Below are 115343 nucleotides of genomic sequence, written 5' to 3' on the forward strand. Positions count from 1 at the left end.
TTGGTTACGTATAGGACAACCAGTAGGTTTTGATACAATCGTTTGCGGATTTATACTACTAGTATTGGCAGGGCTTTATTTAGCAGATACTTACCACCCAGATACACAGATAGCAGGGTTACGTGCTCCAGCTCGCATTGTGATTAGTAATTCCATAATTGCTGGCATTACCTCTGCTTTAATTTACCTATCTGGGACTTGGGGACAATACCCTTTTTTAGGGCGAGGAATTTTGCTAGTTAGCTTGGGAATATTTACAATCTGGGCAGTAATATCAAGGTTATTAACGGTTAAGTGGTTGCGATCGCACGCTGAGCAAAGTCTATGGTTAATGCTGGGTGCTGGTGAGAGTGGGATAAAATTTGCACAAATGTTCTTAGAGCAAAACCCCCTAGGGCGCTTAGTGGTTTTAGCAGAAACTAGTAAAGATATTACTGAATTAGCTAAAACAGCATCTAACTTAAGTTATGGAGGTAATATTAAAGACCTAACTGTTTGGAGTCAGTATCCTTGGTCAGGTTTGGTTGTAACCACTCAGATGAGTTTTTCTGAGATCCAGGTGGAGCAGTTGATGCAATTAAGACTGCAAGGTATCCCTATTTATCGGTTACCGGATATTTGCGAAACTTTATGGTACAAACTGCCCTCCTGTTTATTAGAGGATAGCTGGTGGGCTTTTAGTGCTGGTTTTAACTTAGTCTCTAGTGGTATTAGTTTGAAGTTGAAACGCTTGGTAGATCTAATACTGGCAGGGCTGTTATTAATATTTTTATTTCCACTTATGCTATTGGCAATGGTGGCGATTAAGTTGGATAGTCCTGGTTCAGTTTTTTACAGCCAAGTACGTACTGGGCTTTACGGTAAGCCATTTAGGGTTTATAAATTTCGCTCTATGTATAAAGATGCGGAAAAGTGGGGAGCGCAATGGGCTAGTCAAAGAGATCCACGCATTACTAGAGTCGGGTACTTGCTGCGAGTACTGCGCATTGATGAATTACCACAGATTTTTAATGTCCTTAGGGGAGATATGAGTCTGATAGGCCCCAGGCCAGAAAGGCCGGAGTTTGATATCAAGCTAAAAGAATCGATTCCTTACTACGAACTGCGTTATTTAGTGAAACCGGGTATCACAGGGTGGGCCCAGGTACTTTATCCTTATGGTGCTTCGGTTGAGGATGCTTCAGAAAAGCTAGCTTACGACCTTTACTACATTAAGAATTATTCTCTCTGGTTAGATATTGCGATCGCATTTAAAACAATTCGCGTGGTTTTGTTGGGTAAAGGTAGATAAAAATACTAAGTGGGCACCCTTCGACTTCTCTTCTCCCAAGGGGAGACGCTGCGCGAACGAGACGCTGTGCGTTAAGCGAAGCTTGCCGCAGGCTTTACGCTCAGGGCGAGTGGGCATTGGTGTTGTGTGTGATGTAGAATTGACGACTAATCGGCTGATGCGGGTGCTGGTAAGAGATAAATTGCCCCAGAAATTAATGTCAGAATTACAGAAACCCAAAAAGCTATTAAGGCTGGTAATTGCCAATTTGGTGACAGAGGTGCAATTAAAAGGGCGATCGCAATAATTTGACTGACGGTTTTGAGTTTACCCCAAATATTCGCCCCGGTAATTTGAGTTTGATTGACTCGCCAACCTGCGATCGCTAGTTCTCGCGCTAAAATGAGAAACACTCCCCAAGCGGGGATTTTGCCTAATTCAATTAACACCATTAATGGTGCAAGTACTAAGAATTTATCGACTAAAGGGTCAAGAAATTTGCCTAAATCGCTAATTTGATTGAGTTTTCGCGCTAAATAGCCGTCTAACCAATCAGTTAATGCAGCGACTAGAAAAATTGCTAAACAGATCCATTGTGCTTGTGGTGAAGGATTATATAAGCCGTAAAGCAGAAATGGTATTCCTAACAAGCGTGAAAAAGTAATCCAGTTAGGTAAGGTCATAAGCAATTGCAAATTGAAAATTATATTTAAATGTAAATTAAAATTGGAAACCCTTGTAATTTTATTGGTAATTTTTACTTCCCCCGCATCCTCGAGGAGGCAAGATGCTTACCCCACAGGGTACTGATAAAATCTAATCTAGAAATTTAGATAGGTTTTAGCTTAGTAGTTTTTGCTTAGTTAGGCGATATTCCAACTTAGATATATTGCAAAATTCTTAGATTACTCTGTAGTTGTGATATATATGACTTGGTAAAAAATATCAAAATTTATGTATCTCAAGTTTAAATATTGTTCGGCAATTGTGGCAATTTTATTATCACTATTTTTTCCCCAACCAAAAATTATTATAGGCAAATCTATTTTACTGGCGCAGACATCTCCTAATTCTAAATTACAGGCAAACACCCTCTCCCAAGAGGCTAACAAATTATTACGTCAAGGAAAATTTTTAGAAGCAATAGAGTTATTTAAACAAGCGTTGGCAATTCGCCAAGCTATTAAAGATAGAATGGGTGAGACTTTTTCTCTTTACAGCATTGGTAAAGTTTATAGCAAAACTGGGCAGTATTCCCAGGCTTTAGAAGCCTATCAACAAGCGTTAGCAATTCGCAGACAAATTGGTGCGAAAGCTGGAGAAGTTGATATCCTCTACAAAATTGCCGAAGTCTATGAAAAAATGGGACATTATCCCAAAGCTTTAGAATATTACCAGCAAGCCTTGAATATTGCTAAAGATGTTGGCTCTCGGACTGGAGAAAGTGATACTCTCAATGGTATTGGCGCTGCTTACAGAAGCGTAGGGAATTATGCTCAAGCTTTAGATTATCATCAGCAAGCATTAGCTATTGCCAGAAAAACTAACGACCAAATTGAAGAAGCTGAAAGCCTGAATAAAATTGGTGTAGTTCACCGACATTTGGGTGATTATACCAAAGCCTTAGAGTTATATCAACAAGCATTAACTATTGCTAAAAGAATTGGCGATCGCTTCCTCGAAGGCGATACTTTGGGTAACATCGGTGTAGTTTATGATTATGCTGGTCAATATTCCCAAGCTTTAGATTATTATCAGCAAGCTTTAACGATTTTTCAACAAATTCGCAATCGCCAGTTAATAGGTATTACGCTGAATAATATTGGCAGCGTACATCACAGCATGGGGAAATATACCAATGCTGTAGAGTTCTATCAACAAGCTTTAAATATTACTAGAGAAGGTGGTTCGCGGGCGACTGAAGCGAGTATTCTTGGCAATATGGGATTAATATATCGCCATCAAAACGATTATGCGAAAGCTTTGGATATTTATCAACAAGCTCTAGCAATTCAACGGGAAATTGGCGATAAACCAGGAGAAAGTATTACGCTGAGTAATTTAGGGACTTTGTTAGAAAGACAGCAACAATCAGAGTTAGCGATCGCATTCTATAAACAGTCAGTAAATGTTACTGAAGATATTCGCCGTTCCTTACGAGTTTTACCAGGTAATCTACAAAAATCATATACTGAAAATGTAGCTAGTAAATATCGCCGTTTAGCTGATTTACTGTTGAGACAAAATCGTCCAGTAGAAGCACAACAAATACTAGATTTACTCAAAATACAAGAAGCAAATGAATATTTAAATCAGTCAAGAGGAAATAACAATAACTCTGCAAGTATTGATTTACTTTCTCAAGAGCAAAAAATTGTATCTCAGCTACAGTCGATTCAAGGTAAAGAAATAGAGTTAGGTAAACAACTTGTAGCTTTAAGACAAACTTGTCAACCAGAATGCACAACTAACCAACAACAGCGAATTGCTGAACTTGAACAACTACAACAGCAAACTCGTAAACAATTTAATACATTTATTAACAGTACAGATGTTAAATCCTTAGTTCGTCAATTAAATGAAACTGCACAAGAACAAAATCTTCGTCTTTCTCATTTAAATAAATTACGCAGCAATCTACCAAAAGATACTGTTTTACTATATCCCCTAGTTTTAGATGACAGAATTGAGATAGTTTTAGTTTCCCATTATACCCCACCAGTACGCCGAACTTCAGCAGTTAATAAACAAGTCTTAAATCAAAAAATCGCAGAATTTCGCCAAGCACTAACTCAGCGTACTAGCAACCCTAAAAAATCAGCTAGTCAACTTTATGATTGGCTGATTAAACCGATAGAATCAGATTTAAAGCAAGCACAAGCAAAAACAATTATTTATGCACCGGATGCACAGTTACGCTATATTCCTTTAGCAGCGTTATATGACGGTCAAAAATGGTTAATCGAACGCTTTGGAATTTATAATATCACAGCCGCTAGTATTGATGATTTAAAAACTCAACGTCAAACTAATTTACGTGCCTTAGCGGGAGCATTTAGCCAAGGAAATTATAGTTTTCAAGTTGGTTCTCAAAGTTTTAATTTTGATGGCTTGACTTATGCAGGCAAAGAAGTGGAGATTCTATCGCAAATTATAAAAAATACTACTAAAATTTTAGATAAAGAATTTTCTCCAGCTACTTTTGTGGCTAAATTCAATAATTACAATATAGTACATTTGGCAACCCACGCAACATTTACCGCAGGTAAACCAGAGGAGTCATTTATTTTATTTGGTAATGGCGAAAGAGTGACACTCCTAGATGTGGAAGATTGGAATCTCTCGAATGTAGACTTAATAGTGCTAAGTGCTTGCGAAACTGGAGTTGGCGATCGGTTGGGTAACGGTGAAGAAATTCTCGGTTTTGGCTATCTCATGCAACTAGCAGGCGCAAAAACTACCGTTGCATCATTATGGGTTGTTGATGATGGCGGTACTCAGGCTTTAATGAATGAATTTTATGCAGCGTTACAAAATACTAATATTACTAAATCTCAGGCGATTAGACAAGCGCAATTAGCTTTAATTACAGGTGATTTTCAATTTTTAGATAGGGTAAAAAAGCAAATTAATTCAACGCCAAATATCAGCGCTAATTTTAAGCATCCCTATTATTGGGCACCATTTATTTTAATTGGCAATGGTCTTTAAATTATGGATACAGTATCATCTCTGTGTCACCACAGAGGCAGAGAGAAAGGAGGCTATTAGCAGGAGGACTATTTATACTCTTCATTAATTTCCAATATCACAGAAAACCCCTACTTAAAATTCCATCGTTGATATTAAATACAACTACTTTAGCCATTAATATTTACCCATTAAAAATTTAATTATTAAGTGTTCCTGAAACAGCTTCTAGGACTAAAAGCTTATCAATTCTCCTGGTTAATTCATAATCAGGGATGGCTCTAAATTCTTCCGGAGAAAACTTACCAAAAAGGCTGACTAACTGTTCAATCATTTCTGATTTTTTTAATCTCACCATGTAAAAGCTACTACCCTTTAAATAAATGATCTACAATTGATGAAATTCGGTTTTTGCGTTCTTGAGTATAGTTAAATATTTTTTGCATAAATTTATTTGCTGTTTTGAAATAACATTTACTAATCTATTGTAAGCCAAAGCGTGATTGAGTCAGGAGACGAGGGAGACGAGGGAGACAAGGAGGACAAGCAATTCAAAATTCAAAATTAAGAATTCTATTTGAACTTCGACTTTTGCCCAATGCCCAATGCCTATTTTCAGGCTAGGCACATACTTTGTAATAATTATTAATTATTGGCACTAATTAAATCGGATTCCTATATATCTGAATTTATCCACATCTTCGCCTAAGCATGGGATGATCTTTGTTCTGAGATTGTCTACATTATCGGCACTATGACTCAACAAGCAGACTCACAATTTCGTATCGAACGCGATTCGATGGGCGATCGCCAAATCGCAAGTAATGTTTATTACGGTATCCAAACCCTACGGGCTATCGAAAACTTCCCGATTAGCGGACTTAAGCCGTTATCTACTTACGTAGATGCTGGTTTATTAATTAAAAAAGCTACAGCAATTGTTAACGGCGAACTGGGTTGCATTCCCCAAGATATTAGTCAGGCTATTGTGCAAGCATCGGAGGAGATACTTGCAGGAAAGTTGCGCGATCAATTTGTGGTGGATGTCTACCAAGCTGGTGCGGGTACTTCTCACCACATGAATGTGAATGAAGTGCTGGCGAATCGGGCTTTGGAAATTTTGGGGGATGAAAAGGGCAATTATAAAAGAGTCAGCCCCAATGACCATGTGAATTATGGACAGTCTACCAATGATGTGATTCCTACAGCAATCCGCATCGGTGGCTTATTGGCGCTGACGCATACATTACACCCAGCTTTAGATAAGGCGATCGCCTCTCTTGAAGCCAAAGCGGTAGAATTTCAAGATATCGTCAAATCAGGTAGAACTCATTTGCAAGATGCTGTACCTGTGCGCTTAGGTGAAAATTTCCGCGCTTGGGCTTACATCCTTGCAGAACATCAAAATCGGATTTACACTGCTTCTGGCGATTTAATGGTGTTGGGTTTGGGTGGAAGTGCTGCGGGTACAGGGATGAATACTCATCCCCATTATCGGGCGCGGGTGGTGGAAGTTCTCGCGGAATTGCTAAATACACCTTTGGAACCTGCGCCGCATTTAATGGCGGCGATGCAAAGTATGGCACCATTTGTAAATGTTTCCGGTGCTGTACGCAATTTAGCTCAAGATTTAGTCAAAATTTCCCACGATTTACGGTTGATGGATTCGGGGCCAAAAACTGGCTTTAAGGAAATTCAACTACCGCCAGTACAACCCGGTTCCTCAATTATGCCAGGAAAATATAATCCGGTGATGGCAGAGATGACATCGATGGTATGTTTTCAAGTTATGGGTTACGACAACGCGATCGCACTGGCCGCCCAAGCCGGACAATTAGAATTAAATGTGATGATGCCCCTGATTGCCTACAATTTAATTCAGAGTATCGAAATTTTAGGTAATACCATCGCCGCCCTCACGGAACGTTGCATTAAAGGAATTACCGCTAATCAAGAACGCTGTTTGGCCTATGCTGAAGGTAGTTTAGCTTTAGTTACCGCCCTTAATCCCCACATTGGTTATCTCAATGCAGCAGCTGTAGCCAAGGAATCTTTAGAAACTGGTAAATCCTTAAGACAGATTGTTTTGGAAAAAGGATTGATGAGTGAGGCGGAATTAGCCACCGTGTTAAATCTGGAACAGATGAGTGGTATCTTACCCCTCACACCAGAAGCAGACAAAGTAGATTAGAAAGATAATAGGAAGATACAAGAAAGAAGAAATTCTTCTTTCTGTTATCTTTACTAATCTGAATTTATTATCCATGCAGACCCAAAAACCATCGGTCAGTTTAATTCGTGCTACTTCTTACGAACGCGAGTCTCTACGTGAATCGTTAGCAACGCTGCTGGAACCTTTTGGGGGAATGGCGGCTTTTGTGAAAAAAGGCGATCGCGTTTTGCTGAAGCCGAATCTCCTCACTGGAGCGCGTCCTGGTAAAGAGTGTACCACGCGCCCCGAACTGGTTTATGCAGTTGCCCAGATGGTCATAGAAGTAGGTGGAAAGCCGTTTTTAGGGGATAGTCCCGCTTTTGGTAGTGCTAAGGGTGTAGCGATCGCTAATGGCTATGAACCGATTTTAGAAGAACTTAACCTACCAATTGTCGAGTTTCACGGACAGCGTTACGAAACTGTTAGCGAAGGTTTCAATCACCTATTGTTATCCAAAGAAGCAATGGCGGCGGATGTGGTAATTAATTTACCCAAAGTTAAATCCCATGCCCAATTAACATTGACTTTAGGCGTAAAAAACCTCTTTGGCTGCGTTCCCGGCAAAATGAAGGCTTGGTGGCACATGGAAGCTGGTAAAGACGCTAACCGCTTTGGCGAAATGCTGGTAGAAACTGCTAAGGCTATTAACCCCAACTTAACCATTTTAGATGGCATCATCGGTCATGATGGCAATGGCCCTAGTAATGGAGAACCTCATCCCTTGGGAATTTTAGCAGCAGCCACCAATGTTTTTGCCCTAGATCGGGCAATGGTGGAAATTCTCAGTGTACCACCCTCTCAAGTTCCTACCGTCGCCGCTTCCCAAAGATTAGGCTTATGTCCCGAATTGGCTGAGATTGATTTTCCTCACCTAGAACCCGATTTACTCAAAGTAGACAACTGGAAATTACCAGATAAGTTAATCCCCATCGATTTTGCCATGCCCCGCGTGATTAAATCCACCTTTAGACATCTATATATTCGGTTTATTAAAGAACCAATGACAGCCTACGGTAGACGTTAGTTTAATAATTGCAATCTTGACTACAAAAATCATCACTTTTTCAAGAGTAATCTATATCTACCCTCCGATTGCTTAACTAGACCGCCCTCATTTTGTGGCGGTTTTTTCATTGATAAGTTTGTTATAAAATTTTTATATAAGGTCTTTTTGATGCTGAACCTCCTTTCAATAATTGTTTTATCTACTAGTGATGATATTAGGCTGATTATTTGAGAAATCTACCTATATACAGATTTACAAAATCACCAAATTATTCTTTATTATCAATAATCTGAATTCTTAACTTTTATGGGTGCAATAACTGAATTAATACCTCATAGCAAGATAGATTTATCTGTATTTTTTCGGTGGAAATTTATGGATAAAAAATCGACCTTAGCAGTGAGTGAGAACGCAAAAAATTATTTAAGTGTAATCACTATTGAATAGTGAGGAAAATCTAGGCATAATCAGTATTTCTGCGGTACTAGTGTGAAGTAGCACAAATTAAGCAGTTATCCTTATAACTACCTTAGACAAGGAATTTGAAGATGTTATACTGAGGCAATAAATCCTGAATTTCTTAGGATCATTAATCAAAAAATGTAATCTATAATGCCATATTACAAAATATGAACAAACCAACTATACCCCCGTAAAGACAGTATTTTTTAATAAAAATAAGCACCTAAATTTTCAAAATGTTTGTAGTGAACTATGTGTTAACTTTTTTAGGTAACAAACAGAATTTATGACAGTTAGAAAAGTGGTTAAGATTCTGTATTAATTCAGGGAATGTAGCGAAAAACTAGTTAAAATAGTAGCAACACTCTCTTCAAGAGAGTAAAACATAAAGTGATTTGGTGAATTTCAATTTTTTTGTATGAATTCAAATAGCCAGTCTGCCAATACCGATACATATTCCCATAGGTTGGCAGACATTGTGGGAACTGCGATCGCTCTTTTAACTTTGACAGTACCAGTTTTTGTCATTGCCCACTATTCTTCCACAAATTTACCCTATAATCAGCCCTCTCTGACTTATAGCTTGCCGCGAATGGACGATTAAACAATATCAACAAAAAAATATTCACTAAACAAGCATTGCAGAGTCATGAATACTTAAACATCAGCACGTACTCAGCACCACAGAGAATGAAATCAACCCTCTTTTGATGGTGTTAAGCATAACTCGGATGCTTTTTAAGATTGTGGCTAGCTATCCAGCTAACACTGATGAAACTCCAGATTGTCAAAAATCTAAAAATCCCATTAATAACAGCTAATTGGGACAAATAAACCAGAAAAGCGGCGATGATTTAGCGATCGCCGCTTTTTTGTCACTGGTCATTGGTTAAGAATTCTAAATGATCAACACTCAACTATGGACTATTGACTGTTGACTGTTGAGCGCCAATCGAAAGAAATCTTTAAGATATGTCCATCTTGGCCATAAAATTCTACACGGGGAGCCTAACTAATTGCACCCAAAATCTATCTGTTATGAGAGGAGCCTTTTTGTGGACTTATCGCTGATACCACCCCAACCAAAACCTGGTCTAATCAATGTTCTCATTGAAATTCCCGGTGGGAGCAAAAATAAATACGAATACGATAAAGATCTTCAGGCTTTTGCCCTAGACCGAGTCCTGTATTCTTCGGTACAATATCCTTATGACTATGGCTTTGTACCCAATACTTTAGCTGATGACGGCGATCCTCTAGACGGTATGGTCATTATCGATGAACCAACCTTTCCTGGCTGTATAATTGCTGCACGACCAATTGGTTTGTTGGAAATGATTGATGGCGGCGATCGCGATGAAAAAATCCTTTGCGTTCCTGACAAAGACCCACGCTACGCTCAAATAAAATCATTAAAAGACTTACCATCACACCGTTTGGATGAAATTGCTGAATTTTTCCGCACTTATAAAAATCTGGAAAAGAAGGTAACTGAAATTCTCGGTTGGCAAGATGTTGAGCAAGTAACAGCATTAGTAGAAAAGTCAATCAAAGCGGCTCAAGGCTAATCGGTTAAAGTAATGGGTAATATTTCAGTTGTCAGTAATTCAGAAATTAACTTTTGCATTGTTGACGATTGATTCATTACCCATTGCTAATTTGGTATAACGAGTAATCCTGAATAGCTTAGACATCAACCAGCTAAAAGTTATTCATTATCATCGATAAAAGACAAGCAGACGCAGAGAACAAACCAATGAATAACTAATCACCAATGACCAATGACCAAGCGCAAATTCTGAGCGGATGAAACCTCCAATCAGAACTTAGTTAAGAATGACCAATGACTAATGACTCTTTAGCGTCAGTAAATTCAAGCAGTCACTAATAAAAACAACTTTTGCTATTTGCAGAACGCAAAAATTGCTACATAAACCCAAATCAAATGCAGCGAACTCTCCTTTCGGCAAAAATTCATAACTGTACCCTGACAGGGGCAAATGTTAACTATGTGGGAAGTATTAGTATAGATAACATTCTCTTGCAAAAATCAGGTATATTACCCTATGAACAGGTACAGGTAGTTAATAAGGCTAATGGCGAGCGTTTTATCACTTATGCCATACCTGCTCCTGCTGAATCAGGTGTCATTGAGCTAAATGGGGCTGCCGCACGTCTAGGCATAATAGGCGATCGCCTGATTATAATGGCCTACGGGCAGTTTACTCCGGAAGAGTTACAAAATTACTCGCCTACGGTTGTCATTGTAGACGAAAAAAACCAATTGGTGGAAGTACGGCACTACGATGACCTGCTCATTCAGAAGGCAGAATTAACAAGGCAAATGGCAGAAGGAACTCACGTTTAAACGTGGGACTTAGACTATTGTAGAAGCTTTGTATCTCGCTCTGGGCATTGCGATACAATTGTTTTTTTAAACTGTTGTTCTCAATCCAGAACTAAAGTAGTAATTAATACATAAGACTTTCTGCCCTCTGCCTTTCTTTGTAAGGTCTAAAATGCGAGGAAAATGTCAAATTTTGAACTGTCAGGTTCCCAAAGCTACTTAGCTGAGAAGGAAACTACCCCCCTCAGTAATCCAGCCACAGAATTTTCAGTGCAATTCTGGGGTGTAAGAGGTTTGATTGCTACTCCAGGAAGTAACACCAATCGCTACGGTGGAAATACTGCTTGTGTAGAAATGCGCGTAGCCGGAAAAGAATTGATTTTTGATGGGGGTACTGGTTTAAGATTACTGGGTAAAACTTGGCAGCAATTGCAACAGCCAATCGCAGCGCATTTATTTTTTACTAACTCCCAATTAAATCGCATTCAAGGCTTTCCTTTTTTTGCTCCCGCATTTATCGCCAAAAATAGCTTCCACATCTACGGTACAGCAGCCTCAAACAGTGCCTCGATTAAGCAATGTCTGTATGACCAAATGCTTCAGCCGCACTTTCCCTATCCTTTACAGGTGATGCAATCACAATTGCATTTCCACAATCTCACTTCAGGTAGTAAATTCACCATAGAGGATGTGACAATTCATACAGAATTGATCAATCAACATCAGCGATCGCTTGGCTATCGCATCACCTGGCAGAATTTAAGCGTTGCTTACATTACAGATTTACCAAAGAATCCTGATGAGGTAGAGCAAGAACGGATTTTAGAGTTAATTACAGGGGTAGATTTATTAATTGCTAACGGTACTTACAATCCGCCAACAGCTCACAACCACGATCTAGCAGATTTGCAATGGCAAACTGCTGTTGATTTAGCTCATCATGCAGCAGTAAAAAGCTTAGTCATCTCTCATTATCATCCAGATGATGACGATGATTTCCTCGATGGTGTCCAATCTGAGGTTAAGTCTGTATTTTCCAAAGCATTATTAGCCCGTGAAGGTATGGTTTTATCTGTTTAGGGCATTATTGGGCATTGGGCATTGGGCATTGGGCATTGGGCATGGGAATATGAGGCAATCAGAAAAACAACTGACAACTGACTATTGACTATTGACTATTGACTATTGCCCATTGATAACTGACAACTGACAACTGACACTGGACAATTGACTGAGTTGTTTGAGTTTATCTGCTACCGCACCAGTGATGAATAATTCTCTAGCTGTGGCTATACCCGATCGCATATCTGGACAAATACCACTTTGCCATAAATAAAATCCACCATTCCACAAGGCTGTTTCCATTAATTCTGTGGCTGTACCAGCTAAAACTGCTTGCATTTGAGTAAGCAGTTCTTCTGTATTAGCCAGTGGGACGTTCTTCGCTGTTACATCGTAATCGCGGGGTGCAAGATGTAATCTTTCTATTTCTCCTGATGGGGATGATAATCCAATAATCGCTGTGCGATCGCGTGGTAAGTCGCAGCTACCTTCCAATCCCTTGACTAATGTATATTTTTTGATATTATGCAACCTCAAAGTTAACTGAAATAGGGTTTCTGTAGGTGGATGGACAAATCCGGGAATCATATGCACATCCCCAGCGTAAGGACACCATATTAGCTCCATTGTGGCGAAGGGTGGACGTTTCCCTAGTTGGTCGCGGTATTCCCAAAGACTGTTAATTAAGAGAAAATGCTGAGGCGTATAAACAAAGCCAATTCCTGTTTGCGCGAATACCTGCTGGGTTTTTTCTAGTGACAAGCTTGTCCAATTGACTCCTAAAGCTTGCCAAATTTCTGCTAAGGGTAGACCGTATTTTGTCGGTAAGCGATCGCCTCCATGCATAACCACTGGTTGACCTACAGCAGCTAATAATAAAGCTGTAATTGGGCTAATTGGCGCGGTGCGGGTTCTGCCATCATAAGGGATACCAAAAACGATGACTGGTTTCTTAGTGGCGATGGGTTGAAGTTTTGGCCCTAGTTCATTGTAAGCATCTAGCATTCCCGCTAACTCTTCTGGTGTGGGACGTTTGATGCGGTGAGCAATGAGAAACGCCCCAATTTGGGCTGGGGTCGCTTCACCTAGCAATATCATCTTAGTAGCTGTTGCAGCTTCAGTCCGAGTTAAATTCTCTCCTGTATGATTTCCGCTACCAACCTTCTGTAGAAATTGCCTAAATAGATTGCTCATAGGAGTCAACAGTCAATGGTCAATAGTCAATGGTCAATGGTCAACGGTCATTAGTCAATAGTACTGAGACTTCGGACTCTTGATTTGGGACTTTTGACTTATCTTTGCTTTAAGAAGCCGAGCGCTGTTGATTAATTTGTGGTGGGATATTTTCCCGTACTAGTTGCCAAAAGTGTTTGATTGGGGGAATTTGCAAGCGATCGCCAGTTGTCACCATAACTACCCGACGAGTCAAGCTAGAAGTGTCGGGCACAGTACCATTATTATTACTAGCTAACGGGCGGACTGCTAACGTCGGGTCAAGTTGGGCTTCCATTAATGCGGAATGGGGTAGCAAAGCTATGAGTTCGCCTTGACGCACTACTCCCCGGAAAGCATCTAGGGTATTGACCTCTAAAGCCGCTTGCAGTGTAGCTTCTAGTCGCTCAAACCGATCTTGGATTAAGCGTTGCATTCCATAACCATCTTTAAAGACTACTTGGGGATAACGAATTAATTCCGACCAAGGAATACATTCATATTGGGCTAATGGATGTTTCGCTGAGGTCAGAACTTCTATCGGTTCTTCATAGAGTACTTCTACTACCATTTCCCGGCCTGTAGTTAAAAAGCGATTGTTCATCACAATTGCTAAATCTACCAAGCCGTCTTTGAGGACTTTTAAAGCGCGATCGCTACCTAAGGAGGTGACGCGCAATTGCACATCTGGATAATCGCGGCAAAATTGCTGCAACACTGGTGGTAAATAGGAGGCGCACAAAGAGTGAATCGCTGCAATGCACAATTCTGGCTGCTTCCCAGCAATTAAATCTGTTAATTCCTCGGTAGCAACTTGCCATTCTTGACAAATTTTGCGCACGCGAGGCAGTAATCGTTCACCTCCCAGCGTTAACTTGGCGTGAGTAGTGCGATGAAACAGTTCTATGCCCAAATCTGCTTCTAAAGCCTGGATTTGGCGGCTGATGGTCGATTGGGTTACCCCACATTTGCGTGCTGCTTGTTGAAAGCTGCCGGTGTCCGCGATCGCTAAAAAAGCTTGCAACTGCTCTAGTCGCATTTTTTTGTAGCCTGAATTACATTTATGGCTTCCATTAACTTAACGGTTTTTCTACCTCAATTTGGTACAGTTTGTTACAAGTGGTTAGCTTTGCAATATTTTAATTTAAATTTTTTTCAACTCATACCAGGACTGACTTACCATTCAGCTAAGGCGATCGCTACTCCTGTTTGTAAATCGGGTTTGATAGCAGTATCATTTGCCAACTGCTGTAATTGTTGATGGGCGCTTTCTGGTGCAAGATTTTTCAAAGCCGCGATCGCATGAAGTCTCACTGATGGTTCAGGATCGGCTAAAAGTAAAATTAAGGGTTCAATTGCCTGAATATTACCTAACTGTCCTAAAGCTAGAGCGCTCGCACTTTTAATATTGGCAAGTTCTGTGGCTGGATGCTGGGATTGCAGGATTTCTAGCAAAATTTCTGTGGCTATTGGTGTTAAATCTGGTTTTTGGACTCTACCCAAAACTGTGACAATTTCTTGCCATAATCTTTCTAATTTCAATTGTGCAAATGCTTGTTGCAGATACTTTAACCCTGTAGCAGTTTCTAACCAACTTAAGGCGCGAATAATTTCTAATTGCAGCTTCAGCGATGAGTAGGGTGATAGCAGCACTGAAAATAAGCAATCAGCAGCTTTTTCACTACCCATCCGTGATAAGGCTATAGCTGCTGCACAAGCAACTTCTTCGTTTAGATCGAAAAGTTTCCCTTGCAGTTGCGTCACCAAATCTAATGTTTGACATAAGTCAGCACGAGAAGCTAAAGCTTGCACGGCGGCGAGTCTCACGGGAGTAGCGAAATCATCTAAAGCTTTTAATAGTATTGGTGGGATGCGTTCATCGTGAAAGCTGCTGAGAGCTTCAATAGCTGCTAACCTGACTGTAGGTTGGGGATCTTCCACCACAGTTAACAGAGGTGCAATGGTTTCTTGACGACGGATGTAAGCAAGCGATCGCACTGCTAACAGTCTGGTATTTTCCTCTGCCAATAATTCAGTAAGTTCCGCAATTGCTAAAGTATCCATTTGTCCTAAAGCAGTGGCGGCCATTAACTTGAGTTCTTGATTATCGCTGGTTTTCAGCAATTGCACCAAAGAAGCAATGGTATCCGGTTGCTGAAACTCGCCTAAAATTCGTGCTGCATACCAGCGTACTTCTTCTTCTGCATCTTCATCTTCTAAGATGGCAATTAATGGTGCGATCGCAATATTTCCCAACTTGGTAAAAACTTTGGTAATTTCCCAGCGTTGCTGAAAATCTCCGTTTTCTAAAACTTCTATGGCTAGTTCCAGCATATGCTCTCGTTTTTGCCATATTTCTGGATTTTTCGAGTCAGCATTTTGAGTCAACTGTTGTAAATATTGAATCAGCGATGACCAATCAGCTGCGTCATGTGCTAACTGCGCCTGCATCAAAAGCTGGTTGATGTTATTCACAACTCTTCAAAACCTCTATACGTAACATCAAATCGTCATCAAGGACTAAAGTCTTGACTACGAAATACCCTGCATATTGTTAATTTTTGAACGCCAGTTGCTACCCTGCGGGAACGCCTGCGGTAAACAAGTCAGGAAACCCGCCCAACGCACTGGCTCCTGTTAACTGTTGATTGGGAAGAAAGATTTTCTGGTGCTAGTTTTTTGATTGACCACCTAAATATTTAGCTTGACTTGACGACAACTGTATCGCCCTCGATTTTAGCGGCGTAAGTTTTTAGTGGTTTATCAGCCGGGCCTTTTAGCACTTTACCATCTGTGGCAAATTCTGAGTCATGACAAGGACAGGTAAATTTTTTCCCTGCTTCATTCCATTTAACTGGACAACCTTTATGAGTGCAGTTGGGGTTAACAGCAATCAGATTGGCTGCTTGAGATTTCCCAATTACCAATACAGCGCCAACAGGAGAGTTATCGACTAGCAACTGACCGGTTTTATCTAACTCTGCTGAAGTCCCTACTTTTTGCCAACCACCTTCCCCTGCTGATTTTGCTTCTGGTGTGGCTGTTTGCTCAGAACAGGCGGCGATTGCTACAGGTAAAGAACTCGCTAGTAAACCTAAACCTACCCAATTAATGAAATCACGACGTTTCATGACTGATGTTACTTTTAAGAATTTTGAAGTTTGGCGGAATAGCGATCGCTTTCCATCAGCGATTATCATATGCAGAAAATGCATCGGATGATTACATTTTTGGCAATTACTCTAAATTTTCGTAGCGATTTATACGATTTTAGCGAAAATCCACCCTTAACCTTAATAGTATGTAAATCGTTACACTTTCAGTACCAGAACATTCCTTACACAACTACCCAATGAAGACACGGAAACGTTTTTCCTGAAGCAATCATTTCCGCACCAAATACCTAAATATAGATTATCACTGCTTTTGCCCTAGTAGACAGAGGAATGGTCAAACTACGGGTTGATTCATGATGGGCAAAAACTCGCTTTGGTTGTCCGGGATTCAAAACTTGCAATGAGAGTCAGCTCATGACAGACACAGCAACTAGCACTACAGCCAGCCTCAATAAGTTCGAGAAATTCAAGGCTGAAAAAGATGGACTTACCGTTAAAGGTGAGATAGAGAAATTTGCTAACCTTGGCTGGGAAGCAATGGATGAAACAGATCGCGATCATCGCCTCAAGTGGGTGGGCGTGTTTTTTCGCCCAGTCACCCCTGGTAAATTTATGATGCGGATGCGGATACCCAACGGTATTCTCAGCAGCGATCAAATGCGGGTGTTAGCGGAAGTATTGCAGCGTTACGGTGATGATGGTAGTGCTGACATTACCACGCGCCAGAATATCCAATTACGGGGTATTAGAATTGAAGATTTGCCCGAAATCTTCAATAAAATGCAAGCCGTTGGTTTAACCAGCGTGCAATCAGGGATGGATAACATCCGCAACATCACAGGCGATCCGGTGGCGGGGTTAGATGCGGATGAGTTATTTGATACGCGGGAATTGGTGCAACAAATTCAGGATATGCTGACCAACAAAGGTCAAGGTAATCCAGAGTTTACCAATCTTCCCCGTAAGTTTAATATTGCCATTACAGGTGGTCGAGATAACTCCGTCCATGCCGAAATTAACGATTTAGCATTTGTTCCGGCGTTTAAAGAAGGTATATTCGGCTTTAATATCCTTGTAGGTGGTTTTTTCTCAGCCAAGCGTTGTGAAGCAGCGATTCCCTTAAATGCTTGGGTTGCACCAGCAGATGTAGTTGCAGTCTGTAGAGCAATTGTAGAAGTATTTCGTGACAATGGCTTACGTGCTAATCGCCAAAAAGCGCGGCTGATGTGGTTAATTGACGAGTGGGGTTTAGATAAATTCCGCGTGGAAGTCGAACACCGTTTAGGTAAATCATTTTTATCCGCAGCACCAAAAGATGAAATCGACTGGGAAAAGCGCGATCATGTTGGTATATATAAACAAAAGCAAGCAGGGTTAAATTACGTAGGTTTACATATTCCTGTCGGGCGGTTTTACGCTGGAGATATGTTTGAAATTGCCCGGTTAGCCTCAGTTTACGGCAATGGGGAAATCAGGTTGACAGTAGAACAGAACGTGATTATTCCCAACATTCCCGATTCGCGGTTAGCAACATTTTTAACTGAACCACTACTAGAAAGATTTGCCATTAATCCAGGGTTATTAACGCGATCGCTAGTTTCTTGCACAGGCGCACAATTTTGCAACTTTGCCTTGATAGAAACCAAAAACCGCGCCTTAGCCACCATTCAAGCCTTGGAATCCGAGTTAATTCTCACTCGTCCCGTCCGCATTCACTGGACTGGCTGTCCTAACTCCTGCGGACAACCACAAGTAGCCGACATCGGTTTAATGGGAACTAAAACCCGCAAAAATGGCAAAACCTTGGAAGGAGTTGACATTTATATGGGCGGTAAAGTCGGCAAAGATGCCCATTTGGGAACATGCGTGACCAAAGGTATACCCTGCGAAGATTTGCAGCCAGTTCTACAAGATTTACTGATCGAGCACTTTGGGGCAAAACGCAAGCAAGAAGCCTTAGTTACGTATTAGGGCATGGCGCATGAGTACTCCGAAATAGCAAATGAGTATTCCAAAGTAACAAATGGATACTCAGAAGTAACAAATGGATACTCAGAAGTAACAAATGAGTACGCCGAAATAACAAATGGATACTCAGAAGTAACAAATGGATATTCCGAAGTAACAAATGGATACTCCGAAGTAACAAATGGATATTCCGAAGTAACAAATGAATACTCAGAAGTAACAAATGAATACTCAGAAGTAACAAATGGATACTCAGAAGTAACAAATGAGTACGCCGAAATAACAAATGAAGGAAGGGGAATTGGGAAAACACTCAATGCCTAATGCCCCATGACAACTAACAACTGATAACTAACAACTGACAACTAACAAATGACGAATCTCTCACGTAGACAATTTATTTTCACTTCCACCGCAGCAGCAGCAACTTCTATTTTGGCTAATGCTTGCTCTTCTGGTAATTCCAATTCAAGCACAACAGGAGAACAAGCACCTTCGGCGGCTCCAGCAGCTAATGTCTCTACAGCAGCTAACGCACCTAAAGTTGAAACAACCAAAGCCAAGTTAGGATTTATCCCCCTGACAGACGCCGCGCCTCTGATTATTGCTAAAGAAAAGGGCTTCTTTGCTAAATACGGCATGACTGATGTCGAGGTGATCAAGCAAAAATCTTGGCCTGTCACCCGCGATAACCTGAAAATTGGCTCATCTGGCGATGGTATCGATGGGGCGCACATTCTCAGCCCCATGCCTTACCTGATGACAATTAACGATAAAGTGCCCATGTATCTCTTAGCGCGGTTAAATACTAACGGTCAAGCTATCTCTGTTGCCAATAAACTGAAAGATTTTAAAGTCGGCTTAGAAAGTAAAGCTTTAAAAGAGGCTGCGGACAAAGCCAAAGCTGATAAAAAATCCATGAAAATGGCGATCACTTTTCCTGGTGGTACCCATGATTTATGGATGCGCTATTGGTTAGCGGCTGGCGGGATTAATCCCGATCAAGATGTGGTTTTAGAACCTGTACCACCACCACAAATGGTAGCAAATATGAAAGTTGGTACAGTTGATGCTTTTTGTGTAGGCGAACCTTGGAATGCTCAATTGGTAAGCCAAAAGTTAGGTTATACAGCTTTAGTTACAGGCGAATTGTGGAAAGATCACCCAGAAAAAGCCTTCGCTATGCGTAAAGATTGGGTTGATAAAAATCCTAACGCCGCACAAGCATTATTAATGGCAGTTTTAGAAGCTCAACAATGGTGCGATAAAGCAGAAAATAAAGAAGAAATGTGCAAAATCTGCGCCGATCGCAAATACTTTAATGTTGCCGCAGCAGATATTTTAGAAAGGTCTAAAGGTAATATTGACTACGGTGATGGACGCACAGAGAAAAATTTCGCCAATAGCATGAAATTCTGGGCTGATAATGCTTCTTATCCTTATAAGAGTCACGATACTTGGTTTTTAACAGAAGATATTCGCTGGGGATATTTGCCAAAAGATACCAAAGTTAAAGAAATTGTCGATCAAGTAAATAGAGAAGACTTATGGAAAAAAGCCGCCCAAGCAATTAATGTACCTGCTGCGGAAATTCCTACTAGTAGTTCGCGGGGAGTTGAGACTTTCTTTGATGGTGTGAAATTTGACCCAGAGAAACCAGAAGAATATCTCAATAGTTTGAAGATTAAGAAAGTTTAATTATAACTGCGATCGCTGTTTGTTGAATCAACTAAAATTACACAGGAGAAAAGAAAAATGACAGCTGTTGCGGGCAGTCGAATTAGCAAAAAAAAGTCCCAAAAAGCTATTAGTAAATTATTCTGGCAAAAAGTTGCGCCACCAATAGCAGCACTAGCAGTTTTTCTGGTGATTTGGCAGTTACTTTGTTTAAATCCTAGCTTTAAGTTACCAGGCCCCATTGAAACATTCCAAGAAACTTGGAACCCGTTTATTATTCATCCATTTTTTGATAATGGTGAAAGTGATAAAGGTTTAGGTTGGCAAATTCTCAATAGTTTAGGTCGAGTCGGTTTAGGATTTTCTCTAGCAGCAATTGTTGGTATTAGCTTAGGAATTATCATCGGTGCTAATCCCTTACTATTTAATGCTGTAGATCCCCTATTCCAAGTATTGCGAACTGTACCACCTCTGGCATGGTTACCTATTTCCTTAGCAGCATTTCAACAAGCTAACCCTTCAGCAATTTTCGTGATTTTCATTACCTCGATTTGGCCGATTATTATTAACACTACAGTCGGCGTACAACAAATTCCCCAAGACTACGTGAATGTGGCGAGAGTTTTACGTCTCAAAGGCTTAAAATATTTCTGGAAAATCGTATTTCCCGCTACAGTTCCTTATATCTTCACAGGCTTACGTATCGGGATTGGTTTATCTTGGTTAGCAATTGTCGCAGCAGAAATGTTAGTTGGTGGTGTGGGGATTGGTTCATTTATTTGGGATGCCTATAACACCACGACAGACACCAATTTAAGTGAGATTATCTTAGCCCTCATCTACGTCGGTTTAGTTGGCTTGCTATTAGATAGAATTGTCGGTTTTATCGCTAGCAAAGTTGTAGCAGAGCAGAAGTAGTCAATAGTCAAAAGTCAATAGTCAAAAGTAGATTATTGACTCTTGGTTAATGACGAATTACGAATTACGAATTACGAATTACGAATTACGAATTAAAAAATGACTACTTTTGTAGAAGTTGATCACGTTGATCGGGTATTTGATTTACCAAATGGCAGCAAATATATTGCCCTCAAAAATATTGAATTAAAAATTCAACAAGGGGAATTTGTTTCCCTAATTGGACATTCTGGTTGCGGTAAATCTACCTTACTAAATATCATCGCAGGTTTAGATCAAGCCAGTATTGGTGGTGTGACTTTAGAAGGGCGAGAAGTTAGAGAACCCAGCCCAGACAGAATGGTAGTGTTTCAAAATTACTCCCTGCTTCCTTGGTTGACAGTACGGGAAAACATCGCCCTAGCTGTGGATGAAGTTTATAAGGATCAGCCCAAAGGTGAAAGACGGGGGATCGTCGAAGAACATATCGACATGGTGGGGCTACGCCTCGCCGCTAATAAACGCCCCAGCGAATTATCTGGAGGAATGAAACAGCGAGTGGCGATCGCGCGTGCATTGGCTACCCGTCCCAAGTTGTTATTGCTAGATGAACCCTTTGGTGCTTTGGATGCCTTAACAAGGGGTAGTTTGCAAGCGCAACTAATGAAAATTTGCAACGAACACAACGTTACCTGCGTAATGGTGACACATGATGTGGATGAAGCGTTATTGTTGAGCGATCGCATCGTCATGCTTACCAATGGCCCAGAAGCCCACATTGGACAAATTCTCGAAGTCCCCATCCCCCGCCCCCGCCAGCGTTTAGAAGTCGTAAATCATCCCAGTTACTACAATCTGCGGAACGAAATGATTTACTTCCTCAACCAGCAAAAACAAGCTAAAAAGCGCAAAGCTGCACAAACTCAAGCACCTGTCATCATCTCCCGCAACGGCTTAGAAAAGGTCAATTTAGACATCGGCTTTTTACCCCTCACCGATGCTGCACCCTTAATCGTGGCTCAAGAAAAAGGCTTCTTTGCCCAGTATGGCTTAGAACAAATCACCCTCAACCGCGAAACCAGTTGGAAAGACATCGCCAAAGGTGTTGGTACCGGGAGATTAGATGCAGCCCAAATGGTAGCTGCTATGCCCCTCGCCCTGACTTTAGGCGCTGGTGGTAAAAAGTCGATTCCTGTAGTCAACGCCTTAAATCTTTCCCGCAACGCTAACGCCATCACCTTAAGCAAAAGATTGTATAGCCAAGGCGTGAGAACCCTAGCTGACTTAAAAACAGCAATTAACGCTTCTCCCGACAAAATCCTGACTTTGGGAATCGTCCATCCCACATCCATGCAGAACCTAATTCTACGTTACTGGTTAGCATCTGGGAGAATCGATCCCGACACAGATGTTAGCCTGACAGTGATCCCCCCAACAGAGATGGTTTCCCAACTCAAAGCCGGAAATATTGACGGTTACTGTGCTGGCGAACCTTGGAACTACCGTGCTGTCCATGAAGATATTGGCTTTGTCGCTGCTACCGCCTTAGAAATTTGGTCAGGACAGCCAAAAAAAGTTCTGGGAGTGCGGGAAGAATGGGCGCAGAAATATCCAGAAACTTATTTAGCTTTAGTTAAAGCACTGTTAGAAGCCTGTAAATACTGCGACGACTTCCGCAACCGCGAAGAAATTGTCGAATTAATCTGTCGTCCTGAGTACCTGAATACCAATCCTGCATACGTCCGTCCTGGTTTTACCGATCCCTACGATCGCGGTGACGGTACAGCACCCCAAGAATTAGTCAGATATAACCAGTTTTACCTGAATCAAACCAACTATCCCAACCGCACCGAATTGTTATGGATGGTAACCCAGCTAGCACGTTGGGGTTTAGTCAGCTTCCCCAAAAACTGGGTAGAAGTAATTGACAGAGTATGCCGCACAGACATATTCGGCGCAGCTGCACGCGACCTCGGCATTCTCGACATCGGTCAAGACGATCCCATTCATTTATTTGATGGTAAAATTTTTAACCCATCAGAGCCACTAGAATACCTCAACAGCTTGGAAATCAAACGCCAAGTCCGTGTTGAAGAAGTATTTATGTAGTCAAGAGTCAATGGTCAATGGTCAATGGTCAATCGCATCAATTTTACTAAGTAAACTCACTCTCTCTTTGTTCTTATTTTCTTTCTTTCTTCGTGTACTTCGCGTCTTGGCGGTTCGTTTTTTTATCTCTAAAAACAATGCGACGAACCATTAACCTCATCTCTCTGTGTCCTCTGTGTCTCTGCGGTTAATAAATTCTTTTGAACCACAGAGACGCAGAGGCGCAGAGAAGAGATTTTACAAAAACTAGCTTAAATATCAAATAACCATGCAAACAGCCAAAAAAACCACCAACACAACCCAAACCAACCACCTACAAACAAAGAAAGCCGAAAACTTTCTCGTAATTGAAGGCGTCAGCAAAATTTACCCCACCCCCGAAGGCCCTTACACCGTATTAGATGGAATTGACCTAAAAGTTCGTGAAGGTGAATTTGTTTGCATCATTGGTCATTCTGGCTGCGGTAAATCAACTTTACTCAACATGATTTCCGGGTTCAACACCCCCACCGATGGCGTAGTTCTCCTACAAGACCAACCCATCACCGAACCAGGCCCCGATAGAATGATGGTATTCCAAAACTATTGCCTTTTGCCTTGGCTGAATGTCTTTGAAAACGTTTACCTGGCGGTAGATTCAGTATTTCCAAAAAAACCCCAAGCCGAAAAAAGAGCAATTGTCAGAGAACATTTAGCGATGGTAGGCTTAACAGAAGCGGCTGATAAAAAACCCAGCCAAATTTCTGGGGGAATGAAACAGCGAGTTGCGATCGCTCGCGCTCTTTCTATCCGTCCGCAAGTTCTGATTCTCGATGAACCCTTTGGCGCATTAGACGCTATCACCAAAGAAGAATTACAAGAAGAACTACTGCAAATCTGGCGCGATCATCAAGTTACCGTCTTGATGATTACCCATGACATAGATGAAGCTCTATTCTTAGCCGACAGAGTAGTCATGATGACAAATGGCCCATCTGCGCAAATTGGGGAAATTTTAGATATTCCCTTCGCCCGTCCCCGCAATCGTCGCCGCATCATGGAAGACCCAGAATATTATAACTTGCGGAACTATGCTCTCGACTTTTTGTATCGCCGTTTCGCTCACGATGATGAGTAATCAAAATTAGAAAAATCTTTGGCAATGGTATTGAATAATCTAGCCTGCGCAGGCAGGCTTTGTAATGATAGCCCCAGGCTTCCAGCCTGAGGGCGTTAATCTGTAGCCTCACATAGAATTGCTAGAAGTATGATTTTTAACGCATAGCTCCAATGCCATTTTTACATTAATACCAACAAACTGTAATTGTAGATACAAATCAACCTGCTAGGTAAGCATAATTTAGTATTAACAACATCTTACGTACTCCCTCAAATTTCCTGAATCAGGGAGTAAGAATTTTAGATTTAAATCCAGCACCAATAAATAACGAAAAATATCTGAATTGAACAGGGTAATTAAACAATTATCCCTGTATTCTTCCATGCAATTTTGTACTTGAGGAAACTTTGAATGCTCAAAGGATTATTTTCATTCAGGGATCGCTATCGTATCCTACATCAGACTTGGTTTGCCTTTTTTCTTACCTTTGTCTGTTGGTTTAACTTTGCTCCCTTTGCCACCACTATTGGTAAGGAACTAGATTTAGCACCTGAGCAAATTAAAACTTTGGGCATTTGTAACCTCGCCCTGACAATTCCAGCACGGCTAATTATTGGGATGTTGCTGGATCGTTTTGGCCCCAGAATTACCTATTCAATACTATTAATGTTTGCTGCTGTTCCTTGTTTAGCAACAGCATTATCACAGGATTTTAATCAATTAGTTATCAGTCGCTTACTGATGGGAATTGTTGGTTCTGGGTTCGTTGTCGGTATCCGTATGGTAGCCGAATGGTTCCCACCCAAAGAGATGGGAAGTGCCCAAGGGATTTATGGCGGTTGGGGAAATTTTGGTGCTTTTGGTGCAGAGTTCGCCCTACCAATGCTTGCTGTAGCTACAAGCTTTCTATCTGGTGGCGCTTCTAACTGGCGGTTAGCGATCGCACTCACTGGTATCGTTGCTGCTATCTACGGCGTAATTTATTACAACAGCGTTCAAGATACGCCTACTGGCAAAGTTTACAAAAAACCTAAGAAAAATGGTGCTTTAGAAGTAACTAGCATTAAAAGCTTCTGGGCAATGATTCTCTCCAACTTTGGCTTAATTTTTGCCTTAGGTTTATTAGCTTGGCGCTTAGAACAAAAGAATATTCACTTTTTGAATTTAAGCCAAATGTATTTGGTTTGGGTGTTGTTAGCAGGATTATTTGCTTACCAAACCTACAAAGCTTATCAAGTTAACAAAGAACTACTAATTGGCACGCCACTTGCTACAACGGGGGGAACCCCCGCAACACAGTGGCTCAAAAAAACCTACCCACTTGCACAGCGTTATCAATTTGGTCAAGTTGCCTTACTGGAATTTACTTACATAACTAACTTTGGTAGCGAATTAGCAGCAGTTTCCATGCTCCCGGCATTCTTTGAAAAAACCTTTGCTTTAGAGCATGTACTCGCCAGCATGATCGCCGCTACTTATCCATTTTTAAACTTAATTTCTCGCCCCAGTGGTGGCTTAATATCTGATAAATTGGGTTCCCGTAAATGGACAATGACAATTGTCAGCGCTGGTATTGGTGTGGGCTATTTAATGACGCATTTTATTAATAGTAGCTGGCCAATACCCTTAGCGATCGCAGTCACCATGTTTGCTGCTTACTTTGCTCAAGCTGGTTGCGGTGCAACCTACGGCATTGTACCCCTAATTAAAAAAGAAGCCACTGGACAAATCGCCGGTAATGTCGGAGCTTACGGCAATTTTGGTGGTGTAGTCTACCTGACGATTTTCAGCCTTACTGACGCATCAACACTCTTTACCACAATGGGCGTAGCCGCGTTAATTTGCGCCTTTATGTGTGGCTTCTTCCTCAAAGAACCCAAGGGTTCCTTCGCTGGTGCTTATGAAGGCGAATCATCAGAAACAACAGCACCACCTGCACCAATGTTGGCTGAAGAATAATCCTTCAGTTCTTGCCCAAACAATAAATTAGCATCACCAAATTTTAGTTTTTGGATTGAAAACCTTCCCCATCCAAAACTTGTTTACACAAATACTTTGCGTCCCTTTGCGTTAACCTCTGCGCCCCTTTGCGTTTCAAACCTCCAAATCCCCAACAGGATAACTGCCATTATGAGTGAATTTACCAAAACCCTCTGTCCTTACTGCGGCGTTGGCTGTGGACTAGAAGTTTCACCCCCAGCTCAACCCGGAAAAGCGACTAATCGGGACAGTCAAGGAACTCCAATTTGGCGCGTGCGGGGAGACAAAACCCACCCATCTAGTCAGGGTATGGTTTGTGTCAAAGGTGCAACTATTGCTGAGTCTTTAGATAAAAATAGACTGCATTACCCAATGGTACGAGAGTCTTTAGATCAAGAATTTCGGCGTGTCAGTTGGGATGAAGCTTTTGATATCATTACCAAGCGCATTCAAACGGTGCGTTACACCCAAGGGACAGAAGCTATATGCATGTATGGCTCTGGACAATTCCAAACTGAGGATTATTACATCGCCCAAAAACTCATGAAAGGATGTCTGGGTAGTAATAATTTTGATGCTAATTCCCGTTTATGTATGTCTAGCGCCGTATCTGGATACATTCAAAGCTTTGGCGCAGATGGCCCGCCTTGTTGTTACGACGATTTAGAGTTAACCGACTGTGCATTTTTAATTGGTACTAATGCTGCTGAATGTCACCCGATAGTCTTCAATCGCTTGGCGAAGTATCACAAGAAAAATCGCAAAGTCAAAATGATTGTTGTCGATCCTCGACGCACACCCACCGCAGAAGCAGCAGATTTGCATTTAGCTATTCGTCCGGGTACAGATATTGACTTGTTAAATGGTATTGCTTACCTATTGATGCGTGGGAATGCTATTGATGTTGGGTTTATTGACGACTGTACGAGTAACTTTCCGGCTTATGCAGAGGTGATTCGTCATTATGCTCCCGATATCGTAGCGGATCGTTGCGGTATTAGCGTTGCAGATTTAGAAACAGCCGCTCGCTATTGGGGTCAATCCCAGAGGGTGTTATCTCTGTGGTCAATGGGTGTGAATCAGTCCAGTGAAGGTACAGCGAAAGTCAGGACAATTATTAACCTGCACCTGATGACAGGACAAATTGGTAAGCCGGGAGCCGGGCCTTTTTCTTTGACTGGTCAACCCAATGCAATGGGGGGAAGAGAAGCTGGCGGTTTAGCGCACTTATTACCTGGTTATCGCTTGGTGAAAAATCCCCAGCACCGCGCCGAAGTTGAAGATTTTTGGGGACTGAAGCGAGGGCAAATTTCACCTAATCCTGGTTTAACTGCTTGGGATATGATTACTGGGTTAGAAGATGGCGTAGTAGGATTACTGTGGATTGCTGCTACCAATCCAGCCGTCAGTATGCCAGATTTGGAACGGACTAAAAAGGCATTATTGCGATCGCCTTTTACTATCTATCAAGATGCCTATTATCCCACGGAAACTGCTGCTTACGCTCACGTTCTGTTACCTGCGGCGCAGTGGGGTGAAAAAACTGGGGTAATGACCAATTCTGAGCGCACAGTCACTCTCTGTCAAGCATTCCGTCAACCACCCAGAGAAGCCAAACCAGATTGGGAAATTTTCGCTGAAGTTGGGCGGAGATTAGGCTTTGTTAAAGAATTCGCCTTTGCCAATTCCGCAGAAGTTTATGCAGAATTTGTAGGCTTAACTCGCGATCGCCCCTGTGAAATGACTGGTATTAGTCATGAAAAATTACAAACACAAGGCCCCACCCAATGGCCACACCCAGAACAGGACACGGGGACATTTTCACTCTCCGCGTCTTCCCAGCAAACCAAGCGCCTCTACACAAATCTCCGCTTTCATACTCCTGATGGACGGGCGCGGTTTGGGGCTTATCACTCACGAGGATTGGCGGAACCACCAGATCCAAATTATCCTTTTGTGTTGACCAATGGGCGACTATACGGACATTGGCACACCCAAACCCGTACCGGACGCATTGAAAAAATTCGCCAAATGCACCCCGATCCATTTATTGAGATTCATCCTCGTGATGCTGCAAAGTTAGGGATTACAGATAACCAATTGTTAGAAGTGCGATCGCGTCGCGGTAAAGCCAAATTTCCCGCCAAAGTCACAAAAGCGATCGCTCCTGGTACCGTATTTGTCCCCATGCACTGGGGCGCACTTTGGGCAAACGAGGCAGAAGCTAACGCCCTCACCCATCCAGAATCTTGCCCAGATTCGCTACAACCAGAGTTAAAAGCTTGTGCAGTACAGCTACTACCAATTTCTGCGGAAGTTACACTCAAAAATTATCAACTCCAGTCCTCACAATGGTAAGCTGCTAAATAGATTTCTCAATTTTGATTGAGAATGTAAGCCATAGTTAATATTCAATAGTTACGATTATTTTTTCTAATCCTTTAGATTTATCTATAGGATTTTTGTTTTATGTTTGAATATTTACTATGGAGCGCAAGTAATTTAACAAATAAGCAAACGAGTTACTAGGAGGGCGGAAAATGGTTCACATCCGCTCAATCTTGAATTGGATAGTTGCGACTCGGTATCCATCCTAAATTTCTATGTTTTTTTTATTTTTGATTATTAAATTTAACTTAAAAAACAGGGGATAACTAATGAGAAGACTATTCAAACAAATGATGGAAAATACCAGAGATGAGAAATTTATGCACTTCATTGAAAGTATTGAGGTGCTAGTTTCCAAGATTTTATCTTTATTGATGGTATTAGTTATTTTAGCTGCCTTAGGTGATTTGATAGTCTTCTTGATAAAAGAGTTATTTACCACCCCGTACGGCAAATTTAATACTACTTTATTTAAAATATTTGGTTTATTTCTGAATATTTTAATTGCCTTAGAAATATTAGAAAATATCACTGCATATTTGCGCAAGCATGTAGTTCAGGTAGAATTAGTAATTGTCACATCTTTAATTGCTGTTGCCAGAAAAATTATTATTCTTGACCTGGAAAAAGTGTCAGGAATTGATATCATTGGGTTAGGAGTAGCTATTTTAGCTTTATCAATTAGTTATTTAATAATTCGTTATAGTAATTCCCGCAAGACACATTAGATAGGGCATAGGACATTGGGAAAACAGTGCTTTGGAGAGGTTTATAGCAGAGTAGCAACTGCCGTCAAGGGATAAAACTGACAACTGACAACTGACAACTGACTAAATGATTAATGACTAATAATCAAACTTTCTTTGAATTTGAGATAGATTTCGTTGAATCCCTCCGTTGCATACCCATGCAAGTGCGCTACAAACTAGATACTAGTGGTATCAAACTCAAGTTATCGGATTGGCATCAAATGTCTCAGGCTGAACGAGAGGCTTTAGTTGAATTACCTTGCATTACAGAAACAGAAATTCAGTCTTATCGTCAGTATCTCGAACAGTTAATTTTCACTCGTACAGGTGTACCAGCCAAACAATTACCGATTGAACCACAGCCAGAATGGATGGACTCGACTAATTTACCAGCTAGCGTTCAAGCAAAAGCTCAAGAAGTAGGTCTAGCGATCGCAACTCAAAAGTGGGAAGCTTTAACTCCTTTACAGCGGTTTGCGCTAATTAAACTCAGTCGTTCAGGACATGAAAACAAAAACTTTCCCAAAGCGGTAAGAGAATTTCATTTAGCGTGAAACTAGAGACTAGCGATCGCGCGCAAAATTTTTCTCAGTTGCTAGTCAACAGTTGAGCGCCGAAAAATCCAGTACTCAAGTCCAGCTAAAAATTTTTTAGCACCTGATAAATAAAGTTAAGCCTGCGTAGACAGGCTTTGTTTGTTTATTCCTATGGTTTCAGGCTGCGAGTGTTAATGTGCGGCTGTATCGAGAATTTGTATTATGAATGCGATCGCTCACTAGAGAAAAGAAATAGTTAATTTTCATAACCTAGCGGTGTAATTCATCACATAAACTTTAGCATCAAGATAGTATTAGGGTTACATAATTGGGACAACATTAATGTTAGGGTGGTCAACAGTCCACAATCCATAGTCTATAATTTGTTGACAATTGACCATTAAGCATCTACAAACTCAACTCCAAATCAACCAGAAATACAGCTTGAGTGCTGACAATGTACTACTTGTCAACGCGCGATCGCACAATTTTGGTTTTTACGTAGGAAATTCCGGATTCTTGAGCAGTGAGTGAAGCTATATTGTATTTAGCCATGCCACAGTTACATTAGTCCAGTATTATGAACAAGTTTAAAGTCACAATTCAGGTACGGCAGATAATTTTTTTGCAACATTTAAATGATATTGCTGTAAATTGGCTAAGCTTAAGTTCTAATAACAAGTAATTTCAGAATTCGTTGAGACACGCAATCTAACTCGATGACAGGCAAAAACGCAAGACATAATGCATTTCTGCGGCTAGTGTCTGGTAATGGAGCACCTCTTAGGTCAGAATTCCGCTACTCGCTGCTCCCAACTCAAGAGATGATCGTTGGACGCGACCCCAGCTGCCAAATTGTCTTGGATGCCATGATGTATCGGATGGTATCCCGTCGTCATGCTGTGGTTCGTCCGCTCTCTTCCTCTCCAGATAACAAATTTAGCTGGCTAATTTGTGATTTGAACAGCGCGAATGGTACGTATTTAAACGGACAGCGCTTGCAAGGTTGTCAAGAATTACATCCAGGCGATCGCATTTCTTTAGGCGCTGATGGGCCGCAATTTGTGTTCGAGCATGATTATGTGTCCCAAGCAACAATCATGACTAGGCCAGCTACACCGCTACCATCTGCGGGAAGTTATCCAGCACCACTAAAAGCTGATTCGGTGAGCTTTACTCAGCTATTCCCGATTATTTCCACTGGTAAAGATTTAACTCGCAAAGCTTACCTTGTACCAGGGATTTTGACAGTAGTGTTTGTGGTACTAATGTTTGCTACGGTAGGCAGACCACAAGCAAATCAAGTTATTGTTGCTAGTTATATAGCCTTTGCTGCCTATTATTTTGTATACCAACTCTGCGGTAAACAAAAACCTTGGTGGGTGCTGGCATCTGTAGCCTTAGGTACGGCACTAATATTAAAAAGTCCGCTGTTGGATTTGTTTATTTTCGTCTTTCGCGGTCTATTGCCTGGTAATTTACCTTCATCTCAGGATACGTTGACTTTCACCGAACTGCTAATACGGATGTTTTTTGGTGCAGGTTTGATGGAAGAATTACTGAAAGCATTACCTGTCTTAGCAGCCTTAGTTATTGGCATTACATTACCCTCACCTTGGCGAGAACGCATAGGTATCTGGGAACCTTTAGATGGTATTCTTTTGGGAACTGCTTCGGCTGTAGGTTTTACTTTATTAGAAACTCTCGGACAATATGTGCCTGTTATTACCCAAAATGTGGCGCAACAAGCGGGGGTAGGCACTGGGCAACTGGTGGGTTTGCAATTACTAATTCCGCGAATTTTAGGTTCTGTAGCCGGACACATGGCTTATAGTGGCTATCTGGGCTATTTTATCGGTTTAGCTGTACTCAAACCCCGTCTAATTTGGCAAATTCTTCCCATTGGTTATGTCAGCGCTGCTGCACTCCATGCTTTGTGGAATGCGACTGGTTCAATTAATGCTTTGTTATTGGTAATTGTTGGGGTATTATCTTACGCCTTTTTGATGGCGGCAATTTTGAAAGCCCGCGCCCTTTCACCAACGCGATCGCAAAATTTTGCTACTCGCTTCCTTGGACCTAAATGAACTAGGATGACGATTAACTATTGACTATTAACCATTTTCTACCTTGAGATAGATAGCGCTACTTTAGCAATCAGCCTATAGTGTGAATTATGATGGGTGAGTTGTGTTTAAAAATAACAAAAAAAAGTATAAGACCCGCAATACAAGCGTCGAGTGCGGGCAAAAGCAAGAAGTCGCCTGAATTAACTGACCCCTAAGGGATAAAAGACAACTGATTTAGGATTCTGACTGAAAGCTGTTTAGTTGGGTCAGCGCATAGTAAGAAATCGCTAAACTAACCTTTGCTTGCTCGACATCGGATAAACTTGTCCATTCCTTATTTTCAAACTTATTAATCACAGATCTGGGGTTCTGTGGTTCTCCGCTACGCATAGCATAGGCATAAGGACGGGCTAAAACCAAGAGGTCTTCTGCTCCCCAAGTTGGTAAAACTCCTTGAACACACTCCACTAATTGTTCGCCAAGGGACTGCTGAGAATTAAAAATCTCGGTGGCTTTTTGAGCGATATTATTCAGCCATTCCTGGGGTACAGCTGCTGCAAAAGCTGCTTGCAGGTTAGCGAATAAAGTCTGATTTATATTACTTTTGGGGTGGGATGGAATCGCATCTTCCGGCCAAAGTGCATCAAGTTGTCGGTAAAAATCTTGCGATCGCATCGTCAGTTGTTCTTCTTCCCATAACTCATCGCTGAGAAACTGCTGTTCTAAAGCGCAAAAATAAGCTTCTGATTCTTGTTCGCCAGGATTCCAAGGATAAGTTGCATCTTCTACTTCAAGTAAAGCGGCGAGAAAATCTAATTCGACTTGAGATGGTAAAGAGGTGAAATTATCTGAATTGTTGATTTTGTTAATCATTTGTCGCCTCCGAGTTGATTACTGAGTTGATGATTGAGTTGATTATTTAGCGGTATTGACAGCTACAACTGTCTCAATCCCATTTCCGCAAAAATAAAATTAATTTTGCTGAGTTTGAAAATCTTTTGATTGGACTGCTACTTACCTGATGACCATTTGAATGGGATCGGTGATTTTTGTTCACAGAAATTACATAAATGAGCGCTGTCTTTACAAAAAATCAAAACATATTTAGGTGAATGAACTAATTAAGAGTCCTCAATAATAAACTCCCAAGTTTCACCTCTAGAACTTCCAAACTTTAACTGCATTCCCGAGGTTAACAGTACTTCCTCTCGGAGGATTTGTTGCCACCCGTTAGAACTAGAAACCCATGTTGTACCGTAGGTAGATTTATCTTGCAAGTAATAAGTTCTTACCGGAGTAGTACCGCTGAAGGTATTCCGGCATAAAATTTCGGCATGGCGTTTAGAAACCGAAGGTTCTGGGATGATAATCTCATTGTCTTTTGTCCGCCCAATGCGGGTGACTCCAGAATGCAACGGCCAGGTTTTTCCTCCTGGTACAAGCGATCGCAAAGAAGCTGTGGGTACGGAGGCTATTCTGCTGGGAATTGTCGTGTCTGGTAGTTCGGTAATTCCTTCTTCAAAACTTTTAATTAGTTCGCCATCAAAATCAGGATGTAGATAGAGAACAGGTAAAGTCCAAGCTGGTTGATTAAACCTATATACTGTTAACAAATGTTGTCTGGCTTGGGCTACAGCTTCATCAATTGGTTTACGCGATCGCAGCGCTTCGGTAAAAGCTTGAATAAAACTGTGACTTTCTGCATCAGCAATCTCATCGCGCATTCCCAAAACCGCAGGTACGCCATGACGGATTAATACTTCTGCCAAACTGCTAGAAGGTATGGCTTGGCGATTTATCGCCGCAGGCTGTGCTAACCAACAGGCGTTAAACACAGCTAGTTTGACCGCATTCCGGGTCAATACCTGAGCTAATTCTATGCCATTTAGCGTCATTCCCGGTCGTAAAAATAGTAAACCCCCGTCTGGATCGGGCAACCCATGACCAGCATAGAAAAAGACATTGTATGCTTTAGTTTCTAACTCTTGAATTAATTCTTGTGGTTTTGGTTGCAGCAGTGTATGTACCATACATGGTGCATAACCCTGAGAATGACTACCTAAAGGCCCTGCTTTAGTGAGAGTTTGTTTTAAGATTTCTGCTTCTTTTTCCAGTTGCAGATTTTTATTTTCATTTTCCCCTAACACCAAGAGAATTTTCAAAGCCTGCTCTGTGCGTAAAGACGGTAATGATTCAACTTCACTGGTAGTCCGGCTAAAAAGTAAATCTTGTGACAGTGACATTACCGATTGACCAGCTTCACGCTGCATAATTTCCCAAGGTAGAGCAATTAAATCTGGATCGCGGATTTCCAAGCGAAAGCGTAACCGGGTATGCTGTCCCATAGCTATACCCCGACTGCGTTCTAAACTACCAAGAATTGGCCCATCAAATAACCAGCGCCACAGACTAATTCCCAAATATTGCATCAGGCGACTAGTGTACCCTGCGGTTTGCCCTGAAGGCGATGAAACCAAGTTAATTGGTAGAGGCGTTTTATGTGGTAAGGTGGCACCTGAAGGAATACCTAAGGGACTGTGACCTGCGAACATTTCCTGCCATTCTTGCCAAACTTGAGAGAGTTCAACTGGCCATATACAGTCATGTAAAACATAGCCACTGGGATAAGGAGCCTTAACTACCCAAATGGCAAAGCTATCAGTGCCAGTGTTGGTTAAACGAGCGATCGCCAGGTTCAGGCATGGCAATGGAGTCATTAAACTAAAAGGTGAAAACAAATTATTTTCAATAATAGTTTTTCCAGGTAAAAGTCTTTACCTTGGCAGTTTTTGATTTTAGTTCCTACTTGTATTATTTCAGGTTTTATCAGTTTATGGAGAATTAAACTAAGTTGCATCATCTTCAGATTGCGAGCTGGGTACAGTTGGCTGATTAACTGGCTCTGTTGACTTAGTAGGAACACATGGATTTGGTTGGTCTGCTTGTAAGACAGTCACACCAGATTGAAGTTGGGATAGTTCAATCTTGACTGTTTTCTCTGCTGCTGTTGAAGCCACAGAATTGTCTTTGGCTGGATTGGCAGTGTCTTCATTATTGGGACACACCCGCAGATTTACCACCAAGTCTTGATTAGGGAATTTAGGATTTTTGGGTTGTTTATCAATTACTTCAAAAAAGGTGCCTTTAGAGAACTTTTCCTGACTCTGTTGCCTAACTATGTCATTATTAGCTTGAATTACCCAACCTTTTGCTAGATTATCAATGTTTCGCTCTGTTGCCGATTGATCGGGAGATGGCTTTAAAGTAGGGGTGGGGCTAGTAGCAGCAATTTGCAGTTTTCCCTCTCGCCATTGCATGATCAAGTATCCCAAACCACCAACTATCGCCACCAAAATTAATGGTACAAGCAACTGTAGGGGTAATTGCGCAAAACCACTACGCTGCTTGTATTCGTCTGGAATTACTTTGGTTTTGCCATCGGGGTTGCTGACAAGCATCGGTTGTGCTGTCCTGGGAGATGGATCGGTATTACTTGTGGACGAGCCTTCAGGAATGACTGCTGATAAGCTGGAATCTGGTTCAGAGTATTTCACCTGAAAATGCACTAAGGCGATAGTGACATTATCATGTCCATTTTTGGTATTGGCGATTTCTACTAGTTTTTCTGCCACACTAGCAATATCGGCTTCAGCTTTGAGAATGGGCAAGATTTCTGTTTCCCAATAATCTTCTACCCGATCAAAATCACTCAAGCCATCGGATGTTAGCAAGAATACAGCATCTTCATCGAGAATAAACCGCTGTGAAGTGGGATGAAGTGATGTACTAGGACTCATCCCTAAAGCTTGTACCAGCGAACCCGAACCGCTTTGTTGTGTGGCTTCGCGATAAATAGCATAGCCTAACCTGACTTCACGGGAGGCGACATCATCATCTAGGGTAACTTGATAACAATTTTGGCTTGTAATCCAATAGGCACGACTATCACCCACATGAGTAATGTAGATTTCATGGGCGATTGGCAACGCCATTACTAAAGTTGTGCCCATGCGTTGACGACCTTGGCGATTTTCGCTGTCGTTGCGCTGGCTGATTTTATCATTGACAATGGCTACAGCCGATTCTAAGTCAGTCAGCAACAGTGAAGGATCTATATGTTCCGCCGGAACTTGTGTAAGTTGCTGTACCTGGTTTTGAATCGTTTCAATGGCTAAATTTGAGGCGACATTACCGCCTTCATGTCCACCAATACCGTCACAGACAATAGCTAAAGCTGTAGATTGAGGTGGTTTAGTAACTAAAGTACCGCTGAGAGGATAACAAGCATCTTCATTGCGTTGACGGCTAGGGCCAGTATCGGTTTTAGTAAAAATTTTAATACTAGAGGTTTGCGATCGCCCTAATTGAGCTAATCCTTGATCTAATACAGCCATTAATTGTTCGGCTGAATTGATTTCTGCTGCTATTAAAGAACTGCTAACTTGGTGAATAAATTCTGCTATGGCTGGTTTTGCTGTCTTGTGTAACTGCTGCCATACTTGGCCTAATTCCGATAAGCTCGGTTGGGTACCAGAGTCAAAATGTAAGTCCAACAATCGGACTAAGGTGCCTTCCAGCCTGATTAAATCCGGTTTGAGTAAGGTAGTAGCCACACCCTCACTTAATAGAGGTTGCCAAAGATTGGCTATCTGCCATAACCAGTGGAGTTGGCGCATAGAGTTAGCATCACCCCAAGCTGTCATTAAATCGGGGTAGAGTTTCACTTGTTGCCCTGTATTGTCAGCAAACAGTGGCGGTTTTTCTAAAAGTAAGATTTCTTGTTGAGAACGTCCATCGATGGGCGGTATAACTCCATATACTTGCGGCACATGTACTCGATAAGGTATTAACCGCAAATAAGGTCTAATAACTGACAAGCTATCTAATTCTGGTGCGTAAGGAACGAACCCAGGCTTGATGTCTAAAACCACGGATTGGTCGATTACCAAATAGCGATCGGCTAGTATATCTCCTGCTTTGGCAAAACTCAAGCCTTCTCCCTGCACCCAAAGATAGCGTTTGGGTAGGGGTGTAGAACACCGCAAGCAAAACTTGTGCGTCAGGGGGTTAGAAGATTGACAAAGTTCATTTGGGCAGTAGAGCGTTGCCGCATCATTTTCCATAGTTTTTTCACCGATCAGCAATTGGCAATTTCTTCAACAGCATTGGCAGCGACCTTCTAGAGCGCTTATGTTTTTTGAACCTGACATATCCAACACTTTGGTTCAATGATTTTAGCTGGTGGATCGCAGTGCTAAAACTTAATGATTCTACGATCTACATATCCAAACAACTTACTCCTCAATCAACCTTACAGGCTTATCATAGCTTCTATAACCTCTATCACTTTCTCCTCTCCTTTATCCGCACAACTAATTTTCACCCTGTTATCAACATCTCACCCCAGCATTACGGTAGTGTTTACTTTTGTGGAATTACTCCATTAAAAATAGGCATATTGTGCTGGTATTTCTTTAGTTTATAATTTACTAGCTAGGAATTAACTTTAATTAAGAATTAAGATAGCTAAATATATATATCAACTAATTAATCACTGCGCAAATTTTACGAAATATTGCAGTCATCAATCACAAAAGGCAAAAGGAGCATTGAGCATTTTTGCTCTCTGACAAATTTCCTGGATCATCAGCCCTTGGCGTTCGTATGGAGTAGATTTTCACCAAGCCACAAGCACAAAGCTAGCAAAAGACTTTGCGCTTTGTCATTGATTCTTGATTTTTCTGCCATAATTATAGGCTCTAGACAGTGAGGTTTTGTTGGTAAAATTAGCGACTTTAGACTTCTCATATTTGATCGAGAATATTACCAGATACAAGATTAGAGGCAATGGATAACAATGCCCCTAGGAGTTAAGAAATACAAAAACTTACGGAAAGTCGGCAATAAAGCCGACTCCTTGTATTGGTAGCATGAACCACCCACTGGCTGAGGCTATTAGGTATTGGGCATTGGATATTGATATGCTGTTCCATGCCCGATACTTGATTCCCCATACCTGTAAAATACCACTTTCTGTTTGGGGTGGGATGAGCTTAAAGGTAGCTCGGAAATTGACTATTTGTTATCAACTGCTACTTGGGGAAGTCCCATACTGTAGTTAGTGACGCGACTTTGCAGATTGTAGCTGATTTCGCCTTTTTGCAAGAGCGATCGCAAATAATGCTCTAAGTCGGAACCAACGCGACGTAAATTGTAGTCTGTCAAATCAGCGCCACTAGATGCTTCTACTAGTTCATCAAACTTGCGATAAATCTTTTGTAGCGCATCTTCATTCCAGTTGAATTCATTATCTGGGTCAACATCTAAAGTCAAGACCTGATTACTGGGAACTAGTTCACCATCCCGGTCAATTTCTGCCGCAAAAATGCGAATATGCCTAGTTGTAGACTTGAGCAGCGTCGGATTGTCCATAAAGGTGTAAGATTTTGGTTGACTACACTGAAATCATTGTAGACGGTATGCTTGAGCTTAAATGCCCGCAGTCAACAGGAATTCACCCTTTAAGCAGGCATAAGCCAAAATGCGTGCATTAATCATCAGCTGCTCATAACTAAAGTAAGGGAGGTTTGTTCAACTAGAAATAGCAGACAAAATTTCCTCCAACGGCAATGATGGGGTAGGTTGTTTTGATTTGTGCAGGAAGTACAACTTTATTGTAGCGGTAATGTAATCATATCCCGGCGAAACTGTCAAGCTGTTTGCACTCGTCAGAGTTTATTAAGCATCAGGGTAGGGTAGTTAGGGCAAACAGATCAAAGGGATAGAGCTAATTTCACAAGCCTCGAGCTTTTTGTAGCGCAGTTAGCTAAGCGGTTACCCTAATGGGGGCGCACTACCGCCAAAAAGCGCCAGGAGGCACACCACTGCAATCTGGGAATATCCCTTGTGACGACAAGCCGTACTCTCCGAGAAGCCTCGCTCCGCTCCTCTACCGCGTCTACGCATCCACAACAAGGGCATAAAAATCTTACCCCTGCTACCTGATTTTCAAGACAAGGCCTATTCCCAAGAGTAAAATGCATCTGTAAACTTGGGGAAATTTGCTTTGGTGGACAAATTCAATTATGAATAACTAGTCTATGACTTCCACCTGCGACTTGATTGATGCCGCAATTTTGTCATGGGCTATCATGAGCGTGTTTCAATGTTTATAATTCTGGTTCAGAAGACAAACAAACCTTTAATTACTTTGATGCTTAACAACTTCTAAATCTTAGGATGAAATCAATGTACATCTAGTAAATTTACGTAGTTATGGTACAACTACCTCTAGCTTTCATCAAAAAGCAAAAATTTAGTGATAACACGTAAGTAAAAACACTAATTTTTCAGTAAAATCACAAACTGTTGTTGACGTTAAGATAAAGTTGATGTAAAAACCTTTAAAAAGCTCGAACAACTTCTTACAGAAACTTTATTGTATAGAATCTTAAAAACTGAATAATAGTTATGGCTTACCTTGTGCCACCGCTGGTACAAAAAAATTGCCGCCTAAGCAAAATGAAGTCTGAATGGAAAAAACTAAAGGAGAGTGAAATGGAATACAAATGTGATGAATAAAGAGTAATTCTTAATTCAAACACTTTGGATTCAAAAGAAAATATGAAGAATTAAAGAATTTTTGCTGGAGATTAACTCCTAAACCGCATGACCACCAAGTAAAGGAATCCTGAAATCTATGAACTCCAAAGCCTTACCACGCCAGATAAATAATATTGAAGTAGGTGTTTATGAGTGCGAAATCCATCTCAAATTCCGTTTAATTGAGGAAAAAAGTTTATTGGGCGATCGCGAACAGCTGTTGCAGGTATTGTTAGATGCTTTGACCGAAGGCTCTGATGACTTTTTAGAGACCCTACAAGCATCGGTGAAAGCTCAGGAAATATCTGAGTTTAAAGCTTCACCGCAAATGCGCCGCCAATTAATGCGTTTACGTAATTTTGCTGACAATACTCAATAATTGTTTCTATTAATTATCAGTAGTGGCAAGCTGTGAATTGAGCGTTAAATGGTGAATTTGTGATAAATTTGTCATCAGCTCTAAACATTGATTGAGTTGGCTTGTGTAATTTAAAACTAAGGCTTGGAGCAGATTTTATTCTCCAAAAAGCCGAAGAAAGCCTCACAGTAGCCCTCACCCTTTGCACTACGGAAATAGTTGGGTGCCTACTAATGCATTTATTTATTCCTCATTAGGGCGGGTTAGAGTTTTTTCAAAAATATATTGCTGAGGAATAGGTTTAATCAGGGTGTTACTTCAAGTTGGCGAAATACTAGCAAGCGATCGCGTATCTGATATACTCGAAAAATTTTCCATTCTGCTGAATTTATAGCTCTATTTTGAGCGATCGCTTGTGCTCGCAATTATTTCATCTGGTATTTTGCGAGCTTGAAGTTGCATTCCGCCCTTATTACATTGTTGAGCATGGGCAAGGCAGTGCGCCCTTGGTGGTTACCCCCGTTGTAGCAGCTGCCGTCATTGGGCAGCTTGTAGAAGCAAAGCCGTAAGCCAGTCCGGTGGACGGCTTTCCTAGGCAGACGCTTGCGGGGTTTCCCCCGTTGTGCGGACTGCCGTCGGCATAAAGGAACTGGCGTGAGCGTAGCGGTAGCAACTGCCGTCATTGGGCTTTTTCATTTCCCTGTGCGTCACTGCATCCCCTATTTTGCTAGCCCATGTTCTAAGGCAAAACGGACTAACTCTGTACGGCTGTTTGTACCAGTTTTACTAAATAAACGACTAACGTATTTTTCAACGTTCCTGACGCTAGTATCTAGGCGTCGGGCAATTTCTTTATTCATTAATCCTTCAGCTACCAAATTTAAAACACTTTGTTCTCTGGGAGTGAGGTCAATTTTAAAAGGCGCTGGTGATTGAGAAATAGCGTTCCTTTGGGTTAACAATGCTTTAATTTGGGCAATCTGATTTGCTAATTCAGCAATATCAGGTGTCTCGTTTTCTTCACCTGTAGCTTGAGGCTTAGCCATACGTCGAGTTAGTAAATTTTCTACGATGGCAATTAATTCATCTGGATCGAAGGGTTTTGGTAAATAAGCATCAACACCAGCTTGATAACCTTGGATGCGATCGCCCGTCATTCCCTTAGCAGTTAAAAATACTACAGGCAGGGCTTGAAAACGCGGATCTTCCCGTAGTTGTTTCAAAAACTGATAACCATCCACCTGCGGCATCATGATGTCAGAAATCACCAAATCAGGTGTATTCTGCTGCATCAACTCCCAACCTTCACGGGCGTTACTGGCGACTTGAACGCTGAAACCGCTTTCTTGCAAATAATCTTTTACAGCTTCCCGCAATCCCGGTTCATCATCTACCAATAACAGTTGTGCTGACATTGAAAATTTCCTTGAATATACATTTTTCCAATTTAGCGAAAGTTGGCAAGCTTTGAAAGGAAAGTAAATTAGGGGACAAGGGATAAGGGACTTCCAACTAAAAAAATATCCCATTGCTGCGTAGGCAGGAGGGTAGGGAGCAGGGGGAAACAATTCAAAATTCAAAATTTAAAATTAAGGAATTTCCCAATGCCCAATGCCCAATGCCCCATCGCCAATTTCTATAACCAATCAATAATTTTGGCATTTTCTGGAAGTTGGGCTTCAGTTTGCCCAGAGTAACGCGCTTTGGCTGTAAATAATCCTATGGGAGTACTAAGAAAGTCTACCAAGCTAGCTTTGCCTGCGATCGCTTTTAATGTATTTGTCGGTATTTCTTTTACTAACCAGCGTCCTAAGCAATAGCCGTAATCTTTATATTTAAATCCTGACATTAGCTGCACACCATAGAGTTCGTGTAGGTAGCGATTTGAACGTCCATAGCGCCGCCATTGGCTTTTAAGTTCTCCCAGTGTGGTGCGGTGACGATGTTGAACTATGGCATTGGGGACAAACTTTAACTGCCCAATTTTATCCTGGAAAATTCGCCAACAAATGTCTGCATCACCCCCAGTAGTTAAATAGGGACGAAATAACCCTACTTTTGCAAAAGCGATGCGGCGAATGGCTAAATTAGCAGTTTGACCGTAGGGACAGAAGGGATGGGCAAGGGTGTGCTTTTGGGAAAGAGTTTCTTGATAGTCTGCGTATTTTTCTAAAATAGTTTTACCTGGTAATGCAGTAATTTCGCCTACAACAATTGCTATATCAGGTTGATTAAAAGGTTGAATTAATGATTCTAGCCAATGTGGTTGCGGACGACAATCTGCATCAGTAAAGGCGATGATTTCACCTTTAGCGGCTCTAATACCAGTATTACGGGCTGCATAAGAGCTTTGAATTTGATTTGCACTTAAAGGATAAATAGCTAGGGGGCTAAGTTCCGCAGTATTTTTGAGTAAATTTAAAGTGCGATCGCTACTGTTATTATCTACCAGCAAATACTCTACCTGCTCTTGCGGATAAGTTTGAGATAAAAAACAAGAGATTAAATCAGGTAAATCAGCCTCACCGTTATAAATAGGTACAACCACCGACACCTTAGGCAAAAAGCTGTGGGCGGTGGTTGCATCAACTGAGGAATTCTGCATAAATAAAAATTTAGGTGATGGGATTACTAGCTAGTATTCCCAATCCACCATAAATTTTGCTGAGTTCGTAATCAGTACAAAGTTTGCTGGAATAACTAAAACTACAGTCTTGACTACGAACTGACACTAGTAGCTAAAATTTCAAGTCTCTAGCACTGCTACTCATGGCTCCAGTTGTTTGATTGACTGGAGGTTGAGCGAAGTTAGTATTAGATAATGCACTAATTGCTCGTGCATATTGCGGGTCGTTTTGAGTACCAATTAAATCTGGGTTAGATGCTAACTGACGTTCTTGTGCTTCTGTCAAATCTAATTTGATATCTGGTGTAATACCTGTATGGTTAATATCTGTTCCTTTGGGAGTGTAATAGTGAGCGATGGTGACTGCTAAACCGGAACCATCAGATAGTTCATGCACAGACTGCACTAAAGCTTTACCAAAGGTTTGACTACCAACAACTACAGCCCGTTTATTATCCTTGAGTGCGCCTGTAAGAATTTCGCTAGCACTAGCTGAATTTCCATCTACCAAGATAGCGAGGGGGAGATTGGTTAAAGCAGTACGATTAGCTTTGGTATCTTCAGTTCCACCTACGCGGTCTACTGTACGGACAATACCACCTTGATCTAGCCACATCCGAGCAATTTCAATGCTGGCTTGCAATAAACCGCCAGGATTACCACGTAAATCTAATACATAAGCATTAACTTGCTTGGTGTTCAAATCGCGGATGGCGCGACGCATTTGGTCTGCGGCGTGGGAACTAAACTCGCGTAAGCGGATATAGCCAACCCGGCGATTACCTTCTTGTTTCACGGTATAACGCACAGTTGGTACTTCAATTGTGGCGCGAGTGAGCTTCAAATCGAAAGCACTTTGTCCTGGGCGTCCCAAGCGCAAAGTTAGAATTGTACCAGCTTTCCCGCGAATCAATTTGGAAGCATCGTCCACTTTCATTTGCTGGGTGGACTTGCCATTAATAGCTAAAATTTCATCGCCTGCTTTAATTCCAGCTTTTAGGGCTGGAGAATTTTCGATAGCTTCTACAACTGTCAGCCGCTTAGTTTTTTCGTTTAATTCCATGCGAATACCAATCCCAGAGACTTCCCCTGAGGTTTGGCTGGTTAAAGCTTCATACTGCTTGGGATCCATAAACCGAGTATATGGATCGCCCAATATTTTTAAAGCTTCACGAATAGCGACATAAGCTTCTTCCCGAGAAGCATAGTTTTTGCTTAAAAGGCTTTGTCTAGTAGCTTGCCAATCTTGTTGATTAAATTTTCCATCAACGTATTCACGATTCACCAATTGCCATACTTGGTCTACTATTGCTTTCGGACTATCTTGTAGAGCAGCACGAACGCAGCGAGTCCAAGCAGGGCCAAATACGGATACGGTGGCTGTCGTGGCGATCGCTCCACCAATCAAGGCTACTTGGAGCGGTGAGTAACGTTTCGCAGATTGGTTCATGTATATCAGCTGGAATAATTGTGTTGTTGACAGTTTAGCAATCAGGATTTCCAGATTTTTTTAAGTTTTCATACTCAAGTTAAGCTTTACTTTGTGATTATTTCAAATAGAAATGATCCTAAAAATACAGCTTTACTTTTAATTATCATTTCTCTGTTTGCTAGCTTTCTCCGGGACGAGCATCGAGAGATGTGATGACACTTTTTTATGTGTCAACTTTACTTCCTCGATTATCTTTATAAGATAGCACTTTGCTAACTTAGTTGCTGGTATTTTAAACACCGACTCACTAAGCTTTTCTTAATTGTGTAATGAAACGTAATGGTTCCATTAATTCCACAAATTCCCTGAGAAAAAAACCGAGGGAATTGTGGTGCAGGATACAAAATATTTTCTGTGGTCTGTGCCTGATCCTTGGCTTTTGGCTGATCTGTACTACTATAACCTTAGTTTCCGTGTCTTCCCAACCAGTAGATGCTCTGTTTGTGCTTGGAGGAAGTATTCAAAGAGAAATATACGTAGCAAAAGAAGCTAAAAAATACCCTGATATTCCTATATTAATCTCTCATGGGTCACCAGAACCTTGTGTGTGGTTAATTTTCCATGAAGAAAATACTGAGTTACAAAATACCTGGTTAGAAAACTGTGCAAATTCTACTTGGGAAAATTTCTACTATAGTATTCCCATTTTGCGACGTTGGGGAACACATAAGGTAAAACTAATTACTTCACCAACACATTTACCGCGTGCTCAATGGATGGCACAAATTCTTTTGGGAGCTAATGGTATTTGGGTAGAGCCAGATATTATTCAGGAGCGAGGTATTCCTGGTAATCGGGAGTTTTGGCTAAAAACGGGGTTAGATATGACACGTAGTTTATTATGGGCAGGTTTCAGCACAATTATTCAACCGCGATGCACGCAGGTAAAAAGGCTTACAGAATTGGATATGCAAGCTTGGGAACATCGCGGTTTTAAGTGTGAATACCAGGGGAATGTGAGGAAGTAGGGAGGGAGACAACTGACAACTAAGCTACTGACTATTTCCCAATAAACTGCGACTGAGACCCAAGAATCATTGTGCCAATACCAACATCGGTGAAAATTTCTAAAAGTAAGGCGTGGGGAATGCGACCATCAATAATATGTGCGGCTTTGACTCCTTGAGCAAGTGATCGCACACAACAATTGACTTTGGGAATCATCCCACCGCTAACTACACCGGAGTTAATCAACTCACGGGCTTCAGGAATATCAACTTTTGGTATCAAGGTTGACGGATCTTTGTAATCTTTTAAAATACCTCTGGTATCAGTTAATAAAATTAATTTTTCGGCACCAAGGGCTGCGGCTATTTCCCCGGCTACAGTATCTGCGTTAATGTTGTAGGCTTGTCCTGTTTCGTCGGCGGCGACACTGGAAACGACGGGAATATAGCCGTTACTAGCTAATGTTTCCAAAATTTTGATATTAACATTGCTGACTTCCCCAACAAAGCCGATACCTTCTTGACCTTGGGGACGGGCTGTAATTAGATTACCATCTTTACCACAGAGTCCTACTGCTAAACCGCCAGCTTGGTTAATCAGTTCGACAATTTCTTTATTGACTCGACCGACTAACACCATTTCTACCACATCCATTGTGGGAGCATCGGTGACGCGCAGACCATTTTTAAATTGAGCTTCAATTCCCAGTTTATCTAGCCAACTGTTAATTTCTGGGCCGCCTCCGTGAACGAGAATGGGACGTAAGCCGACGCAGGATAAAAAGACAATATCGCGGATAACTTTATCTTTGAGGGTGCTATCTTTCATGGCTGCGCCGCCATATTTCACCACAACAGTGCGCCCAGTAAATTGTTGAATGTAAGGCAGCGCTTCACTTAGCACTTGTACACGGGTGGCTTCGGTTTGCCTGATGTACTCAGTATCGTTGACCATGATGAGGAGCTTTTAAGACTTAACACCTATCAAGTCAGTGTAGAAGACTTTGTAACGGGTAACAATCTCTAATGGGAAAATGGGAATTAGGCATGGGGCATTGTTATTTATCTGTATTGTCCTAAATCTTGATTTTTGAGTTAGGGATTGCAAATGGAATTAGGCGATGTCTGACGGCAAGCCGCAGGCTTTACACGTCTACGCGGTAATCTGTTATTGAGTTACTGCGATTAGTGCGATCGGCAGAGTATGTGTTAATTCTGAATTTTAATGTATTAATTAATATATGAATTCTCAAAAAGAAACCAAGCTACTGATTTTATCTCTGCTTTTGACTACTGCGGTGCTAGGTTTTAGCTTTTGGTTGTGGAGTAAAGTTTCTGGTGATAATTTAAATTCTGTACTATCAGGTGAAAACCCGCCATCGCCTTCTAGTGCTACATCAGCCAGGGTCAGTATAGGCGAGAAAATTTTAGTAACTGCTGATACTAGCCCTGATAAAGAAGCAGGAGTACAGGCTTTTGCTCAAGGTGATTTTGTCACCGCTACTACTAAATTAAAAGCATCTTTATTGAAAAAACGTAACGATCCAGAATCTTTAATTTATTTCAATAACTTGCAAGGGCAAAATAGCAAATCCCTGAAAATTGCTGTTAGCGTTCCTATTGGCGGTAACTTAGATGTCGCTAAAGAGATTTTGCGGGGTGTGGCGCAAGCCCAAGATGAGATGAATCGTGGTGGTGGCATCGATGGTAAACTGTTACAGATTGCGATCGCTAATGATGATAACGATCCCACCCAAGCGCAACAGGTGGCTACACAATTTGTCAAAGATAGCAGTATTTTAGCTGTAGTTGGACATAATTCTAGTAATACTTCTATCGCCGCAGCGCCAATTTATCAGCAGGGAGGGTTAGTGACGATATCTCCTAGCAGTACGGCGCAAAATCTCTCTGGGATTGGTAGTTATATATTTCGTACTGTTCCTAGTAATGGCTCATTTGCTCAACGCCTTGCTAGTTACACTATTAAAACGGCGCGGAAAACTAATATTGTTATTTGTACTGATTCCAAATCCATTGATACCCAATCTTTTAGGGATGAGTTCATCAAGGAGATAGTAGCTGGCGGTGGAAAGGTTAATTCTACAACTTGCGATCTTGCTAGTGCAAATTTTGAGCCAAATACATTGATTTCCCAGTTTATTAGCAGTGGTGCAAATGGTTTAGTTTTAGCGCCCAATGTAGATAAAATTAACAAAGCTTTAGATTTAGCAGCTGCAAATAATGGCAAATTAACCTTATTTGCTAGTCCTACACTTTACACATTTCAAACGTTACAGGTAGGAAAAGCAGATGTTAACGGTATGGTGTTACCTGTACCTTGGCATCCTACAGCAATTCAAAGCAATCCTTTTCCACAGAATGCGGTAAAACTTTGGGGTGGAACTGTGAATTGGCGAACAGCTACAGCTTATGACGCGACTATAGCGATCGCTAAAGGTTTACAACAAGCTAGTACCCGTGATGGCTTACAACAAGTGCTGCATAGTTCTAGTTTTACTGCCAATGGTGCTACAGGTAAAATTCAATTTCTGCCTTCAGGCGATCGCAGTGGCACAGCTATATTAGTTAAGGTGCAACCTAGTAGTAAATCTGCTACTGGATACGACTTTGTGCCATTTTAGTGCCGATCGTTATCAGTTTTAATGGGAGACAGTCTTTTTCAAAACGCTAGGTATAGCTGCTATTACTCTTGTCGCAATGTCTTCTGGTGTTTCTTCGGCGCTGATGGTGATTTGCAAATCTGCTTGGGAATATAGCGGTTGTCTTTGTTCGAGAAGCGATCGCAATTTGCCTAAAGGATCGACATCTTTTAATAATGGTCTTGTGGTATCCTCTTGCAATCGACTATAGAGTAGTTCTACTGGCGCATCTAGCCAGACAATTAAACCATGATGCAGGTAACTCCAGTTTTCTTGGCGCATGACAATACCGCCACCTGTAGCTATAGTCAATTTTGTAAAAGCACAAACCTGTGCTAGCACATCACTTTCCAATTCCCGAAACGCTGCTTCTCCTGATTCAGCAAACAGCTGATTGATAGATTTTCCTGCTGCTTGGACAATAACATCATCAGTATCGACAAATCCATAACCTAGATGCTTGGCTAGTAAGTGCCCTACTGTAGTCTTACCACTACCCATCATCCCAATTAAATATAGGTTTACCCCTTGCAATAAGCTACTCACTAACTACCATTCTCTCCCTGACTTTAATATTTCTCAGTCATTATACCAACTGAAAAAACAATAAGACATGTGGATTTTTCGGATTGGGGTTTCCTTAATTATCTTTACGGTAGTTAATAATTAAATTTCAACCTAACGATTCTCATCTTTAAGATACTGTTTTAAGTGTGCTGCAAACATAGGATTACTGAGCAATAAATGGCTATTTTTATCTTGATGCAGTTGTGCATTTTCTTCGGTTAATCTTTCCAGGATATACTCTCGCAACACTGGACTCAGCGAAAAACCAGATGCTTGTCTGTCAAGAAGAGAACGTCTTTGTAAGAATTCCATAGCCTCCAAGATTAATCTTTGAGACATTAGGGGCGATAATCCTGGTAAGAGGAGATTTTTCTCCAACTCTTTGATTGACTGACAATTAGGTTGGAGCGATAGCCAGTACAATAACTGTTTTTCGACATGAGATAGCCGCTGAAACTGCTGCTCAATAGTTGTCCTAATATCTCCAAAAATTCTAGTTTCTAGGGCAATAAACTCAGCTATATTTCCAGCAAATAATTCTTGAATTGTTGTAGCAATTAATTTGAGAAATAACGGATTACCTGCATATTGCTCAATTAGTATTTGGTAATCTGATTGTGAAGATTTATGGAGTAAACCTTTATTTTTAAGCAGAAAAATGCTTTCTTGCTGATTTAAACCATTTAATTTTAAGCAACGGACTGGTAATTGTATTCCTTCTAAAGCAGCTAGTTCCTGAGTTTTTTCACGACTCGTTAAGACTACACAACTTTGATGTTCTAAATCTCCGATGTAGCTGATTAACTCACCGTAACCCTCATATCCTTGACGATAGGAGATTTGGTTGCTCATTGGTGTGTTGATTGTCTGATGGCGATCGCTATCGGCTAAAATCGAATCCAGCCGATCTAAGACAAGCAAACAGCGACGAGAACGCAAACAATCAATCAGTTGCGCAATTTTGTTGTCTATTATTCCAGGAAGAGTTGTAGGGGAAGTTGGTGGTGATAGCTGTTGAATCAGTTGATCTAAGAATACCTCTAGCGGTGGTGCAAACCTAAGCGATCGCCAAATAACATGTTCAAACTGCGGTTGAATTTCTGCTGTTAGCTTAACTGAAAAAGCAGTTTTGCCAATACCCGCCATGCCCAAGATTACCACTAACCGGCAGCGTTCTTGTAGAATCCATTCTTGAACTTGAGCTAGTTCTTGTCTCCGTCCGTGAAATATATTGGTATGAATTAATTCATTTCCATTGTTGAGTATTGATTTATGAGAAAGTAAATCTAACTCCATGTCTTTGTTGACAATAATAGGATTAATTACTGGTTGTAAATGAAACCAACCCTTTTTATAACCAGCCTTTTCTAGCAACTGAGTGACTCGGCTCCAAGTTTTTACTTTTACTGAGTCTCCTACTTGATTACTCAGCATTTCCTCTATATATTTATATAGTCCATTTGATAGATATACTCTCACAGTACTGCTACTGCCACTTTGATATACTACCTTGGCAATTTCCGCTGGGCTACAACCACAAAGTAAACCCCTCAGAAATTTTTTTTCCACTGGTGTGAGAGCTTTGCCCTTGGCTGATGCCAAATCCACGTATAATTTTTCTAATTCCCAACTATTTTTAGCTTCTATAAAGTCTTCTTCTAGGCGATAAGAATCATCTGCTGCCATTAGCGTTATTAATGTAATTAAAGTCACTTAGGCAATATATTAACGATTCTTCTATCAAAGAAGAGTAAATTAACAATGAAATTCTAACGAATTTAATAACTTGCGTTAGGTGACTAAGGGCTTGCCACTTGGTTATCTTGGGCTTAATTGAAATTTAATAAAAATTGTTTGAAACTTTAAGTGAACAAATTCGGTCAATCTCAATAGCGAAGACTCTCTTTTCTGGAACGATTTTCGGTTTACACAATACTGTGTTTCTACTAATACAATACAGGCGATGTAAGATTCAGTTCTTGTAAGCTTTTGTTCCCTAATCTGGTAGATATAAGGTGTAAACTATCACTCATTTATTAACTACAATTGTCCAAAAAAGATTTACCACTTTGACAATTTAGTTAAAGAAACTACTGAAAATTTCACCGGAATCAGTCCAGATAAATAAATGTGGTATGTATGAGGTGCCGACCATGACTCGAATTCGTGATGTTGTAAAAAAAGCTTTAGCAAGTGGCTATTTAACCGTAGAGGCAGAAAATCAATTAAGACAGCTATTAACTACCAGGTATGATTTAGAAGATTTCAACGCTTTTATGAGTTTGCAAGAAGCTGCAATGAATGGTAATGTCAGGCAGGAGTCTCGGGAGCGTTGTGGAATTAAGTATTAGTTAGTTGTCAGTCGTCAGTTGTCAGTTGTCAATTGTCAGTTGTTATTTATTTTTTTCTAGTCTCTAGTCCCTAGTCCCTAGCCCCTAGCTTTAGCGACGAGGTTTTTCATCATCAAAGTCTTCGTTGTCATCAAAAAAGCTCCAATCATCCTCATCATCGTTAGCTTCATTGGTAGCTGGAGGTTGATAGGGGGGTATAATTACTCGGTAATCAGCATCATAAACTGATTCAGTTTTGCCGACGGCTGTGTTTTTTGGCTCGCGGTAGTTGTAGGAGTAAACAGAACCAGATTGAGAAGAACTTTTAGGTTCTTGTTGACGCTCATAGGTTTTAGGCTCGGAAAACTCTGAAGTTGGCTGTTTAGGTGCTGAGGTTGCTTGGGGATTTTCATCAAAGTTCCAGTCATCATCTTGATTATTTGTGTCCCAATCATCAAATGTATCGTTGGAACGATTTTCTGTTTGATTATCTGGTGGTGGCTCAGGAGTTGGTTGTTGTTGATAAGTTGTTTTATTACGCGGTCTTGTTGTTGATTTATAGCGAGTTTGGCGTTGTTCTGGAACAAAATAAGTTGATACTTTTATCAAACTCATAATCAATAAAGATGTTAAAGCACCTGCGGTAGTAGCAAGTAACATCCACATCGCCAGTGGTAATGGTTGAGTCCGCATACCTAAAAATACTAACGATATGACAGGCGACCAATTTTGGGTTAACAAAAGCGTTAGCCCTCCTAATATCACCACCAACAGAATTAAGCGAATTACACTCATAGAAATGATTAAAAAATAAAAGATAAAGAATGAAGGATAAAGGCTAAAGATGAAGGTTAAAGGATGCTCGTCCTTGGCATACCAGCAAGGTAGGCTTAAATTTTATACTTCATACTTCAGACTTCATACTTCAGACTTCATGCTTCCTACTTCCTACTTTAACGGTGACCTTGCCATCGTTGAATGGGAATGCAATCAATATCGAGTTGGTCTAAAGCACGAGCGACTACAAAATCAACTAAATCCTCAACACTTTGAGGTTTGTGATACCAAGCAGGAATTGCCGGCACAACTCTGACACCAGTTTCAGCTAAAACAGTTAAGTTACGCAAGTGAATCAAGCTAAAAGGAGTTTCTCGCGGAACAATCACCAATTTGCGACCTTCTTTGATTTGTACATCTGCGGCTCGTTCGAGTAAATCTGAACTTAAGCCAACTGCTAATTTAGCAACGGTACTCATGCTGCATGGCATCACAATCATGCCCAAAGTACGGAAGGAGCCGCTAGCAATCCCCGCACCAACATCGCTCCAAGGATGGCAATGTAGTTTACCAGAATTGCTGACTCCTGCTTGTTCGCGCCAAAATTGCTCTTGAGCAGCAGCTTCTGATGGCATTCGGATATCCTGCTCGGCTTGCCAAACCATATAGGCTGATTTGGAAGCAACTAGTTCAATTTGATAATCTGCTGCTAGCAGGTATTTCAGAGCACGAACGGCGTAAATCAAGCCAGATGCACCTGATACGCCGAGAATCAAAGGGTATGTGTTATTAGACACTTTAGTACTAGTTGATTTACTCATCCTCCTCGTAAGGTTCTAGATCGGCTGGATCGAGATGGGATGAGAGATAAATATCTGATAAATCGTCATTCTGGCTGTTGAGATCCAAGCCTTTAGCGACACCATCACTACCTACGGTGACAAGGTCAATTTGCTGACGGTAATAATCAACACTCTTGACCTGGACAGAAACGCGATCGCCTAATCTGTAGGAAGCACGATTTTTCCGACCAAATAAAGCTTGTTGTCTAGCACGGTATTCATACCAGTCATCTTTGAGAGAACTGACATGTACTAGTCCTTCAACGCGCAAGGGTAAACCGAGATGGCTGCTGGCTTCAGCTTCCGCTGCGGGAACTTCAATTTCTACAAAGAAGCCGTAGGATTGAACGCCAGTAATTACGCCTTGAAACACTTGGCCGATGCGTTGTTTCATCAGTTGGGCTTTTTGCAGTCCGGCTAAATCGGCTTCGGCTTCTTGAACTTCTTTTTCCCGATCGTTAATTTGGATAATTACCCGCGTTAAATCGCTTTGCAGTTCCTGTTGCAATTCTGGGGGTAGGACGTTCCAGTTAATTTCGATGTGGGAAGAAGAATGGCGCAGGTTGACACGTTCTTTAACACGGGTATTGCGGCGATCGCGTCCGTGTTCGAGTAATGTGTAATATACGCGCTGCAAGAGTAAATCCGGATACCGCCGTAAGGGGGCTGTAAAGTGGACATATTCCGGTAAAGCCAGCCCAAAGTGTGTTGCTTTGGTGGTGCTGTAACTCGCAGGCTTAAGTGTATCTTGTAATAAATAAGTCAGCACTTGCTCGGAAGCAGATTCGACAAAAGCCCTGGTTAAATGTTGATAATCTAGGGGTTGGATATCTACTTCTGGTTCTAGTGCGAGTTCTACACCTAAGTTAATTGCCAATTTCAGCATTTCTTGGACATCTTCGGCGTCGGGTGTACCTTGAACTCGCCAAATGGCGGGGACTCCCAAAGCGCTGAAATGGCTAGCGATGAGTTGATTTACTAACAGTACTAACTCTGTTAAGAGGGAATGGACTGGTAAATCATTGACTACTACAGCACCGAGAATGCCCTCATCGTAGTAGGGATTGTGACTAGGTGGCAAATTTAACTGTAAGCTACCACGATCTAAACGCACCTGTTTCAGGATTTTCCGTAATCCTTCCAAGTTTTGCAAGGTTTGCACAACCTGTTCCGATTGCTTGTGAGGTTCGCCAGACAGGATGGCTTGGGCTTGTTGTTTAGTAAGGGTGTTATCGACGTTAATGATGCTGGGTTGAATTTCCCACTCTTCAATTTCGCCTGATTTGGGATCGATGGTAATTAAGAATGATAAAGCTAGGCGATCGCTTCCCGCAACCAAAGAACAGCGATCGGCTACTGTTTCTGGGAACATCGGTAATACTAATTCTCCCAAATACACCGATCTACCGCGTTTGAGTGCTTCCCGATCTAAGGCTTCATCTGGCTGGACAAAGTGAGAAACATCGGTGATATGAAATCCCAAACGCCAATAGCCATTGGCAGTTTTTTCCAAACTAAAGGCATTTTCTACCAATTTCGGGTCACCGTTGACCCCAGTAATGGTGAATGTAAATAAATTGCGTAAATCCAGGCGATTTTTCAGGTCTGCTTTCAGTAGTCTTTTTGGCAACTTGGTAGCTGCTTCCAGAACTGCATCTGTGAAATTACGACCTAAATCGTGCTTACAGGTGACTAAATCTATATCAGCAGCGGCTTCAGCGTCGCTACCCAGGATTTGCACGACTCTACCAACTGGGGGATATTGTGCTAAGGGATACCTTAAGACTTCCACATGGGCCAGGTGATCGAGAGCTTCTTCTAACTTCATCCCGTTGGTTTGCAATTTGAGTTCAAACAACAGGCGATCGTCAAGAGGAACCGCACGGAAGCCGCTTTCTACTTGCTTAATCCGCGCGAGTAAAGTGTGATTAGAGCGTTCGAGAATCAGCTTGACTTCGCCTTCTGGGGAACGACGGCGACTACCTTCTTTGAGGACTCTGACCAAAACGCGATCGCCATTCCAAGCATTACTCAGATGGCTTTCCCGGATGTAAATATCTTCAGCACCTTCGACATCTTGAATAGCAAAGCAGAATCCCTTACTAGAACAACGGAGTTTAGCTTCGATTAAGCCTTCTTCCATCACCCGGCGATATTTACCCCGTTCTTTCACAAGAATGCCGATTTTCTCTAAAATCTCCAAGGCAATGTGAAGTTTTTGTAAACTAAGTTCATCTTCGCAGCCAAGTTTTTTTTCCAAAACCTTACGAGCTACCAATTTATCATCGGTGAAATTGGCAAGGAGTGTAGCGATTGAAAATTCCATGCAGTGAACCGACCTTTGGTCAAAACATCATTTTTCTTTTAATCTGGTTGTTTTCTGTATACCCTCACGGACTACAGACTCTAGCTAGAAACTAAATACCCTCAAGCAGGGATTCTGAAGTTCCAAGGGATTTTGCCGACTCAACTGGCGAAAATTCGCAGCAGCGTCTACAAACTTCTCACTGCACGACAATATCAGAGTTCGCTCGCGTTTGAGTTCCTTTATCCAGTCCAACCGACAAAGCACGCCTGATAAGATTTTGCCCCACAAGGTAATTACGCGACTAGTTTTGAGATGCTGGGTTGGTAGAAATATCCATGCGACTCAAAAACGTTATACAGGGGAACAGGTGTTTAATTGTCTAGACTCAAGGTACTTTTACGCCATTAGACTCTGATTTTTACTAGGAGAAACTGCCGATCGACCTAACTTTCCCATATGTAGAATCGGTAACAATTAGGTAAGCAGCTTAACGGGCAGTGAGGGCGAACCTTATCTTCATTATTGTAGATTTAGAGCGCACTTCCAAGAAATAGTTCTGCATATCGAATTGGGTAATTAGTATAGCATTGCCAGCGCTCCTACTCAGATTTAGCGATTAGTAGCCAAAAATGTTCTTGCAAAAGAGCTACTGCTACAATCGGGACACAGGAGTGAGGAGCGAAAATTACTTTGATCCATGAGCGTATAGCAAAGTTAGCGTGTGGTTACAGTTTCGACTCCAGCCAAGCTGCTATGAAAGTTGAGACTGGAGAAAATTTGATTTTGTAATACGTCATGCCGGAAATCAACATATCATTTGACAAAGTCAAGAGCGCAAAAGAATACAATTCTTTTGACTTTTGACTTACTCGGCAGCGGTACTAGCTTTTATACATAGTTAGTATCAACCCCTTTTATTCAACAGACTTAAAATTGGTGGCAGTATTATGTTGGCTCAGTTCCAGAGCTTGTATCCCAAAGGTAGTCTTATTTCTGAGTTAGTGCAAATTTTTCAAGGAAAATATATAGTTCGTGCTAGCGTGCAAATTGATGGTGTTACTCGCGCCACTGGTTTAGCCGCAGCAGAAACAGTAGAAGTAGCAGAAGACCAAGCGAGAATTAGGGCGCTGATGGTTTTGGGAATGGAAAACGCCCCCCAGGAAACTGTGAAATCTTCTCCCCAACTTCCAGCACAGGTACAGGCTAAACCTGCTAGTTTTACAGGTGGATTTCATGAAAGAGCTTATTCACCAATCAAGGAACGGGATTTTGTCAGCAGTCAAGAAACTGCTGTGCCATCCTTTGCGGGACAAAGCATGACTGCTGATACTGTAAAGAGTGATACTGTAAAAGGTAATTCTGGAAAAAGCGATTCTGGAAAAAGCGATCGCGAATTATTCGCAAATAATACAGCTACCACTAGTAAAATCCTTACTGATAGTCAGGAATTAAATCACAACTTCTCTACAACTAATGAAATTTCCAGTGAAATTTTCAGTGAAATTTCCAGCCAAGTTGATGCGCCTAGTGATAACTTAGGCAGTATTTTTGGAAAAAATTCTGAAAATCAACCATTATCCGGGATGACTCCTAGTAATGTCACCCCCTTTACACCCCGTAACCATAGTTCATCAGAAGATGTTGCTACACCAACAACAGCAGGTAAGAGAAAAAAGAAGAGTGAACCTGTAGATTTATCTGATGTCATAGCCAAAACAGATGTCGAACTACAGCGTTTAGGCTGGACACCAGAACAAGGAAGGGAGTATTTAATTAAAACGTACGGTAAGCGTGGGCGGACTTTACTTACCGAAGATGAGTTATATACCTTTCTTCAATACCTACAATCTCAGCCAGATCCCATAGCAGGATTTTAATTAATTAATTAGTCAGTTGTCAGTTGTCAGTTGTCAGTTGTCCTCACCAAAAACCCCGTTCAACTTTCCTCATTAGTCAGGAGTGTTAAACGGGGTTTAATCAAATGGTTTAGATGACCATTGACCATTGACCATTGACTATTGACCAATGACCAATAACTAAACCACAGCTATCGGACGGCTACCAGCAGAATGACGGTCAATTACTTGGTCAATTAAGCCATAGTCTCTGGCTTCTTCCGGCGACATGAAAAAATCGCGTTCAGTATCTTCTGCAATACGTTCCAGGGGTTGGCCTGTATGTTCAGCTAAATAGTCATTTAGCCGCCGCTTATGATACAAAATTTCCCGCGCCTGAATTTCAATATCAGTAGCTTGTCCTTGCGCACCACCTAGAGGTTGGTGAATCATAATCCGAGAATGGGGTAGACTCATCCGCTTACCTTTAGTACCAGCGCTGAGGAGAAAAGCACCCATGCTGGCAGCTAATCCGGTACAAATGGTACAGACATCTGGGCGGATATGCTTCATAGTGTCAAAAATGCCCATACCAGCTGTCACCGAACCACCGGGAGAATTGATGTATAAATAAATATCTTTCTCCGGGTCTTCAGCATCTAAAAATAGTAGTTGGGCAACAATCAAGTTCGCTATGGAGTTATCAACCTGTTGTCCTAAAAAGATAATCCGCTCACGCAACAGCCGTGAGTAGATATCAAAGGCGCGTTCGCCGCGACCCGATTGTTCAATGACTATAGGAATCATGCAGCCTGCTTGTAGCTATTTCAATCCATTTTACCGTTTGTTTTTGGGTATTGGGCATTGGGCATGGGGCATTGGGCATGGGGATTGGGCATGGGGCATTGGGCAAGAATAATATCTCCTCTGTCCCCCTACCCCTTGTCTTCTTTTTCCCCCACAGACTCCGGGCACTTTTTATCCGTAGTCTGTGTCTTAATCAATATCCGCAAATCGTGGTCACTAACTCTGATGTTTCTGAGTGTGCTGCAAAACCTTTGTAGTGTGCTGACTAAAGTTATCAATCCATCCAACTAGTTAGTGCTTTTTTGTCAGGTACTGGTAACTTTTTAAACATTTCTTCAAGATTGCTATGGGCAATTATCCGGAAGATTTACCAATTTCCGGTAATGCAATAGTACAGGGTGTAGTTAGAGTAGCTAGTCAATGTAAAAACGCTGTCCACCGAGAAGGAGACCTGCCATGCCAGAAAAACTGGTGCAAGCCGCCATTATCACTTTCTTACTTCACTTAATAGTAGGACTTAACCCAAATACCACAGTTCAGACAAAGGCTACAGTGTCTTTGCCAGAAACACCAGCCACAATTATTAGTTCGCTGTTCGCTTCTATGCGGTAAAACAATGCTGTGAATTAACAAGTATGGGTTTTGTTTTCGCTACATTTGTGGTTTATTGACCTAAATTCAATACTATGGCTGCATTAACTAGCCCCTTTAACTAATCTTGCTCATGCTTGATGTTGTTAAAGGGGCAACTCGTTTTTATTGACTATTCATTAATGGGAAAAATCCCAATCTGCAAGCCAAATCACAATAATGTTTCTTTGCTTAGGTGTGTATCTCAGCAGACTCCATTTTGTAAATATTTTGTTATAGTAGTTAATATAACTACACAAAACTGTCACCCTCATGTGGTAAACCACTAAAAAAGCGAATGCCCAATACCTAAATGAGTGTATGACTTACCGACATCAGCGAGTTAATTAGGCAGACGAATATTAGTCAGCATTAAACCTCTAGTTGTCGCCCAATTTGGGCATAGGAGCCAAAAATGAATCAGCCCATTAAATTATCTTTAGAACAAGAATTTAGCCTGAGAAGCTTTGCTAACCAAGTGCAATATATGTCTCTTGAACAAGCCCAGGAATTTTTGCTCAAGCTGTATGAGCAGATGTTGATTCAGGAAACAACTTACAAGGAATTGTTGAAGCAGGAGTGGGAAATAGACTCAGGTGCATTCTCTGGCTAAAGCTAGAAAGCAAATATAGGAATCTGGTTTGACTTTTGAAAAATTGCCTAGACTTGAAGTTGAACTTTAGGCAATTCCCACCAAAACCCTGATATGCTGGGGAATTGCCCACCTAAGTGTATTCTTCACAAGAATATAAAATGAGGTAGAAGCTTGCTAGCGTGACTCCTAGAGTATGTCTTCAACTAGCTCAGAGGCATTGATAATTAAGCCAAAGAAGTTTTACGGAGGCAATCTCTATGTTCAAAAGTCTAACAAGTTTACCTAATCCTACTGAGGGTGATTGGGGAGAGCGTTTACTTAACACTGTTGCTAGCAAAACAATTCGCTACTTATTTACTCAAAGCGAGTCAGTAGAAGTCTTTGTCCAATGTCATCCTTCGAGTAAACTTTTTCAAGGCAGCATCGATAGTTTCAAAATGAATGGGCGTGGACTAGTTATTCGTGGAGATTTCCGAGCTGAAGAGTTATCTTTTCAGACAGATGCTGTAGTAATTGATTTCAGCAATGTTTTGAGCGGAAAACTGACTCTCAAACAACCCACCCAAGCTATTGCTCAAATTACTTTATCAGAAACTGGGATTAACCAAGCTTTTCAGGCAGAACTAGTAAAAACGCGGCTACAAAATCTTTCTCTGCCTGCTTTAAGTGACATACTTGGTGGTGAGTTCGTTTCTTTTGAAACTATCCAGTTCCAATTGTTACCCAATAATGGGGTACGGATTTTCGCTCAAGCTGATCTCAGTAACGGTGAAATTGTGCCGATTAGCTTAAGTGCAACCATAACCATTGAACGGCGACGCCGCCTTGTGTTCTGTAACCCAAAGTTTGAAGCAGATACTGTACCAGAATCTCAACGGAAAATTTCTCAAACTTTGAGCGCTGTATTAGCCGAAATTTTGGATCAGATGGTCGATTTGGATCGCTTTGATCTTGATGGCATTACTATGCGAATCAATCGATTAGAAACTCAAGGTAAACAATTAATTTTCACTGGCTACGCACAAATTGAACGTATTCCTAGTAGTAGTTCACCACATTAATTTCTATGGTTAGGTAGTTAGTACAGATTTGGCTAAAGATAAGGACTGAAGTCTTTACTATGAAACAATTTCTCCATCATGATTAATGTGGCAAAGTACTAGCGCAACATGGTGTAAAGGCCGAAATACAATTAATTCTTTTGCGTTTTGACTTCCCCATAGCGTTGCTAATCCAAGAAAAATTTTCTAGAGGTGGGATTTTCTTTGAGAGATTGAATAAAATCCTTCAAGCTCAATAATTTACCTGTGAAGGTGAATTTAGGGGTTCCATTTTTAGAAATGATTTTCACCTCACCATCTTGGATTTGAATTTGATTTTTAATAGTTTCCCAGAGAGTATCGAAGCTATCGTCATCCTGACAACCATTTGCTTCGAGGAAATTTTGGCGCACTTCGGTTTTGAGCGCTCTTAGTTCTGCTGCTTGGGTGCGCGCCTCAAAGTGTTGAATTGCATCTTCATAGGTGCTTTCTCTAAGAATTTTGTTTTCGGCTTGAACTTGCTCTAACTGATTTTTGATAGCTTCCAATTGTGATGTTAAAGCTGCTGACTTCTGGTATTGAATTTTTAAAGCCTGCTTTGCATTAGTCAACAAGGCTTTGTAATCTGGCTGGTCTTCGTTTTGAATTGGTTTCGATTCCTGGCTATTCATAAAATAAAATAATTAATTTAATTATTTTGTTAAATTAATTTTATACTTTATTTGGATAGTTTATTAATAAAAAATGCAACTTTTCTCAATATTCAGTCTATGGCTGCTTTGTATAAGTGTCCGATGCATCAGGTTTTTGTAAGTTAAAATTGACTGCTTCACTCAGGCTGGGGAACGATAGACTGGGCAAAGAAAGCAACTAACTCCCATCCGATCATGACTAACCGTCTTGTTGAAGCTAAGAGTCTCTATCTCCGTAAACACGCTGAAAACCCTATTGATTGGTGGCCTTGGGGTGACGAAGCACTAGCAACTGCAAAGGAGAAAAATCTCCCTATCTTTCTTTCTATTGGCTACTCTAGTTGTCACTGGTGTACTGTCATGGAAGGGGAAGCTTTTTCTGACCTAACTATTGCTGAGTACATGAATGCTAATTTCTTACCCATCAAAGTAGATAGGGAAGAAAGACCAGATATCGATAGCATCTACATGCAAGCTTTGCAAATGATGAGCGGTCAGGGGGGATGGCCATTAAATGTGTTTCTTTCTCCAGACGATTTAGTCCCGTTTTACGCTGGTACTTATTTCCCATTGGAGCCGCGTTACGGTCGTCCTGGGTTTTTACAAGTGCTGCAAGCGCTGCGACGTTATTACGATACAGAAAAAGATGATTTGCAGCAACGCAAAGCTGCAATGGTGGAAGCATTACTGACTTCGGCTGTATTAAAAGATGGTACAGCTGCTGATGTTGCAGAACATGAATTATTGCGTAAAGCTTGGGAAACTTGCACCGCAATACTGACACCCAATCAATCGGGAAATAGTTTCCCGATGATTCCCTATGGGGAATTGGTATTGCGCTTAAATCGGTTTAATTTTTCCCCGCGCTATGATGGCGCACAAGTTGTTACCCAGCGGGGGCTAGATTTAGCTTTGGGTGGAATTTACGATCATGTGGGTGGTGGTTTTCACCGTTACACTGTTGACCCAACATGGACAGTACCCCATTTTGAAAAGATGCTCTATGATAACGGTCAAATTGTGGAGTATTTGGCGAATTTATGGAGTGTGGGAGTACAAGAACCAGCTTTTGAAAGAGCGATCGCTAAAACTGTACAATGGCTCAAAAGAGAAATGACTGCTCCTGAAGGTTATTTCTATGCAGCCCAAGATGCTGATAGTTTCTCTGAACCCACAGCCCCAGAACCAGAAGAAGGAGCTTTTTACGTTTGGAGTTACAGCGAACTCTCACAAATACTCGCACATGAAGAACTTGTTGAATTACAAAAGCAATTTACTGTCACTCCTAGCGGTAATTTTGAAGGACAGAATGTGTTGCAACGGCTACAAGCTGGGCAACTCAGTGAAAGTGTAGAAATCATTCTAGGCAAGCTATTTGCTGAACGTTACGGAAATACACCCGAATCTTTAGATACTTTCTCTCCAGCACGCGATAATCAAGAAGCAAAAACTTATGACTGGCCGGGGCGCATTCCTTCAGTAACAGATACAAAGATGATTGTCGCCTGGAATAGCTTGATGATTTCTGGTTTAGCCAGGGCGGCTATTGTCTTTCAACAACCATCATACTTAGAACTTGCAGCCAAAGCCGCAAACTTTATTTTGGCGCATCAATTTGTCGATGGGCGTTTTCACAGACTCAACTATGATAAACAACCCCATATTTCAGCCCAGTCTGAAGACTACGCCTTTTTTATTAAGGCGCTGCTAGATTTACACCAAGCTGCTGTGGGAATGGGAGATGTAGCTTCAGCTTCATTGTGGTCAGAAAAAGCGATCGCGCTGCAAGATGAATTTAACGAATTTCTTTGGAGTGTAGAATTAGGTGGCTACTATAATGCCGCAATTGACGCTAGCCAAGATTTAATCGTCCGCGAACGCAGCTATGTAGATAATGCTACACCCTCAGCCAACGGAATTGCGATCGCTAATCTTGTCCGTCTCACCCTACTCACCGACAATCTGCATTATCTCAACTTAGCTGAGCAAGGTTTAAAAGCCTTTAAGAGTGTCATGGCTCGTGCGCCACAAGCCTGTCCCAGTTTATTTACGGCTTTAGACTGGTATCAAAACTCAACCATTATTCGTAGTAATACTGAACAAATTAAGTCACTGATGCCTAAATACTTGCCGACTGTAGTATTTGCATCTGTATCAAATTTACCAGAAAACACCATAGGCTTAGTTTGCCAAGGTTTAAAATGCCTTGCACCAGCAGAAAGTGTTGAACAATTATGGCAACAGGTACAGCAAAGCCAGAGTAGAGGATGAGGGAAGGAGGACAAGGGGTAGGGGGACAACTGACAACTGACAACTGACAACTGACTATTGACTATTGACCAATGACAAATAACAAAATAACAGCCATCGTTCTAGCGGGTGGACAAAGTTCGCGCATGGGCGAGGATAAAGCCCTGATTCCCATAGAAGGAATACCAATGCTACAGCGTGTTTGTAGCATTGCTCAAGCTTGTGCTGATACCGTTTATGTCGTTACTCCCTGGCCAGAACGTTATCAACATCTAGTTTTACCAGGTTGTCAATTTATCTCAGAAACCCCCTTGTCCCCATCTCACGGGCCACTGGTGGGATTTTCTCAAGGACTGGCGCAGGTACAAACTGACTGGGTGCTGTTGCTGGCTTGTGATTTGCCTAAGTTAAAGGTTGAGGTGTTGCAAGAATGGATCGCTAGACTTGATAGTGTGGGAGATGATGCGATCGCAGCTTTGGCTCATCATGCTAAAGGATGGGAACCTCTGTGTGGTTTTTATCGCCGTCGCTGTTTACCCGAACTCTTAGAGTTTATCAATCAAGGCGGGCGATCGTTTCAACAATGGCTGAAACAACATTCTGTGCAAGTTTTACCTGTGTTAGAACCAGAAATGCTATTTAACTGTAATACACCAGAAGATTTAGCCGATACTGATAATAAATAAAGATTATATGAACTTTATTCAGAGGTTAAAAGTTGACTTAATTATGATGCAATCTGCTTGTGAATGAAGAATCTTATTACTGTTTCATAAATAACAATGTTTAGCACCATGCTAAAACAAAATTAAAAATTCTGTGAATTATTGATGAATTTGCAAATGTATTAAAAATTTTTGTAAATCTTAAAAAAATTATTTTTTACCAGTCATAATTTAAGAACTATTCCTTTATATTGAATATAGGATTTCTCAATAAGCCTTGTATAGATCCTAGCGAGTAACACAGTCATAATCTTACTTAGAGATTTTGGCTAGTGGTTCTACTCGCTTTTTTTTGGTCAAGAATTGTATAATATATCAATTTGTCAAAAATTCGATTATATTGTGCAGATGTGCAGAACTTCTGCTGTATACAATTCATCAAGGGTTTTAATATGCGGCGTCCTTGGATATTATCTGCTTTAGGAGTTTTATTAAGTATATTAATTGCTGCTTGTACTAATGCACCTAGTCAGCAGCCATTAACACAAACACCTACAAATCCTAATTCTCAGGAACTAGCCAAAACACCTGCAAAAAGAGTTGTTGCTCTCTCATCTCTTGCGGCTGATATTATTTACCAACTTGATTCAACCAAGCTTGTAGGGATGACTGGTAGTAAACTATTTAAAGATGACTCAAGATTGACCAATATTCCTCGTGTAAGTGAAGGACAAACTCCACCTAATTTAGAGAAAATCATTGCCTTAAAACCAGATTTAGTTATTGGTGCAGAAGGTTTTTCTAATCAACCAATTCAAAAACTTAAAGATTTAGGAATCGCTACGATTCTTACCCAAATTAAAAATTGGGAATCTCTAGAAAAATTAACTCAACAATTAGCTGAGTTAATTAATGCCGACCCTCAACCTTTATTAAATCGCTATAAAAATTTTTTAGCTGCTAAATCAACTCAGAGTCCTTCTACATTAATACTCGTAAGTCGGCAACCAATTTTAGCACCGAATAAAAATAGTTGGGCTGGGGATTTACTAGTAAAGTTTCAAGCAAAAAACTTGGTAGCAGAATTACAAGGAACAAGCCCCATAGGTGGTTATGTAACCCTTTCAGCCGAGAAAGTTTTAGAAGCGAATCCAGAAGTTTTAATAGTAGTCAATAATTCCGATCCGCAACTTTTAGACTCGCTGAAAAAAGAAGCTTTTTGGCAACAACTCCAAGCTACTAAAAATAATCGAGTTTATACTTTTGATTATTATGGGCTGGTTAATCCAGGTAGTATTGATGCAATTCAAAAAACTTGTCAGCAATTAACACAAGTTTTATCTGCAAAAACATGAATTTACATATTAAATAAAATATTTATTACACATTGAGAAAACATAAGAAAAAAGAAACCCAACGCCAAAAAATTATATCTTGTTGGGTTTCACTATGTTGAACTTAACTTATTTATCTGTTGCATTTTTTCGTAAATTGGTATTAGTCTGTGGAATCACATACCCTACTTCTGCTGATTTTGAAATTAGGTAATGGGTTTGGCGTTCTTTGGCTCTGGAGCAGAAGCACTAGTTATACTGCGCAAATAAGCACCACCAATTGTCACTAAGAATGTTAAGTAACCAATAGCTTGTACAAGGTAAAGATGTTCTCTGTAGCCAAGCAAGGTTTTGAAAATAACACCAGGAAATTGTTCATCAGGTAAGATTTTAGCAGTATTCCAAACCATAGGCCCTAAAATACAAGAATGAACTTTAGTAAAGTGTTCGTAATAGAAACAAAAGCTTTCTGTAGCACGACTACTCAGCGCCAGGTTAGCCACAGCTTCATCAAAATGTTTTAAAGCAGAAACTACTAAACCAGCAACTATTAAAACTAATAAAATTCCCATTACTTGAAAAAATTGGCGAATATTAATTTTGATACCCAATTTAAATAACATTACGCCAATAGCTACAGCAGTTACTAAACCAGCTATAGCACCTAATGCAGGCATAAATCCTTGTTGAAAATTAGCAGCAATAAAGAGAACTGTTTCAAAACCTTCGCGAACTACTGCAACTAAAATTAAGGTAAAAACGCCCCAACCTGCGTTTGATTTTTGTGTCAGTGCTTCTGTGACTGCTCCTTCTACATTAGCTTTCATAAATCTGGCTTGTTGAGTCATCCAAATCAACATCCAGCTGAGCATGATAATGGCTAATACACTGAAGATACCTTCTAGCATTGGCTCAACTACAGAGGTGTATTGAGGATTAATTGCTCCTAATGCTTGAATTATCCAGCTAAAAAGTACACCGATTAAAGCACTGATGGCAATACCAACACCAACACCAGCATATACCCAAGAATTAAGTCGCGATTGTTTGCCTTTTTTCAGCAACGCCAACACAATCCCAACTACAAGGGCTGCTTCTACTCCTTCTCGGAGTGTAATTACAAAAGTAGGTAAAGCAGTACTAAAATTCATTTTTTTTCCTTTGTCCTTTATCATTAGTCATTAGTCAAGAACAAATGACTAATGACTAATGACTATTAACTATTAACTAAAATCGCGTAACATTTTTTTCAATTCAAGATTATGCATCTCTTCTTGACCAATCATGCCACGAGCGAACTCTTCTAAATAGATACTCGCATTAGTAACAGTTTCTAGCAGAGATTTATACAAATCTAATGCCTTTTTTTCATGGGATAAACTTTCAGCCAAAATATCCTTAACTGAATGTTGATAAGTTTCTTCCATTGGGGCAATTCTCAAGGAGGGATGTCCATCTAAACCGGTGAGAATCTCTCCTACTTGTTGAGCATGGAGTAAAGATTCGCTGGCCTGGGCTTTAAAAAAAGCCACAATGGGAATGCGATTAGGGCCAGTTACCATCAAGGAATAATGGGTATAGCGGACTACACCTGCTAGTTCAAATTCCATGATCGCATTCAATAGGTCGATGGTCTTTTTGTGGTCAAGCTCTTGCATCAGTTGTTAAGTTAAGCAAAGGTTAGAAATGTAGAGTAATGAGAAATAAGTTAAGAGTGATACTTTTTTGAAGTGTTAAAAGTTACGATAATCTGTACTTTTAACTCCTAACTACTTTCTCATTATTAACTTATTTTAAACTCCTGTTTCCATATCTCGTCCAGGTCAATTGTTATTGTTGTGCTTGGGTGCTGGTTTTGTCGATAATTTTTTGAGAGTTTTGCTCAATAATTTTTACTAATTTGGTGACATCTTCTGGGGTTTTTACTGGTGTTGCAGGTGGGATAGCCGCAGGCCAAACTTTAAGTAAGTCAGCAAAACTCGCTTCAATGGCTTTATTAGCTTCAGGATTGGCTTGTGCTACTTGAGAGGTAATCCCTTTATATAAATCATTAGCGTAGATAACAAACCCACGAGAGTCTTGATATTCAATGGCAGCAGCTATTTTACCATTAGCGATCGCAGCTCCATATTCTGAGTTAGCTGCATCTAATAATCCGTTGATTACCTGAAGGACAAATCCCGGTTTGGAACGTTGCGCTTCTGGTAAAGCCGCGATCGCGCCATCAACTGATTGCACTGAAGCGGTAAAATCAGTCTTAACTTTGGCATTCTTGGGATTAGATTTGACCAAATCTTGCAAACTTACCAAAGTCGTTTTAAATTCTTTGACTTTGCGCTCGTTGAGTTGCTCTTCGACATCTACATAAATTTCTTCCACCGGATGTCCAATATGAGGTTCAGCCTGTTTGGGCTGATTTTTATCCAAAAGTTCTTGGGCGACTAAAAGATGTCCTTTCATTAAGCCCAACTTTGTCATGTAATCAACATCTTTAGCTTGGCCTGTCAGTACAACCTCTTGTACAGTCACTGCATCTTTGATTTTGTCGAACTGTTCTTGAGTAATAACTTTTTTGCTGACTAAATCTTCTGGGTTGGCGTATGGTCGATTGGCTTGAATTTTATTGGATAATGCCGGAATACCTAACTGAGCTTCAAATTTATCTAACTCCGATAAAATAGCAGTATTGATGTTAATTTTTGCTTTGCTACCGTGACCGCTGTGAGTTGTTGTTTCCGCCACCTGAGCGCTAGAGTTAGCAGATGGTGTAGCTGGATTTTCTGCTGTGGGTGTGCTGTTACAAGAACTTAAACTAACTATGGCAGCAGCAGCAACAGTTAAACAAATATAGCGATATTTTATCATTTGTGCTTTGGTGATGATTTTGGTGGATAGCAATTGCCACATCTCAAACTACAAGCCGTAGTTTCCTTCGACAATTTGTCATAGATTGTACTTTCACATATAATGCAACTATTTATCAACTAGCTGCCAAAGATTAACCAGAATTTAATAATTTTTCTAATTTATTTATGTGACTTGATTTAACTATATCAGCCGGAAAAATGCATTTAAACGCCTAAATTAGCTATTAGCAGGGATAAGACTGTTGTTAAAGTAGTTAAAAACATTGAGATTTAATAGCAAAAACTATCTGGGTAGTATTGCCAATAGTCAAGAGTACACAGTCAATGTCTAGAATCTATAACTATGGACTTTTGACCATTGACCATTAACAATCCTAGAGTCAATGCGAGAACAAGAGTTTACTTCACAGATTGAGAATTTTGATTGTTAGCTGGAGCCAGTGAGGTATAGGAAGTTACAGGTCTTTGCGGTTCATCCCAGGATAGGGATTTTAAAGCTGCATTACCGTACTTATGGCTTTGACTGACTCGCAAGCAAGCAATGGGAAAAGTCAGACCAAATAACACCAAAACACTCACCATAGCCAAAACATATTGGTGTAATTTTCTAATTTGTTGGTTGTATTTTTGTGTTTGCATATTTTCGCTCCTAGAGTTTGACGAATTAACTAATCAGACGACCTTGTGAAAATTCACTTCGGATAACTGAATTTTTACCGACGACCTCAAACTGCTGTTTATGTTGGCATTAAAGGTAAATAAGGGAATAATGGATGCCAATTCATCACAGTTGCAGCTACCAAAAAGCAAAATAAGCAGAAAAATATAGTTCTCGCTTTAATCTGTTTATCTTGCCAAAATTTACTGAGGATTAACCAGCTAACTAACCAGCCAATTAACATCACAGTTTCCTTACCAGAGTAGCTGCCAATTTCACCATATAACGGATTAGGATTGTGGCTACCTGGTATCCAATCCCCCAAGCTCCAAATAATTTTTTCCCAAGATTTGAAAGTCGATGTAATGTGTTGGTTAACCATTAAAATAAAGCAACCAAATGCCGCACTAATTAATGCAGCAGCAGCCGGGCCGGAAACAGTGGGAGATGTTTGAGAACCTGTTGCCAATCCTTTAGGAAAGGTTTTCAAGCGGTTCCAAAACTTGACATATAGGGGCATTGTTTGAGAATCTCGCGATAATTTCTGAACCATTAGTTATAACCTCCTAATGGATAATTAAGTGGGATATTCATGTGAAATATATTTACAAAGTATGGATTCTGGCGACGTTTAATCCACTCACAAAACCGCCAATTGCAAAGAACATCATTGCCATTAAAGCAACGCAAGTGGCATTGAGGACTACACGATTCTTTTTATCTAAAATTGAGTCGCCATATTTCCACAAAATCCAGGTACAAGCTACTCCCAAAGGAAATGTAAATAACACTGTAAATTCGTGGTACTCCATGAATAAGTAATGGACTAAAGGTGTATTTTTAGTTAACCAAGCACGCGCACCACCAATAGGTGCCCGATAACGCATATACACCCAATTACCAGAAGCAATGGTGAGAAAAGATAGACAGGTAGACCAAAAAGTGAGGGTGCGCATTTGGGGTAAGATTTTGCTTACTCCTCGCAGCAAAGGAAATGCCATGTGTCCGGCATAAGCAATCACAATTACTGCTAGTAAAGCTGCTGTTCCATGTATCGCCCCCATATAACGTTGCCAAGGGCTAGGGCTTAATAAATTTACTAATGGTAAGAACAGAAATAAACCTACAGATAAGATACTTAGTCCGTAAATACAAACAGTGGCAATATCTAATTGTTTCGGTAAATCGCTGGTAACTGAATCAGCGTCTGAGTCAAATGTCATGAGAAACCCTCGATGATAGAAATAATTGCAGAACTTTTAGCGATATAGATGCGATCGCTCAAAAGTAAAAATTTAGTGCCATAAATTTTTATGGTCTAAATATTTATGTCCTAAATACTTGTGATTTTGCTTTGTGAAAAACTGTTATTGCATAAAATATTTAGGAAACAGATAGCTGAATGAATGATTAACTTTCCCGAACAGAGTGACTATGCTTAAATGAGTTGATTGCTAAGATAAAACGATTACTCGCAAGGATTGCACCAAATATCTCATCAGATCTCTGCAATGTGTTATGAATTGATGACTTCAAAGACACCCATGCAACCATTTTCCGCGATCGCATCTTGATGGGGGTGAAACATATACTTACCTGGATAGCGAAAGCTAAATTCCAAAATATGCCTTTCTGCAACTCCCATTGTGATAACATCTGTTTTTTCACTAGGAGTCATAGTCATACCTGAACGATAAACATCAAAAAAGTTGGCATGAAGGTGAAATGTTACTGCTGGATCGTATTCAATGATATTGAGGACATACAGCCGAATTAACTGATCTTTGTAAATACGAATGGGATGGTGCATATAGTGATGAGGCAAACCGTTGAAAGCGTAATATTCATTACGGCTATCATCATTAACGTCATACCCAGCCATTACTAGTACAATTTCATCCGCTGGCGGGCGTGGCTTGGGTGGATCGATGATGAACATCCCATATAGCCCTTTAGCAATGTGACGAGTCACAGGCTCAATATGACAGTGATACAGGTGAACCCCGTAAGGTTCGGCATCAAATTCATAAATTGTGGCACTCCCGTTACTGACTGGACGAATCCCATCCATATCTGATGAATGAACGCCATGAAAATGTAAAGAGTGGGAATGTCCTGCTTTATTGAGAAATAGTATCCTTACTCGTTCGCCTTGTTTAACTCTGAGTGTAGGGCCTGGTATATGTCCGTTTAAATCCCAGATGTTGTATGAAACAGCACTATTTAGCTCAATGACGGAAGTTCCCGCAGTCAAACTAAATTCGCGGATAGTGCGTCCATTTTCATGCTTGAGCGTCCCATAATCAAAATTTCTTAGCATCTTCATGGGTTGAGTGACGCCTTCAGATGCCGCAATTTCTGTGGGAGGTACTTTGACGATTGCCTTGCTTTGAAAATTTGCCATCTGCCAAAGCGCCGCTGCTCCTGCTAAGCCAGTGCCACCTAAACCCAACTTTATTAATTGACGACGGCTCCAAAGTTGTTCTTTTCCCAAAGCTAAGTTGTTGGGCATGACATTCAATTAGGGTTAGCGCTATAATATGGTGTTGCAAACAATTTGCAATTACTTGTGAGTATATTAGATGAGTTAGGAATCATTGTCAATTATTCTGGTAGAGATTCCTGGGCTGAAATTTTGCACTATTTTCAATAACTCGCTGGCACATGGGCATGGGAAAGAGAGATTGTCATGCTTGGTGTGGCAATATTGGGCGTCAATGGCTAACTGGAGATGGTAGCTACTACTTATGCATCAACTGCGATCGCATCTCAACAGTGGTAGCCACAACCATTTTTATGAAGCTGTATTGTAATCCAAATTACTTTTGAATCAGTTTGTAAATAAATTTGTAGTCAGCATTAAATTCCTGTCTTGGGAAGCTGGTTTTTTGCTGACTACTCACTGAGCAAATATTTCTATGAACCCGATCGCAAAATAGATAAATATCAAATGGATATGCTGCTTAAGATAGATAAATATAAATATTTTCAACTATTTGTCAACTCAGGTTTAGATGAAATAACCTATACAACATCAATAAATTGGTCATTTTGGCTCTAACTGGTAATTGAATTTAAAAACAAAATTAATAAAACTCCACAGATTAAAAAATAAGTATATTATTTAACGCAAGATTTTATTGTCAATCTACCGGAAGTATCACTATAAAATACCCCAATAGGGCATTGTATAAAAAGGTGTTTTTCTGCTTTTTATTAATTTAATGCCGCAGATAAATTGAGTAATTTGTGTGAATAAAAACATGACACACGGGGCACATCATGCATATTCCTGATGGATTTGTTTCTCTACCAGTGGCAGGGGCTACTAGTCTAGCGAGTGCGGCAGCACTCTTTGTGGCGTTGGGGCGATCGCAAGACGCTTTTGGCGTTCGTCGCGCTCCCCTACTGGGTTTAACGACAGCCTTTATTTTTGCGGCTCAGATGGTTAACTTTCCGGTAGCAGGAGGCACAAGCGGCCACCTGTTAGGGGGAACCTTAGCCGCAGTAGTTTTAGGCAGCCCTTGGGCGGGGGCATTGTGCATTGCTACAGTCTTAATTATCCAAGCCGTGTTATTTGCCGATGGGGGAATTACAGCCTTAGGTGCAAATATTTTAAACATGGCATTTATTGGCGTTTGGGTGGGTTGGGGGTTAACTAACACTCTGCAACGGCTATTAGGGGGTTCCAAAGGGCGTTTACCTTTAGCAGCCGGGATTGCCGCAGGTTTTAGTGTCGTAGTAGCTGCTGTAGCTTGTGCCATTCAGCTAGCCCTTTCGGGCACAGCACCAGCAGCCATAGTCTTAGGAGCCATGACTGGGACTCATATCCTCATTGGTATTGGTGAAGGGCTAATTACTGGGGGCGTGCTAGTTTATCTTGCTAAGCAAAGGCCAGATTTGTTACCAGGGGAGCAACACCAATTTCGCGGCTGGGTAGTACCAGTTGTTAGCATTGTTTTAGTGGCAGGAGTATTATCACTGTTTGCCTCAGCTTGGCCTGATGGCTTGGAAAGGGTAGCCGAAAATTTAGGCTTTATCGACTTAAGCGAAAAAGTACGGGTTGTTGTACCCACGCCTTTAGCCGATTATGGCATTGAGGGATTGGGAACAATCGGTACGAGTATTGCCGGGCTGGTAGGCGCTGCTATTTGCTTTGCTGTAGCTTTTGGGATTGCTAAGGTAGTGAAACCAAATAATGCTTAAGATTTCCTTAACCTTACGCTTACAACTAGCTCTCATCATCGTCATTGGGGCAGCTTTATTAAAGCACCATGCTTGGTACTACCTGGGTGCATATGGAGCGATCGCATTTTTATGGGCTTGGGTATTACAGGTACGCCTTCCTCAACTAGGAAAATTACTAGGAACAGAATTAATCTTCCTATCTTTGTTGGCTTTGCCCTTGGGATGGGAGCGAGCTAGTTTTTTGCTAGTGCGTTCTCTCATCTGTCTGATTGTGATGAATAGTTTTTTGTTAACCTTACCACCCCATAGCTTTGGGGTAGCACTCAAAAGCTTACCTGTACCACTAGCGTTAAAGGAAAATTTACTTTTAGCTGGACAATATCTAGAAATTTTGCTGTCAGAAGTAACAAGAATGCAGCGCAGTGCCCAATTACGCGGTTTAAATGGTACATCTGGCTGGTTGCGCTACGCCAGTGCGGCGATGATCGGCGCTTTGTATCTCCGTAGTCTGGATAGGGCAGAGCGCGTTTATACCGCAATGGTAGTTCGTGGTTACAACGGACAATTACCAATAGACTCGAAATTAAAACCAAAAGAGCGTGTGGCTATATTAATAGCTGGTGCGATCGCTGCTTGTTTAACCATCAGCTCTTACCAGTTAACAATTAACAGTTAACTCTCAGTAAGAGCGCAGTTGTGCATTTGAGTTGTGAATTTTGAAATCATTAACATCTAATCCCCAATCTTCAATTCATCATCCCCACGCTGCTGTGGTGGAGGTGCAAAATTTGGTGTATGCCTATGCCCATCAAGAACCAGTATTACGCGATATTTCTTTTAAATTAAATCCAGGCGATCGCGTGGCGTTGATGGGTGCAACTGGTTCTGGCAAAAGCACCTTGCTAGAAAATCTCATTGGCTTAAAACAACCACAGAGCGGGAAAATTTGGATTAATGGCATTCCTGTAGAACATAAAACTCTATCTCAAGTACGCCGTCACATTGGCTTTAGCTTCCAAGATGCTAACGACCAGTTATTTATGCCGACTATCTTAGAAGATATTACCTTCGGGCCGCGCAATTATGGTGTACCGCCAGCCTTAGCCATCGATCGCGCAAGGCAATTGTTAGCTGATTTTGGTTTGGAAGCCTACGCTAACCGTTCAGCTCATGAACTTTCTGGTGGACAAAGACGCTTAGCTGCTTTAGCCGCCATCTTAGCCCTAGAGCCTAGCATTTTGATTTTAGACGAGCCGACTAATGGTCTAGATCCCTCTTGGCGGCGACACTTAGCACAAGTGTTGTTAAATTTACCAGTAGAAGTGATGTTAATCGCTTCCCATGACCTTAATTGGTTGGGTAAAGTAACTCAACGTGCATTGGTACTTTCCCAAGGTTCCATTCCCATAGACCGAGACATTCAGCCACTTTTGCAAGATGGGGAGACTTTAGAAAGATTGGGTTTACCAGTAGGTTGGTAAGGAGGTAGGGTATGGGGAGAAGGGAGACAAGATAAAAACCCAATGCCCCATGCCCAATTTACAAATTCAGCACAAAATTCCAGAATTATTGGATACTATGGTTGGAATTTGAACGCTGGTGAGTTTTCATGTCTGTTTCGCGTAAATATAACGTTACTGCTCTGATGAGCCTAAGTATGGCTATATTAATTAGTGCTTGCAATGACACTAAAGCCTCCCAATGTCAGCGACTAATTCAGGCGGTGAATGCAGGGAATTCTTTAATTGATAAAAATAAGGGACAGCAGGTGATCACAAGCCTGCAACTATCGAAAGATTTAGAAGCTGTTACCAAATCTCTAGAGGAACTGAACCTGAAAGATCCGAAGTTACAAGAATACCAAAGTCGGTTTGCGAAGAATTTTAAAAATGTGAGTCAAGCGATCGCTAAAGCCGCTAAAGCACTGGGATTAGCTAAAACAGCTGAAGCTTCCCAATCTGGGAGAGAAAAACTGCAACAGGCTAGAAAAGATATTGATACAGCATTGACAGCAGTCAGCAAAACCGCTGGTAAGGATTCCGATAAGTTAGTAGGTGAGCTAAATAAGTACTGTAGCGAACCAGAGTAAATATTTTATTAGTCAAATTTATTACTTACTGTTGACTTTCAATATGGCAGATTTGCCCTCAATGATTTTCTAGCTATACTAGTTGATTAGCCTGTTTAAGTAACAAATGAGATAGTAGCTATTATCTCGATTGGGTATGAACATAACAATCTTGTATAAAGTCTAGGGAATAAATTTTATTGGACAGTGACAACAATAGCAGTCAAAATTTGAACTGTTGTTCGTAGGTTCAGTAAAAATCACCACATACAGCAAATCTCTAAACCACTCACACCATTGCGAGTCAGCCTATGAAAGCGGAATTGATTGAATTAATAAATAGACTGTTCCAAGTCTTGCAAATTAATATGCGATGGATGACTTGGAACCTTTTTCTAGCTTTTATACCCTTAGCCTTAAGTTTCTGGCTATTCCGTAAAAATCGCCGTAGGTCTTGGGTTTGGTGGCTAGGATTAATAGTTTTCTATGCATTTTTACCCAATGCGCCCTACCTTTTAACTGATGTCATTCATCTGATAGATGATATCCGCACAATTCAATCAGTGTGGATTATTACTTTAATATTAATGCCCCTTTACTTAGTAGTAATTCTAGCTGGCTTTCAAGCTTACGTAATATCTCTAATCAACTTAGGTCACTATTTAAACTTAATTGGCAAAAGTCAGTGGATTTTCAGGGTTGAGTTGATTACCCATGCACTCTCGTCTATAGGTATTTATTGGGGGCGATTTTTGCGTTTTAATAGTTGGGATTTCATCACCCAGCCTGATGCAGTACTTACCAAAGGGATAGAGGAACTTCTAGGAAAACAGCCTTTAGTGATTATTGCTATTACTTTTGCCATTCTCACAGGTTTATATGCAATTATGAAACGTGTATCTTTGGGATGGGTTCGCAAACCGCAAACTGAAGTAGCCATCAATTCTCAACAAGCAAAAAATGGCTCGTAAATTGTTGACTGTTGACTAGTAAGTCTAAAGAAAGATGAAACTTCACCCTCCTTGACGTGAAATAAATCCAGACTCAATGTTTTTGGTTGCCAAAACTACATTGAAAAAATATGCCATCAGAACTTTGAATATTAGCTTTTTAATTCTGATGTTTCTGGTCACGTTGCTAGGAGGGATATTATATGCAAACAATTTCTAGAGAAGAAATTAAGCCACTACTACAACAGCCCAAGGGCAATTGTGTTTCAATTTATATGCCAACTCACCCGGTTGGGACAGAAGTGCGACAAGACCCAATTCGGTTTAAAAACTTAATTAAGGAAGCAGAAGCATACTTAATTGATGGAGGTATGGAAACGCAAGAAGCAACTGCATTGTTGCAACCAGCGATTAATCTTGATACCCAAGAATTTTGGGAGCAAATGGGAGAATTGGGACTGGCAATTTTTATTTCTCAATAATTTTTCCGTTACTATACCTTACCCTTAAATTTTCAAGAATTGGTAGTAGTAACAGATAGATTTCACATCAAACCGCTGCTACCAATTTTAAATGGTAATGGTAGTTTTTATATTTTGGCTTTGAGTCAACAAGATGTGAGATTTTTTGAGGGAACTCACTACACTATTAATGAGGTAGAGTTAGAAAATCTGCCAAAAAGCCTTGAACAAGCTGTCAATCAAGATGAAACAGCGAAAGCAGGCCAGTTTCGCATTGGTACAACTAAAGGCGGAACTGCTAATTCTTTTGTCCAGCCAGGGGATTTTCACGGACAGGGAAGTCCCGATCGCGATCAACATCAAGAAGAAATTCGGCAATTCTTTTATGTTATTGATAAAGCATTGCACGAAAAACTTCGAGATGAAACAGCGCCTTTGGTATTGGCTGGAGTAGAGTATCTTCTACCTTTATATAGACAAGCTAATACCTACCAGCATTTAATGGCAGAAGGTATCACGGGGAATCCAGAAATACTCAGTGCTCAAGATTTGCACGATCGCGCTTGGCCAATTGTTGAGGCTGATTTTCAAAAGTCACAGCAAGAATTTCTCGATCGATTCCATCAACTCTTTGGTGGTGATACTGGTAAAGCTACCAATGACCTCAAAAAAATCATCCCGGCTGCTTATTTTCAACGAATAGATTCATTATTAGTTGCAGTTGGTCAACAGCAATGGGGTTTGTTTGACCCCAGTTCAGAAGCAGTTTATGTGCATGAAAATAAAGAAACTGGTGATGAGGATTTGTTGGATTTAGCGGCAACTCATACCTTATTAAATGGTGGCACTGTTTACGCTGTTCCACCTGAGCAAATACCCTTTAGCACGCCTGTTGCCGCAATTTTCCGATATTGATGGGTATGGGGCATGGGGCATTGGGCATTGGGATAAAATTTCTCTGTGTTGTCCTCCTTATCCCCTTTGTTACACCCTAACCGCCTTTCATCTGTCGCCGTGCGGCTTCTAGAATTAAGCGATGTTCTGCACGGGCGATCGCGTGATATGTTCGCTCTACTGCATCTGGTTCTACAGAAATTGCTGTAATTCCCCATTGTACTAAGCGGTCAATCATTTCTGGATACAATACTGGTGCTTGACCGCAGATTGTACAGGGGATACCGGCATCTTTGGACATTTCGATCAGTTGAGCGATCGCACTCATGACAGCCGGTTGAAGTTCATTAAATCTTCTGGCTAGTTGTTCTTGCTCTCGATCTACTCCTAATAGCAGTTGAGTAAGATCATTTGTGCCGATGGAAATTCCTTCTACACCTGCTTTGACATATTCTGGGAGTAAAAATAGAACGCTGGGAACTTCTGCCATAATCCATAGTTGAAACTGGGGTAATTGGGTTAATCCAGCTTGCTCAACTTTTTGGCGACACAGAGAAAATTCTTCAACGCTACGGACAAAGGGTAACATGAGGTTGACGTTGCTGTACCCAGCTTTTTGGACTTTGGCTAAGGCGGCTAATTCTAACTCAAAGATTGTGGGATTGAGTAAATAGCTAAAAATACCCCGATCGCCTAAGACGGCTTGTGATGTAGATTGATGTTCTTGGGGAAAGGAAGGTAACTCGTGCGATCGCCAATCTAAGGAGCGATATAATACTGGTCGTGGTGCAAAGCCACAAGCAAATTGCATAATCTGCTCAGTCCAGCGCTCTAATAATTCTGCTTGTCGCCCATCGGTTAACCAACTATTGGGGTGTTGTCCTTCTAGTACGGTTAACATCATCAATTCTGAGCGCAATAACCCAACTCCGTCTACAGGTAAGCTTTGTACTTGCTCTATTAAGCTGCTTTGGCTCAGGTTTAATAGTAGCTGGGTTGCAATTAACGCTGGGGAAGTTATGCCAAAAGCACGCAGAGGTGGGGATTCCCAGGAATGAGATTTAGCAGGCGTTGAAGGTAGGGGGGAATGAGAATGATTGAGTTCGAGATTTTCCGGTGAACCGCCTTTAGCTGCAATTCTTTCTATGGTTATGTCTTCTCGCACGCGAGAAACTTCGCCGCGATCGCCATCTACAAGTAATCTTTCACCAGGTTGAATTAAGGCGGTGACATCGGTAGCACTGACTACTGCGGGAATACCCAGTTCTCTCGCTAGGATTGCGGCATGGCTAGTTAATCCGCCTTTCTCTGTAATAATACCCGCTATCTTCTGTAATATTGGCAACCAATCCGGGGTAATAGTTTTGGCAACTAAAATCACGTCTTGGGGTAGCTGTTCCGGTTTTAATTGGGAATTGGCAATTACATAGGCATTAGCTGTAACGCGCCCTCTAGCTGCTCCTAAGCCCTTAATAATCTGAACGTTGGGAATTGCTGATTGGGGGGCGCTAACTTGTGTCAGGTAGAGTTTGGGAACTGGATTAACTTGAGAAATTGTCCATTCAATGTCAAATTCGCTACCCAATTCGCTGACTAGCTGATTGCCTAAAACAATTACTTGTTGCAGGTATTCTGCTTGCAAAGAGTATTGTTTTTGTTTGCTTTCTTCCAATAGATAGGCTACTAGGCAAGTATTATCTAATGCCAATACAGACGGCGTTACTGGTTGCAAGCTATCTTTAGTTGCGGGATTTTCAATTCGGTAAGCGAGGATTTTACTGCCTAGCTGTTGCTCGATTAATTGCCCAGTTTCTGGTTGAATGTAGTAGACATCGGGTAAAACTTCACCATTGGCGATCGCTACTCCTAATCCCCAAGTAGCTGTAATTTCCCAACCCGAAGTATTCGCATGAAATAAGCCACTAGCCATTGCATTACGCACTGGTTGGACTAAAACCGCGAAATTTACTTTTCTCAGGTCAGTGCCTGTACGTTGCCAATATAATAAACTTCTGGCGCGGAATAATTGGCTCCAAGTACGCTTTAACCCAGAGGCGATCGCTTCTTGGTTACAAGGACAAAAAACAGATTCTAGTAATCCTGATATATTCCCTAATGCCTTTGTAGCGTTTGGCACCATTACTGTGGGGCGGAAAATCAGATATTCAGTTTCCCATGCTCTAGCGGCTGCGAGAATTTTTCCTACCCAAGATATTGGTACAGAGGCAGTAATAATTTCCTGACGCAAACGACCAGCTACCTGCTGAAGTTGACGCCAATTCGTCACATCTAGATACAACGAAGAATGAGGTAAGTCAGCAACTAATGATTCGGAACTATTAAGATTTTCTAAAAATTGTTGCAAAACCTCTGCACCAACAACAAAACCAGGTAATACAGGATAGCCACGCTGCATTATTCGGCTCAAGTAAAACGCTTTATCACCTACCTTGGCGCGGTCTTGGAGTTTAATTTGGTCAAGCCAGTAGAGTTTGTCCACTCAATTTTGTTGTTCTCTGTTGTAAATCATTTGCTCTGGTCACAGTAGTAACCATTTGTGAAAGAATGAAAAAAAGTTAATGATTAGTAGTTAAACAGCAAATAGTACTGCAAGAAGAAATTGGTAATTACTTTTCCCCAGGTTTTCAGGTATCGCCAATGGGTGGTTTATTTACACGTCCTCTTGACTAGTTATCTAACCTTTTGCTTGTCTAAGTATGCATACCTAACAGTTGTACAGCAGTTGTGGTACTGCACTCGTCTATTTTTGACCTTGTCTGGTGGCAAAACTGAATATTTACAGACTCACAAGTCAAGTCAAAAAACTAAAACAGGATAAGTTTATGACGGAAATTGCTACCTATGGTTAGCGCCTGAGTCTCATGACCTTGTAAATGCATAGCTTTTGATTCACGCCAGTTATACTCCTCAAATCGCGATCGTGGATGCAAATCTTGACTGTATGGTTAAATATAGCAATTTGCAGTACAATATTAAGCTTAAATTATTTATCAAAATTAAATAACCATACATTCAGCTTTAAATTACTACATTTAACCAATATCATAAATAGACTGCTAGCAGAATTAAAATTATTTATCTCTGATATTCTCAAGGGTAATTCATAATTACTAAATTACTCTATAGAGTATTGCTATCAAGAATTGCTTAGTTCTACTTTTTCAGTGCAGTAATCACATTCAATGGCTATATATATATAAGAATCCACTTTAATTATTGAATTTCTCTCTCTAGGTAGAGCACAAAGAAGGAACAACAGCTAAAAGATAAGTGTACAGAGTATTTACAAAAATCAAATCACAGTCCTAGAGAACTTAATTAATTCATTGCAGCCAATGTTTTTCCTCTCTATCGTGATGATTCATGAGCCTTGATATCCAAACTATTCTCTTTAGATTGTGCATGGCATTAGTAAGTGGCGCAATCATCGGCGTAGAAAGACAACTGAGAAACAAACCCGCTGGGTTGAGAACTCACATGTTGGTAAGTATGGGTGCAGCTATTTTTACTCTCATACCCTTGTCTACAGTAGATCTAAATCCTAATGCTGATGCTCTCTCACGAGTAATTCAAGGTATCGCAGCTGGTGTAGGATTTCTCGGTGCAGGAGAAATTTTGCGTCAATCTTCGGAAGAATCGCAAAGGATTGAAATTCACGGATTAACATCAGCTGCGGCGGTTTGGGTTTCCGCAGCTATAGGAATTGCAGCAGGATGTGGCTTATGGCAATTGGGATTAATAGGTGCTTTACTAACTTTTTTAGTGCTGAATTTTTTTAAAAAATTAGAAAAATGAATTAATTATTGTTCGTGAGAGTAATTAATTGGCATTCCCCAATTTTTACCTTTTGCAGATTCTTACTTCCCGGCTGTTGCAATGGATCTACCCGAAGCCGCACATATTGACAGTATTGAGGCATTACAGCTTGTAAGTTGGTAATTACACTAATCTATATTAAAAAACGTAAATAAATTTCAACTCTTACTAATGACAAATGATAGTTTTTATCTTCCTACTTAAATAACTCTAGAGCTTTGGCAAAAATAGTTTCGTCTGATCGAGTTTGCAAAATAGATTTTACTAAATGAATAAATTCCCAGTCTGTCTTAATATCATTCTCGATTGTTTTGCTGGCTGCATAAAAACTTACATCATTATCGTGGAGTTCATTAGTAGTACCCGTTTGTAATTTTGATTTTTTATTGTCCCAAGATACAGCCTTACCGCGTAAGGTTAATTGAAACCATAAGATTTCATCATTTTTTAGTTCAAAGAACACATCAAAATAAGGTTCTTCTCCTTGGAACCAGAGTCTTTTGATACCTGTATTCTCAGATTGCTTGAGTAATTTCTGCTCAATTGCTCGCAATGATGCACCTAAAACTGCAATCTCATCTTGATGGACAATTTCATTTTGTGGATACATATCTAAAATTTCATTAATTTTGTTTATTTGGATTAGTTGTAGACATTAAACTTTACTTTTAAAGCAAGTAATATCACTGCTATACAATGGCAAATGATATTGGTATAGGTAAAGGGAAAGATATTAAATTTAAATAAATAAGTAGAGCGATCGCTCAGCAACAATTTCTTGAAAAAATAATATTTATCTTCAAGTTGCTACAACAATATTCACAAAAATTTCCTCAGTATCCGGAAAAATATTTGGATTGCTAGGTTATGGGTAATTTAATAAATAGCATTCGGTAAAGATATCTCTCCGGCCTTTACATGGAGAATTTGCGATGAATCTAACCATTGTGAGTCAAAAGCACTAAGATGAGTAGTAGTAATTAAAGTTTGAAATCTGTCTTGAATAGCATCAAGTAGTTGATTTTGGCGGTATGGGTCTAATTCTGCCAAAACATCATCTAACAATAGCAATGGTGGTTCGCCCACAACTTCCTCAATCAGTTGTAATTCTGCTAATTTCAGAGCTAATACTAAGGTGCGCTGTTGACCTTGAGAACCGTATTGACGTGCGGGTGTTTGGTTAATAATTAATTCTACTTCATCGCGGTGAGGGCCTACCAGGGTAGTACCTTGGCGGAGTTCGGCTACAGCGCGTTGCTGGATTTTATCTAAAAAAGCTTGTTGCACTTGTTGCGGATAGTTTTCCCCTAAAGGAACACTCGGTGCATATTTGATTTGGAGATTTTCTGTACTTCCACTAATACTAGAGTGCCAATTACTCGCAATCGGCACTAATCTTTGTAAAGCTCGTTCGCGCCTTCTAATAACTTTTGTACCTGTGGTAGCTAATTGGGCATCCCAGACAGCTAATTGTTCTGATTGTTGGCTAGTAAATGCTATGTCTTGGATATGTTTTAAAAAAGCATTACGCTGGCGCAAAACTTGATTGTATTGCTGCAAAATATGCGCATATACAGGTTCAAGTTGGATTAATAAAGTATCTAACCAACTACGCCGACCTTCAGGCCCGCCACGCACTAAGTCTAAATCTAGGCTGGAAAACTCTACCGCATTTAAAACGCCAAGAAAATCCATTTGACGCCGCACAGCTTCACCATTAAGTGCAACAGTGCGCCTTCCTTGACGACGAAGAGTTAAAGTTAAATCGCTAATACCTGTTTCTCTTTCTAGGGAGGCGTTAATTTGAGCGATCGCTTCTCCTTCTTGGACTAAATCGCGATCGCGCGCTAACCGATGCGATCGCAATGTCGCTAATAACTCCACCGCCTCTAACAAGTTAGATTTTCCCTGAGCATTATTACCTACCAAAATTGTTTTGGCAGCTTTAAACTCCACTTTTTGGTCTGTATAGTTGCGAAACTGTCTCAGGTGAATTGATTTGAGGTACATAGTGGAGAGATGAGGAAGATGAGGGTGAGATTGTGGGGGGTGTGGGAAGTTGGGGAGAATATAACTACCACTTCCCATGCCCAATAACGATAGTTGCTACCCTTCAGGTGTCTACAAGCCGGGAAACCTGTCCAACGCACTGCCTCCCCAATGCCCAATGCCCCATGCCCCATGCCCAATGCCCATCACACAGCTTTTTTACCCATAATGCGGAAGAATATCTTCTCCAATTCCACCCAGACAAACATTAAGGCACTAAAACCAATACAAATAGCTAATTCTGTACCATTTATGAAATGAGTACCAAAGAAAGCTCGCAGTGGTGGAACATAAACTAGCATGAGTTGCAAAATTGTGGTGACAACCACAGCACCCAAGACAAACTTATTGGATAAGGGATTCATTTCTATGGTTAGCTGGTTATTGGAGCGAATCGCTATAGCATGACCCATTTGGGCGATACACAGGGTAGTAAATACCATTGTTTTCCAAGATTCTGGATTGCCTTGATAACCTGCTGCATGGGTATGGTTGTAAGCCCAAGCCATTAAAGCAATGGAGATAATCGCAAACACAATCCCAATCCGCACCATGTAAGAACCCAATCCCCTAGCAAAGATACTTTCGCGGGGGCTGAAGGGGGGACGCTTCATTACATCTGGTTCTGGGGGTTCTACCGCTAAGGCTAAGGCTGGTAAACCATCAGTAACTAAGTTCATCCAGAGAATTTGTAAGGGGGTAAGGGGAACGCCTCCTAGCCCTAACAAGGGTGCAGCAGCAATTGTTAAAACTTCACCGATGTTACTACCGAGAATATATTTAATAAAGCGGCGGATGTTGGTGTAAACCACTCTACCTTCTTTAGTAGCAGAGACAATTGTGGCAAAGTTGTCATCTAGCAATACCATGTCGCTAGCTTCTTTACTGACATCAGTACCAGTAATCCCCATTGCAATACCGATATCTGCTTGTTTTAAGGCAGGAGCATCGTTAACACCATCCCCCGTCATGGCAACAAATCTACCACGGCGTTGCAGGGCTTTGACAATTCGCAGTTTGTGTTCTGGGGAAACTCGCGCATAAATGCTGACTAAGTCTACATTTTGCTCTAGTTCCTCATCGCTCATGCGCTGTAATTCTTGCCCGGTGAGGACGCGCGCGCCTTCTTCAGCTATCCCTAAGTCAGCCGCGATCGCTTTTGCTGTTAATTGGTGATCGCCGGTAATCATTACGGGACGAATCCCCGCTTCTCGACATTCTTGCACAGCCGCCCTGACTTCTGGGCGTGGCGCATCCAGCATTCCCACTAATCCCAGCCAGACTAACTCTTGTTCTGAGGTTTCATCGGCACCTTCTGGGGGTACTTCTGCAAAGGGTTTATAAGCGAAACCTAGTACCCGTAACCCCTTACTCGCCATTTGGTCATTTTCTGCCAAAATTTGTTGGCGTTGTGCTTCTGTTAAGGGGGCGGAATGTCTACCTAAATAAAGTTGGCTACAACGCGCCAAAATTAACTCTGGGGAACCCTTGGTAAACATTAAATACTTTTCCGATTGCAGAAAACCTGCAATTGCGGGGTCAATATCTGTGCCGGAAGTATCCCCGGTAGCCACTGCCTTAACCTGAGAAATGACACTCATGCGTTTGCGTTCTGAGGAAAAGGGAAATTCAGCTACTCTGGGTAACTTACTCTCCCATTGGTCTTTTTCAATACCAGCTTTTCCGGCGAGGGTCATTAATGCGCCTTCGGTGGGGTCGCCTAAAATCGCCCATTCTCCTGATTCTTTTTGCAGTACGGAATCATTACAAACAGCACAAGCAACTAGTAAAGCGGAGATTTCGGGATATTCTTCTACAGAAATTGTTTGTCCATTTAATTGAAAATCCCCTGTAGGCGCGTAACCTTGCCCTGTGACTCGGAAATTAGCATCATTGGTATAAACTGCTTGTACGACCATTTTGTTCTGAGTCAGAGTGCCAGTTTTATCAGAACAGATGGTAGTTACAGAACCCAAGGTTTCTACGGCGGGAAGTTTGCGAATCAATGCGTTTTGCCTAACCATCCGCTGAGTTCCCAAGGCCAAGGTAACGGTGATGACAGCAGGTAAACCTTCTGGTACTACAGCCACCGCCATACTCAAGGAAACTTCTAGGAGTTCTTGTAAGTTGCTAAAACCTCTAGCCTGAATGATACCGCCAATGACGACAATTGCCACGAGAATCAAGGAACCGCTGACCAAGACGTTACCGAGTTGAGTCATCCGTTGTTGCAAAGGCGTTGGTTCGCTTTCCACGGATTGCAACAAGGTAGCAATTTTGCCTAACTCTGTTTTCATTCCAGTGTTAGTAACTAGAACCTTGCCGCGTCCTTGAACAACTTCTGTTCCTTGATAGACGACATTAATGCGATCGCCTAATGATGTATCTTCTGGTAGTTGTAAAGTAGCTTGTTTATTGACAGCTTCCGCTTCGCCAGTCAGCGCCGATTCCCGGACTTGTAAATTCGATTGTTCAATCAAGCGTCCGTCGGCGGCTATTTGTACCCCAGCTTCTAGCAGCATCACATCCCCAGGAACTATTTCCTTGGCGGCGACATCCAAGAGTTTGCGATCGCGAATAACGCGCACTAGGGGCGAAGATAATTTTTTCAAAGCTGCAAGGGCTTTTTCGGCACGGCTTTCTTGCACATAGCCGAGGATACCATTGAGAATGACAATCGCCATAATCGCGATCGTATCTTTAAATGGTACTTCCCCTGGTTTGAGGCTTCCTCCTTGCCAAGCCACCAGATCTAAAACCCCAGAAATGATCGCTACAGCAATCAGCATCAACAACATAATGTTCTTGAACTGATCTAACAGAATCTCCCAAGCGCTGCGGCCGCTTTGTTCTTCAAGTTCGTTGGGGCCGTATTTTTGCAACCGCTGTTCAACTTCTTGGGGTGTTAAGCCACTGTCTGCATTACTATTAAGCAGGTCTAGCGCTTTATCAACTTCTAAACTATGCCAAACAGTGGCACCTTCAGGCAGAGAATTAGCAGACATCGTGTAAGTCACAGGAAAAGGTTACAGAATTCGATCATAATTTAGTGATGGCTGGAAAAACCATCCACTAAAGTTACATACAGGCTCTCGCCAAATTGTAATAGTGTAGATGTGATTCCTGACATTTGTCACTTTCTCGTCTTGGGATTACTATGTGTTATTTCCTAGGTCAGAGTAGTTTTGGAACACATTGCACTCATAATAGTAAGCAAGATCAATCTGAAGCTTGGTCAAATGGGACGTACTTCCACCAATTATTTTAGGCGTGCTAACCGATTAAATGAATATGCTTAATATGAGTTTCCCACTTCCCAGTATGACCGTTAGCCAGATGTTTGGGCAAAGAACAATTCGACCGTTAACTGCTGCCGCCTTGGGTGGTATTGCTTTTATTAAAGATAGACTCATTGCTATTGATACTATTAAAGGACATCTTCTAGAAATTGACCCAATATCCGACAACAGCAAAATTCTCAATCCGCACCAAGTCAAGGAATTTACTGAAGTTACTGGTCTAGCAGTATGGGAAGATATCCTTTGGGTAACCCGTGGTAACAGTGTATATCGCTGCCAACTCAATTCTTTAGGTCTAGAGCATTTTGTGACATTGCCCTATCCGGCTGATGGTGTGGCTGTTTGGGAGTCAACAGTTTATGTCAGCTGCCACAAGTTAGGCCATATCTTAATTTATGAATCTGAGACTCGTAAAGAAATTACCAAATTCTATGCGCCTGGGGTTGGTGTCGAGAATTTAGTAGTGACTCAGGATACTCTTTGGGTAAGCGATCGCACAGAACAAACAGTTTTTTCTTTAGATCGGGGTACGGGAGAAATTCAATTTACTGTCCTCACGCCTTTTGACTCGCCTACAGGAATTGCTGTCCATCAAGATGGGGAAACAGGCAAAGAAACCCTGTATGTCGCTTATGCTTCCGAAGAGCCTTATATTCGCGATAATCCTAATGCTGACCCCAATCACGAGCTAACATACCGCGATCGCACTTTCATTCATCCCCTGTATTATCATTACGAGCCAGAAAAGCGCTACGCCCTCTCTAATGGCTATCTAATCGAAATGTCTTATGCTGAAGAGATAGCGCCTTTAGAAGAGGTGTATTTAACCAATTTAGAATGGCGCATCGCTTTACCATCGGAAACCGAACGCCAAAAAATTAAACAAGTTGAACCCATCGGTTTACCTTTTACAGAAGAAGTCATCGATGGACAACGGGTAGCAGTATTTAAATTTGATACCCTCACCCCCGGCGAACGCCATATTTTTGGCTGGAAAGCGACTTTAGAAGTCCGGGGAATTAAATATCGCATTACCCCCAAAGACGTAGAAGATATTCCCGCAATCTCATCAGAATTTGAAAGCCGCTACCTCGTGGATGATGATGATTTAGCAATGGACTCTAGCATTGTCCGTCGCGCTGCTAGAGATGCAGCCGGTTCGGAAAGCAATTTGTTGCGGAAAATGTACAGTATCCGCAATTATGTTTATGATGAATTATCTTATGGTATTAAACCATACATTGATACTCCCGATGTAGTTTTAGAACGGGGAGTAGGTTCATGTGGTGAATATGTCGGCGTTTTACTTGCTCTGTGTCGTTTGAATGGCATTCCCTGCCGCACAGTAGGCAGGTATAAATGTCCACCAAATGGGGAATTACAAGGCATACCCTTACAGCCAGACTTTAACCATGTGTGGTTAGAATTTTACATTCCCAATATTGGCTGGCTACCAATGGAATCTAACCCCGATGACATAGGCGATTCCGGGCCATATCCCACCAGATTTTTTATGGGTTTATGCTGGTATCACATCGAAATTGGCAAAGGTATCACTTTTGAAAGCATTTCCAGTGGAGGTGAACGTCTCACCAAAGAAGATATTGCCATCGGCGACTTAGCAATTAATCATATTCGGTTTACAATTCTTAAAGAATTGCCACCATTTGACATTGGTCAATAGTCATTTCTCCCCAATGCCCCATGCCCCATACCTACCCATTCACCCTTAAAATAGGCATAGAGTGAGCTTGAGGCTGTTTCAAGTCCGCAAAATCACAGATAGAGCGAAATGGGCAAAAGCGGCAGTGCGAACCGGGATTTGGGGGGAATATTTTACTGAAATCTTCCGTTTCTTGATGATATTTTTGTAAATCTCGCTGATGTCGTTGGGCAATGTGAGCCAATTCAAATTCTAAGGATGCTAACTCGTGATGATTGATGCGGATGAGTTCGGACTTTTTACAAAGTTCTAAATTATAGAACGATGCCACAGCTTCATGTCCTGGGTAGAGATAACGAGCAGCGAGGAGATAAACTAAGGCTTGACGCTGATCGAAGGCAGCTTTACCCGTTTTAAAATCAAGGATGTGTAAAGTGCGATCGCTATCAATAAAGACACAATCCATAGCCGCATATAAACGGAAGCAATAATCATCCTGGTCAATTAAAATTGGTTTCGGGAAGCCTTCATCCCCTGGTGTTAATTGGAGGATGTTTTTATTCAACAGCAAAGGCGCGTTGTGATACTTTTGCAAGATTTGCCGCACTCGCTGTTGAACTTCACGATCGGTATGGCTTAATTCCAGTAGTTTGGCGACTTGATCCACACCATCCGATTGCTTTAATAAATGTCGGTGATGGTGAAATTCATAAACCCCCTTTTGGGCGAGGATACCAATACGTTGCGGTGGAGTTGCTTTGCCCAAGAGTGCCTTAACTTGGGGTTCATGCTGACGCGCTTTGACAAACCCCCGTCTCATCTGGCAATGCCAGCGTTCTTGCCCTGTGGCTGGGGCAACTAAAGACCAAAGGTGGTAACTGGCAAAAGGACGGTCGGGGATTGACATCGCTAACAAGCAGTGTGAAAAATAACGATGAAGATACTTGCGGCTACGCGCGCTTTGAGCGAAGCTTCCTATAGTAATGAAGTTGGAAGGGAGTCTGTGGCATCCATGAGCGCTAGTAGCAAATCCAGCAAGATTCAATTTGGTACTGATGGCTGGCGAGGAATTATCGCCGACGATTTTACTTTCCCCAATGTGCGGAAAGTAACAAGAGCGATCGCAAGCTACCTGGAAACGGCCTATACCAAAGACAGGCCTGTTCTTGTTGCCTACGATACTCGGTTTTTAGCTGACAAGTTTGCCCAAACAGCCGCCGAAGTCCTGGCAGACTTAGGCTGGACGGTAAAAGTTACCGATCGGGATTGCCCCACACCAGTAATTGCTTACAACGCCCGCCACCTAAACTCAGCAGGGGCGCTAATGTTTACGGCAAGCCATAATCCTGCACCCTATTGTGGGATTAAATATATCCCTGACTATGCTGGGCCTGCCACACCAGAGATTACTGATACTATTGTGGCAAATATCGAAAGTGCATCTGATGCGCCGCCTAGTGGTAGCTCATCGGGTTCTATCTCTATTTTCGATCCGAAACCCGATTATCTGCAATTTATCTACACGTTAATTGATGTCGAAACTATCAAAAAAGCCCAATTGAAGGTAAAATACGATGCTTTGTATTCCACTTCTCGCGGCTATTTAGATGAAGTTTTGCAACAATGTGGCGTGCAGCTAGAAAGTTTCCACACTTGGCGAGATGTTTTGTTTGGTGGCGGAATGCCAGAACCTAAAGGTGAACAACTCGTTGAGTTAGTCGCAGCTGTACGCGCCGATAAAGCAGATTTAGGTTTAGCCACCGATGGCGATAGCGATCGCTTTGGGATTGTTGATGAACAAGGTAACGTCCTCACACCTAACACTGTGCTGCTGTTGCTAGCACGCCATTTAATCAAAAATAAAGGCAAAACAGGCGCAATTGTCCGCACTGTCGCCACAACCCATCTTTTAGATAATTTTGCAGCGAAATACGGGCTACCAATTTATGAAACAGCAGTAGGCTTTAAATACATTGGTGAGAAAATGCGAGAAACCACCGTATTAATTGGTGGTGAAGAATCCGGAGGTTTAAGCGTTATCGGGCATATACCTGAAAAAGATGGCGTTTTAGCCGATATGCTAGTAGCAGAAGCGATCGCCTATGAAGGTAAGCCTTTAAGTCAACTAGTTAAAGAAGCGATCGCCGAAGCCGACGGCCCGCTTTACAATAATCGTCTAGACTTACACCTCACCGAAGCCCATAAAACCGCAGTTATCGACTCCTTCACCAAAAACCCACCCACAGAAGTGGCGGGAATTAAAGTTAAAGAAGTCGGTCGCAAAGACGGCATTAAACTTTACTTAGAAGAAGGAAGCTGGGTATTACTGCGTCCCTCCGGTACAGAACCCCTGGTACGGGTTTATTTAGAAACCAACTCACCGGAAAAACTCAAAACCATCGCTCAAGAAATGGAAAGTGCGATCGCTAAACTGAAGTAGAACCTCATCTTTAACCCCTCTTCTAAAATGGAGAGGGGTGTAAATAATTATGAAAAGTATTAGTAAATTTTTGATATCTGTAGTAATGGCTGTATGGGTAATGGCGATCGCGCTTATCTCTGTGCAAAATGCTACACCAGTAAGATTAAAATTTTTATCTTTCCAATCAATTCCAATTCCCGTAGGTTTAGTACTAGCTTTTTGTGTAGGTTTGGGATTAGTTGGCGTTACAGTTCTGCAACCTTTATGGGGTATTGCTGATTCAAGAAAAGGTAATTCTCGGTTTGATGAAGATGCCGAGTTTTTTGTTGATGATGAAGATTTTTAAAGTAAGAAAAATTATACATGTATCTGCTCGTAGGTGAGCAACTGAATCTAAATGCTGAACTTCAGATTTGGTAAGGAGATTACCGCTCACCAAGTAATAGAAATTTTAAAACGAGGCTCTACAGGTAAATTCCTATCTGGATAAGGGTTTCATTTGTTACTATGGCGAAAGTGATAAAAGAGGGCTATGATGTTAGGTTGCTAAATTACAGATTAATGGCTCGCTGAATAGATATGATACAACCTGAATTTAAACCTTTAATTGAAATATTAACCAACAAATTGTTCAGAATTCCTGAATACCAACGTCATTACAGCTGGCAACAAAAGCAAAGAAATGAATTATTTGAAGATATCAAAAAACTTGAGAAATCAAGGGAAAAGTATGAAGACAGGATGCATTTCATGGCAACTGTTGTTTGCTTAAAAACAAAAGATAGAGAGCAAGTTGGTTCTAATACTTTCTATATTTATGATGTTGTGGATGGGCAACAACGTTTAACAACTTTAGTTATTTTATTAAAAGCTATCAGTATTAAATTGACTGATGACGACCAAAATGATGAGGCGAGAGAGTTAACTAAATTATTAGTAAAAGATTCAGGACGACTGATTATTCTTCAAAATAATCATGACAATAGATTTATTTTAAGAAATTATTTAGAAAATGGTAATAAACCAGATAAATCTGATATAAAGACTGTGGCTGATCGTAATCTATCAGAAGCAATTAAAGATTGCGAAAAATTTGTCAATTCTAATGTCAATTCAGTAAATCTGCTTGCATTAATAAAAAACCATCTCTATTTTATTTTTCAATCATTGGAAGATAAAGGTGCGGTATATACAATTTTTGAAGTTCTGAATAGTCGGGGGCTAGATGTTGACTGGCTAGACAAATGTAAAAGTTTATTAATGGGATTACTTTATGAATATGCAAGTAGTCCTGATAATGATACTCTATTTAGCCAACACTTAAATGAACTTCATAGCTATTGGTCTGAAATATATAGAGAAATTGGTCTGCAAAACATTCCAGGGCATGAAATAATACGATTTGCTGCAACATTAAAACAAGAAAGTGACGCAGGAAGACCAATTAGTTCAGAGGATGCACTTGATTTTTTTAAAGAAGACTGCGTAAAAGAATCAAGTAATGATTTAATAATAAATAAGATTATTAAAAATACAGTTTGGTTGAAAGAAATTACCTCTTGCTTATTTAAATTGTATTCTGATAAAAGAAGAAAGGCAGTTACTGACATTACACAAGCCAGATTGTTAGCTGTAGCAATTATGCTCAGAAAAGACTTAAGAGAAGAAGAGAGGAACAAACTTCTTGAGCAATGGGAACGTACTTCCTTTAAAATTTATGGTCTTTTCAGAAAAGATTCACGTACAAAAGTTGGTGATTATGTACGTGTAGCAAAAAAAATCAGAAGAAATGCTAGTGCAAGTGTTACCGATTTGCTGCTTTCCATAGCCGAAATAGGTAGCGATTTTGATATTAATCTAGCTGCTGAAGAACTGAAAAAACATGACTTTTATAGTGACTGGCAAAAAGAACTAAGATATTTCTTTTTCAGATATGAAGAACATTTAGCCAGAAACAATGGTAGTCAACTTGACTCAATTATTTGGAATGAGATATGGGAATCAAATCTGAACGATACGGTAGAACATATTTTACCGCAAGATAAGAGTAATGTTTCATGGCAACACTTTACAGAAGATGAACATAAGGAATTCTTACATTCTATTGGTAATCTTTGTTTACTTTCACCGAAATTAAACTCAGAAGCAAGCAATAAAAGCTTTAGTGATAAAAAAGAAACATATAAGAAAGCTAAACTAATTTCTATAAATGAAATTATTTTTAATAATGCTACAGAGCGTAGTATGTGGGATAAAGAAGCAATCAAACACAGAACTGAAAATTTAACTAAATTTGCTATAGAACAATGGAAGGATTTATAGGTTTCTGGTAAATGATTTTATATTCTACACATCACTAGATAAGCTAAAAATGAGCGATCGCATCGCGCTTATTTCAGCTTTAAGTAGTGCTAGGTTAAAAAATATCCAATTAACTAAGTTTGTTCAGTTTTATGGCTGTAAATTATCAAGACATTATTACGATTGAACCAGGAAAGCGAGGTGGTAAGCCTTGTATTCGAGGTATGAGAATTACTGTATATGATGTTTTGTCATATCTTGCATCTGGTATGACATACGAGGAAGTACTGAATGACTTTCCTTATTTAACACAAGAAGATATTTTAGCTTGCTTAAGCTATGCAGCTGATAGAGAACAGAAAATGCTGATAATGCAAGCATGAAGTTACTATTTGACCATAACCTATCACCTTCCTTAGTAGATAAACTTGCTGATATTTACCCAAATTCTCAGCATGTTGTTGTCTTGGGTTTGGATCGAGCAGACGATAGAATTGTGTGGGAGTATGCGCAACAAACAGGATTTACTGTTGTTACCAGAGATGCTGATTTTAATGAATTGAGTGTTTTGCGAGGATTTCCACCCAAAGTAATTTGGATTCGTCGGGGTAATTGTTCGACAAATCAGATTGAAGAAATTTTGCGATCGCATTTAGAGGATATTCAAGCCTTTGAAAAAAACCCAAGTTTGGGAGTTTTGACACTTTATTAGAGTAACTTGTAAAGCATAATATGGAACCTGAGTATGATTTTAGTCAAGGTAAGCGAGGGGCAATTCAATCTACACCACCAGGAAAAACTAGAATTACAATTCGCTTAGATGATGAAATACTGACATGGTTCCGTGACCAAGTTAACGCAGCAGGTGGAGGAAATTACCAAACTTTAATTAACGATGCATCGCATGAGTATATTCAGCAGCGCCGTGAACCATTAGAAGAAATATTACGGCGAGTTTTGCGAGAGGAACTAGATCGCATAAGAAAATGAAATAGCGATCGCCTACACAAGATTCACATAAATAAAATTATCCCAAATTGTAGGGGCGTGGTTTCCCCGCCCTTAACAACATCCACGAACAAAGAAAACCATTCTTTAAGTTAATTGTAGCCTCAAAAAATCAATAAATTCCAGCAATTCTGTATCAGAGAGATGATAACGCGATCGCTTTCCATATCTCTGTTGTAAATATTCTCTTCCCTGCTCTGGTGACCAATTTAATTGGTCTAAATATATATCGCTTTGAGCAATAAAACTTGCACGAACTTCTGACATATCTATATTATTAGATATTTCCTGATGCTGTTTATCTTTATGTTGCAAATTATTAATTTTGAGACTAACTTTTTGCCCTAAAGCTTGCCAATCTATTTCTCTATGACCATCCCAACTCACGCCTATAGAACGAAAAGTGACGGGATTATAAATTGTACAAAAAACAATAGTTTTCTCTCCAGGACTAACAGCAATAGTCAGTGGTTTAATTAACTGTTCATAAGTCAAAACATCAAGTGAAAGTAACAAACTTTTGGAAAAATAAGATTCGCTTCCCGATCGCACAATATAGGGCTTATCTGCCAAAATATGTAAATCCGTTTTTTCAGCTTCTCCATAAGAAGTTTCTACTTTCTTATTCACTTCTATTCCTGTAATTAACCCAGTTAATGCTTTGTCATAAATTGGTATTTGTTTTTGCTCATCGGATAACATATACCAACAGTGGTCACTTTCTTTGCTGACAAAAACATACTGAGGCTTAGGGATAGAGCCGAACCCTAATTTTACTTTCATAGCTTTGGTGATGTTTTGGTAAAGAGAATTTAGGAGCAATTTTCGCTAAATTGCGCCGTTTAGTGATTATTTCCTTTACAGATATAATTCCCACATCATCGAGCTATTTAACAGAAAGTTATGCCAATTTTAAATTAAATTTTCCGGTTCTATGCCTAAATCTTTCAATCTCGCTGTTAATAATAGCACCTGTTGTTCTGCCGCTAACCGACGCTGTGCTTGAAAATTGGCTTGTTCTTCTGCTTCCTGAATACGTTCATCTGGCGTGAGTAATTTTTCTCCATCCTCGTCATACCAGTACAACCACTCTCGTACAATCCCTTGATAAATTCCCCGTTCTTGACCAATTCCTAAACCAATTTGTGGTAACCAAACAGGACTACCTGACATTAATAAATATTCACCATCTACAAGTTGGTAAACTTCCAAAGCTGGCTTTTTACGACGGAAAGGATTGTAGATAACATAGTATAAAATGCCTAACTGTTTGGCATAAAATTCTTTTTTACTGCTGTATTCTCCCTGATGGATTTGGGACACAACTTCTAAAGCCAAAATTGGCGATCGCTCTTCTTCCCATAAAACATAACTTAAGCGTAAGCTTTCATCAATAAAGCGCTTCACTCCCAAGCTCAGAAATCCATTCGGGACAAGGGCTGGCTGGTTAGGGTCATAATAAATACCCATATTCACCCCAAAAAACCAATCCCAACGTTCTGACCAGTTTATCGCCAGAGTACTTTCGAGTAGTGCAGGGATGAGATGTTGTAATTGATTATCCACAGGAGTGTCATCAGAATTGGGTAATTCTTCGGAAGATGGTAAACAGTGTAACGGGTTGTAGTTTAACATAAGCGTTATGGTAAATGTTGACTTTATATAGATTGTTGCAAACAAAGCGTAATTAAATATAACTAGCAAGGGATGTCATTAGTCATTATTCATTGGTAGAGAGTGCAAGACTATTTAAATTTTGTAATATAGTCTGGGTTATTTACACCAACTTACTTATGACACGCGCAGCGCCATAAAAAAGAGCGGGTTTTACCCGCCCTCAAATTAATAGTCATATTAACTATTAATCTCGTTCTAATTACCAATTTCTGGCGCAACTAAAGAAACTTTGGGTACTTCTTTTTGCTGTGCTAATGTTGGCACTGAATTACGTAACCTTTCTGTTAACTGTACTGTTGTAGAGTCATAAATCTGAGTTAACAGCTTAGGATAGAAACCAATACCAATAATTGGTACTAACAAACAGGCAATGATAAAGACTTCGCGTGGTTCTGCGTCTATCAAAGCTTGGTGAGAAACTAATTCTTCGTTCTCTTGTCCATAGAAAATTTCGCGTAACATTGACAGCAAATAAATTGGCGTTAAGATCACCCCAACTGCCATCAAAAATACTACAATGACTTTAAATGTGGAGTTATATGCATCGCTGGTAGCAAAGCCTACAAACACCATTAATTCTGCTACGAACCCACTCATTCCTGGCAAAGCTAAAGAAGCCATTGAACAGGCAGTAAACATAGCGAAAATTTTTTGCATCTTCTTGCCGACACCACCCATTTCATCCAACATCAGGGTATGTGTCCGGTCATAAGTTGCACCGACAAGAAAGAACAAACTTGCCCCAATCAAACCGTGGGAAACCATTTGTAATACTGCCCCACTTAATCCCAAATCTGTGAAGGAGGCAATACCAATGGTGACAAAGCCCATGTGAGAAATTGAGGAGTAGGCGATTTTCCGCTTCAGGTTACGCTGGGCAAAAGATGTCAGGGCGGCGTAGATGATATTAACTACCCCCAATACCACCAAGACGGGCGCAAAATAAGCGTGGGCATCGGGTAGCATTTGGGCATTCATCCGAATTAAGGCATAACCACCCATTTTCAGGAGAATACCAGCCAGTAACATATGCACAGGGGCTGTAGCTTCACCGTGAGCATCTGGGAGCCAGGTATGTAAAGGAATGATTGGCAACTTAACAGCGTAGGCAATCAGAAACCCAGCATATAGTGCTAGCTGGAAATTGAGAGCGAAGTCCTTAAGAGCAAGCGCCCTCATATCGAAAGTTACTGTATCGCCGTAAAATCCCATTGTCAGGGCAGACAGCAAAATAAACAGCGACCCGCCAGCGGTGTACAAAATAAACTTTGTCGCCGCATATTGCCGCTTTTTGCCCCCCCAAATTGACAGCAGGAAGTAGATTGGCACTAGTTCCAGTTCCCACACCAGGAAAAATAACAGCATATCCTGGACAGCGAACACGGCAATCTGACCGCCATACATTGCCAGAATCAAGAAGTAAAATAACTTCGGCTTAAACGTTACAGGCCAGGCTGCTAAAATTGCCAGCGTGGTAATGAATCCAGTCAAAATAATCAGGGGCATTGATAAGCCATCTGCCCCTACTGACCAATTCAAATCCAGCTGTGGTACCCAGGGGTAACTCTCGACCAACTGCAAATCGGGATTTGAGAAATCGTACCCAGTATAAAAAGCGTAAACAATCAGTGCGAAATCTATCAGCCCTACAATCAGGGAATACCAGCGCACTGTTTTGCCGTCTTTATCTGGGATGATGGGAATCAGTAGCGACGCGGCTATTGGCAACAGAATAATCGTCGTCAGCCACGGGAAATTAGCTGTATTCATCGCAATTCGTCTGCAATCAAAAACGTTTTTGGCAAAAAGTCACTAGCTATTAAGTAGCAGCTTTTTCGAGATTTGCTCTCCCTTGTTAGGTTGATTTAACAAAAATGGCAATCTCCTATTTTTTATTTTGGGAGTCTTTTTTGACAGTTGGGGGTGCGGAATGTGGGTTAGGATACTCCCCATCAAGTCAAAAATTTACCCTAAAAAAGCCGCTAAACTATAATTCTAGCGATCGCGTGACTGAGTTTGCTGTATCCCAACAGGTCTTATGATAATCGAACAAATTAAAAGTCAGATTCGTTATGTCACCAACTTAGATGGAGAAACAACAGATGTACTCGTTCCTCTAGAACTTTGGCAACATCTGAATAAGTTCCATAAATTCTGATAACGTCAGTGGTTTAGCTTTGATTGAGGAACAAGAGCCAAAAGCGCAAATATTAGCCGATTTGCAAGAGTCAGTGCGACAAGTAGCATTAGGAGAAACTTTCCCAGTTTCAGAGCTTTGGGACTATAGTAAGCGATTTGATTGAGTTTTTTTTAGTAAAATAGACAAGGAAAGTTGATAAGGGAAATTCGATTATGTCATCTCCAGCGATCGCTACTGTTATTAAGATGATGGAATCTTTATCTGAAGATGTGCAAGAAAGAGTTGTAGAACATCTCCGAGAGTACCTGGAAGATTTGCAAGATGAATTGAAATGGAATAAATCATTTAAGAAAACTCAACAACAACTAATTACATCTGCCCAATCTGCTAAAAGAGAGATTGCAGAAGGACTTGCAAAACCAATGAACTATGAAAATTTATGAAGTCTGCAACTCTTCCTTCTTTTTGGGATAAATATCAGTCTCTTGAAAAGCAAGTTAGACAGAGTGCAAGAAAAGCTTATCAGCTATGGAGAGAAAATCCTTTTCATCCGTCTTTGCATTTCAAATGTATAAATAACGAGGAGAATATTTGGTCTGTCAGAATAACTCGCAATTATCGAGCAATTGGGGTTTTGGAGGGTGACACAGTTACATGGTTCTGGATAGGTAGCCATGACGATTATGAAAGCTTTTTTTCACAACACGATCGCTATTTGATTTACCACTTATAATAAAATTTCATATTTTGAATAACACATCGCTAAAGCAGAAACGCCAATAAGAAAACTAAGCTGCATATCTAATAATTTCTAATTCTGCTCCATTATTAATAGCTGACTCTGCTTTTTGTAAAACCTGTTCGGTAACTGCATCACTTAAATAATATTCACCACAGTTATCACAAATTTCTGCTGGAACTTTTTTAAGACAATAATACATTCATCTCTTTCTAATGTCACAGTTACTAAACCAGGTTTATTTTCTCCATGATGAAAAATTACGCATTTCATCATCTTTTTCTCCTAGTTTTAAAACCATCTAACCAAATATTAGCATCAGGAATATAAGCTATTACTACATATCCTGTATCTGTAGCTTCGTCGTAGGAAAATACAACATGAATCGGTTTACCTTCTATAAAATCTAATATTAGATAACTGGGGTAGGGTGTATAATCAGGATTTTCTTCTAAGTAAGCCGTGGTGAAAATTTACAACTATGTAACAAAGAATTAAGCAGAATAATTTGAGTTAAATTTAACACGTTGTGTACTGTAGTTTCCTTTTTACCGCGACGTAAAACAATATTATGGGGTTTAATATCCCGATGAATCATCCCGTATTGTTGGTGAATATATTCTAAAGCCTGTCCGATTTGGTCAATAAACAACAGCGCATCATCTTCTGATAATTGCCCATATTCATCAACATAATCATTCAAATCTGTACCATCAATAAACTCCATCACCATTCCCCACAGCCCATCTTCCTGAATCATTTTATGGACTTTGACAACATGGGGATGAGAAAAAGCGCGGAGATTAAAAGCCTCATTAACAAATCTTTCCTGTTGCTTAGGAAAATCTTTAGCCCTTTGTCGCTTCCCGTTAAGGGTTTTCATAGCGACTAACTCCCCAGTGCTTGTTTCTATCGCACTATAGGTAATACCAAAACCACCTTCACCCAACACATCTTGAATAATATATTTACCATCACTGATAGATTGATTGGGTATCCACATACGTAGATGTAATAATAAATATTTTTATACATTACATGGCAATTTTAGATCAAATAAACGTATATGGCTTGTATTAAAAAATCTTGTCATCTTTTCAGATACAACTCTCAATTACTCTCTGCGACTCTGCGCCTCTGCGTGAGATAAAAAATAATGTAGGGGCGGACAGCCCGCCCACCCCTATGAAAATTAGGTAATACCAAAGAAAATCACTAAACCCAAAACTGCCCCAAAGATAATCAAGGCATAAAATTGAGCGCGACCATTTTCAAGATATTTCAATCCTTCACCACTCACAAGGGTGAAAAAGCCGGTGAGGTTAACAGCACCATCAACGACCCGGAAATCAACTTCCATGACTTGTCTAGCTAGGCGACGCAAGCCGACGACAAAGACGCGATGGTAAATGTCATCAAAGTACCACTTGTTGAGGGAAAGCTCATAAAGTGGTTTGATTTTGGATGCGATCGCACTTGGGTCAATTTTACCCCGCAAATACATCAAGGAAGCCAAGGTAATCCCAATCAAGGAAATGCCTACAGAAGCCCCTGCCATAATGTAAAATTCCGTCGGATTAAACTCGGCGGCTTTTTCCAGTACTTCACTCAAGGTTTCTGTCGGTGGGAAGATGAATTGCTCAAAGTAGTTGGCGTATGGTGTGCCTACTAAACCAATCAAAATTGAAGGCACAGCTAAAACTGCCAAAGGTAGGGTCATTGTCCAAGGTGACTCATGGGGAGTATCACTGTGATGTCCATGAGAGTCATGGGAACCATGATGATCGCCTGTGGCTGCTAATTCGCCTTTCTTCATCGCCCCAGGCCCAAAAGTCGGGGCTGGTTCTCCTGATTCTAATTCCAGGATAATTGTCGATGCTTTCTTGAGCTTGGCTTTGATTTTCTCGTCAGTACCCCGGAATTTGCCTTCAAATGTCATGAAATACATTCTAAACATATAGAAAGCGGTAATCCCGGCAGTTAGCCAGCCAATCAACCACAAAAATGGGTTAGCTTCAAAGGCCTTGCCAAGAATTTCATCTTTTGACCAGAAACCAGCGAACGGTGGCACACCAGAAATTGCCAAGCAACCAATCAAGAAGGTAATCCCGGTGACTGGCATATACTTGCGCAATCCGCCCATGAGGCGCATATCCTGGGCTAATGCGGGGTCGTGACCGACAACGCCTTCCATACCGTGAATCACCGAACCAGAACCCAAGAACAGCATCGCCTTAAAATAGGCGTGGGTCATCAGGTGGAATAATCCAGCACTATAGGAACCTACTCCCATTGCCATCACCATGTAACCTAATTGGGAAATGGTGGAGTAAGCTAAGCCTTTTTTGATGTCATTTTGGGTAATAGCAATTGATGCTCCCAAAAACGCCGTAAATGCACCCGTAAAGGCAATTACGTTCATGGCGGCGGGAACGTGTTCAAAAACGGGGTACATCCGGGCAATGAGGAACACCCCGGCGGCAACCATTGTGGCGGCGTGGATTAAGGCGGAAATCGGGGTAGGGCCTTCCATCGCATCCGGTAGCCAGACATGGAGCGGAAATTGAGCTGACTTGGCTACTGGGCCGAGGAAAACTAAAATCGCCAACAGGACAGCGAGGAAATTGCTGATTGAACCTGATTGTACAAGTTCGCCCAGGCGATCGCCCATTACACCAAAATCAAAGCTGCCTGTTGCCCAAAATAGCCCCAAAATGCCAAGTAGGAGACCGAAGTCCCCTACACGGTTGGTGACAAATGCTTTTTGGGCTGCGTCTGCTGCTGACTTGCGATCGTACCAAAAACCGACCAGCAAGTAGGAGCACATCCCTACCAATTCCCAAAATACGTAAACTTGCACGAGGTTGGAACTGACTACCAGACCCAACATTGAGGAACCAAACAAACTGAGATAGGCATAAAACCTGACGTAGCCCGGATCATGGGACATGTAGCCATCGGTGTAGACCATGACTAAGAAAGCTACTGTGGTCACAATCACCAGCATCACGGCTGTGAGGTGGTCGATTGTATAGCCCATACTCAGATGAAAATTCCCTGCTGCTGCCCATTCTAGGGTGCGGACATAGGTGGGATGTCCTTGAATTTGGCTCCACAGCAAGGTAATCGACAGCCCCATCGCTGCTCCCATTAGGGAGATAATTACCGCAGCGTTCAGCTGTCGTAGGCGGTTTGTCACCTGATTTATCGAAATTAACCCTAGACCGACCAGCATTGCCCCAAACAAAGGCAATACAGGAATCAGCCAGGCATATTGATAGATTACTTCCATCACTGACGCTTACTTTTAGGATTCTTGACTAAGTTAGAACAGCGCTGCCAAAGGTCTTCAGCAGACTGGGACAGAGAGACAAGTGTGTAGGCACTGCTTTTGTGGATTGGGTCGCCAGTCTTGATTTCCTTGGGAGAAGCCGCAAAAAATCGCGGTTCTAGGTCATAGGCGACTGCGATCTTCGCATCTTCACTTTAAAGCAATCTCCATTGCAGTCAATTATCCGTCCTCAAGCAACTGTCTATGTCGAACTGTTAATAATTGTGACACAATCCCTCTAGCATAAAATACCCCACCAGGAAGTCTTTAGGTGGGGTGTTAAGGTTGGTTTTAGATTTGCTTTACTAAATTGATAGTTAATTATCAATGGTCAAGAGTTCTAATACTTAATTTTGTGTATTGACTTTCGACCTTTTTTATGTTATCTACGTCCTACATCCACTGTTTTAGCGCTACTGTAGGGGGAGTAACGCTTGTTGTAGTTAAGTTTTATCTCTTCTAAAGCCAGACGTAAGTCGTCTCTGCCACGAAAACCCTCAAGACGATATTGAATGGTGCCATTTTCAATTAACAGTAAAGTTGGTAATGACTTCAGGCGATATGTCGTAGACAATTTAAAATTTTGGTCAGCGTTAACTCCGACTAATTTAATTTGGTCACCACATTGAGTCTGAAATTGCAACAACAAAGGGTGGATAATGCGGCACAAACCACACCAAGGTGCTTCAAAATTCACTAAAACCGGAATAGGAGATTCTAAAACTTCTTGAGTAAATGTCCGCTCACTAACCGACAACACCATGACGCCTCTAAATTTATAGGGTTTTTATATCAAACTAACTATCGACAAGTGATATTGGCAAGCCATTAACTGTCGATAGACGCTCTGTGGGCACAAATAGTTTAGACAAAAATTGATCGCGTTGATTGCGGCGCTGATAAAAAAGCCACCGTAAATATCGCTTTGGCTTTTGGAAATGCTTAATTGTTGGTAGTCACTGCTACTGAGGTATGCAAGCTAAGCTAGTCATCTGTCGGTAGTTTTGCGGCTTTATTTCTATTTCAGCCTGAAAACAGGCGCTTGCAGATTATTTGCCACGAACTCTGACTATTGACCCTGGATAAAATCTTCCTGTCATAATTGACGTGAAGAGGTTTAATCCCTAGCGAAAATGATTGAGCAGTGAGTAATAACATAGAATCTCAAACTGACTACATGCACCCCCACTGGTAGCTATTTGAATTTATCCTACATTGATTTGGTAACAATTGATAAGTTGTAATTTTCATCAATTTGAGTAGTATCTGTTGATAGCGGGGATCGCCTAAAACTACCATGTTAACTTACTAGTTGCGGATAATAACAGGGGGTGCGACCACCAAAGTAAACACACAAAAATCGCAACTCCTAAATAAGCAGGACGAAGAAATTCTGACCACTTCAGAGATTGACGACCGTCAATAATTGCCGCGAAGGGAATAATAGAAGTTCGCTGTTTCACACTTGCAAAAGCTTCACCATAACGTTGACTTAGGCGACGATCCCCGTGCCAAACACCAAACAAATGATGCAATACTAAGCCAATTGAGGTCACTAGGGTAAAGGTCGTACCCAACCAGAGAGTATGGGCAACACACCAAATGATCTGCCCTACCATTTGCGGATGACGGGTAATGCGAATAATGCCAGTTTCGTAAAGATGAACCTGGGGCTTTTGAATCGCCGCAATCTCTAGTAGATTGAAGGTGGCAGGATACAAAAATAAAAAAGAAATCGCTGACAGCACCCAAACTAAAATCTGGATACCGACTACATCCTGCACCTGCCAAAGTTGCAAACCATCATAACGGTGATTAAAAAAGTAAATAATTAATATTACAGCCAAGGGCAGGCTGACTAAGGCAAATAAAATTCGGTAAAGCCTTGGCCCAATTCGTTTTTCTGCCCAAGGACGGAGCGCTGCGCCCCCGCTGTGAGCGATCGCAAAAACTAACTGTAGCCCCAATATGACAAAATGACTGGGGGTTAACCAAGAAATCAGCATCATAACTTATACGTAAGTGAAGTAAATTAAAGAAAACTTAGTACAGTACAACCAATACCACAAAGTATTTAAACGGGGACTTTAGTCAAGATGTTGTGCTACTGTCTTTTCCGAGTCAAGCTTCCAAGTTTAAGATGCGATTAATCATACCGAGAAACCTGGGTGTGAAATGCTGATTTCTTGTCAAAGCCGCTCCTTTCTTGTTTGTGGGTTTAGCCTATGTCTGACCTTCCTTTCACTTTAGATCAGTTACGTATTCTCAAAGCGATCGCTGTAGAAGGGAGCTTCAAGCGCGCCGCTGATAGTCTTTACGTATCCCAGCCTGCTGTCAGTTTACAAGTGCAAAACTTAGAACGGCAGCTCGATGTCCCATTATTTGACCGTGGAGGACGCCGTGCCCAATTAACCGAAGCCGGACACCTACTGCTGAGTTATGGGGAAAAAATTCTCAGTCTCTGTCAAGAAACTTGTCGCGCGATCGAAGATTTACAAAATCTCCAAGGCGGTACTTTGATTGTCGGTGCTTCCCAAACCACTGGCACTTATCTACTCCCAAGAATGATCGGCATGTTTCGCCAAAAATATCCCGATGTCGCAGTACAATTACATGTCCATTCGACTCGCCGGACAGCTTGGAGTGTTGCCAACGGACAAGTAGATTTAGCGATCATTGGCGGCGAAATTCCCGGTGAATTAGCAGAATCTTTAGAAATTATTCCCTACGCGGAAGATGAGCTGGTGCTGATTCTACCTGTCTTTCATCCCTTTAGTAAACTTGAAACTATCCAAAAAGAAGACCTTTATAAACTCCAATTCATCACTTTAGATTCGCAATCAACTATCCGCAAAGTCATAGATCAAGTACTAGCCCGCTGTGAAATCGATACCCGGCGTTTTAAAGTTGAAATGGAATTAAATTCCATAGAAGCAATTAAGAATGCCGTGCAATCTGGTTTAGGGGCGGCTTTTGTTTCCACATCCGCGATCGCTAAAGAGTTGCAAATGGGCGTATTGCATTGTGCTCCCATTGAAGGCGTCGTTGTCAAGCGCACGCTGTGGCTGATTTTTAATCCTAATCGCTATCGCTCCAAAGCAGCAGAGGCTTTTAGCCAAGAAATTTTGCCCCAGTTTGCCACTCCAGGATGGAACCATAATGTATTAAAATTGTCGCAAAAAAATTTAATGCTGAATACATTGGAGATAGTGACACCTGCGATCGCTGACGAAGACTGACTTTTAGTAAATAGTTATTAGTCATTAGGAGGCTAGTAAAATGAGGCAGTGCAGTTTTGGGGAGCCACTGCGTTACAAAGCCAGTCGCGTAGTTAAGCAGTCCGGTCTTGGGGGTTTTCCCCAGGAAGAACTACCGCACATGGTTTCCCGACTTGAGCGAACTGGCGTGAGGTAACCTCCGTTGTAGCAACTGGCGTCGGGTTTTTTGGCTTGTAGACACCCGAAGGGTGGCTTCCCGCAGGGTAGCAAGTAGCATAATTTCCCCCATGAGTAACTGCCGACAGGGTTCCCCAACTTGTCGCAATTGCTGTTCAACATAGGGGTTATCGTTTCCTCTTTGGTGTTAGTTTTTTTGCACCAGAAGAGGGTTTCCTCAGAGTAGCTACTAGGTTTAGTCCCTTGCCAATCAGCAAGTGGCGTATGCTTCCCATGAGCAACTAGCTAGCCCAAAGGTCATGTGTCATTAGTTAAACAAACTATAACTGCGGCGTGGTATTCCCAAGTAGGTATCGCACCTTCATGGGTTTATTTGCTTGTCAACGCTTTACTGCCGCTACCTGTGCATTCTAGCCTTCCATCTCGTTTGGCTACACACAGCAGCTAATATCGTTTTAATCAGGCTGTTGAATATTGGCTGTTCCAAAAAAATACCAGGGTAGATTATTTATTTACACCACGCTGTACGATGGACTACTGACTATGGACTTTTGACTATGGACTCTTGACGAATAACTAAAATGGAAGTTTACTGCACTCGTCCACGCTGTCCCCGTCCACAAAACTATTTTGCGGATTTAGATGATAACACAACCCTAAAAACAGCTCAGCAAAAATACTGCACTACCTGTGGAATGCCATTAATGCTAGATGGGCGCTATGTTCCCATCAGGCTATTAGGTAGGGGAGGGTTTGGAGCCGCATTTTTAGCCCGCGATCGCCGAATTCCCGGAATGCGCCAATGCGTAGTTAAGCAGTTTCAACCTACAGGTAACTTAGGCTCTCATCAACTACAAGTAGCCCAACAACTATTTGAAAGAGAAGCAGAAGTCCTCGCAGAAATCGGTAACGAACACGAACAAATTCCCGACTTGTTCGCGTTCTTTCCGATCGCAGTTCCCAGCTTGCAACCAGGACAGCAAGACCAGTTTTTTTACTTAGTCCAGGAATATATTAATGGACAAAATCTGGAAGAAGAATTAATTACCAAGAGTAGGTTTTCGGAAGCAGAAATTTTAGAAGTACTGCAAGAAATACTCAAAGTCCTCAAATTTGTTCACAATCGCGGCATTATTCACAGAGATATCAAACCTTCTAATATCATGCGCCGTCGTGATGGCAAAATTTTTTTGCTAGATTTTGGTGCAGTGAAGCAAGTAACTAATTCCCCGGCAATTTCTTCTACAGGTATTTATTCTATAGGCTATGCACCACCAGAGCAGGTAGCAGGCAATCAGGTATTTCCATCTACAGATTTATACGCCTTAGCTGTAACTGCGATCGCTTTGCTAACTGGTCAAGAAGCAACTAAGTTGTTTGATGGCTACAGTAACCAGTGGAAATGGCGCACACAAGTTAATATTAATCCTCACTTAGCTGATATTTTAGACAAAATGCTCCTGCCTGCTGCCAATCAACGCTTTGCATCATCTCAAGAGGTGCTAGATGCATTAGCAGGATTAGATCAACCACACTTGATAGTACCTACACAAATTAAACCCACATTCCTCAACGCTTCAAAAGGTTCTATCCGCGTCGCTTCACAATCACCAACCGCTATACCAGCTTTTTCTACATGGGAATTGTTAGGAGGAGCAGCCTTTAGTGGTTTTGAAGGGGCGTTAATTGGGATTGCTTGTTTTAGTTTGATACGTCACCCCATCATTACTCTAAGTATTTCATTTGGAATTTTGGGAATACTGATTTTTGCTCAAACAAGAAGGTGGATTGAAAAGTTAGATTTATTAATCATTCCAGCTATTTCTTTTGCTATTATTTCTTTTATCCCACTCTTGCGCGCACAACTGGGCATTCAACAAATATTGATATTAGCATTTGTATCTACTTTAGTAAGTATTTCACTCACTGCACTATTTCGTCTGATCTATAAATTACTTTCTTTAATTCTTTAAGCTTGTTCGCTGTAACAAATAATAATTTTGGTTTTTAGTAAAATTTAAGAAACTTTTAACAGGGGCATCTACAGAGAAATCAGTAATTAAAAAATTAATTACCGATCGCTGCGTAAACTGAATTTTACCCATTCTTAACCTAACAACACGCACAATAGAAAATTGTTGGCGTTGATAAGTAACAATCAAAATAATAATTATGTCGCCAAAAAACGAAACTAATGAAACTGGGGTTTTGGTTTTAACTTTGGCGATCACGCTAGGATTGGTTGGTAGTGTCTTCTGGTGGTTAGCCAATAATTCTGGTGTGATCGATAATTTGACAACTAATCAATCCCGTCCACCACAAGATACATATACCCATAAAGTTAATCTTCCCTCAGGATTGTATAGTTATGGGGGTAGCACTACTTGGGCCCCAATTCGCAAACAAATAGAGCCAGAAATGCAAAAGTTGTGGCCTAAATTTCAACTACGTTATACCGATCCCACTACTGGTGCGCCTGGATCGGGTACGGGAATTAAAATGCTTTTGGATAATCAACTGGCGTTTTCTCAGTCATCTCGCTCCTTAAAAGATGATGAGTTTCAAAAAGCACAACAACGTGGCTTCACATTGAAAGAAATTCCTGTAGGCATTGACGGAATTGCGATCGCAGTTAACCCCAATCTGCAAATTCCTGGTTTAACTCTGGCACAGCTTAAAGATATATACACAGGTAAAATCACTAACTGGCAACAGGTAAAGGGCCCTAATTTAGCAATTACGCCCTACTCTCGGCGTTTAGAGGAAGGTGGAACTATTGAATTTTTTGCTGAAAATATCCTGGAAGGAGAAAAATTTGGCTCCAAGGTAAAATTTATTCCAACAACAACTCAGGCTTTAAGAGAAGTGGCAAAGAATCCAGGGGGAATTTACTATAGTTCTGCGCCGGAAGTAGTTGGGCAATGTGGTGTCAAGCCACTACCTTTGGGACGAAAACCAGATCAACTAATTCCACCTTATAAACAACCTTTCGTTCCCCTGCAAAACTGCCCAAAACAGCGTAACCAAATCAATGCACTTGGCTTCCAAACGGGTGAATACCCAGTTACTAGGCGGTTATTTGTAATAATTAAACAAAATGGACAAAGCGATCAGCTGGCTGGAGAAGCTTATGCTAACTGGCTGCTAACTAACCAAGGTCAGGAATTAATTACTAAAGCTGGGTTTGTCAGAATTCGCTAATTAATTAAATATTTGTAATTAGGTTTGATACCAGCCCTTTCAAGGTGAACTGTCAAATCTTTTTCTCTCTGTGCCTTGCACGCTTTCTAGGTGTTCAAAAATCATTTATTTGATCTAAAAAGGCACAGCGTAAAGAGATTAAAACAGATTTTTGAGCAAAATTTTACCCTCTTACAAGGGCTGATATTCATCTTTGAAGTTTGACTGAGAAGAAATATTTTTCATCTCCTGGTTGTGAATTTTGTGGTGATTGACTGCTTTGAATCTCCATCAAAGATTCCCAAAAACAAATAACCCCCAGGCTTCAATAAAAAACCTAGCGGCAATAATGTTTACCCAAAAAATTTGGTTGGTTAACTTGTTGGCTATTCAGTACAATTTCTTTCCAGCAAAAGCCAAGGCTGAAAAAATTAGGGAATTCGAGAAATTAAACTATTCAGTTTTCAGAGATTGCTTTTTCTGCTGACACAGCGATTAGATATTTTTTATTTGCAAGTCCCTTAGCTGTTATTCCCGATTTTATTGGTGATGCTTCTGCCCTAGAGGTGGTTCCTCAATGCTCAATTTTCCCCTTGCTGTTGGGGTAAATACAAGGGTATCAAGTTGATCTTTACCTAGAACTATTGCTCTCCCATTTGCAAGTCTTAGTAAATGAAAAACATTGAACATTGAGGCTTCCCTATCGGAAAGTACCCGATTACACACAATCTGTTTGTGGTGGACAAACAGACTGGTCAAACCGAGCAGCAAACCGTGGTTGCTGATGCCAACTGACTTTTTACTGAGCAGGAGCAGGAACTGATTTCCCAAACTGGGTTTGTCCAAATTCTCTGACACCTGCCATTGATAGCAGATCTGAACTTAACTTAACGTTAGCTAGCTCTATTAATCGATTCTGCTGGTAAGCAAATGAGATTATCCCCTTGGGTCAGGATTAAGCCACGTTGACGTAATTTGCCCATTAAGCGGGTGACAGTTACACGAGTTGAACCAATCGCGCTACCAATTTGGGCATGGGTTAAGGGGAAGGGCAAACAATAGCCGCGAATTACATCGGGATCGGTTTCGCTCATTGCCGGCTCGCCATATTCCTCAATCAACAAAGTGAGGAATCCTAACAAACGGTCAATTGTACGACGTTGTCCCAAAGCACTCAGCCATAACAACTTACGTTGGTGCTGATATCTAAAAGCGTCCATAACTTCGCGACGGAAGTGAGGCCAGTTATCCAAGTCGTGCCAGTACATCCACAACACCGCAGTTTGATCGACGTGAGCGTAGGCCTGAAGTGTGAATGGTGACTGAGCAACAATTTCAAATGGTTGCCCTGCGCCAACAAAACCCAAGAAAGCTTCTTCTGGAGTTCTGTTGATGCGACGAGAGGTTAACTGACTGGCAGTAGCACTAACTTGAGCGGTTCCTACCATGCGGATCGCACCCCTTTGCACCAAATATAGCAATCCAGGGCGAGCTGGAATGCGCTCATCTTTGCTGAAGGTACGGCAGCGGTAGTGTTCTTGAGCCCAGTCAAGAATGCGTTGCCAAGTTAAAAACGGACGAGAAGCCTCGGAAAAAGAGGATGGAGATTGCATAGGTAACAAAGAGCGTTCGGCTGAAGACAAAGACGACAAAAAAGGTGCAAGGAGTGTCTTTGTGTTGGCGAGTTCGGCTTAACGCCTAACAGCGCCAGCCATCCAAAGAATAGAAAGCATTTTACTCCCTACTCTTTTGTTATACTTCTTACTGTACAATGATGGTAGTAAAGTTTACCCTCTATTCATTGAATATTCATCAAATTTTATTCTACTCTCATTTTTCTTTATCTAGAAGAAACTTACAACTTTAGATAGATGACAGAGAATCAACATTTTGGAGATGAGGCTGTCTTCATTGAGAACTACGTGCATTTTCAAGTACTAGTGAGTAAATACACAGCATTTAAGCAGTTAGTATACAGCCGACTCGAAAAATCCCTAAGTGTTTATACTTCTCAGCCAAAAAGCGTATGCATAAAAGGCAGAAAATTTCCTCTATATAAAGGTAGAGACGAAAAAAAAATTTTATATATTTCTGGGATAGCCCAGTGGTTAGAAAAATCTCAGAATCATAAAGCGATAGAAATTGCTCAAGCGATCGCTAACGACCTCTTGGTGACCTGTGGGGACGTTTTTCAGGTGGCGATTGTTCCCCCTGGTTGGATTTATTTAGAATTGTCTCAGCCAATCTTAGCAGCTTGGTTACAAAATATTACAAATGGCAATTTAGAGCGACCAGGAAGGAGCGGGAAAACAGCAAACCTTAACATTAAAAATTCCCAGCGCTTATTTACTGCGCAATACGCCTATGCACGTTGCTGCTCGCTATTGCAACAAGCTCACCGCGAGGAATTAATTCAACTGAGGGAAGTGCAAAATCAAGCACTTAGCAATTCAGCGATCGCTTGTTGGCAGATTTTGTTTCCTAACCCCATACCTTGGCTGAACAGTGATGGAAAACTGCGCTGCTATCATCCGCCAGAAAGTCAACTCATAGGCGAGTTAGTGCAAGTTGTCGATGATTTACACTGCGATGATGTTAAAAGTTCAGTGAACTGGGAAAAAGCCGCTTTGAATTTAAGCCAAGCTTTTGAAAATTTTTGGAGCCAGTGCCGCATTTGGGGCAAAGTAAAAATCGCTGCACGGGAATTAGCTCAAGCCAGACTGGGATTAGTGATGGTCACACAGTCTGTATTGAGGTTGTTATTAGAGGAAAAACTTGGGGTTGTTGCGCCTTTGGAGTTGTAAGGGGCTAGAGAGTAGAGGTAGGGAGCAGGGAGCAGGGGGAGAAATAGCAAACGATCAATGCTCAATGCCCAATGCCCAATGCCCAATGTCCAATGTCCGTAAAGCTTCTGAGAAAGTAAATATAAATTTATATGACAAGTGTTGACTCAACCGAACACTTGTTATATATTATCTGGTGTGTGAGGAGCGAACCAGCAGGGGCACCGAGACGAAACACGGCCAGTCGTCGGTGTCCTTTCTGATTTTTTAAGATAGTAAAAATTGTTCGATTGCTGCTGCGGCTCCATCGGCTTCAACGTTGGGAGCTACCCAATTTGCTATAGCCTGGACATCTGCTGGCGCATTACCCATAGCTACACCAATGCCAGCGTATTCTAGCATTTCTAAATCATTGAAGTTATCGCCAATAGTCATGACGTTATTGCTTTGCAAGCCGAGTAATTCTTCTGCGAGGTAACGCACCGCAGTTCCTTTGTTGACAGAGGGGTGAGTCGCCTCAAAGAAGGTAGCAACAGAGGTGGTGAGGTAAAGTTCTGCGGGTGTGTATTGAAGGCGTAAATTGCCTAAAATTTTGTCAATTACTTCGCTGTCGTCAGATAAAGCTAGAACTTTTGTGGGTTCATTATCTAAAGCTTGGCGTAAATCACCGACGGGAATGGCTGTAATTCCGGAACGTTTGGCGTAGAGTTTGGTTTCTGGGGTTAACTCTCGCACGTAAAGTTGATCGTTGATATAAAAGTGAACGGAAAGAAGCGATCGCAGTTGTGGCTGTTCAAAATAATCTAGTAGCTGGGATGCGATTTCTCGCGGAACTGTCAAATGGCGATGAATTTTCTCGGTGGCTGGGTCTTGAATCCAAGCGCCTTGATATGCTGCTAATGGTAATGTAGAGCCAATTGCTTGATGAAAGCGTAAAGCTGAACGGTACATACGTCCAGTAGCGATCGCTATTTGAATTCCTTTTGCTTGTGCTGCGGCGATCGCTTTTTTTACGGGTTTACTGATTTTATTGGATTTACCGGAAATTGTGCCATCGATATCTAAAACCAGTAATTTAATTTCTGCTGAAGCTTGAGCCTGATTTTCCATCGATGGTAGATGAGTAGTAGCTGCTAGATCCATAAATTCCCCAAGTTTTTGGCTTCCAGTAAGAGGGTAACAGGCTCTAGGGATGAATGGGGAGCGATCGCAGTTTTATACTAATACGGTTTTACTGGAAAAAAGCAGAGGATCTGAGGACGCGATTTTTATCAGTCATTTCGTGAATTGGGATAAATTTTGGAAAAAATGAACCGCCAAGAACGCCAAGACGCCAAGAAAGAAGAGAAGAGGAGAATTAGACGCAAGTTAATAGAGAAAGAGAACTATAAGTTTAGTTAATCACACAAAAATTTTACACCTAAATATAAAAATCTCTCGCCGCTAGCCCCTAGTCCCTAGCCCCTAATCCCTATTTTCTGCTTCTAGCTACAATAAGCCTATGTCGCAAATTTCTTCTTCTACAATCGCAACACGCCCTACCTTCATCCTCGTAGATGGACATTCTTTGGCGTTCCGTTCTTATTTTGCTTTTATTAAGGGGCGAGATGGGGGATTACGGACAAAAACGGGGATTCCTACCAGTGTGTGTTTTGGCTTCATTAAGTGTCTGCTGGAGGTGATGACTACCGAACAACCTCAAGCAATGGCTATAGCTTTTGATTTGGGCTTACCTACTTTCCGCCATGAAGCGGATGATACCTATAAAGCCGATCGCCCTGGTACGCCAGAAGATTTTGTTCCAGATTTAAAAAATTTACACGAACTACTTGCAGGGTTCAATTTACCGATTTTTACGGCTCCTGGTTTTGAAGCTGATGATGTATTGGGTACTTTAGCACAGCTTGCAACTACCGATGGGTATAAAGTGAAAATTCTCACAGGCGATCGCGATTTGTTTCAACTGATCGACCTGGAAAAGCAAATCACTGTGCTTAATTTTACACCTGATGCCTGGAAGCGATCGACAAATGGTATCAGCGAATTCGGCCCGGAACAAGTGCAACAAAAGCTGGGTGTGTTACCAGAACAAATTGTTGATTTTAAAGCTCTTTGTGGCGATAAATCAGATAATATTCCTGGTGTCAAGGGTATTGGGGAAAAAACCGCAGTTCAGTTACTTAATAACTACGGTTCGTTAGAGAATATTTATGCAAAAATAGATGAAATTAAAGGCGCAACTCAGAAAAAACTGGTAGAAGGGGAAGAAGATGCTAAAAAGTCGCAATATTTAGCAAAAATCGTTACTGATGTTGCTTTAGAAGTAAATTTAGAAGATTGTAAGTTAAAAGGTTTCGATAGAGATTTACTCGTACCAATTTTAGAAAAATTAGAATTTAATCGCTTTCTCAAGCAAATCAACGAACTTCAACTTAAATTTGGCGGAGAAGTTGCAGAAGTTCCCGAAACTACCACAGCACAACCCAATATTGACGATAACGATCCAGATTTGTGGTTTTTTAGTGCAGATGATACCGCCGCAGCACAACAAAAGCCAGCTTCTGCAATTCAACCACAAATTATTGATAGTGAAGCGAAACTGACAAAGTTAGTCAAATTATTACAAAAATTTACTAATCCAGAGATACCCGTTGCTTGGGATACGGAAACGACAGATTTAGAACCACGAGACGCAGCTTTAGTAGGAATTGGTTGCTGTTGGGGGACAAAAACCGATGAAATGGCTTATATTCCCCTTGGGCACAAAAATGCGAAAAATCTAGAATTAGATTTGGTATTAACAGCATTACGTCCGATTTTAGAAAGTACCGATTATCCCAAATCTTTGCAAAATGCCAAATTTGACCGTTTAGTTCTGCGGTGTCAAGGCATAAAATTGGCAGGAGTGGTATTTGATACCATGCTAGCCAGTTATTTATTAAATCCAGATGCTAGCCACAATTTAAGCGATTTAGCTCAGAAATATTTGGGTTTAACAGCTAAAAGTTATGTAGATTTAGTTCCTAAAGGTAAAACGATTGCTGATTTAGACATTCCTACAGTAGCTGATTACTGCGGTATGGATGTTTATTCTACATTTGGCTTAGTAGCAAAACTGCGTGAAGAATTAGAAAAATTTACCGAGTTATATCAGCTATTTATAGATGTAGAACAACCGCTAGAAGCAGTTTTAGCGGAAATGGAATATACAGGTGTGCGAATTAATTCTGATTACTTAAAAGAACTTTCACAGCAATTAGAAATTGATTTAGCTAAGTTGGAAGAAAAAGCCACAGAAATCGCTGGCGAAAAATTCAAATTGGGTTCTCCTAAGCAATTAAGTCAGATTTTGTTTGAAAAATTGGGGTTAAGTACTAAGTATTCGCGGAAAATTCAAACAGGTTATTCTACAGACGCAGCGACATTAGAGAAACTGCAAGAAATTGACCAAACTGGTTTTGTTGATGCCATCATTGAATACCGGACTTTATCTAAATTAAAGTCTACTTATGTAGATGCATTACCAGCATTAGTACGTCCCGATACGCAGAGAGTACATACAGATTTTAACCAAGCAGCAACATCAACTGGAAGGTTATCTTCTTCTAATCCCAATTTACAAAATATTCCCATTCGGACAGCTTTTAGTCGTCAAATTCGCAAAGCATTTTTACCAGAATCAGGCTTTTTAATGGTAGCTGCTGATTACTCACAAATTGAGTTAAGAATTTTAGCGCATTTAAGCCAAGAACCCGTTTTAGTGCAAGCCTATCAGCAAAATGAAGATATTCATACTGTGACAGCAAAGTTAGTATTTGAAAAAGAAGATGTCACAGCAGATGAAAGAAGATTAGCCAAAACTATTAATTTTGGCGTAATTTATGGTATGGGTTCGCTAAAATTTGCCCGTTCTACTGGGGTTGATAAAAATATTGCCAATGAATTTATCAAGCGATTTAACGAACGTTACGCACAAGTATTTACATATTTAGAGCGAGTAAAAAAAGAAGCGATCACCAAAGGTTATGTAGAAACAATTCTCGGTCGTCGGCGGTATTTTGAGTTTACTAGTAATAGTTTACGTCAATTAAAAGGTAGCAATCCAGAAGACATTGATTTGAGTAAATTAAAAAATCTAGGCCCTTACGATGCTGGTTTACTGCGTTCGGCTGCGAATGCACCAATTCAAGGTTCTAGTGCAGATATTATCAAAATTGCAATGGTGAGATTGCATGATGTTTTGAGTAAATATCAGGCGCGGTTATTATTACAAGTTCACGATGAATTAGTGTTTGAAGTTCCCCCGTCAGAATGGGAAGAATTGCAACCACAAATTAAGTCGGTGATGGAAAATGCAGTTGAATTATCTGTCCCGTTATTAGTTGATGTTCGCGCAGGTGATAATTGGATGGAAACAAAGTGATGATAGGGAACAACTCACTTCCTTAATCAATACCCTTCTAGTGTTTCATCGCATTAATTACGAGGAGTAAAAAACGAACCGCATTCGACGAAGTCGTTCCCGCAGGGTAGACGCGAAGGACACGAAGGAAGAAACATAACCATCAACAGTTAACCATCAACACTCTGCCATTGAGAATATGCGAATTTACGGGCCAGATACAATTAATTTTGATGGTGTGAATGGCGATCGCTATTGGTTCTATCAGTCTTATCCTTATACTGGTATAAAGGAGATTGACGAACGGTTAAGCGGCTTTCCTGTAGCTGTCTTTTTACCACATCGACCTGCAAGGGAAACACCGTTAGTTATTGGTTTACAAGGGATGAGTGCGCCTTATGGCTGGAATGCTTTTATTGTGCCAACACTGATACAAATGGGTATTGCAGTTGCTTTATTTGATACGCCTTTGGCGGGAGAACGCAGTTTAGTACGTACCTTTACGGCTGTTGTACAGAATGAGATTCAGCCATTAATTAACCAAGGTATTGCCTTTGATACGGCATTGCTTTTAAGTATATTCCGTAATACAGCCAGTAATATTGATAGCATTAGTAAATTTTGTAGCGATCGCTATGGGTTGAGTAATTCCAAACTGGCTTTATTTGGCGTGAGTATGGGTGTTTTGCTATCTGGTTACGCTTTTACCGCTCAAGGTTTGGGAGAAAGGTTGCTGGGAACGATTGGTCATGCTGACCTCCAGTCCTTTGCTAATAGTTGGGGTTATGGCTTGTTACCAGATTTAGCAGCTTCACCTCTAGGTGG

At 41.0% G+C, this 115343-nt stretch carries 98 protein-coding genes and 1 pseudogene (2 of these 99 cut by a window edge); 54 read left to right on the top strand and 45 right to left on the bottom strand.

What is annotated here, in order from left to right; translation table 11 throughout:
• Nucleotides 1–1291, top strand: partial view of a sugar transferase gene (locus H6G41_RS01875; protein WP_199315988.1) — the 3' portion only. The gene continues 62 nt to the left of window position 1, outside the view; 1291 of the gene's 1353 nt are visible here — the last part of the coding sequence; its start codon lies off the left edge, out of view; it ends in the stop codon at nucleotides 1289–1291.
• Nucleotides 1292–1437: 146 nt separating this feature from the next.
• Here the strand turns inward: H6G41_RS01875 and pgsA are convergent, their stop codons facing one another.
• A complete protein-coding gene (pgsA, locus tag H6G41_RS01880) occupies nucleotides 1438–1953 on the bottom strand; it encodes a CDP-diacylglycerol--glycerol-3-phosphate 3-phosphatidyltransferase (RefSeq protein ID WP_190743087.1) in 516 nt (171 codons plus the stop codon).
• A 271-nt stretch (nucleotides 1954–2224) separates the two neighbouring features.
• On the opposite strand from pgsA, the gene H6G41_RS01885 reads away from it, so the two are divergent.
• Entirely contained in the window at nucleotides 2225–4981 is a 2757-nt protein-coding gene (locus tag H6G41_RS01885) for a tetratricopeptide repeat protein (protein WP_190743089.1), read from the top strand.
• A gap of 178 nt (nucleotides 4982–5159) precedes the next feature.
• Here the strand turns inward: H6G41_RS01885 and H6G41_RS35975 are convergent, their stop codons facing one another.
• Complete coding sequence (locus H6G41_RS35975; RefSeq protein WP_306790385.1) at nucleotides 5160–5294, bottom strand: hypothetical protein; 135 nt, start codon at nucleotides 5292–5294, stop codon at nucleotides 5160–5162.
• A 420-nt stretch (nucleotides 5295–5714) separates the two neighbouring features.
• On the opposite strand from H6G41_RS35975, the gene H6G41_RS01895 reads away from it, so the two are divergent.
• From H6G41_RS01895 to H6G41_RS01920, 6 genes are all read left to right on the top strand, one after another.
• Entirely contained in the window at nucleotides 5715–7151 is a 1437-nt protein-coding gene (locus H6G41_RS01895) for an aspartate ammonia-lyase (protein WP_190743091.1), read from the top strand.
• A gap of 73 nt (nucleotides 7152–7224) precedes the next feature.
• Nucleotides 7225–8196, top strand: a complete 972-nt coding sequence (locus H6G41_RS01900) for a DUF362 domain-containing protein (RefSeq protein WP_190743093.1) — start codon at nucleotides 7225–7227, stop codon at nucleotides 8194–8196.
• Between the two features lie 862 nt (nucleotides 8197–9058).
• Nucleotides 9059–9244, top strand: coding sequence for a hypothetical protein (locus tag H6G41_RS01905; RefSeq protein ID WP_190743095.1), 186 nt, complete (start codon nucleotides 9059–9061; stop codon nucleotides 9242–9244).
• A 451-nt stretch (nucleotides 9245–9695) separates the two neighbouring features.
• A complete protein-coding gene (locus H6G41_RS01910; protein ID WP_190743097.1) occupies nucleotides 9696–10208 on the top strand; it encodes an inorganic diphosphatase in 513 nt (170 codons plus the stop codon).
• A gap of 377 nt (nucleotides 10209–10585) precedes the next feature.
• On the top strand, nucleotides 10586–11008 hold the full coding sequence (gene panD, locus H6G41_RS01915) for an aspartate 1-decarboxylase (RefSeq protein ID WP_190743099.1): 423 nt from the start codon (nucleotides 10586–10588) through the stop codon (nucleotides 11006–11008).
• A 162-nt stretch (nucleotides 11009–11170) separates the two neighbouring features.
• Nucleotides 11171–12067, top strand: a complete 897-nt coding sequence (locus tag H6G41_RS01920; RefSeq protein WP_190743102.1) for an MBL fold metallo-hydrolase — start codon at nucleotides 11171–11173, stop codon at nucleotides 12065–12067.
• A 102-nt stretch (nucleotides 12068–12169) separates the two neighbouring features.
• Here the strand turns inward: H6G41_RS01920 and H6G41_RS01925 are convergent, their stop codons facing one another.
• From H6G41_RS01925 to H6G41_RS01940, 4 genes are all read right to left on the bottom strand, one after another.
• A complete protein-coding gene (locus tag H6G41_RS01925) occupies nucleotides 12170–13243 on the bottom strand; it encodes an anthranilate phosphoribosyltransferase family protein (RefSeq protein ID WP_190743104.1) in 1074 nt (357 codons plus the stop codon).
• Between the two features lie 109 nt (nucleotides 13244–13352).
• Complete coding sequence (locus H6G41_RS01930; RefSeq protein WP_190743105.1) at nucleotides 13353–14300, bottom strand: LysR family transcriptional regulator; 948 nt, start codon at nucleotides 14298–14300, stop codon at nucleotides 13353–13355.
• A 137-nt stretch (nucleotides 14301–14437) separates the two neighbouring features.
• On the bottom strand, nucleotides 14438–15736 hold the full coding sequence (locus tag H6G41_RS01935) for a HEAT repeat domain-containing protein (RefSeq protein ID WP_308795750.1): 1299 nt from the start codon (nucleotides 15734–15736) through the stop codon (nucleotides 14438–14440).
• A gap of 224 nt (nucleotides 15737–15960) precedes the next feature.
• The gene (locus H6G41_RS01940; protein ID WP_190743324.1) at nucleotides 15961–16392 is read right to left on the bottom strand and encodes a ubiquinol-cytochrome c reductase iron-sulfur subunit; all 432 of its coding nucleotides are present in this window, start codon (nucleotides 16390–16392) and stop codon (nucleotides 15961–15963) included.
• Nucleotides 16393–16791: 399 nt separating this feature from the next.
• On the opposite strand from H6G41_RS01940, the gene H6G41_RS01945 reads away from it, so the two are divergent.
• The 11 genes from H6G41_RS01945 (at nucleotide 16792) to H6G41_RS01995 (ending at nucleotide 31867) form a co-directional block, all read left to right on the top strand.
• Nucleotides 16792–18348 (top strand): ferredoxin--nitrite reductase, encoded by a 1557-nt coding sequence (locus tag H6G41_RS01945; protein WP_190743107.1) that lies wholly within the window; start codon nucleotides 16792–16794, stop codon nucleotides 18346–18348.
• Nucleotides 18349–18351: 3 nt separating this feature from the next.
• Nucleotides 18352–18669 (top strand): hypothetical protein, encoded by a 318-nt coding sequence (locus H6G41_RS01950; RefSeq protein ID WP_190743109.1) that lies wholly within the window; start codon nucleotides 18352–18354, stop codon nucleotides 18667–18669.
• 48 nt (nucleotides 18670–18717) lie between these two features.
• Nucleotides 18718–20043: a CmpA/NrtA family ABC transporter substrate-binding protein gene (locus tag H6G41_RS01955; protein WP_190743111.1), complete on the top strand. Its 1326-nt coding sequence runs from the start codon at nucleotides 18718–18720 to the stop codon at nucleotides 20041–20043.
• A gap of 57 nt (nucleotides 20044–20100) precedes the next feature.
• Nucleotides 20101–20940 (top strand): nitrate ABC transporter permease, encoded by an 840-nt coding sequence (gene ntrB, locus H6G41_RS01960; protein ID WP_190743113.1) that lies wholly within the window; start codon nucleotides 20101–20103, stop codon nucleotides 20938–20940.
• A gap of 99 nt (nucleotides 20941–21039) precedes the next feature.
• Nucleotides 21040–23028, top strand: coding sequence for a nitrate ABC transporter ATP-binding protein (locus H6G41_RS01965; RefSeq protein WP_190743115.1), 1989 nt, complete (start codon nucleotides 21040–21042; stop codon nucleotides 23026–23028).
• Between the two features lie 268 nt (nucleotides 23029–23296).
• Nucleotides 23297–24145 (top strand): nitrate ABC transporter ATP-binding protein, encoded by an 849-nt coding sequence (locus H6G41_RS01970; protein WP_190743117.1) that lies wholly within the window; start codon nucleotides 23297–23299, stop codon nucleotides 24143–24145.
• Between the two features lie 393 nt (nucleotides 24146–24538).
• The gene (locus tag H6G41_RS01975) at nucleotides 24539–26086 is read left to right on the top strand and encodes a NarK family nitrate/nitrite MFS transporter (RefSeq protein WP_190743118.1); all 1548 of its coding nucleotides are present in this window, start codon (nucleotides 24539–24541) and stop codon (nucleotides 26084–26086) included.
• Between the two features lie 171 nt (nucleotides 26087–26257).
• A complete protein-coding gene (locus tag H6G41_RS01980; protein WP_190743119.1) occupies nucleotides 26258–28465 on the top strand; it encodes a molybdopterin oxidoreductase family protein in 2208 nt (735 codons plus the stop codon).
• Nucleotides 28466–28764: 299 nt separating this feature from the next.
• A complete protein-coding gene (locus H6G41_RS01985) occupies nucleotides 28765–29223 on the top strand; it encodes a phosphate-starvation-inducible PsiE family protein (RefSeq protein ID WP_190743120.1) in 459 nt (152 codons plus the stop codon).
• Nucleotides 29224–29336: 113 nt separating this feature from the next.
• Nucleotides 29337–29798, top strand: a complete 462-nt coding sequence (locus H6G41_RS01990) for a nitrate reductase associated protein (protein ID WP_190743121.1) — start codon at nucleotides 29337–29339, stop codon at nucleotides 29796–29798.
• 701 nt (nucleotides 29799–30499) lie between these two features.
• Complete coding sequence (locus H6G41_RS01995; RefSeq protein WP_190743122.1) at nucleotides 30500–31867, top strand: PrsW family glutamic-type intramembrane protease; 1368 nt, start codon at nucleotides 30500–30502, stop codon at nucleotides 31865–31867.
• A 216-nt stretch (nucleotides 31868–32083) separates the two neighbouring features.
• On the opposite strand, the gene H6G41_RS02000 is transcribed toward H6G41_RS01995, so the two are convergent.
• The 4 genes from H6G41_RS02000 to H6G41_RS02015 all read right to left on the bottom strand — a co-directional run bounded on the left by H6G41_RS02000 (nucleotide 32084) and on the right by H6G41_RS02015 (nucleotide 38281).
• Nucleotides 32084–32722: a hypothetical protein gene (locus H6G41_RS02000; RefSeq protein WP_190743123.1), complete on the bottom strand. Its 639-nt coding sequence runs from the start codon at nucleotides 32720–32722 to the stop codon at nucleotides 32084–32086.
• Between the two features lie 248 nt (nucleotides 32723–32970).
• Nucleotides 32971–34557, bottom strand: coding sequence for a CHAT domain-containing protein (locus H6G41_RS02005; RefSeq protein ID WP_190743325.1), 1587 nt, complete (start codon nucleotides 34555–34557; stop codon nucleotides 32971–32973).
• A gap of 138 nt (nucleotides 34558–34695) precedes the next feature.
• Nucleotides 34696–36972: a PP2C family serine/threonine-protein phosphatase gene (locus H6G41_RS02010; protein WP_190743125.1), complete on the bottom strand. Its 2277-nt coding sequence runs from the start codon at nucleotides 36970–36972 to the stop codon at nucleotides 34696–34698.
• A 952-nt stretch (nucleotides 36973–37924) separates the two neighbouring features.
• Nucleotides 37925–38281 (bottom strand): NAD(P)H-quinone oxidoreductase subunit M, encoded by a 357-nt coding sequence (locus H6G41_RS02015; protein WP_190743127.1) that lies wholly within the window; start codon nucleotides 38279–38281, stop codon nucleotides 37925–37927.
• A 1267-nt stretch (nucleotides 38282–39548) separates the two neighbouring features.
• Here H6G41_RS02015 and H6G41_RS02020 point away from each other — a divergent pair.
• Nucleotides 39549–39830 carry an Npun_R1517 family heterocyst differentiation transcriptional regulator gene (locus tag H6G41_RS02020; RefSeq protein WP_190743129.1) on the top strand — a complete coding sequence of 94 codons (282 nt, stop codon included), beginning with the start codon at nucleotides 39549–39551 and terminating at the stop codon, nucleotides 39828–39830.
• Between the two features lie 698 nt (nucleotides 39831–40528).
• On the opposite strand, the gene H6G41_RS02025 is transcribed toward H6G41_RS02020, so the two are convergent.
• The 3 genes from H6G41_RS02025 to ctpB all read right to left on the bottom strand — a co-directional run bounded on the left by H6G41_RS02025 (nucleotide 40529) and on the right by ctpB (nucleotide 43885).
• The gene (locus H6G41_RS02025; RefSeq protein WP_190743131.1) at nucleotides 40529–41224 is read right to left on the bottom strand and encodes a response regulator transcription factor; all 696 of its coding nucleotides are present in this window, start codon (nucleotides 41222–41224) and stop codon (nucleotides 40529–40531) included.
• Nucleotides 41225–41445: 221 nt separating this feature from the next.
• Complete coding sequence (locus tag H6G41_RS02030) at nucleotides 41446–42414, bottom strand: glycosyltransferase family 2 protein (protein WP_190743133.1); 969 nt, start codon at nucleotides 42412–42414, stop codon at nucleotides 41446–41448.
• Nucleotides 42415–42547: 133 nt separating this feature from the next.
• On the bottom strand, nucleotides 42548–43885 hold the full coding sequence (ctpB, locus tag H6G41_RS02035; protein WP_190743135.1) for a carboxyl-terminal processing protease CtpB: 1338 nt from the start codon (nucleotides 43883–43885) through the stop codon (nucleotides 42548–42550).
• 455 nt (nucleotides 43886–44340) lie between these two features.
• Here ctpB and H6G41_RS02040 point away from each other — a divergent pair, with 455 nt between their 5' ends.
• Nucleotides 44341–44895 carry a YdcF family protein gene (locus tag H6G41_RS02040; protein ID WP_374939404.1) on the top strand — a complete coding sequence of 185 codons (555 nt, stop codon included), beginning with the start codon at nucleotides 44341–44343 and terminating at the stop codon, nucleotides 44893–44895.
• A 31-nt stretch (nucleotides 44896–44926) separates the two neighbouring features.
• Here the strand turns inward: H6G41_RS02040 and argB are convergent, their stop codons facing one another.
• Nucleotides 44927–45832, bottom strand: coding sequence for an acetylglutamate kinase (gene argB / locus H6G41_RS02045; RefSeq protein ID WP_190743326.1), 906 nt, complete (start codon nucleotides 45830–45832; stop codon nucleotides 44927–44929).
• A gap of 283 nt (nucleotides 45833–46115) precedes the next feature.
• Here argB and H6G41_RS02050 point away from each other — a divergent pair, with 283 nt between their 5' ends.
• Complete coding sequence (locus tag H6G41_RS02050; RefSeq protein ID WP_190743139.1) at nucleotides 46116–47516, top strand: ABC transporter substrate-binding protein; 1401 nt, start codon at nucleotides 46116–46118, stop codon at nucleotides 47514–47516.
• 18 nt (nucleotides 47517–47534) lie between these two features.
• Here the strand turns inward: H6G41_RS02050 and H6G41_RS02055 are convergent, their stop codons facing one another.
• Together H6G41_RS02055 and H6G41_RS02060 are read right to left on the bottom strand one after the other, a co-directional pair.
• The gene (locus H6G41_RS02055; protein ID WP_190743141.1) at nucleotides 47535–48080 is read right to left on the bottom strand and encodes a shikimate kinase; all 546 of its coding nucleotides are present in this window, start codon (nucleotides 48078–48080) and stop codon (nucleotides 47535–47537) included.
• Between the two features lie 132 nt (nucleotides 48081–48212).
• Nucleotides 48213–49787, bottom strand: coding sequence for an NB-ARC domain-containing protein (locus tag H6G41_RS02060; RefSeq protein WP_190743142.1), 1575 nt, complete (start codon nucleotides 49785–49787; stop codon nucleotides 48213–48215).
• A gap of 467 nt (nucleotides 49788–50254) precedes the next feature.
• On the opposite strand from H6G41_RS02060, the gene H6G41_RS02065 reads away from it, so the two are divergent.
• Nucleotides 50255–50452, top strand: coding sequence for a hypothetical protein (locus H6G41_RS02065; protein ID WP_190743143.1), 198 nt, complete (start codon nucleotides 50255–50257; stop codon nucleotides 50450–50452).
• 90 nt (nucleotides 50453–50542) lie between these two features.
• Here the strand turns inward: H6G41_RS02065 and H6G41_RS02070 are convergent, their stop codons facing one another.
• From H6G41_RS02070 to H6G41_RS02080, 3 genes are all read right to left on the bottom strand, one after another.
• Entirely contained in the window at nucleotides 50543–51226 is a 684-nt protein-coding gene (locus tag H6G41_RS02070; protein WP_190743144.1) for a LapA family protein, read from the bottom strand.
• Nucleotides 51227–51384: 158 nt separating this feature from the next.
• Nucleotides 51385–52005: a flavin prenyltransferase UbiX gene (locus tag H6G41_RS02075; RefSeq protein ID WP_190743145.1), complete on the bottom strand. Its 621-nt coding sequence runs from the start codon at nucleotides 52003–52005 to the stop codon at nucleotides 51385–51387.
• Between the two features lie 16 nt (nucleotides 52006–52021).
• A complete protein-coding gene (locus tag H6G41_RS02080; RefSeq protein WP_190743146.1) occupies nucleotides 52022–54376 on the bottom strand; it encodes a ribonuclease R family protein in 2355 nt (784 codons plus the stop codon).
• Between the two features lie 929 nt (nucleotides 54377–55305).
• Here H6G41_RS02080 and H6G41_RS02085 point away from each other — a divergent pair.
• Complete coding sequence (locus H6G41_RS02085) at nucleotides 55306–56235, top strand: hypothetical protein (protein ID WP_190743147.1); 930 nt, start codon at nucleotides 55306–55308, stop codon at nucleotides 56233–56235.
• A gap of 159 nt (nucleotides 56236–56394) precedes the next feature.
• On the opposite strand, the gene clpP is transcribed toward H6G41_RS02085, so the two are convergent.
• Nucleotides 56395–57000 carry an ATP-dependent Clp endopeptidase proteolytic subunit ClpP gene (gene clpP / locus H6G41_RS02090; protein WP_190743148.1) on the bottom strand — a complete coding sequence of 202 codons (606 nt, stop codon included), beginning with the start codon at nucleotides 56998–57000 and terminating at the stop codon, nucleotides 56395–56397.
• Nucleotides 56981–57106 (bottom strand): hypothetical protein, encoded by a 126-nt coding sequence (locus H6G41_RS35620; RefSeq protein ID WP_277877995.1) that lies wholly within the window; start codon nucleotides 57104–57106, stop codon nucleotides 56981–56983. The genes clpP and H6G41_RS35620 overlap by 20 nt, the downstream gene beginning before the upstream one ends.
• Before the next feature lie 350 nt (nucleotides 57107–57456).
• On the opposite strand from H6G41_RS35620, the gene H6G41_RS02095 reads away from it, so the two are divergent.
• The 3 genes from H6G41_RS02095 to H6G41_RS02105 all read left to right on the top strand — a co-directional run bounded on the left by H6G41_RS02095 (nucleotide 57457) and on the right by H6G41_RS02105 (nucleotide 59286).
• Nucleotides 57457–57612 carry a hypothetical protein gene (locus H6G41_RS02095; RefSeq protein WP_190743149.1) on the top strand — a complete coding sequence of 52 codons (156 nt, stop codon included), beginning with the start codon at nucleotides 57457–57459 and terminating at the stop codon, nucleotides 57610–57612.
• A gap of 433 nt (nucleotides 57613–58045) precedes the next feature.
• Nucleotides 58046–58243 (top strand): NblA/ycf18 family protein, encoded by a 198-nt coding sequence (locus tag H6G41_RS02100; RefSeq protein ID WP_096644455.1) that lies wholly within the window; start codon nucleotides 58046–58048, stop codon nucleotides 58241–58243.
• Nucleotides 58244–58482: 239 nt separating this feature from the next.
• Nucleotides 58483–59286, top strand: coding sequence for a DUF2993 domain-containing protein (locus H6G41_RS02105; protein WP_190743151.1), 804 nt, complete (start codon nucleotides 58483–58485; stop codon nucleotides 59284–59286).
• A 167-nt stretch (nucleotides 59287–59453) separates the two neighbouring features.
• On the opposite strand, the gene H6G41_RS02110 is transcribed toward H6G41_RS02105, so the two are convergent.
• The gene (locus tag H6G41_RS02110) at nucleotides 59454–59936 is read right to left on the bottom strand and encodes a hypothetical protein (RefSeq protein ID WP_190743153.1); all 483 of its coding nucleotides are present in this window, start codon (nucleotides 59934–59936) and stop codon (nucleotides 59454–59456) included.
• Between the two features lie 216 nt (nucleotides 59937–60152).
• Between H6G41_RS02110 and H6G41_RS02115 the strand changes: the two genes are divergently transcribed.
• The 3 genes from H6G41_RS02115 to H6G41_RS02125 all read left to right on the top strand — a co-directional run bounded on the left by H6G41_RS02115 (nucleotide 60153) and on the right by H6G41_RS02125 (nucleotide 64227).
• Nucleotides 60153–62228, top strand: a complete 2076-nt coding sequence (locus H6G41_RS02115; protein WP_190743155.1) for a thioredoxin domain-containing protein — start codon at nucleotides 60153–60155, stop codon at nucleotides 62226–62228.
• 71 nt (nucleotides 62229–62299) lie between these two features.
• Entirely contained in the window at nucleotides 62300–62893 is a 594-nt protein-coding gene (locus H6G41_RS02120) for a molybdenum cofactor guanylyltransferase (RefSeq protein WP_190743157.1), read from the top strand.
• Nucleotides 62894–63324: 431 nt separating this feature from the next.
• Nucleotides 63325–64227, top strand: a complete 903-nt coding sequence (locus tag H6G41_RS02125) for an ABC transporter substrate-binding protein (protein ID WP_190743159.1) — start codon at nucleotides 63325–63327, stop codon at nucleotides 64225–64227.
• A 185-nt stretch (nucleotides 64228–64412) separates the two neighbouring features.
• Here H6G41_RS02125 and H6G41_RS02130 read toward each other — a convergent pair whose 3' ends face one another.
• From H6G41_RS02130 to H6G41_RS02160, 7 genes are all read right to left on the bottom strand, one after another.
• Nucleotides 64413–65357, bottom strand: a complete 945-nt coding sequence (locus tag H6G41_RS02130; RefSeq protein ID WP_190743161.1) for an FTR1 family protein — start codon at nucleotides 65355–65357, stop codon at nucleotides 64413–64415.
• Nucleotides 65358–65429: 72 nt separating this feature from the next.
• Nucleotides 65430–65864: a bacterioferritin gene (locus H6G41_RS02135; RefSeq protein WP_190743163.1), complete on the bottom strand. Its 435-nt coding sequence runs from the start codon at nucleotides 65862–65864 to the stop codon at nucleotides 65430–65432.
• 172 nt (nucleotides 65865–66036) lie between these two features.
• Nucleotides 66037–67071, bottom strand: a complete 1035-nt coding sequence (locus H6G41_RS02140; protein WP_190743327.1) for a helix-hairpin-helix domain-containing protein — start codon at nucleotides 67069–67071, stop codon at nucleotides 66037–66039.
• A 401-nt stretch (nucleotides 67072–67472) separates the two neighbouring features.
• A complete protein-coding gene (locus tag H6G41_RS02145) occupies nucleotides 67473–67712 on the bottom strand; it encodes a hypothetical protein (protein ID WP_190743165.1) in 240 nt (79 codons plus the stop codon).
• A gap of 98 nt (nucleotides 67713–67810) precedes the next feature.
• Entirely contained in the window at nucleotides 67811–68284 is a 474-nt protein-coding gene (locus tag H6G41_RS02150; protein ID WP_199315992.1) for a hypothetical protein, read from the bottom strand.
• A gap of 52 nt (nucleotides 68285–68336) precedes the next feature.
• Nucleotides 68337–68954, bottom strand: a complete 618-nt coding sequence (locus tag H6G41_RS02155; RefSeq protein WP_190743167.1) for a hypothetical protein — start codon at nucleotides 68952–68954, stop codon at nucleotides 68337–68339.
• Nucleotides 68955–69247: 293 nt separating this feature from the next.
• A complete protein-coding gene (locus H6G41_RS02160; RefSeq protein WP_190743169.1) occupies nucleotides 69248–70243 on the bottom strand; it encodes a multicopper oxidase domain-containing protein in 996 nt (331 codons plus the stop codon).
• A 770-nt stretch (nucleotides 70244–71013) separates the two neighbouring features.
• Between H6G41_RS02160 and H6G41_RS02165 the strand changes: the two genes are divergently transcribed.
• The 6 genes and pseudogenes from H6G41_RS02165 to H6G41_RS02190 all read left to right on the top strand — a co-directional run bounded on the left by H6G41_RS02165 (nucleotide 71014) and on the right by H6G41_RS02190 (nucleotide 76313).
• The gene (locus H6G41_RS02165; protein ID WP_190743171.1) at nucleotides 71014–71937 is read left to right on the top strand and encodes an energy-coupling factor ABC transporter permease; all 924 of its coding nucleotides are present in this window, start codon (nucleotides 71014–71016) and stop codon (nucleotides 71935–71937) included.
• On the top strand, nucleotides 71930–72595 hold the full coding sequence (locus tag H6G41_RS02170; RefSeq protein WP_190743174.1) for an energy-coupling factor transporter transmembrane protein EcfT: 666 nt from the start codon (nucleotides 71930–71932) through the stop codon (nucleotides 72593–72595). The genes H6G41_RS02165 and H6G41_RS02170 overlap by 8 nt, the downstream gene beginning before the upstream one ends.
• 40 nt (nucleotides 72596–72635) lie before the next feature.
• On the top strand, nucleotides 72636–73400 hold the full coding sequence (locus tag H6G41_RS02175; protein ID WP_190743176.1) for an energy-coupling factor ABC transporter ATP-binding protein: 765 nt from the start codon (nucleotides 72636–72638) through the stop codon (nucleotides 73398–73400).
• A gap of 128 nt (nucleotides 73401–73528) precedes the next feature.
• Nucleotides 73529–74008, top strand: coding sequence for a hypothetical protein (locus H6G41_RS02180; protein WP_190743178.1), 480 nt, complete (start codon nucleotides 73529–73531; stop codon nucleotides 74006–74008).
• 290 nt (nucleotides 74009–74298) lie between these two features.
• A complete protein-coding gene (locus H6G41_RS02185) occupies nucleotides 74299–74958 on the top strand; it encodes a DUF1361 domain-containing protein (protein ID WP_190743180.1) in 660 nt (219 codons plus the stop codon).
• A 182-nt stretch (nucleotides 74959–75140) separates the two neighbouring features.
• Nucleotides 75141–76313, top strand: a pseudogene (locus H6G41_RS02190) (hypothetical protein).
• Nucleotides 76314–76389: 76 nt separating this feature from the next.
• On the opposite strand, the gene H6G41_RS02195 reads toward H6G41_RS02190, so the two are convergent.
• Nucleotides 76390–78792: a putative PEP-binding protein gene (locus H6G41_RS02195; protein ID WP_190743182.1), complete on the bottom strand. Its 2403-nt coding sequence runs from the start codon at nucleotides 78790–78792 to the stop codon at nucleotides 76390–76392.
• Nucleotides 78793–79676: 884 nt separating this feature from the next.
• Here H6G41_RS02195 and H6G41_RS02200 point away from each other — a divergent pair.
• Nucleotides 79677–80108: an MgtC/SapB family protein gene (locus H6G41_RS02200; protein ID WP_190743184.1), complete on the top strand. Its 432-nt coding sequence runs from the start codon at nucleotides 79677–79679 to the stop codon at nucleotides 80106–80108.
• A 217-nt stretch (nucleotides 80109–80325) separates the two neighbouring features.
• Here H6G41_RS02200 and H6G41_RS02205 read toward each other — a convergent pair whose 3' ends face one another.
• The 3 genes from H6G41_RS02205 to H6G41_RS02215 all read right to left on the bottom strand — a co-directional run bounded on the left by H6G41_RS02205 (nucleotide 80326) and on the right by H6G41_RS02215 (nucleotide 85183).
• Nucleotides 80326–80739 carry a hypothetical protein gene (locus H6G41_RS02205; RefSeq protein WP_190743186.1) on the bottom strand — a complete coding sequence of 138 codons (414 nt, stop codon included), beginning with the start codon at nucleotides 80737–80739 and terminating at the stop codon, nucleotides 80326–80328.
• A gap of 266 nt (nucleotides 80740–81005) precedes the next feature.
• Nucleotides 81006–82139: a DNA replication/repair protein RecF gene (gene recF / locus H6G41_RS02210; protein WP_190743330.1), complete on the bottom strand. Its 1134-nt coding sequence runs from the start codon at nucleotides 82137–82139 to the stop codon at nucleotides 81006–81008.
• 185 nt (nucleotides 82140–82324) lie between these two features.
• On the bottom strand, nucleotides 82325–85183 hold the full coding sequence (locus tag H6G41_RS02215; protein ID WP_190743332.1) for a cation-translocating P-type ATPase: 2859 nt from the start codon (nucleotides 85181–85183) through the stop codon (nucleotides 82325–82327).
• 295 nt (nucleotides 85184–85478) lie between these two features.
• Here H6G41_RS02215 and H6G41_RS02220 point away from each other — a divergent pair, with 295 nt between their 5' ends.
• Nucleotides 85479–87161 carry a transglutaminase domain-containing protein gene (locus H6G41_RS02220; RefSeq protein WP_190743188.1) on the top strand — a complete coding sequence of 561 codons (1683 nt, stop codon included), beginning with the start codon at nucleotides 85479–85481 and terminating at the stop codon, nucleotides 87159–87161.
• Between the two features lie 31 nt (nucleotides 87162–87192).
• Here H6G41_RS02220 and H6G41_RS02225 read toward each other — a convergent pair whose 3' ends face one another.
• Nucleotides 87193–88047: a PD-(D/E)XK nuclease family protein gene (locus H6G41_RS02225; RefSeq protein WP_190743190.1), complete on the bottom strand. Its 855-nt coding sequence runs from the start codon at nucleotides 88045–88047 to the stop codon at nucleotides 87193–87195.
• 105 nt (nucleotides 88048–88152) lie between these two features.
• Here H6G41_RS02225 and H6G41_RS02230 point away from each other — a divergent pair, with 105 nt between their 5' ends.
• The 6 genes from H6G41_RS02230 (at nucleotide 88153) to H6G41_RS02255 (ending at nucleotide 92853) form a co-directional block, all read left to right on the top strand.
• Nucleotides 88153–89580, top strand: a complete 1428-nt coding sequence (locus H6G41_RS02230; RefSeq protein WP_190743334.1) for a phosphoglucomutase/phosphomannomutase family protein — start codon at nucleotides 88153–88155, stop codon at nucleotides 89578–89580.
• Nucleotides 89581–89629: 49 nt separating this feature from the next.
• Entirely contained in the window at nucleotides 89630–89908 is a 279-nt protein-coding gene (locus H6G41_RS02235; RefSeq protein ID WP_190743192.1) for a lipopolysaccharide assembly protein LapA domain-containing protein, read from the top strand.
• A 233-nt stretch (nucleotides 89909–90141) separates the two neighbouring features.
• Nucleotides 90142–91884, top strand: a complete 1743-nt coding sequence (locus H6G41_RS02240) for a DUF262 domain-containing protein (protein ID WP_190743194.1) — start codon at nucleotides 90142–90144, stop codon at nucleotides 91882–91884.
• A 131-nt stretch (nucleotides 91885–92015) separates the two neighbouring features.
• Nucleotides 92016–92246: a DUF433 domain-containing protein gene (locus H6G41_RS02245; protein ID WP_190743196.1), complete on the top strand. Its 231-nt coding sequence runs from the start codon at nucleotides 92016–92018 to the stop codon at nucleotides 92244–92246.
• Nucleotides 92243–92575 carry a DUF5615 family PIN-like protein gene (locus tag H6G41_RS02250; RefSeq protein WP_190549507.1) on the top strand — a complete coding sequence of 111 codons (333 nt, stop codon included), beginning with the start codon at nucleotides 92243–92245 and terminating at the stop codon, nucleotides 92573–92575. The genes H6G41_RS02245 and H6G41_RS02250 overlap by 4 nt, the downstream gene beginning before the upstream one ends.
• Nucleotides 92576–92595: 20 nt before the next feature.
• Nucleotides 92596–92853 (top strand): BrnA antitoxin family protein, encoded by a 258-nt coding sequence (locus H6G41_RS02255; RefSeq protein WP_190743199.1) that lies wholly within the window; start codon nucleotides 92596–92598, stop codon nucleotides 92851–92853.
• A gap of 105 nt (nucleotides 92854–92958) precedes the next feature.
• Here the strand turns inward: H6G41_RS02255 and H6G41_RS02260 are convergent, their stop codons facing one another.
• The 3 genes from H6G41_RS02260 to ndhD1 form a co-directional block, all read right to left on the bottom strand.
• Nucleotides 92959–93654 carry a hypothetical protein gene (locus H6G41_RS02260; protein WP_190743201.1) on the bottom strand — a complete coding sequence of 232 codons (696 nt, stop codon included), beginning with the start codon at nucleotides 93652–93654 and terminating at the stop codon, nucleotides 92959–92961.
• A 129-nt stretch (nucleotides 93655–93783) separates the two neighbouring features.
• Nucleotides 93784–94506 (bottom strand): Uma2 family endonuclease, encoded by a 723-nt coding sequence (locus H6G41_RS02265; RefSeq protein WP_190743202.1) that lies wholly within the window; start codon nucleotides 94504–94506, stop codon nucleotides 93784–93786.
• Nucleotides 94507–94743: 237 nt separating this feature from the next.
• The gene (gene ndhD1, locus H6G41_RS02270) at nucleotides 94744–96318 is read right to left on the bottom strand and encodes a photosynthetic/respiratory NAD(P)H-quinone oxidoreductase subunit D1 (protein WP_190743205.1); all 1575 of its coding nucleotides are present in this window, start codon (nucleotides 96316–96318) and stop codon (nucleotides 94744–94746) included.
• A 407-nt stretch (nucleotides 96319–96725) separates the two neighbouring features.
• Between ndhD1 and H6G41_RS35625 the strand changes: the two genes are divergently transcribed.
• From H6G41_RS35625 to H6G41_RS02285, 3 genes are read left to right on the top strand one after another with little or no spacing between them, the layout of a single operon-like run.
• On the top strand, nucleotides 96726–96851 hold the full coding sequence (locus H6G41_RS35625; RefSeq protein ID WP_277877997.1) for a hypothetical protein: 126 nt from the start codon (nucleotides 96726–96728) through the stop codon (nucleotides 96849–96851).
• Nucleotides 96852–96900: 49 nt separating this feature from the next.
• A complete protein-coding gene (locus tag H6G41_RS02280; RefSeq protein ID WP_190743207.1) occupies nucleotides 96901–97131 on the top strand; it encodes a hypothetical protein in 231 nt (76 codons plus the stop codon).
• Entirely contained in the window at nucleotides 97128–97421 is a 294-nt protein-coding gene (locus tag H6G41_RS02285; RefSeq protein ID WP_190743209.1) for a hypothetical protein, read from the top strand. The genes H6G41_RS02280 and H6G41_RS02285 overlap by 4 nt, the downstream gene beginning before the upstream one ends.
• A gap of 55 nt (nucleotides 97422–97476) precedes the next feature.
• Here the strand turns inward: H6G41_RS02285 and H6G41_RS02290 are convergent, their stop codons facing one another.
• The 6 genes from H6G41_RS02290 to H6G41_RS02310 all read right to left on the bottom strand — a co-directional run bounded on the left by H6G41_RS02290 (nucleotide 97477) and on the right by H6G41_RS02310 (nucleotide 102767).
• Entirely contained in the window at nucleotides 97477–97629 is a 153-nt protein-coding gene (locus tag H6G41_RS02290) for a YgiT-type zinc finger protein (RefSeq protein ID WP_242037782.1), read from the bottom strand.
• A 70-nt stretch (nucleotides 97630–97699) separates the two neighbouring features.
• Nucleotides 97700–97900: a DUF4258 domain-containing protein gene (locus tag H6G41_RS36145; RefSeq protein ID WP_374939405.1), complete on the bottom strand. Its 201-nt coding sequence runs from the start codon at nucleotides 97898–97900 to the stop codon at nucleotides 97700–97702.
• A complete protein-coding gene (locus H6G41_RS02295; protein WP_190743211.1) occupies nucleotides 97879–98430 on the bottom strand; it encodes a serine/threonine-protein kinase in 552 nt (183 codons plus the stop codon). Before H6G41_RS02295 ends, H6G41_RS36145 begins: the two co-directional genes overlap by 22 nt.
• Before the next feature lie 189 nt (nucleotides 98431–98619).
• Nucleotides 98620–100719: an NAD(P)H-quinone oxidoreductase subunit 5 gene (locus tag H6G41_RS02300; RefSeq protein ID WP_190743213.1), complete on the bottom strand. Its 2100-nt coding sequence runs from the start codon at nucleotides 100717–100719 to the stop codon at nucleotides 98620–98622.
• Nucleotides 100720–101140: 421 nt separating this feature from the next.
• Nucleotides 101141–101521 (bottom strand): co-chaperone YbbN, encoded by a 381-nt coding sequence (locus H6G41_RS02305; protein WP_190743215.1) that lies wholly within the window; start codon nucleotides 101519–101521, stop codon nucleotides 101141–101143.
• Nucleotides 101522–102050: 529 nt separating this feature from the next.
• Nucleotides 102051–102767 (bottom strand): NnrU family protein, encoded by a 717-nt coding sequence (locus H6G41_RS02310; protein WP_190743217.1) that lies wholly within the window; start codon nucleotides 102765–102767, stop codon nucleotides 102051–102053.
• Nucleotides 102768–102983: 216 nt separating this feature from the next.
• On the opposite strand from H6G41_RS02310, the gene H6G41_RS02315 reads away from it, so the two are divergent.
• The 4 genes from H6G41_RS02315 to H6G41_RS02325 all read left to right on the top strand — a co-directional run bounded on the left by H6G41_RS02315 (nucleotide 102984) and on the right by H6G41_RS02325 (nucleotide 107354).
• On the top strand, nucleotides 102984–103997 hold the full coding sequence (locus H6G41_RS02315) for a LysR family transcriptional regulator (RefSeq protein ID WP_190743219.1): 1014 nt from the start codon (nucleotides 102984–102986) through the stop codon (nucleotides 103995–103997).
• Between the two features lie 40 nt (nucleotides 103998–104037).
• A complete protein-coding gene (locus tag H6G41_RS35630) occupies nucleotides 104038–104172 on the top strand; it encodes a hypothetical protein (protein ID WP_277877999.1) in 135 nt (44 codons plus the stop codon).
• Between the two features lie 562 nt (nucleotides 104173–104734).
• On the top strand, nucleotides 104735–106126 hold the full coding sequence (locus tag H6G41_RS02320) for a serine/threonine-protein kinase (protein WP_190743221.1): 1392 nt from the start codon (nucleotides 104735–104737) through the stop codon (nucleotides 106124–106126).
• A 199-nt stretch (nucleotides 106127–106325) separates the two neighbouring features.
• Nucleotides 106326–107354 (top strand): PstS family phosphate ABC transporter substrate-binding protein, encoded by a 1029-nt coding sequence (locus tag H6G41_RS02325; protein WP_190743222.1) that lies wholly within the window; start codon nucleotides 106326–106328, stop codon nucleotides 107352–107354.
• Between the two features lie 872 nt (nucleotides 107355–108226).
• On the opposite strand, the gene H6G41_RS02330 is transcribed toward H6G41_RS02325, so the two are convergent.
• Nucleotides 108227–108946, bottom strand: a complete 720-nt coding sequence (locus H6G41_RS02330; protein ID WP_015114387.1) for a Crp/Fnr family transcriptional regulator — start codon at nucleotides 108944–108946, stop codon at nucleotides 108227–108229.
• 258 nt (nucleotides 108947–109204) lie between these two features.
• On the opposite strand from H6G41_RS02330, the gene H6G41_RS02335 reads away from it, so the two are divergent.
• The gene (locus tag H6G41_RS02335; protein ID WP_190743224.1) at nucleotides 109205–110137 is read left to right on the top strand and encodes a DALR anticodon-binding domain-containing protein; all 933 of its coding nucleotides are present in this window, start codon (nucleotides 109205–109207) and stop codon (nucleotides 110135–110137) included.
• A 246-nt stretch (nucleotides 110138–110383) separates the two neighbouring features.
• Here the strand turns inward: H6G41_RS02335 and H6G41_RS02340 are convergent, their stop codons facing one another.
• Nucleotides 110384–111259, bottom strand: coding sequence for a Cof-type HAD-IIB family hydrolase (locus H6G41_RS02340; RefSeq protein WP_190743226.1), 876 nt, complete (start codon nucleotides 111257–111259; stop codon nucleotides 110384–110386).
• Between the two features lie 358 nt (nucleotides 111260–111617).
• On the opposite strand from H6G41_RS02340, the gene polA reads away from it, so the two are divergent.
• Both polA and H6G41_RS02350 read left to right on the top strand, forming a co-directional pair.
• Complete coding sequence (gene polA / locus H6G41_RS02345) at nucleotides 111618–114539, top strand: DNA polymerase I (protein ID WP_190743228.1); 2922 nt, start codon at nucleotides 111618–111620, stop codon at nucleotides 114537–114539.
• Nucleotides 114540–114717: 178 nt separating this feature from the next.
• Nucleotides 114718–115343 carry the 5' portion of an alpha/beta fold hydrolase gene (locus tag H6G41_RS02350; RefSeq protein WP_190743230.1) on the top strand. The gene runs 343 nt beyond the window's last position, so 626 of the gene's 969 nt are visible here — the first part of the coding sequence; its start codon is at nucleotides 114718–114720; the stop codon falls past the right edge of the window.

Origin of the sequence: Tolypothrix sp. FACHB-123 (genome assembly GCF_014697075.1) — a bacterium.
Classification (GTDB): domain Bacteria; phylum Cyanobacteriota; class Cyanobacteriia; order Cyanobacteriales; family Nostocaceae; genus Aulosira.

Bases quoted from the DNA above. Each gene is read 5' to 3' on its own strand.
- pgsA (WP_190743087.1), bottom strand. From the start codon at position 1,953: ATGACCTTACCTAACTGGATTACTTTTTCACGCTTGTTAGGAATACCA.
- H6G41_RS01885 (WP_190743089.1), top strand. From the start codon at position 2,225: ATGTATCTCAAGTTTAAATATTGTTCGGCAATTGTGGCAATTTTATTA.
- H6G41_RS35975 (WP_306790385.1), bottom strand. From the start codon at position 5,294: ATGATTGAACAGTTAGTCAGCCTTTTTGGTAAGTTTTCTCCGGAAGAA.
- H6G41_RS01895 (WP_190743091.1), top strand. From the start codon at position 5,715: ATGACTCAACAAGCAGACTCACAATTTCGTATCGAACGCGATTCGATG.
- H6G41_RS01900 (WP_190743093.1), top strand. From the start codon at position 7,225: ATGCAGACCCAAAAACCATCGGTCAGTTTAATTCGTGCTACTTCTTAC.
- H6G41_RS01905 (WP_190743095.1), top strand. From the start codon at position 9,059: ATGAATTCAAATAGCCAGTCTGCCAATACCGATACATATTCCCATAGG.
- panD (WP_190743099.1), top strand. From the start codon at position 10,586: ATGCAGCGAACTCTCCTTTCGGCAAAAATTCATAACTGTACCCTGACA.
- H6G41_RS01920 (WP_190743102.1), top strand. From the start codon at position 11,171: ATGTCAAATTTTGAACTGTCAGGTTCCCAAAGCTACTTAGCTGAGAAG.
- H6G41_RS01925 (WP_190743104.1), bottom strand. From the start codon at position 13,243: ATGAGCAATCTATTTAGGCAATTTCTACAGAAGGTTGGTAGCGGAAAT.
- H6G41_RS01930 (WP_190743105.1), bottom strand. From the start codon at position 14,300: ATGCGACTAGAGCAGTTGCAAGCTTTTTTAGCGATCGCGGACACCGGC.
- H6G41_RS01940 (WP_190743324.1), bottom strand. From the start codon at position 16,392: ATGAAACGTCGTGATTTCATTAATTGGGTAGGTTTAGGTTTACTAGCG.
- H6G41_RS01945 (WP_190743107.1), top strand. From the start codon at position 16,792: ATGACAGACACAGCAACTAGCACTACAGCCAGCCTCAATAAGTTCGAG.
- H6G41_RS01950 (WP_190743109.1), top strand. From the start codon at position 18,352: ATGGCGCATGAGTACTCCGAAATAGCAAATGAGTATTCCAAAGTAACA.
- H6G41_RS01955 (WP_190743111.1), top strand. From the start codon at position 18,718: ATGACGAATCTCTCACGTAGACAATTTATTTTCACTTCCACCGCAGCA.
- ntrB (WP_190743113.1), top strand. From the start codon at position 20,101: ATGACAGCTGTTGCGGGCAGTCGAATTAGCAAAAAAAAGTCCCAAAAA.
- H6G41_RS01965 (WP_190743115.1), top strand. From the start codon at position 21,040: ATGACTACTTTTGTAGAAGTTGATCACGTTGATCGGGTATTTGATTTA.
- H6G41_RS01970 (WP_190743117.1), top strand. From the start codon at position 23,297: ATGCAAACAGCCAAAAAAACCACCAACACAACCCAAACCAACCACCTA.
- H6G41_RS01975 (WP_190743118.1), top strand. From the start codon at position 24,539: ATGCTCAAAGGATTATTTTCATTCAGGGATCGCTATCGTATCCTACAT.
- H6G41_RS01980 (WP_190743119.1), top strand. From the start codon at position 26,258: ATGAGTGAATTTACCAAAACCCTCTGTCCTTACTGCGGCGTTGGCTGT.
- H6G41_RS01985 (WP_190743120.1), top strand. From the start codon at position 28,765: ATGAGAAGACTATTCAAACAAATGATGGAAAATACCAGAGATGAGAAA.
- H6G41_RS01990 (WP_190743121.1), top strand. From the start codon at position 29,337: ATGACTAATAATCAAACTTTCTTTGAATTTGAGATAGATTTCGTTGAA.
- H6G41_RS01995 (WP_190743122.1), top strand. From the start codon at position 30,500: ATGACAGGCAAAAACGCAAGACATAATGCATTTCTGCGGCTAGTGTCT.
- H6G41_RS02000 (WP_190743123.1), bottom strand. From the start codon at position 32,722: ATGATTAACAAAATCAACAATTCAGATAATTTCACCTCTTTACCATCT.
- H6G41_RS02010 (WP_190743125.1), bottom strand. From the start codon at position 36,972: ATGGAAAATGATGCGGCAACGCTCTACTGCCCAAATGAACTTTGTCAA.
- H6G41_RS02015 (WP_190743127.1), bottom strand. From the start codon at position 38,281: ATGGACAATCCGACGCTGCTCAAGTCTACAACTAGGCATATTCGCATT.
- H6G41_RS02020 (WP_190743129.1), top strand. From the start codon at position 39,549: ATGAACTCCAAAGCCTTACCACGCCAGATAAATAATATTGAAGTAGGT.
- H6G41_RS02025 (WP_190743131.1), bottom strand. From the start codon at position 41,224: ATGTCAGCACAACTGTTATTGGTAGATGATGAACCGGGATTGCGGGAA.
- H6G41_RS02030 (WP_190743133.1), bottom strand. From the start codon at position 42,414: ATGCAGAATTCCTCAGTTGATGCAACCACCGCCCACAGCTTTTTGCCT.
- ctpB (WP_190743135.1), bottom strand. From the start codon at position 43,885: ATGAACCAATCTGCGAAACGTTACTCACCGCTCCAAGTAGCCTTGATT.
- H6G41_RS02050 (WP_190743139.1), top strand. From the start codon at position 46,116: ATGAATTCTCAAAAAGAAACCAAGCTACTGATTTTATCTCTGCTTTTG.
- H6G41_RS02060 (WP_190743142.1), bottom strand. From the start codon at position 49,787: ATGGCAGCAGATGATTCTTATCGCCTAGAAGAAGACTTTATAGAAGCT.
- H6G41_RS02065 (WP_190743143.1), top strand. From the start codon at position 50,255: ATGACTCGAATTCGTGATGTTGTAAAAAAAGCTTTAGCAAGTGGCTAT.
- H6G41_RS02070 (WP_190743144.1), bottom strand. From the start codon at position 51,226: ATGAGTGTAATTCGCTTAATTCTGTTGGTGGTGATATTAGGAGGGCTA.
- H6G41_RS02080 (WP_190743146.1), bottom strand. From the start codon at position 54,376: ATGGAATTTTCAATCGCTACACTCCTTGCCAATTTCACCGATGATAAA.
- H6G41_RS02085 (WP_190743147.1), top strand. From the start codon at position 55,306: ATGTTGGCTCAGTTCCAGAGCTTGTATCCCAAAGGTAGTCTTATTTCT.
- clpP (WP_190743148.1), bottom strand. From the start codon at position 57,000: ATGATTCCTATAGTCATTGAACAATCGGGTCGCGGCGAACGCGCCTTT.
- H6G41_RS02095 (WP_190743149.1), top strand. From the start codon at position 57,457: ATGCCAGAAAAACTGGTGCAAGCCGCCATTATCACTTTCTTACTTCAC.
- H6G41_RS02100 (WP_096644455.1), top strand. From the start codon at position 58,046: ATGAATCAGCCCATTAAATTATCTTTAGAACAAGAATTTAGCCTGAGA.
- H6G41_RS02105 (WP_190743151.1), top strand. From the start codon at position 58,483: ATGTTCAAAAGTCTAACAAGTTTACCTAATCCTACTGAGGGTGATTGG.
- H6G41_RS02110 (WP_190743153.1), bottom strand. From the start codon at position 59,936: ATGAATAGCCAGGAATCGAAACCAATTCAAAACGAAGACCAGCCAGAT.
- H6G41_RS02115 (WP_190743155.1), top strand. From the start codon at position 60,153: ATGACTAACCGTCTTGTTGAAGCTAAGAGTCTCTATCTCCGTAAACAC.
- H6G41_RS02120 (WP_190743157.1), top strand. From the start codon at position 62,300: ATGACAAATAACAAAATAACAGCCATCGTTCTAGCGGGTGGACAAAGT.
- H6G41_RS02125 (WP_190743159.1), top strand. From the start codon at position 63,325: ATGCGGCGTCCTTGGATATTATCTGCTTTAGGAGTTTTATTAAGTATA.
- H6G41_RS02130 (WP_190743161.1), bottom strand. From the start codon at position 65,357: ATGAATTTTAGTACTGCTTTACCTACTTTTGTAATTACACTCCGAGAA.
- H6G41_RS02135 (WP_190743163.1), bottom strand. From the start codon at position 65,864: ATGCAAGAGCTTGACCACAAAAAGACCATCGACCTATTGAATGCGATC.
- H6G41_RS02140 (WP_190743327.1), bottom strand. From the start codon at position 67,071: ATGATAAAATATCGCTATATTTGTTTAACTGTTGCTGCTGCTGCCATA.
- H6G41_RS02145 (WP_190743165.1), bottom strand. From the start codon at position 67,712: ATGCAAACACAAAAATACAACCAACAAATTAGAAAATTACACCAATAT.
- H6G41_RS02150 (WP_199315992.1), bottom strand. From the start codon at position 68,284: ATGGTTCAGAAATTATCGCGAGATTCTCAAACAATGCCCCTATATGTC.
- H6G41_RS02155 (WP_190743167.1), bottom strand. From the start codon at position 68,954: ATGACATTTGACTCAGACGCTGATTCAGTTACCAGCGATTTACCGAAA.
- H6G41_RS02160 (WP_190743169.1), bottom strand. From the start codon at position 70,243: ATGCCCAACAACTTAGCTTTGGGAAAAGAACAACTTTGGAGCCGTCGT.
- H6G41_RS02165 (WP_190743171.1), top strand. From the start codon at position 71,014: ATGCATATTCCTGATGGATTTGTTTCTCTACCAGTGGCAGGGGCTACT.
- H6G41_RS02170 (WP_190743174.1), top strand. From the start codon at position 71,930: ATGCTTAAGATTTCCTTAACCTTACGCTTACAACTAGCTCTCATCATC.
- H6G41_RS02180 (WP_190743178.1), top strand. From the start codon at position 73,529: ATGTCTGTTTCGCGTAAATATAACGTTACTGCTCTGATGAGCCTAAGT.
- H6G41_RS02185 (WP_190743180.1), top strand. From the start codon at position 74,299: ATGAAAGCGGAATTGATTGAATTAATAAATAGACTGTTCCAAGTCTTG.
- H6G41_RS02200 (WP_190743184.1), top strand. From the start codon at position 79,677: ATGAGCCTTGATATCCAAACTATTCTCTTTAGATTGTGCATGGCATTA.
- H6G41_RS02205 (WP_190743186.1), bottom strand. From the start codon at position 80,739: ATGTATCCACAAAATGAAATTGTCCATCAAGATGAGATTGCAGTTTTA.
- recF (WP_190743330.1), bottom strand. From the start codon at position 82,139: ATGTACCTCAAATCAATTCACCTGAGACAGTTTCGCAACTATACAGAC.
- H6G41_RS02215 (WP_190743332.1), bottom strand. From the start codon at position 85,183: ATGTCTGCTAATTCTCTGCCTGAAGGTGCCACTGTTTGGCATAGTTTA.
- H6G41_RS02220 (WP_190743188.1), top strand. From the start codon at position 85,479: ATGAGTTTCCCACTTCCCAGTATGACCGTTAGCCAGATGTTTGGGCAA.
- H6G41_RS02225 (WP_190743190.1), bottom strand. From the start codon at position 88,047: ATGTCAATCCCCGACCGTCCTTTTGCCAGTTACCACCTTTGGTCTTTA.
- H6G41_RS02230 (WP_190743334.1), top strand. From the start codon at position 88,153: ATGAGCGCTAGTAGCAAATCCAGCAAGATTCAATTTGGTACTGATGGC.
- H6G41_RS02235 (WP_190743192.1), top strand. From the start codon at position 89,630: ATGAAAAGTATTAGTAAATTTTTGATATCTGTAGTAATGGCTGTATGG.
- H6G41_RS02240 (WP_190743194.1), top strand. From the start codon at position 90,142: ATGATACAACCTGAATTTAAACCTTTAATTGAAATATTAACCAACAAA.
- H6G41_RS02245 (WP_190743196.1), top strand. From the start codon at position 92,016: ATGGCTGTAAATTATCAAGACATTATTACGATTGAACCAGGAAAGCGA.
- H6G41_RS02250 (WP_190549507.1), top strand. From the start codon at position 92,243: ATGAAGTTACTATTTGACCATAACCTATCACCTTCCTTAGTAGATAAA.
- H6G41_RS02255 (WP_190743199.1), top strand. From the start codon at position 92,596: ATGGAACCTGAGTATGATTTTAGTCAAGGTAAGCGAGGGGCAATTCAA.
- H6G41_RS02260 (WP_190743201.1), bottom strand. From the start codon at position 93,654: ATGAAAGTAAAATTAGGGTTCGGCTCTATCCCTAAGCCTCAGTATGTT.
- H6G41_RS02265 (WP_190743202.1), bottom strand. From the start codon at position 94,506: ATGTTAAACTACAACCCGTTACACTGTTTACCATCTTCCGAAGAATTA.
- ndhD1 (WP_190743205.1), bottom strand. From the start codon at position 96,318: ATGAATACAGCTAATTTCCCGTGGCTGACGACGATTATTCTGTTGCCA.
- H6G41_RS02280 (WP_190743207.1), top strand. From the start codon at position 96,901: ATGTCATCTCCAGCGATCGCTACTGTTATTAAGATGATGGAATCTTTA.
- H6G41_RS02285 (WP_190743209.1), top strand. From the start codon at position 97,128: ATGAAGTCTGCAACTCTTCCTTCTTTTTGGGATAAATATCAGTCTCTT.
- H6G41_RS02290 (WP_242037782.1), bottom strand. From the start codon at position 97,629: ATGTATTATTGTCTTAAAAAAGTTCCAGCAGAAATTTGTGATAACTGT.
- H6G41_RS02295 (WP_190743211.1), bottom strand. From the start codon at position 98,430: ATGTGGATACCCAATCAATCTATCAGTGATGGTAAATATATTATTCAA.
- H6G41_RS02300 (WP_190743213.1), bottom strand. From the start codon at position 100,719: ATGGAAGTAATCTATCAATATGCCTGGCTGATTCCTGTATTGCCTTTG.
- H6G41_RS02305 (WP_190743215.1), bottom strand. From the start codon at position 101,521: ATGGTGTTGTCGGTTAGTGAGCGGACATTTACTCAAGAAGTTTTAGAA.
- H6G41_RS02310 (WP_190743217.1), bottom strand. From the start codon at position 102,767: ATGATGCTGATTTCTTGGTTAACCCCCAGTCATTTTGTCATATTGGGG.
- H6G41_RS02315 (WP_190743219.1), top strand. From the start codon at position 102,984: ATGTCTGACCTTCCTTTCACTTTAGATCAGTTACGTATTCTCAAAGCG.
- H6G41_RS35630 (WP_277877999.1), top strand. From the start codon at position 104,038: ATGAGGCAGTGCAGTTTTGGGGAGCCACTGCGTTACAAAGCCAGTCGC.
- H6G41_RS02320 (WP_190743221.1), top strand. From the start codon at position 104,735: ATGGAAGTTTACTGCACTCGTCCACGCTGTCCCCGTCCACAAAACTAT.
- H6G41_RS02325 (WP_190743222.1), top strand. From the start codon at position 106,326: ATGTCGCCAAAAAACGAAACTAATGAAACTGGGGTTTTGGTTTTAACT.
- H6G41_RS02330 (WP_015114387.1), bottom strand. From the start codon at position 108,946: ATGCAATCTCCATCCTCTTTTTCCGAGGCTTCTCGTCCGTTTTTAACT.
- H6G41_RS02335 (WP_190743224.1), top strand. From the start codon at position 109,205: ATGACAGAGAATCAACATTTTGGAGATGAGGCTGTCTTCATTGAGAAC.
- H6G41_RS02340 (WP_190743226.1), bottom strand. From the start codon at position 111,259: ATGGATCTAGCAGCTACTACTCATCTACCATCGATGGAAAATCAGGCT.
- polA (WP_190743228.1), top strand. From the start codon at position 111,618: ATGTCGCAAATTTCTTCTTCTACAATCGCAACACGCCCTACCTTCATC.